At 38.5% G+C, this 115,343-nt stretch carries 115 protein-coding genes, 1 tRNA gene, 1 other RNA gene, 1 pseudogene and 2 riboswitches (2 of these 120 cut by a window edge); of the genes and pseudogenes, 104 read left to right on the top strand and 14 right to left on the bottom strand.

Translation table 11 applies throughout. The features are described from left to right. The 18 genes and pseudogenes from fliS to putP form a co-directional block, all read left to right on the top strand. Positions 1 to 137 carry the 3' end of a flagellar export chaperone FliS gene (gene fliS, locus V2145_RS18315; protein ID WP_094911085.1) on the top strand. 262 nt of this gene lie to the left of the window's left edge, so only the last 137 of its 399 coding nucleotides appear in the window; its start codon lies off the left edge, out of view; it ends in the stop codon at positions 135 to 137. Continuing rightward, positions 134 to 484 (top strand): flagellar assembly protein FliT, encoded by a 351-nt coding sequence (locus V2145_RS18310; RefSeq protein ID WP_330988080.1) that lies wholly within the window; start codon positions 134 to 136, stop codon positions 482 to 484. Before fliS ends, V2145_RS18310 begins: the two co-directional genes overlap by 4 nt. 197 nt (positions 485 to 681) lie before the next feature. Further along, entirely contained in the window at positions 682 to 1,239 is a 558-nt protein-coding gene (gene hpf / locus V2145_RS18305; protein WP_094911087.1) for a ribosome hibernation-promoting factor, HPF/YfiA family, read from the top strand. Between the two features lie 231 nt (positions 1,240 to 1,470). After that, positions 1,471 to 3,987 (top strand): preprotein translocase subunit SecA, encoded by a 2,517-nt coding sequence (secA, locus tag V2145_RS18300; protein ID WP_094911088.1) that lies wholly within the window; start codon positions 1,471 to 1,473, stop codon positions 3,985 to 3,987. Positions 3,988 to 4,119: 132 nt separating this feature from the next. Continuing rightward, a protein-coding gene (prfB, locus tag V2145_RS18295; protein ID WP_131887498.1) for a peptide chain release factor 2 occupies positions 4,120 to 5,218 on the top strand; the annotation gives its coding sequence in 2 pieces (ribosomal slippage) (positions 4,120 to 4,182 and positions 4,184 to 5,218; 1,098 coding nt in all). Between the two features lie 118 nt (positions 5,219 to 5,336). Continuing rightward, positions 5,337 to 6,197 (top strand): annotated as a pseudogene (locus tag V2145_RS18290) (YitT family protein). Between the two features lie 69 nt (positions 6,198 to 6,266). Next, complete coding sequence (gene cccB, locus V2145_RS18285) at positions 6,267 to 6,575, top strand: cytochrome c551 (RefSeq protein ID WP_094911090.1); 309 nt, start codon at positions 6,267 to 6,269, stop codon at positions 6,573 to 6,575. A gap of 302 nt (positions 6,576 to 6,877) precedes the next feature. After that, positions 6,878 to 7,564, top strand: coding sequence for a cell division ATP-binding protein FtsE (gene ftsE, locus V2145_RS18280; RefSeq protein ID WP_061786090.1), 687 nt, complete (start codon positions 6,878 to 6,880; stop codon positions 7,562 to 7,564). Continuing rightward, entirely contained in the window at positions 7,554 to 8,444 is an 891-nt protein-coding gene (ftsX, locus tag V2145_RS18275; RefSeq protein WP_094911091.1) for a permease-like cell division protein FtsX, read from the top strand. The genes ftsE and ftsX overlap by 11 nt, the downstream gene beginning before the upstream one ends. A 110-nt stretch (positions 8,445 to 8,554) precedes the next feature. After that, positions 8,555 to 9,880, top strand: coding sequence for a murein hydrolase activator EnvC family protein (locus V2145_RS18270; RefSeq protein WP_330988079.1), 1,326 nt, complete (start codon positions 8,555 to 8,557; stop codon positions 9,878 to 9,880). Between the two features lie 173 nt (positions 9,881 to 10,053). Further along, on the top strand, positions 10,054 to 11,496 hold the full coding sequence (locus V2145_RS18265; protein ID WP_330988078.1) for a S41 family peptidase: 1,443 nt from the start codon (positions 10,054 to 10,056) through the stop codon (positions 11,494 to 11,496). Between the two features lie 141 nt (positions 11,497 to 11,637). Then, on the top strand, positions 11,638 to 11,955 hold the full coding sequence (locus V2145_RS18260; RefSeq protein ID WP_311856137.1) for a winged helix-turn-helix transcriptional regulator: 318 nt from the start codon (positions 11,638 to 11,640) through the stop codon (positions 11,953 to 11,955). A gap of 44 nt (positions 11,956 to 11,999) precedes the next feature. Next, entirely contained in the window at positions 12,000 to 12,635 is a 636-nt protein-coding gene (locus V2145_RS18255) for an FMN-dependent NADH-azoreductase (protein ID WP_311856138.1), read from the top strand. A gap of 155 nt (positions 12,636 to 12,790) precedes the next feature. Continuing rightward, the gene (locus V2145_RS18250; protein WP_210610834.1) at positions 12,791 to 13,426 is read left to right on the top strand and encodes an FMN-dependent NADH-azoreductase; all 636 of its coding nucleotides are present in this window, start codon (positions 12,791 to 12,793) and stop codon (positions 13,424 to 13,426) included. Positions 13,427 to 13,693: 267 nt separating this feature from the next. Then, complete coding sequence (locus V2145_RS18245; protein ID WP_330988077.1) at positions 13,694 to 14,884, top strand: PDZ domain-containing protein; 1,191 nt, start codon at positions 13,694 to 13,696, stop codon at positions 14,882 to 14,884. A gap of 272 nt (positions 14,885 to 15,156) precedes the next feature. Then, positions 15,157 to 16,071 carry a proline dehydrogenase gene (locus tag V2145_RS18240; protein ID WP_330988076.1) on the top strand — a complete coding sequence of 305 codons (915 nt, stop codon included), beginning with the start codon at positions 15,157 to 15,159 and terminating at the stop codon, positions 16,069 to 16,071. A gap of 24 nt (positions 16,072 to 16,095) precedes the next feature. Further along, positions 16,096 to 17,664 (top strand): L-glutamate gamma-semialdehyde dehydrogenase, encoded by a 1,569-nt coding sequence (gene pruA / locus V2145_RS18235; RefSeq protein ID WP_330988075.1) that lies wholly within the window; start codon positions 16,096 to 16,098, stop codon positions 17,662 to 17,664. Between the two features lie 121 nt (positions 17,665 to 17,785). Then, positions 17,786 to 19,249 (top strand): sodium/proline symporter PutP, encoded by a 1,464-nt coding sequence (putP, locus tag V2145_RS18230; protein WP_311856142.1) that lies wholly within the window; start codon positions 17,786 to 17,788, stop codon positions 19,247 to 19,249. Positions 19,250 to 19,286: 37 nt separating this feature from the next. On the opposite strand, the gene V2145_RS18225 is transcribed toward putP, so the two are convergent. Then, positions 19,287 to 20,936, bottom strand: a complete 1,650-nt coding sequence (locus tag V2145_RS18225) for a sigma-54 interaction domain-containing protein (protein ID WP_131887496.1) — start codon at positions 20,934 to 20,936, stop codon at positions 19,287 to 19,289. 291 nt (positions 20,937 to 21,227) lie between these two features. On the opposite strand from V2145_RS18225, the gene uvrB reads away from it, so the two are divergent. The 25 genes from uvrB (at position 21,228) to V2145_RS18100 (ending at position 45,253) form a co-directional block, all read left to right on the top strand. After that, on the top strand, positions 21,228 to 23,207 hold the full coding sequence (uvrB, locus tag V2145_RS18220; protein WP_210610840.1) for an excinuclease ABC subunit UvrB: 1,980 nt from the start codon (positions 21,228 to 21,230) through the stop codon (positions 23,205 to 23,207). A gap of 7 nt (positions 23,208 to 23,214) precedes the next feature. Further along, complete coding sequence (gene uvrA, locus V2145_RS18215) at positions 23,215 to 26,094, top strand: excinuclease ABC subunit UvrA (RefSeq protein WP_330988074.1); 2,880 nt, start codon at positions 23,215 to 23,217, stop codon at positions 26,092 to 26,094. 175 nt (positions 26,095 to 26,269) lie between these two features. Continuing rightward, positions 26,270 to 27,367: a DUF4097 family beta strand repeat-containing protein gene (locus V2145_RS18210; RefSeq protein WP_094911103.1), complete on the top strand. Its 1,098-nt coding sequence runs from the start codon at positions 26,270 to 26,272 to the stop codon at positions 27,365 to 27,367. 63 nt (positions 27,368 to 27,430) lie between these two features. Continuing rightward, positions 27,431 to 27,628: a PspC domain-containing protein gene (locus V2145_RS18205; RefSeq protein ID WP_094911104.1), complete on the top strand. Its 198-nt coding sequence runs from the start codon at positions 27,431 to 27,433 to the stop codon at positions 27,626 to 27,628. Between the two features lie 2 nt (positions 27,629 to 27,630). Further along, positions 27,631 to 27,993, top strand: a complete 363-nt coding sequence (locus tag V2145_RS18200) for a phage holin family protein (protein WP_094911105.1) — start codon at positions 27,631 to 27,633, stop codon at positions 27,991 to 27,993. Between the two features lie 148 nt (positions 27,994 to 28,141). After that, a complete protein-coding gene (gene hprK / locus V2145_RS18195; RefSeq protein ID WP_094911106.1) occupies positions 28,142 to 29,077 on the top strand; it encodes an HPr(Ser) kinase/phosphatase in 936 nt (311 codons plus the stop codon). A gap of 14 nt (positions 29,078 to 29,091) precedes the next feature. Next, the gene (lgt, locus tag V2145_RS18190) at positions 29,092 to 29,916 is read left to right on the top strand and encodes a prolipoprotein diacylglyceryl transferase (RefSeq protein ID WP_330988073.1); all 825 of its coding nucleotides are present in this window, start codon (positions 29,092 to 29,094) and stop codon (positions 29,914 to 29,916) included. A 4-nt stretch (positions 29,917 to 29,920) separates the two neighbouring features. Then, positions 29,921 to 30,865: a nucleoside recognition domain-containing protein gene (locus V2145_RS18185; RefSeq protein WP_330988072.1), complete on the top strand. Its 945-nt coding sequence runs from the start codon at positions 29,921 to 29,923 to the stop codon at positions 30,863 to 30,865. Then, on the top strand, positions 30,855 to 31,502 hold the full coding sequence (gene ppaX, locus V2145_RS18180; protein ID WP_311856149.1) for a pyrophosphatase PpaX: 648 nt from the start codon (positions 30,855 to 30,857) through the stop codon (positions 31,500 to 31,502). The genes V2145_RS18185 and ppaX overlap by 11 nt, the downstream gene beginning before the upstream one ends. Then, a complete protein-coding gene (locus V2145_RS18175; protein WP_330988071.1) occupies positions 31,499 to 32,032 on the top strand; it encodes an acyltransferase in 534 nt (177 codons plus the stop codon). The genes ppaX and V2145_RS18175 overlap by 4 nt, the downstream gene beginning before the upstream one ends. Positions 32,033 to 32,223: 191 nt before the next feature. Continuing rightward, complete coding sequence (locus tag V2145_RS18170) at positions 32,224 to 33,405, top strand: ATP phosphoribosyltransferase regulatory subunit (protein WP_330988070.1); 1,182 nt, start codon at positions 32,224 to 32,226, stop codon at positions 33,403 to 33,405. After that, entirely contained in the window at positions 33,405 to 34,037 is a 633-nt protein-coding gene (hisG, locus tag V2145_RS18165; protein ID WP_094911112.1) for an ATP phosphoribosyltransferase, read from the top strand. Before V2145_RS18170 ends, hisG begins: the two co-directional genes overlap by 1 nt. A gap of 14 nt (positions 34,038 to 34,051) precedes the next feature. Then, positions 34,052 to 35,320, top strand: coding sequence for a histidinol dehydrogenase (hisD, locus tag V2145_RS18160; RefSeq protein WP_330988069.1), 1,269 nt, complete (start codon positions 34,052 to 34,054; stop codon positions 35,318 to 35,320). 17 nt (positions 35,321 to 35,337) lie between these two features. Beyond that, a complete protein-coding gene (gene hisB, locus V2145_RS18155; protein ID WP_210610848.1) occupies positions 35,338 to 35,925 on the top strand; it encodes an imidazoleglycerol-phosphate dehydratase HisB in 588 nt (195 codons plus the stop codon). Further along, positions 35,926 to 36,555: an imidazole glycerol phosphate synthase subunit HisH gene (gene hisH, locus V2145_RS18150; protein ID WP_094911115.1), complete on the top strand. Its 630-nt coding sequence runs from the start codon at positions 35,926 to 35,928 to the stop codon at positions 36,553 to 36,555. It abuts the gene before it with no gap. Between the two features lie 4 nt (positions 36,556 to 36,559). Beyond that, entirely contained in the window at positions 36,560 to 37,294 is a 735-nt protein-coding gene (gene hisA, locus V2145_RS18145) for a 1-(5-phosphoribosyl)-5-[(5-phosphoribosylamino)methylideneamino]imidazole-4-carboxamide isomerase (protein ID WP_311856154.1), read from the top strand. Further along, positions 37,291 to 38,049: an imidazole glycerol phosphate synthase subunit HisF gene (hisF, locus tag V2145_RS18140; protein WP_094911117.1), complete on the top strand. Its 759-nt coding sequence runs from the start codon at positions 37,291 to 37,293 to the stop codon at positions 38,047 to 38,049. Before hisA ends, hisF begins: the two co-directional genes overlap by 4 nt. Beyond that, the gene (gene hisIE / locus V2145_RS18135) at positions 38,046 to 38,675 is read left to right on the top strand and encodes a bifunctional phosphoribosyl-AMP cyclohydrolase/phosphoribosyl-ATP diphosphatase HisIE (protein ID WP_330988068.1); all 630 of its coding nucleotides are present in this window, start codon (positions 38,046 to 38,048) and stop codon (positions 38,673 to 38,675) included. The genes hisF and hisIE overlap by 4 nt, the downstream gene beginning before the upstream one ends. A 135-nt stretch (positions 38,676 to 38,810) precedes the next feature. Continuing rightward, positions 38,811 to 40,298 carry a tetratricopeptide repeat protein gene (locus V2145_RS18130; protein WP_131887492.1) on the top strand — a complete coding sequence of 496 codons (1,488 nt, stop codon included), beginning with the start codon at positions 38,811 to 38,813 and terminating at the stop codon, positions 40,296 to 40,298. Between the two features lie 88 nt (positions 40,299 to 40,386). Continuing rightward, a complete protein-coding gene (trxB, locus tag V2145_RS18125; RefSeq protein WP_119542621.1) occupies positions 40,387 to 41,337 on the top strand; it encodes a thioredoxin-disulfide reductase in 951 nt (316 codons plus the stop codon). 285 nt (positions 41,338 to 41,622) lie between these two features. Beyond that, a complete protein-coding gene (locus V2145_RS18120; RefSeq protein ID WP_025907442.1) occupies positions 41,623 to 42,081 on the top strand; it encodes an 8-oxo-dGTP diphosphatase in 459 nt (152 codons plus the stop codon). A gap of 53 nt (positions 42,082 to 42,134) precedes the next feature. Then, positions 42,135 to 43,028 (top strand): RNase adapter RapZ, encoded by an 894-nt coding sequence (gene rapZ, locus V2145_RS18115; RefSeq protein WP_094911121.1) that lies wholly within the window; start codon positions 42,135 to 42,137, stop codon positions 43,026 to 43,028. Beyond that, entirely contained in the window at positions 43,025 to 43,990 is a 966-nt protein-coding gene (locus V2145_RS18110; RefSeq protein WP_131887491.1) for a gluconeogenesis factor YvcK family protein, read from the top strand. The genes rapZ and V2145_RS18110 overlap by 4 nt, the downstream gene beginning before the upstream one ends. A 37-nt stretch (positions 43,991 to 44,027) precedes the next feature. After that, positions 44,028 to 44,972 (top strand): DNA-binding protein WhiA, encoded by a 945-nt coding sequence (whiA, locus tag V2145_RS18105; RefSeq protein ID WP_094911123.1) that lies wholly within the window; start codon positions 44,028 to 44,030, stop codon positions 44,970 to 44,972. 26 nt (positions 44,973 to 44,998) lie between these two features. Next, entirely contained in the window at positions 44,999 to 45,253 is a 255-nt protein-coding gene (locus tag V2145_RS18100) for an HPr family phosphocarrier protein (RefSeq protein ID WP_094911124.1), read from the top strand. A gap of 34 nt (positions 45,254 to 45,287) precedes the next feature. On the opposite strand, the gene clpP is transcribed toward V2145_RS18100, so the two are convergent. Then, positions 45,288 to 45,875 carry an ATP-dependent Clp endopeptidase proteolytic subunit ClpP gene (gene clpP, locus V2145_RS18095; protein ID WP_025907449.1) on the bottom strand — a complete coding sequence of 196 codons (588 nt, stop codon included), beginning with the start codon at positions 45,873 to 45,875 and terminating at the stop codon, positions 45,288 to 45,290. 238 nt (positions 45,876 to 46,113) lie between these two features. Between clpP and V2145_RS18090 the strand changes: the two genes are divergently transcribed. The 18 genes from V2145_RS18090 (at position 46,114) to V2145_RS18005 (ending at position 63,671) form a co-directional block, all read left to right on the top strand. Continuing rightward, positions 46,114 to 46,185 (top strand) — tRNA-Arg (locus V2145_RS18090). Between the two features lie 174 nt (positions 46,186 to 46,359). Beyond that, the gene (locus V2145_RS18085) at positions 46,360 to 47,196 is read left to right on the top strand and encodes a hypothetical protein (protein ID WP_330988067.1); all 837 of its coding nucleotides are present in this window, start codon (positions 46,360 to 46,362) and stop codon (positions 47,194 to 47,196) included. 313 nt (positions 47,197 to 47,509) lie between these two features. Beyond that, a complete protein-coding gene (gene rpoN / locus V2145_RS18080) occupies positions 47,510 to 48,817 on the top strand; it encodes an RNA polymerase factor sigma-54 (RefSeq protein ID WP_131887489.1) in 1,308 nt (435 codons plus the stop codon). A gap of 25 nt (positions 48,818 to 48,842) precedes the next feature. After that, the gene (locus V2145_RS18075; RefSeq protein ID WP_094911127.1) at positions 48,843 to 49,091 is read left to right on the top strand and encodes a glutaredoxin family protein; all 249 of its coding nucleotides are present in this window, start codon (positions 48,843 to 48,845) and stop codon (positions 49,089 to 49,091) included. 133 nt (positions 49,092 to 49,224) lie between these two features. Continuing rightward, positions 49,225 to 50,253 (top strand): sugar-binding transcriptional regulator, encoded by a 1,029-nt coding sequence (locus V2145_RS18070; RefSeq protein WP_094911128.1) that lies wholly within the window; start codon positions 49,225 to 49,227, stop codon positions 50,251 to 50,253. Positions 50,254 to 50,299: 46 nt separating this feature from the next. After that, positions 50,300 to 51,307, top strand: coding sequence for a type I glyceraldehyde-3-phosphate dehydrogenase (gene gap / locus V2145_RS18065; protein ID WP_025907458.1), 1,008 nt, complete (start codon positions 50,300 to 50,302; stop codon positions 51,305 to 51,307). 306 nt (positions 51,308 to 51,613) lie between these two features. Next, positions 51,614 to 52,798 (top strand): phosphoglycerate kinase, encoded by a 1,185-nt coding sequence (locus V2145_RS18060; RefSeq protein ID WP_094911129.1) that lies wholly within the window; start codon positions 51,614 to 51,616, stop codon positions 52,796 to 52,798. A 186-nt stretch (positions 52,799 to 52,984) separates the two neighbouring features. After that, the gene (gene tpiA, locus V2145_RS18055; RefSeq protein WP_094911130.1) at positions 52,985 to 53,740 is read left to right on the top strand and encodes a triose-phosphate isomerase; all 756 of its coding nucleotides are present in this window, start codon (positions 52,985 to 52,987) and stop codon (positions 53,738 to 53,740) included. Further along, positions 53,740 to 55,272, top strand: a complete 1,533-nt coding sequence (gpmI, locus tag V2145_RS18050; RefSeq protein ID WP_025907463.1) for a 2,3-bisphosphoglycerate-independent phosphoglycerate mutase — start codon at positions 53,740 to 53,742, stop codon at positions 55,270 to 55,272. The genes tpiA and gpmI overlap by 1 nt, the downstream gene beginning before the upstream one ends. Before the next feature lie 25 nt (positions 55,273 to 55,297). Continuing rightward, positions 55,298 to 56,593, top strand: a complete 1,296-nt coding sequence (gene eno / locus V2145_RS18045) for a phosphopyruvate hydratase (protein ID WP_094911131.1) — start codon at positions 55,298 to 55,300, stop codon at positions 56,591 to 56,593. 178 nt (positions 56,594 to 56,771) lie between these two features. Further along, a complete protein-coding gene (gene secG / locus V2145_RS18040) occupies positions 56,772 to 57,005 on the top strand; it encodes a preprotein translocase subunit SecG (protein ID WP_094911132.1) in 234 nt (77 codons plus the stop codon). A gap of 273 nt (positions 57,006 to 57,278) precedes the next feature. After that, a complete protein-coding gene (locus tag V2145_RS18035; RefSeq protein ID WP_094911133.1) occupies positions 57,279 to 58,019 on the top strand; it encodes an alpha/beta hydrolase in 741 nt (246 codons plus the stop codon). Between the two features lie 85 nt (positions 58,020 to 58,104). Further along, positions 58,105 to 60,459 (top strand): ribonuclease R, encoded by a 2,355-nt coding sequence (gene rnr / locus V2145_RS18030; RefSeq protein ID WP_330988066.1) that lies wholly within the window; start codon positions 58,105 to 58,107, stop codon positions 60,457 to 60,459. 69 nt (positions 60,460 to 60,528) lie between these two features. Then, positions 60,529 to 60,996: an SsrA-binding protein SmpB gene (gene smpB, locus V2145_RS18025; RefSeq protein WP_076512327.1), complete on the top strand. Its 468-nt coding sequence runs from the start codon at positions 60,529 to 60,531 to the stop codon at positions 60,994 to 60,996. Positions 60,997 to 61,134: 138 nt separating this feature from the next. Next, positions 61,135 to 61,496: a transfer-messenger RNA gene (ssrA, locus tag V2145_RS18020) on the top strand. A gap of 262 nt (positions 61,497 to 61,758) precedes the next feature. Further along, entirely contained in the window at positions 61,759 to 62,586 is an 828-nt protein-coding gene (locus tag V2145_RS18015; RefSeq protein WP_311856167.1) for an AraC family transcriptional regulator, read from the top strand. Beyond that, complete coding sequence (locus V2145_RS18010) at positions 62,586 to 63,008, top strand: DUF2000 domain-containing protein (protein WP_330988065.1); 423 nt, start codon at positions 62,586 to 62,588, stop codon at positions 63,006 to 63,008. Before V2145_RS18015 ends, V2145_RS18010 begins: the two co-directional genes overlap by 1 nt. A 30-nt stretch (positions 63,009 to 63,038) precedes the next feature. Next, positions 63,039 to 63,671, top strand: a complete 633-nt coding sequence (locus tag V2145_RS18005) for a LysE family translocator (protein WP_311856171.1) — start codon at positions 63,039 to 63,041, stop codon at positions 63,669 to 63,671. Between the two features lie 89 nt (positions 63,672 to 63,760). Here the strand turns inward: V2145_RS18005 and V2145_RS18000 are convergent, their stop codons facing one another. Then, on the bottom strand, positions 63,761 to 66,931 hold the full coding sequence (locus V2145_RS18000) for a bifunctional cytochrome P450/NADPH--P450 reductase (protein ID WP_442956789.1): 3,171 nt from the start codon (positions 66,929 to 66,931) through the stop codon (positions 63,761 to 63,763). A gap of 320 nt (positions 66,932 to 67,251) precedes the next feature. On the opposite strand from V2145_RS18000, the gene V2145_RS17995 reads away from it, so the two are divergent. Further along, positions 67,252 to 67,971: a YebC/PmpR family DNA-binding transcriptional regulator gene (locus V2145_RS17995; RefSeq protein ID WP_330988063.1), complete on the top strand. Its 720-nt coding sequence runs from the start codon at positions 67,252 to 67,254 to the stop codon at positions 67,969 to 67,971. A 37-nt stretch (positions 67,972 to 68,008) separates the two neighbouring features. Here the strand turns inward: V2145_RS17995 and V2145_RS17990 are convergent, their stop codons facing one another. The 3 genes from V2145_RS17990 to V2145_RS17980 form a co-directional block, all read right to left on the bottom strand. Beyond that, positions 68,009 to 69,211: an MFS transporter gene (locus tag V2145_RS17990; protein WP_330988062.1), complete on the bottom strand. Its 1,203-nt coding sequence runs from the start codon at positions 69,209 to 69,211 to the stop codon at positions 68,009 to 68,011. A gap of 148 nt (positions 69,212 to 69,359) precedes the next feature. After that, positions 69,360 to 69,551: a YozQ family protein gene (locus tag V2145_RS17985; protein WP_330988061.1), complete on the bottom strand. Its 192-nt coding sequence runs from the start codon at positions 69,549 to 69,551 to the stop codon at positions 69,360 to 69,362. Positions 69,552 to 69,662: 111 nt separating this feature from the next. After that, complete coding sequence (locus V2145_RS17980; RefSeq protein WP_094911141.1) at positions 69,663 to 70,637, bottom strand: ABC transporter substrate-binding protein; 975 nt, start codon at positions 70,635 to 70,637, stop codon at positions 69,663 to 69,665. A gap of 204 nt (positions 70,638 to 70,841) precedes the next feature. On the opposite strand from V2145_RS17980, the gene V2145_RS17975 reads away from it, so the two are divergent. The 6 genes from V2145_RS17975 (at position 70,842) to V2145_RS17950 (ending at position 75,829) form a co-directional block, all read left to right on the top strand. Beyond that, the gene (locus V2145_RS17975) at positions 70,842 to 71,822 is read left to right on the top strand and encodes a FecCD family ABC transporter permease (RefSeq protein WP_430487879.1); all 981 of its coding nucleotides are present in this window, start codon (positions 70,842 to 70,844) and stop codon (positions 71,820 to 71,822) included. After that, positions 71,819 to 72,868: a FecCD family ABC transporter permease gene (locus V2145_RS17970; protein WP_094911143.1), complete on the top strand. Its 1,050-nt coding sequence runs from the start codon at positions 71,819 to 71,821 to the stop codon at positions 72,866 to 72,868. The genes V2145_RS17975 and V2145_RS17970 overlap by 4 nt, the downstream gene beginning before the upstream one ends. Positions 72,869 to 72,898: 30 nt before the next feature. Beyond that, a complete protein-coding gene (locus tag V2145_RS17965; protein WP_094911144.1) occupies positions 72,899 to 73,723 on the top strand; it encodes an ABC transporter ATP-binding protein in 825 nt (274 codons plus the stop codon). Beyond that, a complete protein-coding gene (gene fhuF / locus V2145_RS17960; RefSeq protein WP_311856181.1) occupies positions 73,716 to 74,453 on the top strand; it encodes a siderophore-iron reductase FhuF in 738 nt (245 codons plus the stop codon). Before V2145_RS17965 ends, fhuF begins: the two co-directional genes overlap by 8 nt. Beyond that, positions 74,446 to 74,694, top strand: coding sequence for a DUF2573 family protein (locus V2145_RS17955; protein WP_311856182.1), 249 nt, complete (start codon positions 74,446 to 74,448; stop codon positions 74,692 to 74,694). Before fhuF ends, V2145_RS17955 begins: the two co-directional genes overlap by 8 nt. Before the next feature lie 217 nt (positions 74,695 to 74,911). After that, the gene (locus V2145_RS17950; RefSeq protein WP_311856184.1) at positions 74,912 to 75,829 is read left to right on the top strand and encodes a proline dehydrogenase; all 918 of its coding nucleotides are present in this window, start codon (positions 74,912 to 74,914) and stop codon (positions 75,827 to 75,829) included. A 51-nt stretch (positions 75,830 to 75,880) separates the two neighbouring features. On the opposite strand, the gene V2145_RS17945 is transcribed toward V2145_RS17950, so the two are convergent. Continuing rightward, entirely contained in the window at positions 75,881 to 76,030 is a 150-nt protein-coding gene (locus V2145_RS17945; protein ID WP_076512331.1) for a YuzL family protein, read from the bottom strand. A gap of 181 nt (positions 76,031 to 76,211) precedes the next feature. On the opposite strand from V2145_RS17945, the gene V2145_RS17940 reads away from it, so the two are divergent. From V2145_RS17940 to V2145_RS17825, 24 genes are all read left to right on the top strand, one after another. Next, a complete protein-coding gene (locus V2145_RS17940) occupies positions 76,212 to 78,596 on the top strand; it encodes a 3-hydroxyacyl-CoA dehydrogenase/enoyl-CoA hydratase family protein (protein ID WP_330988059.1) in 2,385 nt (794 codons plus the stop codon). A 12-nt stretch (positions 78,597 to 78,608) separates the two neighbouring features. After that, positions 78,609 to 79,787: an acetyl-CoA C-acetyltransferase gene (locus V2145_RS17935; protein WP_311856188.1), complete on the top strand. Its 1,179-nt coding sequence runs from the start codon at positions 78,609 to 78,611 to the stop codon at positions 79,785 to 79,787. 21 nt (positions 79,788 to 79,808) lie between these two features. Then, positions 79,809 to 81,593 (top strand): acyl-CoA dehydrogenase family protein, encoded by a 1,785-nt coding sequence (locus V2145_RS17930; RefSeq protein WP_330988058.1) that lies wholly within the window; start codon positions 79,809 to 79,811, stop codon positions 81,591 to 81,593. A gap of 149 nt (positions 81,594 to 81,742) precedes the next feature. Next, positions 81,743 to 82,099 carry an arsenate reductase family protein gene (locus V2145_RS17925; protein ID WP_131887472.1) on the top strand — a complete coding sequence of 119 codons (357 nt, stop codon included), beginning with the start codon at positions 81,743 to 81,745 and terminating at the stop codon, positions 82,097 to 82,099. Between the two features lie 113 nt (positions 82,100 to 82,212). Beyond that, entirely contained in the window at positions 82,213 to 82,596 is a 384-nt protein-coding gene (gcvH, locus tag V2145_RS17920; protein ID WP_094911151.1) for a glycine cleavage system protein GcvH, read from the top strand. 108 nt (positions 82,597 to 82,704) lie between these two features. Beyond that, complete coding sequence (locus V2145_RS17915) at positions 82,705 to 82,947, top strand: YusG family protein (protein WP_094911152.1); 243 nt, start codon at positions 82,705 to 82,707, stop codon at positions 82,945 to 82,947. A gap of 229 nt (positions 82,948 to 83,176) precedes the next feature. Then, positions 83,177 to 83,527 carry a toprim domain-containing protein gene (locus V2145_RS17910; RefSeq protein WP_025909441.1) on the top strand — a complete coding sequence of 117 codons (351 nt, stop codon included), beginning with the start codon at positions 83,177 to 83,179 and terminating at the stop codon, positions 83,525 to 83,527. Between the two features lie 13 nt (positions 83,528 to 83,540). Then, positions 83,541 to 83,840, top strand: coding sequence for a thioredoxin family protein (locus V2145_RS17905; RefSeq protein ID WP_311856196.1), 300 nt, complete (start codon positions 83,541 to 83,543; stop codon positions 83,838 to 83,840). 143 nt (positions 83,841 to 83,983) lie between these two features. After that, positions 83,984 to 84,090, top strand: a riboswitch (SAM riboswitch). Positions 84,091 to 84,200: 110 nt separating this feature from the next. Further along, positions 84,201 to 85,229 carry a methionine ABC transporter ATP-binding protein gene (locus tag V2145_RS17900; protein ID WP_311856199.1) on the top strand — a complete coding sequence of 343 codons (1,029 nt, stop codon included), beginning with the start codon at positions 84,201 to 84,203 and terminating at the stop codon, positions 85,227 to 85,229. Next, positions 85,219 to 85,887, top strand: a complete 669-nt coding sequence (locus tag V2145_RS17895; RefSeq protein WP_094911155.1) for a methionine ABC transporter permease — start codon at positions 85,219 to 85,221, stop codon at positions 85,885 to 85,887. Before V2145_RS17900 ends, V2145_RS17895 begins: the two co-directional genes overlap by 11 nt. A gap of 16 nt (positions 85,888 to 85,903) precedes the next feature. Next, a complete protein-coding gene (locus V2145_RS17890; RefSeq protein WP_094911156.1) occupies positions 85,904 to 86,746 on the top strand; it encodes a MetQ/NlpA family ABC transporter substrate-binding protein in 843 nt (280 codons plus the stop codon). 122 nt (positions 86,747 to 86,868) lie between these two features. Next, positions 86,869 to 87,234, top strand: coding sequence for a carboxymuconolactone decarboxylase family protein (locus V2145_RS17885; RefSeq protein ID WP_094911233.1), 366 nt, complete (start codon positions 86,869 to 86,871; stop codon positions 87,232 to 87,234). 226 nt (positions 87,235 to 87,460) lie between these two features. After that, complete coding sequence (gene sufC / locus V2145_RS17880; RefSeq protein ID WP_094911157.1) at positions 87,461 to 88,246, top strand: Fe-S cluster assembly ATPase SufC; 786 nt, start codon at positions 87,461 to 87,463, stop codon at positions 88,244 to 88,246. Positions 88,247 to 88,263: 17 nt separating this feature from the next. Continuing rightward, entirely contained in the window at positions 88,264 to 89,571 is a 1,308-nt protein-coding gene (gene sufD, locus V2145_RS17875) for a Fe-S cluster assembly protein SufD (protein WP_094911158.1), read from the top strand. Further along, positions 89,571 to 90,791: a cysteine desulfurase gene (locus tag V2145_RS17870; RefSeq protein WP_210610887.1), complete on the top strand. Its 1,221-nt coding sequence runs from the start codon at positions 89,571 to 89,573 to the stop codon at positions 90,789 to 90,791. The genes sufD and V2145_RS17870 overlap by 1 nt, the downstream gene beginning before the upstream one ends. After that, positions 90,781 to 91,215, top strand: coding sequence for a Fe-S cluster assembly sulfur transfer protein SufU (gene sufU, locus V2145_RS17865; protein ID WP_061785058.1), 435 nt, complete (start codon positions 90,781 to 90,783; stop codon positions 91,213 to 91,215). The genes V2145_RS17870 and sufU overlap by 11 nt, the downstream gene beginning before the upstream one ends. Before the next feature lie 54 nt (positions 91,216 to 91,269). Beyond that, entirely contained in the window at positions 91,270 to 92,667 is a 1,398-nt protein-coding gene (gene sufB, locus V2145_RS17860) for a Fe-S cluster assembly protein SufB (RefSeq protein WP_025909431.1), read from the top strand. A gap of 100 nt (positions 92,668 to 92,767) precedes the next feature. Continuing rightward, a complete protein-coding gene (locus V2145_RS17855; protein ID WP_330988057.1) occupies positions 92,768 to 93,616 on the top strand; it encodes a DUF72 domain-containing protein in 849 nt (282 codons plus the stop codon). A 148-nt stretch (positions 93,617 to 93,764) separates the two neighbouring features. Further along, positions 93,765 to 94,067 (top strand): YunC family protein, encoded by a 303-nt coding sequence (locus V2145_RS17850; RefSeq protein WP_131887468.1) that lies wholly within the window; start codon positions 93,765 to 93,767, stop codon positions 94,065 to 94,067. A gap of 116 nt (positions 94,068 to 94,183) precedes the next feature. Continuing rightward, complete coding sequence (locus tag V2145_RS17845; protein WP_311856205.1) at positions 94,184 to 95,275, top strand: HD-GYP domain-containing protein; 1,092 nt, start codon at positions 94,184 to 94,186, stop codon at positions 95,273 to 95,275. A 69-nt stretch (positions 95,276 to 95,344) separates the two neighbouring features. Continuing rightward, positions 95,345 to 96,100, top strand: coding sequence for a sporulation protein YunB (gene yunB / locus V2145_RS17840; RefSeq protein ID WP_330988056.1), 756 nt, complete (start codon positions 95,345 to 95,347; stop codon positions 96,098 to 96,100). A 70-nt stretch (positions 96,101 to 96,170) separates the two neighbouring features. Next, positions 96,171 to 96,359, top strand: a riboswitch (Lysine riboswitch). Between the two features lie 123 nt (positions 96,360 to 96,482). Continuing rightward, positions 96,483 to 98,063, top strand: a complete 1,581-nt coding sequence (locus V2145_RS17835; protein ID WP_311856208.1) for a Na+/H+ antiporter NhaC family protein — start codon at positions 96,483 to 96,485, stop codon at positions 98,061 to 98,063. Between the two features lie 227 nt (positions 98,064 to 98,290). After that, entirely contained in the window at positions 98,291 to 99,805 is a 1,515-nt protein-coding gene (locus tag V2145_RS17830; RefSeq protein WP_311856246.1) for a sodium-dependent transporter, read from the top strand. Next, positions 99,795 to 99,905: a methionine/alanine import family NSS transporter small subunit gene (locus tag V2145_RS17825; RefSeq protein ID WP_210610890.1), complete on the top strand. Its 111-nt coding sequence runs from the start codon at positions 99,795 to 99,797 to the stop codon at positions 99,903 to 99,905. The genes V2145_RS17830 and V2145_RS17825 overlap by 11 nt, the downstream gene beginning before the upstream one ends. Positions 99,906 to 99,972: 67 nt before the next feature. On the opposite strand, the gene V2145_RS17820 is transcribed toward V2145_RS17825, so the two are convergent. Next, positions 99,973 to 100,917 (bottom strand): M23 family metallopeptidase, encoded by a 945-nt coding sequence (locus V2145_RS17820; RefSeq protein ID WP_330988149.1) that lies wholly within the window; start codon positions 100,915 to 100,917, stop codon positions 99,973 to 99,975. 342 nt (positions 100,918 to 101,259) lie between these two features. Between V2145_RS17820 and lipA the strand changes: the two genes are divergently transcribed. After that, a complete protein-coding gene (gene lipA / locus V2145_RS17815) occupies positions 101,260 to 102,156 on the top strand; it encodes a lipoyl synthase (RefSeq protein WP_094911167.1) in 897 nt (298 codons plus the stop codon). A 29-nt stretch (positions 102,157 to 102,185) separates the two neighbouring features. Here the strand turns inward: lipA and V2145_RS17810 are convergent, their stop codons facing one another. Continuing rightward, positions 102,186 to 102,824: a YhcN/YlaJ family sporulation lipoprotein gene (locus V2145_RS17810; RefSeq protein WP_330988055.1), complete on the bottom strand. Its 639-nt coding sequence runs from the start codon at positions 102,822 to 102,824 to the stop codon at positions 102,186 to 102,188. A gap of 147 nt (positions 102,825 to 102,971) precedes the next feature. Between V2145_RS17810 and V2145_RS17805 the strand changes: the two genes are divergently transcribed. Further along, the gene (locus tag V2145_RS17805; RefSeq protein ID WP_094911168.1) at positions 102,972 to 103,247 is read left to right on the top strand and encodes a YutD family protein; all 276 of its coding nucleotides are present in this window, start codon (positions 102,972 to 102,974) and stop codon (positions 103,245 to 103,247) included. Between the two features lie 44 nt (positions 103,248 to 103,291). On the opposite strand, the gene V2145_RS17800 is transcribed toward V2145_RS17805, so the two are convergent. Continuing rightward, on the bottom strand, positions 103,292 to 103,558 hold the full coding sequence (locus V2145_RS17800; RefSeq protein WP_094911169.1) for a DUF3055 domain-containing protein: 267 nt from the start codon (positions 103,556 to 103,558) through the stop codon (positions 103,292 to 103,294). A 106-nt stretch (positions 103,559 to 103,664) separates the two neighbouring features. On the opposite strand from V2145_RS17800, the gene V2145_RS17795 reads away from it, so the two are divergent. Together V2145_RS17795 and V2145_RS17790 are read left to right on the top strand one after the other, a co-directional pair. Then, positions 103,665 to 104,102 carry a DUF86 domain-containing protein gene (locus V2145_RS17795; RefSeq protein WP_311856214.1) on the top strand — a complete coding sequence of 146 codons (438 nt, stop codon included), beginning with the start codon at positions 103,665 to 103,667 and terminating at the stop codon, positions 104,100 to 104,102. 126 nt (positions 104,103 to 104,228) lie between these two features. After that, positions 104,229 to 104,999: a TIGR01457 family HAD-type hydrolase gene (locus V2145_RS17790; protein ID WP_330988054.1), complete on the top strand. Its 771-nt coding sequence runs from the start codon at positions 104,229 to 104,231 to the stop codon at positions 104,997 to 104,999. 45 nt (positions 105,000 to 105,044) lie between these two features. Here the strand turns inward: V2145_RS17790 and V2145_RS17785 are convergent, their stop codons facing one another. Next, the gene (locus V2145_RS17785; protein ID WP_397428312.1) at positions 105,045 to 105,518 is read right to left on the bottom strand and encodes a phosphatidylglycerophosphatase A family protein; all 474 of its coding nucleotides are present in this window, start codon (positions 105,516 to 105,518) and stop codon (positions 105,045 to 105,047) included. A gap of 268 nt (positions 105,519 to 105,786) precedes the next feature. On the opposite strand from V2145_RS17785, the gene yutH reads away from it, so the two are divergent. The 5 genes from yutH to thrB all read left to right on the top strand — a co-directional run bounded on the left by yutH (position 105,787) and on the right by thrB (position 111,390). Further along, positions 105,787 to 106,797 carry a spore coat putative kinase YutH gene (gene yutH, locus V2145_RS17780; RefSeq protein ID WP_094911173.1) on the top strand — a complete coding sequence of 337 codons (1,011 nt, stop codon included), beginning with the start codon at positions 105,787 to 105,789 and terminating at the stop codon, positions 106,795 to 106,797. 108 nt (positions 106,798 to 106,905) lie between these two features. Then, a complete protein-coding gene (locus V2145_RS17775) occupies positions 106,906 to 107,892 on the top strand; it encodes a 2-hydroxyacid dehydrogenase (protein ID WP_311856219.1) in 987 nt (328 codons plus the stop codon). A 227-nt stretch (positions 107,893 to 108,119) separates the two neighbouring features. After that, positions 108,120 to 109,421 carry a homoserine dehydrogenase gene (locus V2145_RS17770; RefSeq protein ID WP_094911175.1) on the top strand — a complete coding sequence of 434 codons (1,302 nt, stop codon included), beginning with the start codon at positions 108,120 to 108,122 and terminating at the stop codon, positions 109,419 to 109,421. After that, positions 109,421 to 110,482, top strand: coding sequence for a threonine synthase (gene thrC / locus V2145_RS17765; RefSeq protein WP_311856222.1), 1,062 nt, complete (start codon positions 109,421 to 109,423; stop codon positions 110,480 to 110,482). Before V2145_RS17770 ends, thrC begins: the two co-directional genes overlap by 1 nt. Beyond that, positions 110,476 to 111,390, top strand: a complete 915-nt coding sequence (thrB, locus tag V2145_RS17760; protein WP_210610896.1) for a homoserine kinase — start codon at positions 110,476 to 110,478, stop codon at positions 111,388 to 111,390. The genes thrC and thrB overlap by 7 nt, the downstream gene beginning before the upstream one ends. A 48-nt stretch (positions 111,391 to 111,438) precedes the next feature. Here thrB and V2145_RS17755 read toward each other — a convergent pair whose 3' ends face one another. After that, positions 111,439 to 111,675 (bottom strand): NifU family protein, encoded by a 237-nt coding sequence (locus V2145_RS17755; protein ID WP_025909412.1) that lies wholly within the window; start codon positions 111,673 to 111,675, stop codon positions 111,439 to 111,441. Between the two features lie 195 nt (positions 111,676 to 111,870). On the opposite strand from V2145_RS17755, the gene V2145_RS17750 reads away from it, so the two are divergent. After that, positions 111,871 to 112,200: a YuzD family protein gene (locus V2145_RS17750; protein WP_094911178.1), complete on the top strand. Its 330-nt coding sequence runs from the start codon at positions 111,871 to 111,873 to the stop codon at positions 112,198 to 112,200. A 28-nt stretch (positions 112,201 to 112,228) separates the two neighbouring features. Here the strand turns inward: V2145_RS17750 and V2145_RS17745 are convergent, their stop codons facing one another. Then, entirely contained in the window at positions 112,229 to 113,296 is a 1,068-nt protein-coding gene (locus V2145_RS17745) for an NAD(P)/FAD-dependent oxidoreductase (protein WP_131887465.1), read from the bottom strand. 298 nt (positions 113,297 to 113,594) lie between these two features. Here V2145_RS17745 and V2145_RS17740 point away from each other — a divergent pair, with 298 nt between their 5' ends. After that, a complete protein-coding gene (locus V2145_RS17740) occupies positions 113,595 to 113,834 on the top strand; it encodes a YuzB family protein (protein ID WP_094911180.1) in 240 nt (79 codons plus the stop codon). 53 nt (positions 113,835 to 113,887) lie between these two features. Here the strand turns inward: V2145_RS17740 and V2145_RS17735 are convergent, their stop codons facing one another. Beyond that, positions 113,888 to 114,565 carry a DUF2225 domain-containing protein gene (locus V2145_RS17735; RefSeq protein WP_330988053.1) on the bottom strand — a complete coding sequence of 226 codons (678 nt, stop codon included), beginning with the start codon at positions 114,563 to 114,565 and terminating at the stop codon, positions 113,888 to 113,890. 223 nt (positions 114,566 to 114,788) lie between these two features. Here V2145_RS17735 and dapF point away from each other — a divergent pair, with 223 nt between their 5' ends. After that, positions 114,789 to 115,343, top strand: partial view of a diaminopimelate epimerase gene (gene dapF / locus V2145_RS17730; RefSeq protein WP_131887463.1) — the 5' portion only. Its footprint extends 300 nt past the window's final position; 555 of the gene's 855 nt are visible here — the first part of the coding sequence; it begins with the start codon at positions 114,789 to 114,791; its stop codon lies off the right edge, out of view.

The following is a 115,343-nucleotide window of genomic DNA, read 5'->3' as shown; positions in this document are numbered from 1 at the left end:
TAATTGAAGCCAATGTTCAAAATCGCGTAGAAATCCTCGACGAAGTAGAGGAATATGCCGTTGAGTTTCGCGATACGTGGAAGCAGGTTATTCAAATGAATCGTAAGCAAACCCATGGTTCAGGTGGCCAAGCGTGACGTCTCTGGACTCCTTATATGACTTGACGGCTGAGCTCTATGGGGTTGTACAAAAGCCGCTTCTGGCAGAAGAACGTGAGGATATGATTACGAAAGTGGAATCTTTGCTTCAAGAGCGAAGTCAATATATTGACGAGCTTGTTCAGTCGAAAGAAAGCCAAAAAGATTCGAGAGGGAAAATCATCGTTAGCATGAATGCCATCATTGATTCAACATTGTTAAAATGGAAAAAAAGTGTTGAAGAGGACCTTCAAAAAACAAAGGCCAAAAAACAGCATGTTAATCGTTATGTTAACCCGTATGGAAATGAAACATTCGATGGAAGTTTTTACGATAAGCGAAACTGAATAGAAAGCATAAAAAATTGAAAAAATAAGGCCTTCTTCTCTTTGAAGAAGGTCTTTTTTTTGAGTTCCAACATACACTTTCTTAAATTTGAAAATTTATTCGCTGAATTTTCAAAAAAATATAGGTTTAAGAAGGGAAAGTGTCGGGTATTGTAGAAATATAGAGGTATAGCAATGATTAAAGGAGGAGTTCGAATATGATGTACAACATTCGTGGCGAAAACATTGAGGTAACTCCAGCAATCAGGGAATATGTAGAGAAAAAGCTCGGCAAGTTAGAGCGCTATTTCGATGGTACACCTAATGCTGATGTAAACGTAAACTTAAAAGTATACAACAACGACCAAAAAATAGAAGTTACAATTCCAATGACTGATCTTGTATTACGTGCTGAAGAGACGCATACAGATTTATATGCCGCAGTCGACCTTGTCCTTGATAAACTTGAGCGCCAAATTCGCAAGCATAAAACAAAAGTGAACCGTAAAATGCGTGAAAAAGGTGCTGAAAAATACCTATTCGCTGCGTTGGAAGGTGACTCAAGCGTTGCCGTTGCAGCTGAAACGGATGAAGAAGAGCTAGAGCTTGTCCGTACAAAACGATTTAACTTAAAACCAATGGATAGTGAAGAAGCAATTTTACAGATGAATATGCTTGGTCATAGCTTCTTTGTCTTCACAAATGCCGACACAAATACAACCAATGTCGTTTATCGCCGAAAAGATGGGCGATACGGACTGATTGAACCAAACTAAATACAGTAACTCCTAAGGCAGCGAGCTTTATTCGCTGTCTTTTTTAGCGATGTCTAGTTTACTTTGCTTATCCTGGTTCTTCTGGGCAATATTGAGTAAATGATCAATTCCGTAATATGAGTATAAGTTGCTACTTGTCTAGCCCCGATGTTACAATTTTATTCAGAATGTTTTATAATAAGGAAATAACAAGTACAAAATGTATTGATTATAAATAGAGGAGCGTTTAATATGCTTGGATTATTTAAAAAAGTGTTTGACGGAAATCAACGCCAAATCGGTCGTTTAGAACGAATGGCTGAACAGATTGATGCGTTGGGTCCTGATATTGCATCGCTGACAGATGATCAGCTTCGTGAGAAAACGGTAGACTTTAAAGAGCGTTATCAAAATGGTGAATCTGTAGACGATATGCTGACGGAAGCTTTTGCAGTTGTACGTGAAGCAGCAAAGCGTGTATTAGGCATGTATCCTTATAAAGTGCAGCTAATGGGTGGTATCTCCTTACATGAGGGGAATATCTCTGAGATGAAAACAGGGGAAGGTAAAACGTTAACTGCAACAATGCCTGTTTATTTAAATGCAATTACTGGAAAAGGCGTGCATGTTGTAACGGTCAATGAATACTTAGCAAGCCGTGACGCAACTGAAATGGGACGCCTTTATGAGTTTTTAGGCTTAACAGTTGGCTTAAATCTAAACAGCTTAACAAAAGATGAAAAACAAGAAGCGTACGCTGCTGACATTACGTATACAACAAACAACGAGCTAGGATTTGATTATTTACGTGATAATATGGTGCTTTATAAAGAGCAAATGGTACAACGTCCGCTTCACTTCGCTGTAATCGATGAGGTTGACTCCATTTTAATTGACGAAGCGCGTACACCGTTGATTATCTCTGGAACTGCTCAAAAGTCGACGGCTCTTTACATTCAAGCTAACGCATTCGTTCGCACGCTTGATAAAGAAACGGATTATACGTTTGATGTGAAGACGAAGAGTGTTCAGTTAACTGAAGACGGAATGTCTAAAGCTGAAAAAGCGTTTGGTATCGAAAACCTTTTTGATATCTCGCACGTCGCTTTAAATCATCATATTAACCAAGCGTTAAAAGCACACGTAACGATGCAAAATGATGTTGATTATGTGGTAGAAGACGGGAAAGTCGTAATCGTCGACCAATTTACGGGTCGTTTAATGAAAGGTCGTCGCTTTAGCGATGGGCTTCACCAAGCAATCGAAGCAAAAGAAAATGTTGATATTCAAAACGAAAGTATGACGCTTGCAACAATCACGTTCCAGAACTACTTCCGTATGTATGAAAAGCTAGCGGGTATGACGGGAACAGCGAAGACGGAAGAGGAAGAGTTCCGAAACATCTACAACATGCAGGTAGTTGTAATCCCAACGAATAAAGACATTGCCCGTGATGACAAAGCAGACTTAATTTATAAAACAATGGAAGGCAAGTTCAAGGCCGTTGTAGAAGATATTGCTGAGCGCTATGCGAACGGACAGCCTGTGCTTGTTGGTACAGTAGCCATTGAAACGTCTGAGCTGTTGTCTTCATTATTAAAGAAAAAAGGCATTAAACACCACGTTTTAAATGCAAAGCAGCATGAGCGTGAAGCTGATATTATTGAAAATGCTGGTCAAAAAGGCGCGGTGACAATTGCAACAAACATGGCTGGACGTGGAACAGATATTAAATTAGGCGAAGGTGTTATTGAAGCAGGCGGCTTAGCTGTAATTGGTACAGAACGTCATGAATCTCGTCGTATTGATAACCAGCTGCGTGGTCGTGCTGGTCGTCAAGGGGACCCTGGGGTTTCTCAATTTTATCTTTCAATGGAAGATGAGCTAATGCGTCGCTTTGGCTCTGATAACATGATGTCCATGATGGATCGCCTTGGTATGGACGATTCACAGCCAATTCAAAGTAAAATCGTGACAAGAGCCGTTGAATCTGCACAAAAACGAGTAGAAGGTAACAACTTCGATGCGCGTAAACAATTGCTTCAATATGATGATGTATTACGTCAGCAGCGTGAAGTAATCTACAAGCAGCGTTTTGAAGTATTGGATTCAGAAAATCTGCGTGATATTGTAGAGCGTATGATCCAATCAACAGTTGAACGAGTTGTCGCTACGTATACACCAGGTGATGAGTTAGAAGAAGATTGGAATTTACAAGGTATCGTTGATTATGTAAATGCTAATATTCTAGATGAAGGGCAAATTACGGAAGAAATGTTACGCCGTAAAGAGCCTGAAGAAATTGTAGAAATGCTTGTTGATTATGCAAAAGCACGCTATAACGAAAAAGAAGATCAGCTTGAGCCAGAACAAATGCGTGAGTTTGAAAAAGTTGTTGTTCTTCGCGCGGTTGATTCAAAATGGATGGATCATATTGATGCGATGGATCAGCTGCGTCAAGGTATTCATCTTCGTGCATATGGTCAAACGGATCCACTTCGCGAGTATCAAATGGAAGGCTTTGCAATGTTTGAAAACATGATTGCCACAATTGAAGAAGAAGTGACGAAGTACATGATGAAAGCGGAGATTAACAACAACCTTGAGCGTCAAGAAGTAGCGAAAGGACAAGCTGCCGTGCACCCGAAAGAAGGGGATGCACCTGCGAAAAAAAAGCCAAAAGTTAACGCGGTTGATGTAGGTCGTAACGATACGTGCATTTGCGGAAGCGGTAAGAAGTATAAAAACTGCTGCGGAAAAGAAGCATAAAAGTACGGAAGCGTTATTGGTTTAGCGGCAAACTGTGTTACAATCACATACAGATAAGTAACCCACAGGAAGGAAATGGGCAGCCCCCATTTCCTTCCTGTGTGTCAAAAATATGATAGAGGTGTTTGAACGATGGATTTAGTAGAAATTAAGCAAGAGTTAGAGAAAACAGCTAAGCGATTAGCGGACTTTAGGGGGTCTCTTTGACCTCGATAACAAGCAAGCTCGTATCGATGAGCTAGATGAAAGAATGGCTGATCCAAGCTTTTGGGATGATCAGCAAGCAGCACAAACAGTCATCAATGAAGCAAATGGCTTAAAAGATGCTGTAAATCAATTTAATCACTTAGATGAAACATATGAAAATTTACAAGTATCGTATGAGCTTGTAAAAGAAGAATACGATGAAGATTTAGCTAGCGAGCTGGTTGACGAGTTAAAAGAGTTAACGTCAGGTATGAATGAATTTGAGCTGCAGCTTCTATTAAGTGAGCCTTACGATAAGAATAACGCCATTTTAGAGCTTCACCCTGGTGCAGGTGGAACGGAATCTCAAGACTGGGGCTCAATGCTACTGCGTATGTATACGCGCTGGGCAGAGAAAAAAGGCTTTAAGGTTGAGACGTTAGACTATCTTCCTGGAGATGAAGCTGGAATTAAAAGCGTTACGTTACTAATTAAGGGTCATAATGCATATGGCTATTTAAAAGCAGAAAAAGGCGTACACCGCCTTGTGCGTATTTCACCGTTCGATTCATCTGGTCGTCGTCACACATCGTTCGTATCATGTGATGTCATGCCGGAGTTTAACGACGAAATCAATATTGATATTCGTACAGAGGATTTAAAAGTGGATACGTATCGTGCAAGTGGTGCGGGTGGTCAGCATATCAATACGACGGATTCGGCTGTTCGTATTACCCATCTACCAACTAATGTAGTTGTTTCTTGTCAAACAGAGCGTTCACAGATTAAAAACCGTGAGCAAGCAATGAAAATGTTAAAATCAAAGCTTTATCAGTTAGAGATTGAAAAGCAGCAAGAGCAGCTAGCTGAAATTCGTGGTGAGCAAAAGGATATCGGTTGGGGAAGTCAGATTCGTTCTTATGTATTCCATCCATATTCCCTTGTAAAAGACCACCGTACGAATACTGAGATCGGAAATACACAAAGCGTAATGGATGGAGATATTAATTTATTCATTGATGCGTACTTACGTTCACATATTTAAGAGTAGTATTATCCCCTGGATTTTCGCGCAAGCGCGGAACCAGGGGTTTTTTCTGACAGCATGAGTTGCTTAAAAGTTACATACGCTATGGTAAAAGTCGTTAACTGAGGTGACTATTATGAAAAGATCGCAAAGAGACGTATTTTCTGCATCTGACCGATTGCTGCAAATTGTCTATGTTATTGTTGGTGCAAGTATCGTGGCGGTAGCTTTTAATATATTTCTACTACCTAATCGTATTGCATCGGGTGGTGTGAGCGGGATCAGTACGATTTTAAATGCTTTATTTGGGTGGTCTCCTGCTTATGTACAGTGGGCTTTTAACGTACCGCTTTTTCTTTTAGGAGCTTTGTTACTTGGGTGGCAATTTGGAGCTAGAACTTTAGTTGGTACGGTTTTTTTACCCTTTGTTGTCTTGTTAACAAGTGATATTCAACCAGCTACAACGGATCCTCTTCTTGGAGCGTTGTTTGGTGGCATTGGTGTGGGGGGGGGATTAGGCCTTGTGTTTTGAGGGCATGCATCCACCGGAGGCACGGATTTAGCTGCACAAATTATTCACAAGTATACGTCGTTATCGCTCGGTATTTGTGTGGCTTTAATTGATGGGCTCATTGTGATTGCAGCTGCTTTGGTATTTGATTTAGAGCGAGGACTATATGCACTAATCGGCCTTTATGTCACAAGTAAAACTATTGATCTTGTCCAAGTAGGCGTCGGGCGTTCGAAAATGGCACTTATTATTACGAATAAAGAGAAAGAAGTGCGACACGAAATTTTACATACAATTGATCGCGGAGTGACACGCTTGTCAGCCTATGGAGGATATACGGATGAAGAACGACCAATCTTAATGGTTGTTGTTGAACAAACAGAATTCACAAAATTGAAACAAACGGTTAAAGCAATTGACCCGTCTGCATTTGTCATTGTTGCAGACGCTTCAGAGGTACTGGGAGAGGGTTTTAAACGTTCGTAAGTAGGTTATAATAGAGTGAAAAACTTCACAAAAATGGTTAATTTTATTGTGGAATGAGGAGGGATAGCCATGAAGAAATTAGCATTAGCAATCATTGCAGGAGCATCTCTTACATTGGCAGCGTGCGGTGGAGGTAATGAGTCTTCTGAAACAGCTTCTGAAGCAAGTGGAGAAGAGCTTTATCAACAAAACTGTTCAGGTTGTCATGGGCAAAATCTTGAAGGTGCAAGAGGACCAAACCTTGAGAAGGCTGGCGCGAAATATTCACAAGAAGAAATTGAAGACATTATCAATAATGGTAAAGGAAGTATGCCAAAAGGCTTGGTAAATGAACAGGAAGCGAGTAAAATTGCGGAATGGTTAGCTGAAAAGAAATGATATAGAACGAGGAGCAAAGAGCTTCTCGTTTTATTTTTTTACAAAAGTTTAGGCGGAAATAGTCCCGCTATTTCTTTTAATTTCCTTGATAGAAGACGTCTTTTTAGGGAGATAAAACAGGTTATGTGAATCCGACTATTGTCATATTTGAAATGAAAATGTAATATTTTTAGGGCTTAAATTCTCGAAAAGTGATGTTATAATGAGAAAGCAACTGAAATGAGTCGTTTTTTTTGATTTTTTTTGTAATTCTTTGTCGAAAGACGGGAATGAAAATAACACACTTGATTAGGTGATAACTGATGATTGAAATGCAAAATGTTTATAAAACGTATCCGAACGGTGTGAAAGCAATCAATGGGATTAGCATCAAGATTAATCAAGGTGAATTTGCTTATATCGTAGGACCAAGTGGAGCGGGTAAATCCACATTCATTAAAATGATGTACCGTGAGGAAAAACCTTCTACCGGCGACATCATTGTCAATGGCTCTAACGTAGCCAAAATTAAAAGTCACAAGGTACCAATCTTCCGTCGTAATATTGGGGTTGTTTTCCAAGACTTTAAACTTTTACCGAAGTTAACGGTATATGAAAACGTGGCGTTTGCTTTAGAAGTTATTGAGCAGCACCCAGAGGAAATTAAAAAGCGCGTAATGGAAGTGCTTGACCTTGTAAAGTTGAAAAATAAAATGCGTGCATTCCCAGATGAATTATCTGGTGGAGAGCAGCAGCGGGTGTCAATTGCGCGTTCTATTGTAAATAAACCAAAAGTGGTCATTGCAGATGAGCCGACAGGGAACTTAGATCCTGAAACATCTTGGGAGATTATGGACATTTTTGAAGAAATTAATAAAAGCGGTACAACAATTTTAATGGCAACTCACAATCGTGAAATTGTAAATGCAATTCGTAAACGAGTAATTGCTATTGAAAATGGAAAAGTTGTGCGTGATGAAGTAAGAGGTGATTACGGATATGAAGGCTAGAACATTCGGTCGCCACTTACGAGAAGGAGCAAAAAGTCTTAGTCGAAACGGGTGGATGACTTTTGCATCAGCTAGTGCGGTAACAGTTACCTTACTACTAGTTGGTGTCTTTTTAACGCTTATGCTTAACCTAAATCATGTAGCCAATTTAATTGAAAACGACGTTGAGATTCGAGTACATGTCGATCCAGCAGCTACAGACGAAGAGCAGTCGGCTATTGAAGAGGAATTAAAAGCAATTAGCCGTGTTGATACGGTGTCTTTTTCTTCTAAAGACAAAGAGCTCAAAAGTTTAATTGATAGCATGGGTGAAGAAGGTAAAGCATTTGAACCTTTTGAACAACAAAACCCATTAAATGACGTATTTATTGTGAAAACAAAAACACCAAACGATGTGGCTAAGGTTGCTACAGAGATTGAAAAATATTCAAATGTTACAAATGTGCAATACGGACAAGGAGAAGTTGAAAAGCTGTTTAACGTCCTAGAAGTTGCCCGTAACATTGGAATTGCTTTAATTATCGGTTTGCTTTTCACAGCAATGTTCTTAATTTCTAATACAATTAAGATTACCATCGTTGCTCGTCGTGAAGAAATTGAGATTATGAGATTAGTAGGAGCAACAAACCTATTTATTCGCTGGCCATTCTTCATTGAAGGGTTGTTGCTTGGATTATTAGGTTCAATTGTACCAATTGGTGTCTTAATTGGTGTGTATACGTTTGTATTCAATCAATCTGAGCCAAAATTCAACGGATATTTTGAGCTTTTACCAACGTTCCCATTCACGCTTCAAATTGCGCTATTACTTGCTGTAATCGGTGGATTTATCGGCGTTTGGGGAAGTATGCTATCAGTTCGAAAATTCTTAAAAAAATAAACTATATTATTCAGTACCACGACAAATCTAGCCTAAACGTTAGATTTGTCTTCTTACATATAAAGATGATAAGCACATAAAAAACATGTACAAATGAGGAGAACAGGCAAATGAAACGCAAAGTATTAACGGTTACAGCAGCGGCTTTTGTCGGGCTAAGTGGTGTATGGTTAAGTTCGGGGAATATCGCTTATGCAAACGGAGACATTGATAAAAAGATTAGCGATTTAAATGAAAAAAGTTCAAATGTAAACAAAAACATTAATGAAGGTAAAGAAGAACTAAAATCTTTACAAGAGCAACAGAAAAAAACAGAAGCCGAAATGAAGCGTTTAGATGCAAAAATTGGTGAGACAAATGAGAAAATTCGCAGTCGTGAGTCTGAAATATCAGAAACAAAGAAAGAAATTGAAAAATTAAAAAAAGAAATTGAAGAAGTAAAAGAACGCATTGAAAAGCGAAACGAACTGCTAAAAGATCGAGCTGTAGCACTACAGGAAAGCGGTGGCTCAGTAGATTACATGCAAGTTCTACTAGGTTCACAAAGCTTTGGTGACTTCATTAGCCGTGTTAGTGCAGTGTCTACGATTGTAGAAGCGGACCGTGAGTTATTAATTCAGCATGAGCAAGACAAAAAAGAGCTTCAAACAAAAGAAACCGCTGTTCAAACAAAGCTAGATTCACTTGAAAAAGCGTTAAAAGAACTTGAAACATTGTCGGCAGACCTTGAGAAGCAAGTCGCTGAAAAAGATAAATTAATTGCTACTTTACAATCCCAAGAACAATCAGCCAACGATGAAATTGTTGGTTTAGAAGAAGAAGCAGCTCTATTAGCTGACCAAAAGAAAGCGGCAGAAGGTGAAAAGGCAGCTTGGGAACAAGCGCAGCGTGAAAAAGCGAAAGCAGCAGCAGAAGCAAAGGCAAAAGCTGAAGCAGAAGCGAAAGCTAGTCAATCACAGCCAGCAGCAAAATCTGCACCAAGCGCAGCACCAGCTCAAAAAGCAGCAGCTGCACCAGCACCAGCAGTAACAAGTGGTTCGTTCATGCGCCCAGCTAACGGCCCAGTTACATCTCGATTTGGTTATCGTGAAACATTTGGTCGCATGCACTACGGAATTGATATTGGAAAACGTGGCGGTAGCGTACCAATTGTCTCTGTAGCGGATGGAACAGTTATTCGAGCATATTATTCATCATCTTTCGGAAATGTTGTATTTGTACGTCACAACGTCAACGGTCAAACTTGGGTATCAGTCTATGCGCACTTAGAAAGTTATAATGTGTCTAGCGGTCAATCAATCGGAAAAGGCCAACAGTTAGGCTACATGGGTAATACAGGTCGTTCATTTGGTGCACATTTGCACTTTGAACTTCATAAAGGAGATTGGCAAGGAAGCAGCTCTGCTGTAAACCCTGAAAATTATATTAACTTCTAATTTTGTGCATATGTTGTACAAGCTTATCATAAAATCTTAACAAAAAGGCATCACACTTGATTTGTGTGGTGCCTTTTGCTACAAATAACACATGCATCCTTTTTATTACATAGTTTCAAGGCTATCTATTATAATAAAAAGAGATGGGTCAGGGTTGAGGAGGATGAAAGAGCTTGAATCGAAAAATAGTGGCATTATTAATGATACTCTCTCTTGTAGTTGGGGCAGCAGGTACTTATTTTGGATTACAATATGCAAGTGCTCAAAGCGCTGGTTTATCAAGTCTCTCGTCTGCTACAGGGACAAACAATGTAGATGTAAATGGTGAGTTTGAAAAGATTAAGCAAGCCTATGACCTTATATCATCCCAATATTATAAGGATGTAGATGAAAAAAAATTACTAGAAGGTGCTATTCAAGGAATGGTACAGACGCTTGATGACCCTCATTCATCCTATATGAATAAGGAAACAGCAAAGCAATTTGAACAATCACTTGACTCATCCTTTGAAGGAATTGGTGCAGAAGTTAGCATGGTAGATGGCAAGGTTACAATCGTAGCACCATTTAAGGAATCACCGGCTGAGAAAGCTGGTTTAAAACCAAACGATCAAATTTTAAAAATTGATGGTAAAAGCATTGAAGGATTAGAGCTTTATGATGCAGTATTAAAAATTCGCGGTAAAAAAGGGTCAACAGTTAAATTAGATGTTCAGCGTCCCGGTGTAAAAGAAACGATGAAAGTTGATGTGGTCCGTGACGAAATTCCAATTGAAACTGTTTATTCATCTGTAAAGAAAGTAAATGGTAAATCAATTGGCTACATGGAGATTACTTCATTTTCTGAATCAACCCAGGATGAATTTAAAAAGCAGCTAAAAGAACTTGAAAAGAAAAACATTGAGGGACTTGTCCTTGATGTGCGTGGAAACCCAGGTGGCTATCTCCAAAGTGTAGAGAAAATGTTAGATGAGCTTGTAACAGGTAAAAAGCCGTATGTACAAATTGAAGAGCGTGACGGTGATCGCCAAACGGTTAAGTCTTCTTTAAAAGAACCAAAAGATTATCCAATTGTAGGATTAATCGATGGTGGTAGCGCATCTGCTTCAGAAATCTTAGCCGGTGCGTTAAAAGAAGCTGGTGGATATGACATCGTCGGTGAAAAGTCATATGGCAAAGGAACAGTTCAGCAAGCGGTGCCAATGGAAGATGGCAGTAACTTAAAGCTGACATTCTATAAATGGTTAACACCCGATGGCAACTGGATTAATGAAAAAGGAATTAAGCCAACTGTTGAAGTAAAGCAGCCTGACTATTACTACACAAATCCAATTCAAGTTACCAAAACACTGAAATTTGATATGACAGATGATCAAATTAAAAATGCACAGCAAATGTTAAAGGGATTAGGTTTTGAACCTGGCCGGACCGATGGATATTTTGGTAAAGAAACAGAAACAGCTGTAAAAGCGTTCCAAAAAACAAATGACCAAAAAGTGACAGGAGAAATTGACGAAGATACAGCAGCACTACTTCAGACGAAGCTGCTGGAAAAAATAAAGTCTAAAGAAGATGATCGTCAATTAGAAACGGCTCTAAAGCTTGCGAGCGAATAATGAATACAAAAACCCCCTCTTTGCAGACCTGCAAAGAGGGGGTTTTTGTAGAAATAGTGAGCATGTTTATTCCCTATTTCTGTTACAATAAGTGAACAAGTTGTTTTTTCATCCATATTAATAAAGGAGGATCTCACTAATATGGAAGAACAAAAAGAGTTACAGCCAAAGGTAGAGAAGAGTTTTGAATTGATTGGTAAAAAATGGACGGGTTTAATCATTTATGTGCTGATGAGCGGTCCAAAGCGTTTTAGCGAGCTCAATGAGGCAATTCCGGCTTTAAGTAGAAGATTATTAACTGAGCGAGTTAAAGAGTTAGAAGAGCATGATATTGTATTACGCACAGTTATACCCGATCGTCCAATTCGAACAGAATATACTCTTACACAAAAAGGAAAAGAGCTAGGGCAGATTTTAGGACCCATTACGCAATGGGCAGAAAGCTGGATTAAAGATTAACAAGTACAGGAGTAGAAGCCTAGCTACAGAAAGGAAGACCAAAGATGGCAAACGTTCTTTATATTACTGCACATCCACTAAGTGAAGATGAATCATTAAGTATGGCGGTAGGCCAGCAATTTATTGAAGCCTACCAAAAAACAAACCCTAATGATGAAGTCGTTCATTTGGATTTATATAAGGCTGACATACCATTTTTAGATAAGGACGTATTTAACGGATGGAAAAAGTTGCGTACAATGGGCTCTTTAGAAAATTTATCATCAGATGAGCGAATGAAAGTAGGACGACTGGCAGAATTAGGCGCACAATTTTTATTAGCAGATAAATACGTGTTTGTTACGCCCATGTGGAATTTTTCAGTCCCTGCCATTATGAAAGCTTACATTGATGCAATTGCTGTATCAGGCAAGACGTTTACATATACAAAAGAAGGTGCGGAAGGTTTGTTAAAAGGAAAGAAAGCACTTCATATTCAAGCTCGAGGAGATGTGTATTCAGAAGGCCCAGAAGTAAACCGTGAAATGGGACATCGCTATCTAGAAGTCATGATGGACTTTTTTGGGATTGAATCCTTTGAGAGCATTATTATTGAAGGTCAGGTAAAGTTTCCAACTAAAGCACAAGAACTTAAAGAAAAAGCAATAAATCAAGCGTTGAATATTGCTACTACTTTTTAAAAAGACTTTTACCAGTCTTTTTTTTATATTTAAAAGACATAATAAAAAACAGAGTAACCATTTAAACGCAAATAAAACAGTTGACTAAAAAGGTTACCTAGGTTATTATTAGTAACATAGTTATCAAAAAAGTGAAAGAAAGGTGCGAATTCAACATGGCAAAAGTATTATATATTACAGCACATCCGCATGACCATCAAACTTCATTTAGTATGGCTGCAGGAAAAGCATTTATCGACACATATAAAGAAGAAAATCCTAGCGACGAGGTTGTACACATTGACCTTTATAAAGAGGATATCCCACAATTAGATGCAGATATCTTTGGTGGATGGGGAAAACTAGGAGCAGGTGAAGCATTTGATAAGCTATCCGCTGACCAACAGCGTAAAATCGCTCGTTTAAACGAATTAAGCGATCAATTTGCGAATGCTGATAAATATGTATTTGTAAATCCAATGTGGAACTTCTCATTCCCACCGGTTATGAAAGCATACTTAGATTCTGTTGCTGTAGCAGGAAAAGCATTCCGTTATACAGAGCAGGGAGCAATTGGGTTATTAACAGATAAAAAAGCATTCCATATCCAAGCAAACGGTGGTATCTATTCAGAGGGCCCAGCAGCAGATGTGGAGATGGGACATCGCTATATTGGCATTATCATGAATTTCTTTGGGGTTCCTTCATTTGAGGGATTATTTGTCGAAGGTCATAATGCAATGCCTGCAAAAGCAGAAGAAATTAAAGCAAGCGGCATTGAAAAAGCAAAAGAAGCAGCACGCAAATTTTAATGAAGAAGTAAAAAAAAGGGTATCTACACAGTAGATGCCCTTTTTTTGGGTAAATAGAATTGAACACATATGTGTAGAACAGACAGTTACCATACAAAAATGAATGATTTGTTCCTTTTCTCATAGTGCTTGGAGGACTGTTTTTTAGAAAAAAACAACATTGGCGGTTGTTCTCATACTTTGTTAAAATGAAATTACTGGTTATACATATAAATCTGCGTTGATAAATAAAAATAAGAAGTTGAGGGAGTAGTAGGCGGTGGAAAGATGGAAGTCGTAACAGAGATTCTAAAAGGAGCGGGAAAGCTTTTTATACATCCGCTCACCTATTTATTTTTACTGGTTTCATTCTTTGTTGGTCTGGCACGCGTTAAGCGTGAACGAAAAAACTTTCACGTTCGAGTATTTGATTTTATTTTAGAAGCGAAGTATTTATTTTTTCCTGGCATTATTATTGGCTTAATCCTTTCAATTATCACTGTTTTAGTAGGGACATACGTAACAATTGGAACGCTTGTGTTTATTGCTTTAATCACGTTTCTTCTGAGTGGACCGTGGACATTCCGATGGTTATCGCCCGCTTATGTGTTAGGTGTAACCATTTTTGCTACGCTAGTTATTCCAAACGTAGGAATTGGAAGTGGGATTGTTCATACATGGTCACTTGAATTAAAGGATGCACATTTACCATCGCTAACGTTTTTGTTAGCGCTACTAGTAGTAGCAGAAGGATATTTGATTTGGAAGTTTGGTGTAAAAGGAACCTCTCCTGCTATTATTAAGAGCAAACGAGGCCAAGAGATTGGTGCTCATTTCTCTCAAAAGCTTTGGGTTGTTCCGGTGTTTTTATTAGTTCCTGGTGATGCAATTACGTCCACTTTCAGCTGGTGGCCAGTACTTACGGTGGGGCAAACGTCGTTTAGCTTATTTTTTGTTCCATTTGCGATAGGATTTAGTCAACGAATTCAAAGCATGTTGCCAAGCGCATCAATTTCATTCACTGGAAAAAGAGTACTATTTTTAGGTGTTGGTTTAGTTTTAGTGGCATTTATAACATTGGTTGTTCCACTATTTTCACTTGTTGTGGCGGCTCTTGGTATCGTAGTTCGACAGTGGATTAGTACAAAACAACGTGTGGTAGATGAAAATTCAGCACCATTTTTCACAAAAAAATTAGAGGGTGTTATCATATTGGGAGTTATTCCAGGATCACCCGCTGAAAAAATGGGCTTACAAGTTGGAGAGTTAATTACAAAAGTAAACGGTGTGCCTGTATCAGAAGTTGCAAAATTCTACGAAGCGCTTCAAGTGAATAATCGCGCTTTCTGTAAATTAGAAGTGCTTGATTATTCGGATGAGGTTCGCTTTGCTCAGCGCGCTTTGTATGATAATGAACATCATGAGCTAGGAATTTTATTTGTTCATAACTACAAGAAGCTAACATCGGAAGCTGTTTAATTCAGAAACCCTATTTCTTTATCATAAAGAAGTAGGGTTTTTTGTTTGAAAAAGTATGACAGATGTCTTAACAAACTTCTAGTATATTCCTATTATGTTAGATATAATCAAATTATCGATTGAACAAAAGTGTATATTTTATAAAAAATAAACAAATTTGTTCAAAAAATACACAGAAAGCGTTTACAAAATTGTAGAGAGGAGAGTATACTGAACATATAGTAAGTTAAGAATCTTTTAAATCTTAATGTGATGAAGGAGGCTTGGTATTGATGGAGGTTTTAATGAGAACGATGTTTCAATCGTTAGGCAAAAATCACTCAATGAATAAATTAGCAAAAAGGTATGGTCTACGGATGGGTGCAGCAAGATTTGTGGCAGGTGATTCAATTGAATCTGCTATTAATACTTGTAGAGAGCTTAACGCTGCAGGTAAGGTTGCAACGTTAGATCATCTTGGGGAATTTGTATATACCAAAGAGGAAGCGGCTGAATCCACTGATATGTGTGTGCAGACATTACATGCAATTGCGCACTCAAATGTTAATTCAAATTTATCACTGAAGATGACATCTCTTGGTTTAGATATTAGCGAACAACTCTGCATGGACAATATGCGCAAAATTCTTGAGGTTGCCAAAATGCATGGAATTTTTGTTCGAATTGATATGGAAGATTATGCTCACTGTCAGCAGTCACTAGGTATATATAAAGAGCTGCGAAAAGAGTATGATAACGTTGGAATTGTGATTCAAGCATATCTGTATCGCACACAGCAGGACATTAAAGACCTAAATCAATATCAAGCAAACTTGCGCTTAGTAAAAGGGGCATATAAAGAGTCACCTGAAGTAGCATTTCCAGCAAAAAAAGATGTAGATGAAAATCTTAAAGAAATTATTAAAATGCACTTGGAAAACGGCAATTATACAGCCGTGGCAAGCCACGATGAAGCAATGATTGACTATACAAAAGAGTTAGTTAAAAAACTGAATATTCCAAATGAACAATTTGAATTTCAGATGCTATACGGTATTTGTGTGGAGTTACAAGATAAGCTTGTTAAAGAAGGTTATAAAGTGCGCGTATATGTACCGTACGGTGTAGATTGGTTTGGGTACTTCATGCGCCGATTAGCTGAGCGCCCAGCGAATGTATGGTTTGTATTAAAGAACTTTGTAAAATAATTTCACGTAAAGGGGTAGATGAATATGACAATTACAACAAAACCATCTGTATTTAAAAATGAGCCTTTCACTGATTTCACAGTTGAAGCAAATAAGGTAGCGATGGAAAAATCGTTGAAAAAAGTAAAGGGTGAGCTAGGGAGAACTTACCCAATTTCAATTGGTAGCGAAACAATTGATACGGGAGATTATATTGTTTCAATTAACCCTGGGAGTAAAGATGACGTCATTGGGCGTGTGAGCAAAGGAACAACGGCTTTAGCAGAACAAGCAATGCAACAGGCGTTAACAACGTTTGAAACGTGGAAGAACGTTTCACCGGCTGAGCGTGCAGATTATTTATTTAAAGCAGCAGATTTAATGCGTCAGCGCAAGCATGAATTCTCTGCAATGCTCGTTTATGAAGTAGGGAAAAATTGGGCTGAAGCAGATGCAGATACAGCAGAAGCGATTGATTTTATGGAGTTTTATGCAAGAGAAATGCTTCGCCTTAGCGAGACGCACATTAATCAGCCATTAACGCCTGTAGATGGTGAAAAGACGCAAATGACGTATATTCCACTTGGAGTAGGCGTAATCATCTCGCCATTTAACTTCCCACTTGCTATTATGGCAGGGACTACCGTAGCGGCAATTGTATCAGGGAACACTGTTATCTTAAAACCGGCTGATTCAGCTCCGGTTATTGCGGCTAAATTTGTAGAGCTTATGAAAGAAGTAGGTTTACCAGAAGGCGTCTTAAACTTTGTGCCGGGAGACGGTATTGAAGTAGGCGAATACTTGGTTGAGCATCCAAAAACACGCTTTGTTTCTTTTACAGGTTCACGTGAAGTTGGTTGTCGTATTTACGAAAGAGCGTCTAAAGTACAGCCTGGACAGATTTGGTTAAAGCGTGTCATTGCTGAAATGGGCGGTAAAGATGGAATTGTGGTAGATGAAACAGCTGATTTAGATGCAGCTGCTGATGGAATTGTTGCAGCAGCATTTGGCTTCCAAGGACAAAAGTGCTCAGCAGGATCTCGAGCAATTATTGTGGAGTCTGTTTACGATGAAGTGGTAAATAAGGTTGTCGAACGCACGAAAAAGCTTAGTATTGGACTTCCGGAAAAAAATCATGCAGTCGGTCCAGTCATTGATCAAAAAGCATATAATAAAATTTTGTCGTATATCGAGGTTGGAAAAGGTGAAGGAACGCTTCTAACAGGGGGTAGCCCTGCCGAAGGGAATGGCTTCTATATTGAACCAACTATCTTTGGAGATGTGAGTCCGCAGGCACGTATTATGAAAGAAGAAATCTTTGGTCCTGTGCTTGCGATGGCAAAAGCAGCTGACTGGAAAGAAGCAATTGAAATTTATAACGATACAGATTACGGATTAACGGGTGGGTTCTTCTCTCAGGATGAGAGTCGTATTTCAACTGCGCTAAATGAAATGCATTGCGGTAACTTGTACATCAACAAAAAATGTACTGGTGCGTTGGTAGGAGTACATCCTTTTGGTGGCTTCAATATGTCAGGAACGGATTCTAAAGCAGGTGGATATGACTACCTACTTCTATTTACACAAGGGAAAATGACAGCTAGAAAGATTTAATGGGATTTAATCAGAGGGGCCCTGGGCCCTTTCTGATTATTTTTTTATCATAAAATTTTTGGTTACTTCTGAATTAAAATCTAGTATATTATTTCTATGCAAATTTGAGAGGAGAGATTTGATGGAGATTCAGCTGTTAAGTTCCATTGTGGTATACATGATCGGTATGTTATTAATTGGTTATTATGCTTACCGAAGGACTTCTAATCTATCAGACTATGTATTAGGAGGACGCTCGCTAGGCCCGGGCGTAACGGCTTTAAGTGCAGGAGCCTCTGATATGAGTGGATGGCTAATGATGGGATTACCTGGTGCTATGTTTGTTCAGGGGGTAAGTGCTTCGTGGATTGTAATTGGGCTTACGTTAGGTGCATATGCTAACTGGTTATTTGTTGCACCTCGTCTTCGTAAGTATACAGAAGTGGCTAATAATTCAATGACAATTCCAGCATTTTTAGAAAATCGCTTTAACGATGATTCCAAAATGTTACGCATGATATCAGCTATTGTTATTATTTTATTTTTTACTTTTTATGTCTCATCAGGAATTGTATCAGGAGGCGTTCTTTTTGAAACAACGCTTAATCTAGACTACGAGATAGGCCTATGGGTTGTAGCTGGAGTAGTCGTAGCTTATACGTTGTTTGGTGGCTTTTTAGCCGTTAGTTGGACCGATTTCGTTCAAGGAATTATTATGTTTGTTGCTTTAATCCTTGTGCCAATTGTGGTTCTTACACAAATAGGTGGATTTGATACGGCAATGAATGAGGTTCGAAACATTGATACGGACTTATTCAATATTTTTAGTGGCACAAGCTTCTTAGGCATCATTTCGTTGTTTGCATGGGGATTAGGTTATTTTGGACAGCCTCATATTATTGTTCGATTTATGGCTATCTCATCAGTAAAAGAAATTAAGCCTGCTCGTCGCATTGGGATGAGTTGGATGCTTGTTTCAGTGGTTGGAGCTATGCTAACGGGCTTTGTAGGCTTAGCCTATTATACAAAACAAGGGTTGGACATTGCCGATCCTGAAACGGTATTCATCGGATTAAGTACGATTTTATTTCATCCAATTATTACAGGTTTCTTATTAGCAGCTTTGCTAGCTGCCGTAATGAGTACCATTTCATCACAACTTCTTGTAACGTCAAGTTCATTAACAGAAGATTTGTACAAAACATTTTTCCGACGTTCAGCAAGTGATAAAGAACTAATGTTGGTTGGACGTGGATTTGTACTTCTTGTATCCATCATTGGTGTCATGATTGCATTTAATAAAAGCGGTACAATCCTATCCTTAGTCGGTTATGCGTGGGCAGGGTTTGGAGCTGCTTTTGGTCCTGTTATCTTATTGAGCCTTTATTGGAAACGAATGAATAAATGGGGAGCGTTAGCAGGTATGGTTCTTGGTGCCGTGACGGTTGTTGTATGGACAAAGATCCCTGGGCTATCGGATTTATTATACGAAATGATTCCAGGTTTTTTAATTAGCTTAGTTGGAATTGTAGTAGTAAGTCTATTAACACCTGCTCCGAACGAGAAAACGCAAAGCGAGTTTGAAGAATATAATCAATCAGCGTAACCAAAAAGACCTTTCTAATTTAGAAAGGTCTTTTTGGTTACAAGCCGTATTCTTTAATTTTGTTATACAATGTTCCTCTTGAAATTCCCAATAAATCAGCTGCGGCGCTCTTATTGCCATAGGTTCTTTTTAGCGTATCTTGAATAAGCTGCTTTTCAGAGGATGCTTCATTCAAAGGCTCATGAAGATTGATTTGACGTTTTAATTCAGCTGGTAAGTGTTGTGCCGTGATGGTTGGCAAATCGTTAAGTAAGATTAGTCGTTCTATAGTATTTCGAAGTTCTCGTACATTACCGGGCCACTCTTGATGACAAAGCGTTTCCACAATATCTTCATCAAGAATCGGTTTTGCCTTTTCGTACTTTATGCTAAATTCTTCAATAAATTGTGTAATGAGCGTTGGAATTTCATTCTGACGCTCTTTTAAAGGTGGAATATGAATATTGATGACCGTTAGCTGATAATAAAGGCCCTCATAAAATTCTCCTTGCTCGATTAAGCTCTCTAATAGGATAGATGTTGAAGCCATAATCCTTGTATTAACTTGAACTTGCTCATTACTTCCCGTCATGTAATAAGCAGCGTTTTCGAGATAGTCACACAGTTTAATTTGAACATCTAAAGGCATCTTATGAACATCTTGAATAAATAAGGTTCCGTTAGCTGCTAGCTCTAATTTTCCAGGCCTTTTATCGGTTGTAGGCTGTGAGAATACGCCTTGCTGATATCCGAAAAGCTCCATATCGATGAGGCCAGGAGGAATAGTTGCGCAGTTTAGCGTAATAAAGGGTTCGTTTCGTCTTGTACTATCGTAATGAATAGCCTGAGCAAGTAGTTCTTTTCCAGACCCTACCTCTCCGGTTAATAAAATAGGAATATTTGTAGACGAGACCTTTTTAGCCATTTCTATCTCTTCTTCAAGGGAAGAGTTCTCCCCAATAATAGAAGAAAATAAGCTCTTATCACCTACCAATGGGTCTTGTTCGACTTCTTCGTGCAGTCGAATAATATTGGTAATATCATGCTCGGTTGCCACTGCACCAATCACTTTATGACCTTTTACAATAGGTGAAGCATTTACTAACACATGCGTTTCTTTATTTGGCTTATGGTATGCGCCTCGGATTGGTCGACCTTCGTTTAAGATTTTATGTAGCACAATGGATTCATCATCGAAGTACGTATTAATAAACTCGCCAACAATTGCTTGTTTAGCGATTTTGTACGTATTTTCAGCCGCTGTATTCCACAGTACTACTTTTCCTTTATCATCAACAACCGTCACAGCATCGTTAATGGTTTCTCCCAGCGTTTCAAAATAAGAGAAAACATCTTCATTTTCAGCTTGTAGATAGTGAATCCAATCGGAAGGATGAAGTACACCGTGAATAGAATTAGTTTCGTATGCTTGGATAAGAACTGGACGCTCCCAGTTAACCTTTGATGTTTTGAGGTCAAGCCAAGTAGATATAGTAGAAGGAGACCAGTTGGTTTTATAAATCCAATCAATAATAGGCATGCTCATCGAAGCACTCTGGAGGGCAAACTGTTCTGTTGTATGAAAGATGTAATAATGTTTATCAAAAACGATAACATATTCAAAGTTAGAAAGTTCGGATTTTATCTGGGACATGGATGTAGATGGACTGGTTAAAATAAAGGAGTCGTTTATTTTAATTGAGCTCATTGGATTGTACTAAACCCCTTTCATATTCTTACTTTTCATTAAATGTATCATACTTTTTAAAAGGTCGCAAAGCGCTTCTTTTGATCTATTTTATAGCTAATTTGCAAAGGGATTATATATTTGCTCAGACTGGGTATACAAATGAGAGATGAAGAAACAAGGAAAATTTGAACAGTCAAATACTATTGAGTTCCATTATATAAAAAGAAGTGATAAAATACGAATATAAGTTCGTGTTTTAGGAGATTACGGTACTATAATTTTTAACACTAAGGGAATGGAGGCCTCTCTGTGGCAGATCAATTTAAGCTAGTATCCTCATATGAACCTCAAGGGGATCAGCCTAAGGCAATCGAAAAAATTGTCAAAGGTATTCAGGAAGGAAAACAGCAGCAGGTGTTATTAGGTGCAACAGGAACAGGTAAGACCTTTACGATTTCTAACGTAATTAAGGAAGTTAATAAGCCTACCTTAATTATTGCTCATAATAAAACGTTAGCTGGTCAGTTGTATAGCGAGTTTAAAGAGTTCTTTCCGGATAATGCAGTAGAATATTTTGTAAGCTATTACGACTATTATCAGCCGGAAGCCTATGTTCCACAAACCGATACGTTTATTGAAAAAGATGCAAGCATTAATGACGAAATCGATAAGCTGCGGCACTCTGCAACGTCTTCGTTGTTTGAGCGAAAAGACGTTATCATTATTGCCAGCGTTTCTTGTATTTATGGATTAGGTTCACCGGAAGAATATAAAGAAATGGTTGTCTCGCTTCGTGTCGGCATGGAAAAAGAGCGAAATCAACTACTTCGAGATCTTGTTGACGTACAGTATGAACGAAATGACATCGACTTTAAACGCGGGACGTTTCGCGTGCGTGGAGATGTAGTGGAAATTTTTCCAGCGTCAAGAGATGAGCGCTGCATTCGCGTTGAGTTTTTTGGTGATGAAATCGATCGGATTCGTGAAGTCGATGCTTTAACTGGAGAAGTACTTGGCGACAGAGAGCATGTTGCTATCTTCCCAGCGTCTCACTTCGTAACTCGTGAAGAAAAGATGAAAGTAGCCATTAAAAATATCGAGAAAGAGCTTCAAGAACAGCTTGAAAAGATGCGAGAAGCAGGCAAGTTACTAGAAGCTCAGCGCCTTGAACAGCGCACAAATTATGATTTAGAAATGATGAGAGAGATGGGGTTTTGTTCTGGAATTGAAAATTACTCTCGCCATTTAACACTACGTCCACCAGGATCAACACCATACACGCTGCTAGACTTCTTTCCAGAAGACTTTCTTCTTGTGGTAGATGAATCACACGTGACTATTCCACAAATTCGCGGAATGTATAACGGAGACCAAGCGCGTAAACAAGTGCTGGTTGACCACGGCTTTCGCCTTCCGTCCGCGCTTGATAACCGCCCGTTAAAATTCGATGAATTTGAAGATCATATTCATCAAATTGTTCATGTTTCAGCAACACCAGGGCCTTATGAGCTTGAGAAAGCGCCTGATGTCATTGAACAAATTATTCGACCAACAGGATTACTAGATCCGAATATTGAAGTGAGACCAATTGAAGGCCAGATTGATGATTTGATTGGTGAACTTCAAGATCGAATTGCGAAAAACGAGCGCGTTCTCATTACAACGTTAACGAAAAAAATGTCAGAGGACTTAACCAATTACTTAAAAGAAATAGGCATTAAAGTACAGTATTTGCATTCTGAAATTAAAACGCTTGAGCGAATTGAAATTATTCGAGATTTACGACTTGGTAAGTTTGATGTTTTAGTTGGAATCAACCTTCTAAGAGAAGGGCTCGACATTCCTGAAGTGTCACTTGTTACAATATTGGACGCAGATAAAGAAGGATTTCTACGATCAGAACGATCACTTATCCAAACGATTGGTCGAGCAGCGCGTAATGCCAATGGGCATGTTATTATGTACGCAGACCGTATTACTAACTCAATGGAAATTGCGATTAGTGAAACAAAGCGTCGTCGTAGCATCCAAGAAGAATATAACGAAAAACACGGCATTACGCCGCAGACGATTCAAAAAGAAGTTCGCGGTGCCATCCGAGCAACAATTGTAGCTGAGGATACTGAAAGTTACGATCAAGCACCTGCATTCGATAAAATGACTGGAAAAGAAAAACATAAAGTAATTCAAGAAATGGAAGAAGAGATGAAGGAAGCAGCTAAAGCTCTTAACTTTGAACGAGCCGCTGAGCTTCGTGACCTCATTTTAGAACTAAAAGCAGAAGGGTGATAGCAAGATGGCGATGGAGAAAATCGTAATAAAAGGCGCGCGCGCTCATAATTTAAAAAATATCGATATTGAAATTCCGCGTGATAAGCTGGTCGTACTAACCGGCTTATCAGGTTCTGGTAAATCATCGCTTGCTTTTGATACGATTTATGCAGAAGGTCAGAGACGTTACGTGGAGTCACTATCCGCATATGCTCGACAGTTCCTTGGTCAGATGGACAAGCCGGACGTGGATTCCATTGAAGGTTTGTCTCCGGCTATCTCAATTGATCAAAAAACAACGAGTCGTAACCCTCGTTCAACTGTAGGAACGGTTACAGAGATTTATGATTATTTACGTTTACTGTTTGCGCGTGTAGGGAGACCAACTTGTCCAAACCATGGAATTGAAATCACGTCTCAGACCATTGAACAGATGGTCGACCGTATTTTAGAGTATGAAGAGCGTACAAAATTACAAGTGCTTGCTCCCGTTGTATCTGGACGAAAAGGTGCACATGTAAAAGCTTTAGAAGACATTAAAAAGCAAGGCTATGTGCGCATACGTGTAGACGGAGAAATGCGTGAAGTAACAGAAGAAATTGAGTTAGATAAAAATAAAAAGCATTCGATTGAAGTAGTTATCGATCGAATCGTCGTAAAAGAAGGCGTACAATCTCGTTTATCTGACTCTTTAGAAACGGCTCTAAAACTTGGTGATGGAAAAGTTATTATCGATATTATCGGTGAAGAAGAGCTCTTATTTAGTGAGCATCATGCATGCCCGAAATGTGGTTTTTCCATTGGGGAGCTTGAACCTAGAATGTTTTCATTTAACAGTCCTTATGGCGCTTGTACAGCATGTGATGGATTAGGCATGAAGCTTAAAGTGGACGCTGAGCTGGTGATTCCGGATGATACATTAACATTACGAGAGAATGGTATTGCTCCTTGGGCTCCAACAAGCTCTCAGTACTATCCACAAATGCTAGAAGCAGTCTGTGCTCACTATGGCATTGATATGGATGTAGCGGTAAAAGACTTACCTAAGCATTTGTTAGATAAGATTTTGTATGGAAGCGATGGAGACAAAATATATTTCCGGTACGAAAATGACTTTGGACAAGTGCGTGAAAACGAAATTTTGTTCGAAGGTGTAATTCCAAACGTAGAGCGTCGTTATCACGAAACAAGTTCTGATTATATTCGTGAGCAAATGGAAAAATATATGGCTGAACAGCCTTGTTCAACATGTAAAGGCCACCGCTTAAAGAAAGAAGCACTTGCCGTTTTAATTGATTCGAAACATATTGGTAACGTGACTCGCTTTTCTGTTCAAGAAGCGTACAATTTCTTTAGCAGCCTGCAGCTTTCTGATAAAGAAATGAAAATCGCAGACATGATTTTAAGAGAAATTAAAGAACGACTCGGATTCTTAGTAAATGTTGGACTAGATTACCTCACGATTAATCGTTCAGCTGGAACATTGTCTGGTGGAGAAGCACAGCGTATTCGACTAGCAACGCAAATTGGCTCACGCTTAACAGGAGTCCTGTATATTCTAGATGAACCATCAATTGGTCTGCATCAGCGTGATAATGACCGCCTTATTCGAACAATGCAAGATATGAGAGACATTGGCAACACGCTAATTGTTGTTGAGCACGATGAAGATACGATGCTTGCTGCTGATTATTTAATTGATATTGGTCCCGGTGCCGGTGTCCATGGAGGAGCAGTTGTGTCACAGGGTACGCCAAAAGAAGTGATGGCAGATCCAAATTCATTAACGGGTCAGTATCTATCCGGAGACCGTTTTATTCCGTTGCCAACAGAGCGCCGCTCAGTTGACAAAAGTCGAATGATTGACATTGTAGGTGCAAAAGAAAATAATTTGAAAAATGTAAAGGCAAGTATTCCACTTGGAACGTTTACAGCCGTGACAGGCGTATCAGGGTCAGGGAAAAGTACGCTAGTAAATGATATTTTACACAAAACGCTTGCTCAAAAGCTTCATAAAGCAAAAAGTAAAGCTGGCGAACATAAAGAAATCAAAGGAATTGAGCACTTAGATAAAGTGATTGATATTGATCAGTCTCCAATTGGGCGTACACCTCGCTCTAATCCTGCTACGTATACGGGCGTCTTTGATGATATTCGTGACGTGTTTGCCCAAACAAACGAAGCAAAAGTGCGAGGTTATAAAAAAGGCCGCTTTAGTTTTAACGTAAAGGGAGGCCGCTGTGAAGCTTGCCGTGGAGACGGAATTATTAAAATTGAAATGCACTTTTTACCGGATGTATATGTACCGTGTGAAGTTTGTCATGGGAAGCGCTATAACCGTGAAACATTAGAGGTTAAGTATAAAGATCATAATATTTCAGACGTGCTGGATATGACGGTTGAGGATGCTTTGCATTTCTTTGAAAACATTCCGAAAATCAAGCGTAAGCTACAAACGATTTATGATGTAGGTCTTGGATATATTACGCTTGGGCAACCTGCTACAACGCTATCAGGGGGAGAAGCACAGCGCGTAAAACTAGCTTCAGAGCTTCATCGTCGATCAACGGGCCGAACGCTTTATATTTTAGATGAGCCAACAACTGGTCTCCATATTGACGACATTGCGCGACTTCTAAAAGTACTGCAACGCCTCGTTGAAAATGGTGACACAGTCCTTGTGATTGAACATAATCTGGATATTATTAAAGCAGCAGATTATTTAATTGATTTAGGACCTGAAGGTGGGGATAAAGGCGGTCAGATTGTTGGTACAGGTACACCAGAAGAAGTCGCGGAAGTGAAAGGGTCCTATACAGGCAAATATTTAAAACCGATTTTAGAACGGGATCGAAAGCGTATGGATGAGAAGATAAAAGAAGTTCAAACTGTTGGTAAAGCATAGAAGAAAGGAAAAGGCGCTAAAGGTAGCGCCTTTTTTCTATTTTATGTATATTGAAACTTTTTACAGCATAAACCGTATTACATAATAGTCTGCTTTTTCTTTAATAAAAAGGCAGTAAAAGTATGAAATAATGGGTTAAGATAGATGAATTTATAAACCAAAAGGGGAGAGTTGCATGCTAGAAAAGCGCAAGCAAATTTTACAAATGGTAGAAGAGGGAAAGTTGACCGTAGATGAAGCGTTAACGCTTTTAAATTCACTTGAAGCAAATCCTGAAGCAAATCCTGAACCAGCTGTGAACGTAAACACTTCATCACAACTGACGCCTTATGTTGGTAAATCGAGTAGCAGTTCTTCAACTTTTAAACCTTCGTCTGCATCTTTTAAAGAAAAGTTATTTAGCTTTGTGGATCAAACAGTCAAAAAAGTAAAGGATGTTGATCTAGACTTTAATTTTGGTCCATCGTTTAAAGTTCAGCATATTTTCCAACAAACAGAAGCTTATATTCAAGCAATCGATATTGATATTGCAAACGGAAGCGTGAAGGTAAAACCATGGGGAAGCCCTGACGTACGAATTGAGTGTGAATCAGATGTTTATAAGGTAGAGGGACAAGAGCAAGCACGGCAGGCTTTCTTAAAAGATGTCTTATTTTCAATTGAAAACGGTAAGCTGAAATTTAATGTGCAAAAAAAACATATGAAGGTAAAAGCAACGGTTTATATACCCGAAACCGAGTATGAGAGAGTGAATTTACGTGTGTTTAATGGTCCTATCGAAGGGGAAAGATTAAATGTAAGAGAATTAAAGGCTAAAACAGCCAACGGTTTAATTCGCTTTTATGAAGTGAATAGTGGACAGCTTGAAGCGGAAACATCCAATGGTCACATTGAGCTCTCACGTGTTTTCTCATCAAAATGTGAGATGGAGACAATTAATGGCTCTATAAAGTTTGATGGAGATTATAAAAAAATTGATGCGCAAACTTTTAATGGTGATATTGAAGGGTACCTAAAAGGAGAGCGCATTGAGTTAGCATTTTTAAAAACGACTACGGGACATATTGAGTTTTATACGCCGTCTCATCTTGGTATTGAAGGAGATTTAAAATCGAATTTAGGTAAATTCGTATGTAACTTACCTCAAATGGAGGTCATAGAAGAGAAAAAAGAGACGGTTATGAAACAGATGCGCTTCCGAGCATACCTTGAAGCAGCTAAATCGTATAAATTATTAGCGGAGTCCAAAGCTGGTTCAATCACAGTTAAGTAAAACGTTGGCATACACTAAAGCCTTTTGTAATCAGAATGATTAGGAAAAGGAGAAGATTGATAAATGAAAAAGTTATATAGATCACGCAAAAACAGAAAATTAGCCGGGATTATCGGCGGGATTTCAGAGTATACAGGGGTTAGTGCAACAATCCTTCGATTGATTTTTGCATTAAGCGTTCTATTCGTGATTGGAACACCACTTGTGGTTATCTATATCATTTTAATCTTTGTATTGCCAAATGAAGAAGGAGCCTATTAAGCATGTTTGTGAGAGGGATTATTAGCATTTTAATTAATGCACTTGTACTCATAGTAATTGCCGGTTATATCGATGCTTTTCAATTATCATCGCTTGGTGCCGCCATTATTGCCAGCATTATTTTATCCATTTTAAATATTATCGTGAAACCCATTTTAATTCTTTTGACGTTACCAGTGACATTTTTGACACTCGGACTGTTCTTATTCGTTATTAATGCAGCAACGTTAATGATTACGCAAGGTATTATGGGTGATTCGTTTATTATTGATGGATTCGGAACGGCTATTTTAGCAGCAATTATTATGTCTATTCTTAACTTATTAATCCAAAAGGTTATCATCGATCCTTTACGTTCTAAATAAAAGTAGCGCTAGCTTCATCGAAGCTAGCGCTACTTTGTTTTCTCTTCTCTTGCTTTTAGTGATAAAATAGAGAGAACCTTTAATGGTAAATACTATCATAGACAAAAAGCTATTGGGTACATGGTTTTAAACTAAAGGAGGATTTCAGGTGGTAACAGTTCGTACTAAAGATTTAGTTGAAAAGTTTAATTTAGAATTAATTAGTGGAGAAGAAGGAATTGACCGTCCAATTGCAACAAGTGATATTTCACGTCCGGGAATTGAAATGGCCGGCTATTTTACATATTATCCAGCAGAGCGCATACAGCTATTAGGGAAAACCGAACTATCATTCTTTGATCGCTTAGACGATGAAGAGAAGAAAATCCGAATGGAAAAAATGTGTACAGATATTACGCCAGCCATTATTATCTCTCGTGATATGTCTGTCCCAAAAGAATTGATTGAAGCTTCTGAACGCGAAGCAGTTCCTGTACTACGATCACCTTCTAAAACAACAAGACTATCAAGTCATTTAACGAACTTCTTAGAAAGCCGTTTAGCACCGTCTACTGCTCTTCATGGAGTGCTTGTGGATATTTATGGAATTGGTGTCTTAATCATGGGTAAAAGTGGCGTTGGTAAAAGTGAAACTGCGCTTGAGCTTGTAAAACGTGGCCATCGTCTAGTAGCAGATGACTGTGTAGAAATTCGTCAAGAAGACCAAGATACACTGGTAGGTAATGCTCCAGGATTGATTGAACACTTACTTGAAATTCGCGGTCTTGGTATTATCAACGTGATGACGCTGTTCGGTGCAGGTTCAGTACGTAGCTACAAGCGCATTTCATTAGTTATTCAGCTTGAAACATGGGATCAAAATAAGCACTATGATCGCTTAGGTCTTGAGGAAGATAAAATGAAGATTATTGACACAGACGTGACAAAAATCACGTTACCTGTTCGTCCAGGACGTAACTTAGCTGTTATTATTGAGGTGGCAGCAATGAACTTCCGTTTGAAACGAATGGGAATTAACGCAGCTGAACAATTCTCAAATCGTTTAACGGATGTTATTGAAGACGGTGACAGAGAAGACATTTAAGAAAGGGTGGTTCGATGGAAGCAAATATTCAGCCGCTTGATCGCGTGTTTTTAGAGCTTGGTCCACTGACAATTTATTGGTATGGTGTCATTATTGGAGCGGGTGTTCTACTTGCTCTTTATATTGCTACAAAGGAAAGCACGAAGCGCGGATTACCTAAAGACACATTTATCGATTTAGTACTATTTGCAGTACCAATCGCCATTATTTGTGCGCGCATATACTATGTGGCGTTTGAGTGGGATTATTACTCACAGCATTTGAATGAGATACCTCAAATTTGGAACGGTGGCATTGCTATTCATGGTGGCTTAATTGGGGCCGTTTTAACTGGAATTGTTTTTTCACGCGTAAAAAAGATTTCATTTTGGAAGCTAGCGGACATTGCGGCACCAAGTATCATTCTTGGGCAGGCAATCGGACGCTGGGGGAATTTTATGAATCAAGAAGCGCATGGTGGTGAAGTATCACGTGCTTTTCTAGAAAGTTTACATTTGCCAGAATTTATCATTAATCAAATGTATATTAACGGTACATATTATCATCCTACGTTCTTATATGAATCGCTGTGGAACTTAGCTGGATTTGCGCTGTTAATTGCGCTGAGACGCGTAAACCTACGTAGAGGTGAACTGTTCTTAACGTACGTTATTTGGTATTCGATTGGACGATACTTTATTGAAGGAATGCGTACAGACAGCTTGATGTTGACGGATACGCTACGCATTGCACAAGTCATTTCACTTGTTTTAATTGCAGTAGCAGTCATTATTATCGCTATCCGTCGAAAAACAAATAAGGAAACGTATTTGGAAACAAGCAAAAAGAAACAGGGGTGAGGGAATGCTTAGGTCGATACAAAAGGGGATTATGGGAGGACTCAAAACAACGCTGACACTTGGGAAAGTCATTTTTCCAGTAACGCTAATTGTTTCACTCCTTCAATACACGCCGGTTCTGGATTGGTTTGCTAGGTTAATTTCACCTTTGATGAAGTTGTTTGGTCTATCAGGAGATGCAGCCATCCCACTTGTGCTGGGGAACTTGTTAAATTTATATGCGGGAATTGCAGGGATTTTATCACTGGATTTAACGGTAAAAGAAGTATTTATTCTAGCTGTTATGTTGTCTTTCTCTCATAATTTATTAATTGAAACGAGCGTAGCTTTAAAAGTTGGTGTGAAGCTATGGGTTATTTTATCCGTTCGTATCGGGCTCGCTGTGATTTCAGCTATCGTCATCAACTTGGTATGGAATGGCGGAGGCGAACAGGCACAGTACGGATTTTTAGCAACAAAACATGAAGAGGTAAGCGGATGGGGAGCAATCATCTGGCAGTCAATTGAAAAAGCAGGTTTTGGAATTCTACAGCTGGCTCTCATTGTGATTCCAGTCATGGTAGGAATTCAAATCCTTAAAGATATCGGGTGGCTAGATAAGCTTTCTTCAATGCTTGGTCCTTTTACACGCTTATTAGGCATGAAAGAAAATACGTCTACAACGCTTGTGACGGGTCTCTTACTAGGATTGGCATATGGAGCTGGCGTTATGATTCAAGCTGTACAAGAAGAAGGAGTTAGTAAACGTGATGCGACGCTTGCATTCATCTTTTTGGTCGCTTGTCATGCTGTAGTAGAAGATACGTTAATCTTTATTCCGCTAGGTATTCCTGTACTGCCGCTGCTTATTATTCGAGTAGTTGTTGCGCTCGTATTAACCATCGTTATTTCACGAATGTGGAAAGAGAATGAAGTAAGGCATAGAAAGGAAGTTTCATATGAGCATTAACACCGTTCTTTTTGATTTAGACGGAACGCTAATTGATACAAACGAATTAATTATTTCATCTTTTATGCACACATTAGACCATTATTATCCGAAGCAATACAAACGTGAAGATGTCCTGGCATTTATGGGCCCGCCTCTTTACGATACCTTTGTAAGGATGGATAAAGAACGAGTACATGAAATGATTGACACATACCGTACACATAACTTAAGTCATCATGATGAGCTTGTAACAGAGTTTGAAGGCGTATTTGAAACGGTGAAATGGTTACATGAACAGAAGTACAAGTTGGCTATTGTTACCACAAAACAGATTAATACGGTTATGATGGGACTAAAGTTAACGAAGTTAGATCAATTTTTTGATGTAATTGTTGCAATTGATGATGTTCAGCATGCGAAACCTCATCCAGAGCCAGTTGAAAAAGCATTGGCACTTTTAAATGCACAGCCGGAAGAAGCTGTCATGGTAGGAGATAATCATCATGATATTCTATCTGGTAAAAATGCAGGTGCGAAAACAGCTGGTGTGGCTTGGAGTGCAAAAGGAAGAGAGCATATTGCTTCTTATGAGCCAGATGTAATCTTAGAAGAGATGAAAGATCTGATTTCATGGCTAAGAGGAAAAGAGCAGTGAGAAAGACGAAACGGTTTCCTGTCGAAGGACCTAATTCGCTCTGGCACGTCTACAAAACCGTTCCATTTTGGAAGGTGATGCGTAATTTTATTGTGATTCAGCTCGCTCGCTATGCTCCTTTTTTATCATTTAAAAACTGGCTTTACCGCACGTTCTTACGGATGAAGGTAGGGCCTCAAACTTCTTTTGGATTGATGGTTATGCTTGATATTATGTTTCCAGAGAAGATCACGGTTGGAAGAAACTCAGTTATTGGATACAATACAACGATCCTCGCCCATGAATATTTAATTAAAGAATATCGACTTGGTGATGTGATCATTGGTGATGAGGTAATGGTTGGAGCTAATAGCACAATCTTACCTGGAGTAATAATCGGTAACGGAGCAATTGTTGCTGCTGGCACAGTTGTACATAGAAACGTAGAGCCTGGCTCTTTTGTTGGAGGAAATCCAATGAGGGTCATTTATACAAAAGAAGAAATGCAAAAGCGCACAGAAGAAAACAAATCAGCCACGACTTATCGCTAAGGAGTGGCTTTTTCTGTAAGAAAATAGCGCTATATGAGTTGACGATTAACTATAAGGGGTGTAAACTACTAATAACTTTAATTTATTATTTCGCTAATACATTAGTGTGATAAAGTAAAAACCTTTTATGATTAAAAGTAGTGGTTTATATAGAGATAGATGCAACCAAGTTGAGAAAAGGAAGTGTCATAATGTCAAAGCTGTTTATGTTTGAAAAACCCTTAGGGATGAGAGATACATTACCATCTCTTTTTGAAAAGAAAAAGCAAGTTCGAAATCAGTTAGCAGAAGAAATTAGTAGCTGGGGCTATCAATATATGGCGACTCCTACTCTTGAATACTTTGAAACAGTTGGAAGCGCATCGGCCATTTTAGATCAACAATTATTTAAATTATTAGATAAAGAAGGTCATACGCTTGTTTTACGCCCTGATATGACGACGCCCTTTGCACGCGTGGCCGCTTCAAAACTTTTGAATAACTCACCGCTTCGCCTGGCGTATGAAGCAAATGTGTTTCGCGCTCAGCAGCGTGAAGGTGGTCGACCGGCAGAGTTTGAGCAAATCGGTGTTGAGTTAATTGGTGATGCAACAATGAGTAGCGATGCAGAAGTGATTGCGCTGATGATTAATGCATTGAAACGTGCTGGGCTAAAATCGTTTAAAGTAGCCATCGGCCACATTGGATTTGTGAACTCATTGTTCTTAGAAATTGTTGGGAATGAAGAACGTGCCAATGTGTTACGTCGCTTTTTATATGAGAAAAATTATGTTGGTTATCGTAACCATGTGAAGAGTTTAAACCTCTCTTCCATTGACAAGCAGCGCCTTTTACAACTTTTAAACTTACGTGGTGGAGAAGAAAAAATTAAAGAAGCCATTGAGCTTGTTGAAAATAAAGAAGGTAAAAAGCTTGCTGAGGATCTTCAGAGCCTTTGGAACATGCTGGCCGCTTATGGCGTAACGGAAGAAATTAAAATTGACTTCAACCTTGTAAGTCACATGAGCTATTATACTGGCATTCTATTTGAAGTGTTTGCTGAGCACGTAGGTTTTCATATCGGAAACGGTGGGCGTTATGATCAATTATTAGAACAATTTTCAACGAAAACACCGGCAACTGGATTTGGCATTCAGCTTGACCGTTTAATTGAAGCACTAGATGAAGAAGTATACGAAGAAGTATCTGTTTACGGTGTTTTATATAGTCAAGAACGGTTATCAGAAGCGTTAGCACTTGCGGCTGAACAAAGACGTGCAGGCAAACGCGTCGTTGTGCAAGACATTGTAGGTGTTGATGATGTCGATGTGTTTACAGCTGGTTTTGAAGAAGTATCGTTTCTTATTGGTAAACGTGGCAAGGGGGGACAATAATGACTGAACTACTAACAATTGCGATGCCAAAAGGAAGAATATTTGAAGAAGCTGCCCAGCTTTTGCGTCAAGCAGGTTTTCAACTTCCGCCAGAGTTTGATGACTCACGTAAATTAATTGTTGATATTCCAGAAGAGAACATGCGCTTTATTTTAGCAAAGCCAATGGACGTAACGACTTATGTAGAATACGGCGTAGCTGATTTAGGTATTGCAGGAAAAGACGTAATGCTTGAAGAAGAAAGAGATGTCTATGAACTCTTAGACTTACAAATTAGCAAATGTCATCTTGCTGTGGCTGGCTTACCCAATACGAAAAATTCAGAGATTGCTCAAAAAGTAGCGACAAAATATCCGAACGTTGCTTCCACTTACTTTCGAGAGCAAGGAGAGCAGGTTGAAATTATTAAGCTAAATGGATCAATTGAGTTAGCACCGCTTATCGGCTTAGCTGATCGTATTGTTGATATCGTTTCGACAGGAAGAACGCTACAGGAAAACGGCTTGGTTGAACTAGAGCATATCGGTGATATTACGTCTCGATTAATTGTAAACCCAGTTAGCTACCGGTTAAAAGATGAACGAATTGATGATTTAGTCAACCGACTATCAAAAGTTGTCGAAGCATCATGAATGAGGTGAATTTGATGAAGATTACACGCGTGACGGAAAACGTTAGTTTAAAACGTACGATTGATCAGGGGACAGGAGCACAGCGTGAAGCCGTGCTTACCATTCTTAAAGACGTTAAAGATACAGGAGATCAAGCTCTGTTTTCATATACAGAAAAATTTGACGGTGTATCGTTAGAAGCGCTGAAAGTGTCGGATGCAGAGCGTAAGCATGCGTACGAAGCTATCGATAATGAAACCATTCAGATTATTAACGAGGCTGCGGCTAATATCCGTGACTACCATGAGCGCATGATTACGCAATCTTGGATGGTAACAAAAGAAGATGGCACGATCCTGGGGCAGAAGGTGACCCCTTTAGATGCCGTTGGTGTCTACGTTCCGGGCGGTTTAGCTGCGTATCCATCATCCGTGTTGATGAACGTTATTCCTGCTCAGGTAGCGGGTGTTAAGCGTATTGTCATGGTATCACCTGTGCAAAAAGACGGTTCATTACCGGCTGGTGTTCTTGTTGCTGCTACGGAACTAGGTGTAGAAGAAATTTATAAAGTTGGCGGAGCACAAGCCATCGGAGCATTGGCATATGGAACAGAAACAATTGAAGCGGTCGATAAAATTGTGGGCCCAGGAAACATTTATGTGGCTTTAGCCAAAAGAGAAGTATACGGATTAGTTGATATTGATTCGATTGCTGGACCGAGTGAAATTGTTGTATTAGCAGACGATACAGCAAGACCAAATGAAGTGGCAGCTGATTTGTTATCACAAGCAGAACATGATCGGTTGGCATCTAGCGTTTTGGTAACACCTTCTTTAAATCTAGCAGAAGCCGTAGCACAAGAGGTTCAAAAACAGCTTGAAACGCTACCTCGAAAAGCAATTGCTGAAGCATCTATTCAAGAGTATGGTGCAATTTATGTCACAGAAGAGCTTAATCAAGCGATTGATGTAGTTAATAAATTGGCTCCGGAACATCTTGAAATTATGACAGATGAACCGATGACGATACTCGGGAAAATTCGTCATGCTGGAGCTATCTTTCTAGGTAGATATAGCTCAGAGCCCGTAGGAGATTATTTTGCTGGCCCAAACCATGTACTACCAACGAACGGAACGGCTAAGTTTTCAAGTCCGCTATCCGTTGATTCATTTGTAAAAAAATCAAGCATCATTTCATATAGCGAGCAGGCGCTCAAAGATAATAGTTCGAAAATTGCCGCTTTTGCAAGGTTAGAAGGATTAGAGGCACACGCTCGAGCAGTCGAAGAACGATTCAAAAAATAAAGCAAAGAGAGGGTTACATGATGAGAGAAGCTAGTATTAAACGCACAACAAATGAGACGGATATTTCACTGGCCATTGGCATTGATGGAGAAGGGGAAGCAGGAATTGATACGGGTGTTCCGTTTTTAAACCACATGCTGGATTTATTCACAAAGCATGGTCAGTTTAACTTAGATGTAAAAGCTGTAGGGGACATTGAAATTGATGATCACCACACAACAGAAGATATTGGCATCTGTTTAGGACATGCGTTTAAAGAAGCACTTGGTGATAAAAAAGGGATTAAGCGCTACGGAAATGCATTTGTTCCAATGGATGATGCGTTAGCACAAGTCGTAGTTGATTTAAGTAACCGACCTCATTTTGAATTTAAAGGCGATATTCCAGCATCACGCGTGGGTACCTTTGATACGGAACTAGTATATGAATTTTTATGGAAGTTTGCGCTTGAATCACGCATGAACCTGCACGTTATCGTTCACTATGGCCAAAATACACACCATATCATTGAAGCGGTATTCAAAGCATTGGCGAGAGCATTAGATGAAGCAACAACGGTTGATCCTCGCGTCAAAGGAGTACCATCAACGAAAGGAATGTTGTAAATGATTGGTATTATTGACTATGGGATGGGGAACTTGTATAGCGTAAGCAAAGCGCTTGAACGTTTAGACTATGACTACTTTATTTCATCTGAGCCAAGCGAATTGCGTAAAGCAAAAGGGTATATCTTGCCTGGTGTTGGATCATTTAAAGATGCAATGGAACAGCTGAATGAAACAAACCTTACAGCTTTTATAAAAGAAGAAGTGAAAAGTGGCAAGCCACTTTTAGGGATTTGTTTGGGAATGCAGCTTCTGTTTGAGGAAAGTGATGAAAATGGTAAGACGACGGGCCTTGGTTTCTTAAAAGGACGTGTTGAACTGCTGCCTGGAGTGACTCCAGAAGGTGAAGCTTATAAAGTCCCTCATATGGGATGGAATTCCTTACATATGCATGTAAACTCACCTTTGCTAGCAGGCATTGAGGAAGGCCACGTATATTTCGTGCATTCTTATTATGTAAAGACAGATGATCAAGACGTGCTTCTAGCAACAAGCTCATATGATGTTGACGTTCCAGCAGTTGTTGGAAAAGAAAACGTATTTGGCACGCAGTTTCACCCTGAGAAGAGCAGTGAAATTGGCATGGCGATTTTACAAAACTATGCAAACTTTGTAGAAGGAAGAGGTTGAACTCATGAATAACTTTTCAATTTATCCAGCAATCGATATGCGTGGCGGAAAATGCGTTCGTCTTTTGCAAGGAGATTATGATAAAGAAACGGTATACGGAGATTCACCAGTCGATATGGCAGCACAATTTGCTGGTGAAGGTGCGAAGTGGATTCACATGGTGGACTTAGACGGTGCCAAAGCAGCAAAACGAGTAAACAATGAGTTTGTTCTTGAGGTTAAGAAAAAGCTTGGAGTCAATGTACAGATTGGTGGCGGGATTCGTTCTGAAGAAGACGTAGCGTACTACTTGGAAAACGGAATTGACCGAGTGATTTTAGGAAGCGCAGCGATTTCTAATCCTGAGTTTGTCAAAAAGATGCTTCGTCAATACGGTGAAAAAATTGCAATTGGAATCGATGCTCGTGATGGCTATGTAGCAACGGAAGGGTGGCTTGAAACGTCAACCGTAAAAGCAACGGAGCTTGGAAAAGAGCTTGCAGAAGCAGGTGCTGAAACGTTTATTTTCACGGATATTTCAACAGATGGTATGCTTTCAGGTCCAAACATTGAAGGTATTGTCAGCATGGCGAAAGCAACAGGTAAAAGCGTTATCGCATCAGGAGGCGTAAGTAAATTAGAAGATTTAAAAGCACTACAAGCGTATGAAAAAGACGGAGTGGTGGGTGCGATTGTTGGGAAAGCACTGTACACAAATCAATTTACGGTAAGCCAAGCGCTTGAAGAGGTGACATCATGATTACGAAGCGTATTATTCCTTGCTTAGACGTAAAGGAAGGGCGCGTAGTAAAGGGTGTTCAGTTTGTAGAGTTAAAAGATGCTGGTGATCCTGTAGAATTGGCAAAATTCTATGATGAAGAAGGCGCGGATGAGCTTGTTTTCTTAGATATTTCAGCATCTCACGAAGGCCGTAAAACCATGGTTCACGTAGTGGAAGAAGTAGCGGCACAGCTGGCCATTCCGTTTACAGTAGGTGGAGGCATTAATGCGGTTGAGGATATGAAGCGAATGCTGCGAGCAGGTGCAGATAAAGTATCGTTAAACACCGCTGCCGTCTTAAATCCAGATCTTATTACGGAAGGGTCAAACTTTTTTGGAGCACAGTGCATTGTAGTAGCTATTGATGCAAAATATGATGAAGAATTGGGCTCTTGGCGCGTATATACGCACGGTGGACGCAACGCAACAGAATGGGAAGTTGTTGCTTGGGCGCAAGAAGTTGTTAAACGCGGTGCCGGTGAGATCTTGTTAACAAGTATGGACCAAGACGGTGCCAAGTCCGGCTTTAACTTAGCATTAACAAAGGCCGTAAGTGAAGCGGTAAGCATCCCTGTTATTGCTTCAGGAGGCGCAGGAAATGGTCAGGATTTCGTGGATGTATTTACGGAAGGAAAAGCGGATGCAGGCCTAGCAGCATCTATTTTTCACTATAAAGAAACGTCTGTTAAAGAAATTAAAACCTATGCAAAACAACAAGGAGTGAGCATTCGATGAAGATTGAAAACGTTAAATTCAATGAAGATGGATTAGTTCCAGCAATTGTCCAGGACGCGGTTAGTAAAGAAGTGCTGACTCTAGCTTATATGAATGAAGAATCGCTAAAAAAATCTATTGAAACAAAAGAAACATGGTTTTTCAGCCGCTCTCGCCAAGAACTTTGGCACAAGGGAGCAACATCTGGAAATACACAGCAAATCGTCGCGATGACATATGATTGTGATGCGGATTCGATTGTTGTAAAAGTAAATCCAAATGGACCTGCTTGTCATACAGGTGCGTACAGCTGCTTTAATGAAAACTTGTTAGAAGATGAAAGTGCGTCTCCTCAATCAGGGCGTTTTGATATTATTAATGAATTGGAATCAGTAATCGCGAAGCGCGAAGTGGAAATGCCAGAAGGTGCATACACAACTTATTTATTTGATAAAGGTGTCGATAAAATCTTAAAAAAAGTCGGTGAGGAAGCAGGCGAAGTAATTATTGCTGCCAAAAACCGTGATCATGAAGAATTAAAATGGGAAGTAGCGGACTTGTTCTATCACGTATTGGTACTTCTTCGTGAGCAAAAGCTTCCGCTTGATGATGTCTTAGCGGTATTAAAAGAAAGACATGCGAAGTAATAGGAAAGCTGACCTTTCAGGTCAGCTTTTTCATTAGCCAATATTTCTTTGGCTTTACTAAATACAGGTGTTACCGTAAGCTCCAAACTATGATATACTACCAACGTTGAAATCATGGACTTATCGGAGGACTTAATGAGAAAAAACTCAAAAGTGCACGAGAAGAAAGCAAAGGTAATTCCGTTTTTCAAAACGGGAGAAGAATATTTTGAAAAAGCACTTAAAGCATATCAATACAAAGATTTATATAAAGCAAAACGATACCTTCAACGAGCATCAGAGTTGGACCGAGATGAGCCGTTAATTTTATATCAGCTAGCCACTATTTTAAATGAGTTAGGTGACTATAAAGAATCAAATGAATTATTACTTCATATTATCAACGATTTGGATTCTACAATGGTCAATTGTTACTATGTAATTGCGAACAATTTTGCGCATCTTGGATTATTTCAAGAAGCCTATAAATACGTTCAATGTTATTTACAAGAAGATGAAACTGGGGAGCTCCTAGAGGAAGCGGAAGAGCTTGAAGACCTCCTTTCCATTGACTTAGAATCAGATGAAGAATATGAGGAAGATGCGCTTATTTTAAAACAGGAGCAGGCAAAACAGTTGCTGCAAGATGCTCAGTTTGAAAAAGCCATTCATCTACTAGAAGAAATTATTCGGGACTATCCTGAGTTTTGGTCAGCTTACAATAATTTAGCATTAGCTCATTTTTATCTTAATCAAACAAATAAAGCTATTAGCTTATTAGATGAAGTGTTAGAAAGAAATCCTGGAAATCTACATGCTTTGTGTAATCAATTGGTGTTTCATTATTACGGACATAATCAGGCCGCTGTGAATCATTTGATTAAACAATTAAGCTGCGTGTACCCTTTATCTCTTGAGCATCAATATAAACTAGGATCGACGTTTGCTCTTGTTGGAGAATACAAGTTGGCATATAGGTGGTTAAAGGGGCTATATAAAAAAGGGTTTCAAGCAGACTCTTCTTTTCACTATTGGCTTTCTTACGCTGCTTATCATGTAGGATTTGAACAGTTTGCTAAGGATATATGGAAAAATGTTGGAGATTCAGGTTCGACAGTAAAGTTGGAAGCTCCTTGGCAATTTAACGAGAAGAATAATCGTCGTTTTTATTCTGAAATCGATGTTGTTGCTCAAGAGAAATGTGAAAGTACACATATTCATGATCAGCTGTATAGCCTGTACATGGCCAAGAAACTTCCCGATAAAGAACGGCTGCTTCTATTAGAAAAAATTAAACCATACATACATACAAGTTCGTTACTTGATGAAGTATATACGTATGTATGGCAGAACAAGCAGCATGTCATGTTTGAAATTGCAGATTTAATCCAAGCTGAAATTGAATCCGAAGTAGAGGCAGCTGGTATCATTCAGTTTTGGTTTAACATATATGTAGAGTTGAACAATACAAAGGCTGCTAAATGGGACCATGTTAATGTAAATGGATGGGCATCTGCAGCGACTTATTGTTACCAAAAGCAAGAGCAACAAGCTGTTTCTCAGGCAAAGATAGCTCACCTATATAGTATTTCTTTATCAACGGTACGCAAATACGTTAAAATCGTAAATAACCTGCTGAGTTGAGCAAAAAAATAGACGGTAGTGTCGTTAGCGTATTAGGATAAAATTAATCAAAAAAATATGAATAGATTCCTAAAAGGAGTGTTACTCAATGACAGAAGAAAAAATCTATGATGTCATTATTATTGGAGCTGGTCCAGCAGGAATGACTGCTGCTGTATATACGTCTCGTGCGGATTTATCAACATTAATGATTGAACGAGGAATTCCTGGTGGTCAAATGGCAAATACAGAAGACGTAGAAAACTACCCTGGATATGACCATATTCTAGGTCCAGATCTTTCAAATAAAATGTTTGAACATGCGAAAAAATTCGGTGCTGAATATGCATATGGTGACATTAAAGAAATTATTGAAGGTGAAGAATATAAGACGGTTGTAGCTGGCAAAAAAGAATACAAAGCGCGCGCTATTATTATCGCAACAGGTGCAGAGTACAAAAAATTAGGTGCTCCTGGTGAAAAAGAATTAGGCGGACGCGGTGTTTCTTACTGTGCAGTATGTGACGGAGCTTTCTTTAAAGGAAAAGAGCTTGTCGTTGTTGGTGGAGGAGACTCTGCTGTTGAAGAGGGCGTTTATTTAACACGCTTTGCAACAAAAGTAACGATTGTTCACCGTCGCGAGGAGCTTCGTGCTCAAAAAATCTTACAACAGCGTGCATTTGATAATGAGAAAGTAGACTTTATCTGGAATCACACTGTAAAAGAAGTGAACGAAAAAGACGGTAAAGTAGGCAGCGTAACGCTTGTGAATACCCAAACTGGTGAAGAACAAGAATTTGGAGCTGACGGCGTATTCATTTATATTGGCATGGTTCCTTTAACAAAGCCGTTTGAAGGCTTAAACATCACAAATGCTGAAGGTTATATTGAAACGAACGAGCAAATGGAAACGCGTGTCCCAGGAATTTTTGCTGCTGGTGATGTTCGTGAAAAAGCACTTCGTCAAATCGTTACAGCAACAGGTGATGGAAGTATTGCTGCCCAAGCAGCTCAACACTATATTGAAGAACTGAAAGAAAAGTTAAAAGCCGTTAACTAATTTGTTACGTGCATCTTTACAAAAAGTTATTCTGTTTTAAAGTATTTGTAACGTACGTGCAATGTTTATGGGGTATTATATAAATAGTAATTGACCCCCTTTTATAAAAAAGTAAATTTGACGGGCGTAGGACTTGTTCCTAGGCCTTTTTTTTTGGACTATTTTTTGCACTATCGACATATATTTTCAGAAAATTTAGTATTAAATAAGTGTCTTCGTTGTGAGGGTTGTTTGTTTCGTAGTATAATGATAGACAGAAAAGTGAAGAGAAGAAGAGGTGGAAAGATGCAACGAGTTACGAATTGTGTATTAGTGAAAGATGGAAAAGTGCTATTACTTCAAAAGCCAAGGCGGAATTGGTGGGTAGCTCCCGGTGGAAAAATGGAACAAGGGGAATCTGTAAAGGATTCTGTTGTTCGAGAATTTCGTGAAGAAACAGGCATCTACCTGAAGAATCCAACTGTAAAAGGTATTTTTACATTTACAATGAAAGAAAATGATAAAATTGCATCCGAGTGGATGATGTTTACTTTTTTTGCTACCGACTTTGATGGGACAAATGTGCTAGAATCAGAAGAAGGAAAGCTAGGTTGGCATAATTTAAATGATGTTAGTGAATTACCAATGGCACCAGGAGATCACCATATTATTGATTACGTGGCAAAAGGGTCTGGTGTAATCTATGGTAATTTTACATACACGACTGATTTTGAATTATTGTCTTATCGAATCGATCCTTGCTAATGATTTATTTGGATAAACAATGAAAAATTTCGGTTTTAATAGGGGGTAAACAAATGAGTACTGGATCTGTAAGCGATATTCAATTAGTTATTATTACTGGAATGTCAGGTGCAGGAAAAACAGTGGCGATTCAAAGTTTTGAAGATTTAGGTTTTTTTTGCGTGGACAATCTTCCCCCAACGCTATTACCTAAGTTCCTTGAACTTATGAAAGAATCTGGAAATAAGATGAACAAAGTAGCGCTTGTTATGGATTTAAGAGGACGAGAATTCTTTGATAGCTTATTTGAAGCTCTAGATAATATGAGTGAAACAACATGGGTTATGCCTCAAATCCTCTTTTTAGATGCCAAAGACTCTGTTCTTGTAACAAGATACAAAGAAACAAGGCGTTCACATCCTCTTGCTCCTTCTGGATTACCGTTAGAAGGTATTAGTATGGAACGTGAGCTATTAGAGGAGCTAAAAGGACGTGCTCAGTTAATTTATGAAACCTCTGACTTAAAACCAAGAGAACTGCGAGAGAAAATTCTTACGCAGTTTGCTTCACATGCTTCACCTGTTTTTACAGTGAACGTTATGTCATTTGGATTTAAGTATGGGGTGCCAATCGATGCGGACCTTGTTTTTGATGTTCGCTTTCTGCCAAACCCGCACTATATTGATCATATGAGGCCAAAAACAGGACTTGAAGAAGAAGTTTCTTCTTATGTGTTGAAATGGAGCGAAACGCAGAAGTTTGTTGAAAAAGTGCTTGATCTTTTAACATTTATGCTACCGCAGTATAAACGTGAAGGGAAAAGTCAACTTGTCATCGCGATTGGCTGTACGGGTGGTCAACACCGATCGGTTACTTTGGCTGAACATATCGGCCATCACTTTGAAAAAGACTATAAAACACATATTTCTCATCGAGACATCGAGAAGAGGAAGGAAAAATATAGATGAATAGTGAACAGCCTGCAAAAGTCGTTGTCATTGGAGGAGGAACAGGGTTGCCTGTATTATTAAGGGGATTGAAAGAATATCCTCTTGATATTACAGCAATTGTAACGGTTGCTGACGACGGCGGAAGTTCTGGGAGGCTTCGAGATGAGCTAGAGATTCCCGCTCCTGGTGATATTCGAAATGTGTTAGCGGCATTATCTGATGTTGAGCCGTTGGTAGAAGAGCTGTTTCAACATCGTTTTGAAACTGGAAATGAATTGATTGGTCACTCACTGGGGAATTTGCTTTTAGCTGCAATGACATCTATTACAGGTGATTTTGTGCATGCGATTCGTGAGATGAGCAAAGTGCTAAATGTTCGTGGTAAAGTATTACCTTCAGCTAATCGGAGCGTAGTGCTACATGCAGAAATGGAAGACGGAGTAATTGTCACAGGAGAGTCTAAGATTCCGGAGTATGGAAAAAGAATTAAGCGCGTATTTTTATCTCCAGAAGATATCAAGCCTTCTGCTGAAGCGTTAAAAGCAATTCGTAAAGCTGACTTAATTATATTAGGTCCAGGTAGCTTATATACAAGCATCTTACCTAATTTACTTGTTCCAGATATCCGAGATGAGCTGTGTACGACAAAAGCGAGAAAAGTGTATGTGTGTAATGTGATGACGCAGCAAGGCGAAACATTAGGCTTTAAAGCAAGTGATCACGTAAAGGCTTTATATGATCATATGCCTTGTGCATTCTTAGACGCAATTATTGTCAATAATGCGCCAATTCCTGCGCCGTTAAAAAAGCGCTATGAAGTTGAACAAGCACAGCCTGTAGAGTATGACAGAGAAGTGCTGACTGAATTAGGGCTAGAAGTGTTGGAAGAACAAATTATTCAATACGATGGTAGCGTTATTCGTCATGATACGAAAAAAGTAGCACGTCTTATCTTTAATATGTTGCGTAACATCAATTGACCCAGCTTATTATGACAAAAGAACGGAGGTGAGAACGGTGTCGTTTGCTTCAGAAACAAAAAAAGAACTTACTAATTTAGAAGTGAAAGACTGCTGTGCAAAAGCAGAGCTTTCAGCTTTAATTCGAATGAATGGGTCTTTAGCATTTTCCAATCGTAACTTGACAGTGGATGTGCAAACCGAAAATGCAGCCATTGCTAGAAGAATTTATGTCCTTTTAAAAAAATCGTATAACGTAACGGTGGAGCTATTAGTTCGTAAAAAAATGAGGCTAAAAAAGAACAATGTTTATATTGTTCGCCTTGTAGAAAAAGCTCGGTTTCTATTGGAGGACTTAAAAATTCTAAATGAAGGCTTCACATTTACTCATAATATCTCAGAGGAGCTCGTCAAAAAGAAGTGTTGTAAGCGTTCATATTTAAGAGGAGCTTTCTTAGCTGGAGGATCGATTAATAATCCAGAGACATCCTCTTATCATTTAGAAATCTTTTCTCTTTATAAAGAGCATAACGAAGCGCTTTGTGAATTAATGAATACGTTTGGCTTAAACAGTAAAACACTTGAGCGGAAAAAAGGATATATTAATTATTTAAAAGAAGCAGAGAAAATCACAGAATTCTTAAGTATTGTTGGTGCACATAGCGCCTTGTTACGCTTTGAAGACGTTCGTATTGTACGAGATATGCGTAACTCTGTTAATCGACTCGTCAATTGTGAAACAGCGAACTTAAACAAAACCATTGGTGCTGCGATTCGGCAGGTAGAAAATATTCGTTATATTCAAGAGACGGTGGGGCTTGAAGTACTGCCTGAAAAGCTTCGAGAAATTGCGCGCTTACGAGTAGAATATCAAGATGTAACGTTAAAAGAGCTAGGGGAAATGGTATCTGGCGGGCAAATTAGCAAATCTGGAATTAATCATCGTCTACGCAAGATTGATGAAATTGCTGATAAACTGCGTGCTGGACAACCGGTTACGTAAAGCAAGGGACATGGGAGGGAAACGTAGTGGAAAAACAAGTAGAAATCAAATTGAGAACAGGCTTACAAGCAAGAGTGGCAGCCATGTTTGTTCAAGAGGCTAATCGTTTTACATCGGACGTATTTTTAAAGAAAGATGAAAAAGTAGTAAATGCTAAGAGTATTATGGGGTTGATGAGCTTAGCACTAAACCGTGGCACCGTTATTACGTTAATTGCTGAAGGTAGCGATGAAGAGGAAGCAGTTGAAGCTCTTTGTGCTTACGTAGAAAATGATGCATAAAAAAACCGTCCCTACTCGGGGACGGTTTTTCCTATTACTTCGGATCATTTGTTAAAATTTTATCAATTAATCCGTATTCAAGAGCACGTTCAGCAGTCATAAAGTTATCGCGATCTGTATCACGTTGAAGAACTTCTAATGGTTGACCAGTGCGCTCAGCTAAAATGTGATTTAATTTCTCACGTAAGAAAAGAATACGTTTAGCAGCAATTTCAATTTCTGTTGCTTGACCTTGCGCTCCACCTAAAGGTTGGTGAATCATTACTTCACTATTTGGTAATGCAAAACGTTTGCCTTTTTCACCTGCAGCAAGTAAGAAAGCACCCATTGAAGCAGCCATTCCGATACAAATTGTTGATACTTTTGGCTTGATAAATTGCATTGTATCGTAAATCGCCATACCTGCTGTAATTGATCCACCAGGACTGTTAATGTAAAGTGAAATATCTTTTTCTGGGTCTTCTGCTGCTAAGAATAGAAGCTGTGATACAATTGAGTTTGCAACGTTATCATCAATTGCACTTCCAAGCATAATGATACGGTCTTTTAACAGACGTGAATAAATGTCGTATGCACGCTCGCCGCGGTTTGTTTGTTCAATAACTGTAGGAATTAGATTCATATAAAATTCCTCCTTAACAAGAATAATTTGTTATGTACCTTATAATACATGTAAGGTCAATAAAGGTCAAACAAAAGAACTGTTCTTTACACATATTCGCTTTATCTCGTATGTATTCCTCTTCTGTACTCTATAAATTTTTCCCGATTGCTCTAAAAATAAACGTTGTATACTTGAAAAGATTGGTTTTCTTTCCTATAATAAAAGCAGTCATCATAGGAATAATGATTTATTTTATGCCCTCGTAGTGTAGTGGATAGCACAAGAGATTCCGGTTCTCTTAGGGTGGGTTCGAATCCTGTCGAGGGCGTCTTAAAGCGTTGCAAACTTGCAACGCTTTTTTGTTTGTTCTGTAAAAACTGTATATTTTATATGTGGATAGACCTAATAATTCCTAAGTTAATTCGTTTGTCACGGTTGCCAATTTTGGCAGAATACTATAAAACAAGTATATAAGGAAAAGTAAAACTAAGGAGGAAAAATTGTGAAATCCCTTAACAAGTTTTTTATTGTCAGTGCATCTCTTGCGTTGTTGCTTTCCGCATGTGGTTCGAATGAAGAAGCATCAACACAAGAAAAGTCTCAGCAAGTTCAACAAGAAGATGAAGCATCAGTGTCAGAGGAGCAGTCTGACAGTAAAGATTCTCAGGCGAATAAAGAGCCAGAAGAGACTGAAAGTAATGACGTGGAGTCAAAAGGCGAAGTAACACCAGATAAAGAAGAGCCAGTAGTCGAAGAGAAAACAAATGAGAATGTAAAAGAAAAGCCTTCCAACGAAAAGTCTTCAACCGAGTCACCTGAAGATAAGGAACAAACAGAAGTAACGAAAGAAGAGCAAGAAGCAAAGCCAGCAGAAGAACAAAAGGATGCTGTATCAAATGAAAAGCCAAAAGAAGAGCAACCGGTAGAAAATCCTGAAGTTCAAGACAAAGAATTAGTTCAAAGTGATAATCAAGAGTATGCAATTAAAGTACTGGAAGGCTACGAACTAGCTGGAGAAGAGCCTGGTCGTGATACGGTAATGTATAAAGAAGATGGCTCTCAATTTATGCGTATTGAACTTTTATCAGATATCTCCGAAAAACAAGCAGTAGAAGTAGTAAAGCAAACCGCAATGGCAGTTGACCCTAACGCTTCACAAAAAGCAAGCGTTCCAGCTGAAGGAAAGCTTGCGAATGCAGAGTGGTATGAAGCAAAGTCTAATGACATGAATGTACAAGTTATTGTAACGAAAGGAACAAAGCCTGTTAAGATTACAATCTTTTCTAAATCAGCTGAGCAAACGGATAAATTTATTGAAATGGCAAATACGATTCAATAAACCGTTAGAAAAAGGCTGAAGGGTAAGCGTTTCAGCTAATTATACATCCGAACCATCAGCAGTAGTAGCTGTTGATAGTTGGGGTGTTTTTTGTTAGTTCGGAAAGCAAACAAAAAATAACGGAGCGCAATGAAACGAACTTATTCTTACACCCTAACTACTGTAGAAAAGTCAGTATTTGTCTTTAGGGAAGAAACCATTTAGTAATTTTTCAGCCTCTCTTTGTTTCGAGATATTTCTTCTTCTAACTCTTCTTGTAAGCGTTGCTAAGTGACAAAGTTCAAAGTAGAATAAACAGTGGGAGGGAGAAACAATGGAGGTAGGTTTATTTCAACAGCAGTCTTTAAAGCTTTCCATGTCGAAAGAGTTATCGCAGGCAATTTCTCTTTTACAATATTCATCGCTGGATATTGCATCATTTATACAAGAGCAAGCGATGCAAAACCCACTTATTGATTTTGGTGATGCCCCGTTATTTACAAGTAGACCTTCAGTTTATAAGCAAAGTGTTAATGATGATAAAGACTTACTAAACTCAATTGCTTCTAAGCAAGAAACATTAACTGAGCATTTGCTAAGTCAACTTGTTTTTTTGGAATTAACGATGAAGGAACAAGATATCATTTGCTATATGATTGAGAACTTGGATGAGCATGGGTACCTAAAGGAGGACTTAGTGCTTGTAGCACAAGCATGTAGTTGCACCTTGGAAGAAGTGGAAATAGTGCTAAATTCCCTTCAACAGCTAGATCCTATAGGGGTAGGAGCAAGAAATCTTCAGGAATGTTTACTGATACAGCTAGAGCAAAGCGGACAGCTTTCTGATGACTTAGAAATAATTTTGACAGAATATTTTCAAGAGTTTGCGTATAAAAAGTGGAATAAAATTTCAAAAGAGTGCGGCATATCGCTTGAGCAAGTTCAGAAATACCATGATCAAATTAAGCGTTTGAATCCTCGTCCAGGATTACTATATGCCACTCAAGCAGAGCGCTTTATCATTCCCGATTATATTATAAAGAAAGAGGGCGATGAGCTAGTCGCTTACGCCAATGAAGAGCTGGACTTCCGGTTATCGGTTAATGATGCGTATAGACAAAGTTTAACGCTTCAAGATAATCATGCGGTTAAGCCATACTTGCAAGAAAAATACCGAGAGTTTCAATGGATTTTAAAAGGACTTCAGACCCGGAAACAGACGCTAAACGCAATTGTTCATGGACTACTAGAAAAGCAGCAAAGGTTTTTTCAACATGGGCCATCTTTTTTACAACCATTAACGATGAAGGAACTAGCAGACTATATTAACGTTCACGAGTCAACGGTGAGTCGAGCGACAACGCATAAGTATATTCAAACACCTTTTGGAACTTTTTCTATGAAGTCGTTTTTTACAGCGAGCTTAAAACAGGGTAACACTGAAGAAACCTCCGTCGTGACGGTAAAAGAGCTTATTAAACAGTTAGTAGAAAAAGAAGATAAAAAGAAGCCTTTATCTGATCAACAGCTCACGAATCAGTTATTAACACAGTATGATGTGAAAATATCAAGAAGAACGGTAGCTAAATACCGTGAACAGCTAAACATTGCTTCATCTAGTCAAAGAAAGGTTTATGTATAATCCGATTAAAAAGAAGGTGATGTCGATGCAGGTTGTTTTATATACAAGAAAAACATGTCCTTTATGTGAAGAAGCTAAAGAAATGTTAACTGCTTTACAGCATGACCTTGATTTTAGGGTGATTGAAAAGGATATTTACTTAGATGAACGTTTGCTAGAACAATTTCACCTTATGATTCCGGTTATAGAAATTGATGGTGAGGTTGTTATGTATGGCAAAATTCAAAGAGAAAATATAAGAAAGCGTTTACTTTTGAAAAAGGCCATCAGATGAGTTGAATAAAGGATTCACTCCTGTTAGAATAAAAAATGTAACAGGGTGAATTTTTTTTTGCGTAGGTGGGACAAAATATGTCTATGTGGGACTTTGATTGTCCAACGAGCTTGCACCTTAAGGAGATTTAAACATGCGTTCATTAATAGAAGTACAACGAAAATTATTGCCTGAACTTCTATCTGTTATGCAAAAGCGATATCAAATCTTGCAGTACATACGTCTAATGCAACCAATCGGTAGACGCAACTTAGCTGTTAGTTTAGGATTAACAGAGCGTGTGTTACGCAGTGAGGTTACATTCTTGAAAGAGCAAGATTTAATCGATGTGCAGACAACTGGAATGACACTTACCACAGAAGGTGAGCTACTGCTACACGATTTAGAAATCGTAATGAAAGAAGTTTCAGGACTTCGATTATTGGAAACAACATTAAAAGAGACTTTTTCTTTAGCAGAAGTCGTTGTTGTTTCTGGAGATAGCGATTCTTCACTTTTTGTTAAAAACGAAATGGGTAGAGCTGCTGTGTCGTGCATCAAAGAGCGCCTTGTTGATTCCAAAAAGATTGTCGCTGTTACAGGTGGTACAACGCTTGCCGCTGTTGCTAATATGATGACACCCGATATTAAGCACCCTGATGTTCTATTTGTGCCAGCTCGTGGTGGGCTTGGTGAAAATGTTCAAAACCAAGCGAACACTATTTGCGCAAAAATGGCTGAAAAATCGATGGGTCAGTATCGTCTTCTTCATGTGCCAGACCAGCTAAGTGACGAAGCCTACAAGTCAATTGTAGGTGAACCTTCCATTCGGGAGATGATTCAATTAATTAAGTCAGCAAGTATGGTTGTTCATGGAATAGGAGACGCTATGACAATGGCGGAGCGTCGAAGGACATCTTCAGAAGACTTAGAAAAAGTCAAAAAAGGACATGCTGTTGGTGAAGCTTTTGGATACTACTTCAATCAAAAAGGAGAAGTTGTTCATAAAGTGAAAACAGTTGGCATACAACTCGATGATTTAAAGAACAATAAATGTGTCATCGCAGTAGCAGGTGGTTCTTCGAAGGCAAAGGCAATTCGAGCATTTATGCAACAAGCACATCATTCGATTCTCATTACAGATGAAGGTGCTGCAAAAGAGTTAGTAAGGGATTTTAATTAATCCCTGATTATAAAAAATACTTTTTACATTCAAGGAGGAAATACCCATGGTAGTAAAAATTGGTATTAACGGATTTGGTCGTATCGGCCGTAACGTATTCCGCGCAGCTTTAAAAAACGATAACGTTGAGGTAGTAGCAATTAACGACTTAACTGACGCTAACATGCTTGCTCATCTTTTAAAATATGATTCTGTACACGGTAAATTAGATGCAGAAGTAGTAGTAGATGGCAACAATTTAGTAGTAAATGGTAAAACAATCGAAATCTCTGCTGAGCGTGACCCAGCTCAATTATCTTGGGGTAAACAAGGCGTAGATATCGTTGTTGAATCTACTGGATTCTTCACTAAACGCGCTGACGCTGCTAAGCACTTAGAAGCAGGAGCTAAAAAAGTAATCATCTCTGCTCCAGCAAGCGATGAAGACATCACAATCGTAATGGGTGTTAACGAAGACAAATACGATGCAGCTAACCATAACGTAATTTCAAACGCTTCTTGTACAACTAACTGCTTAGCGCCATTCGCTAAAGTATTAAACGACAAGTTCGGTCTTAAACGTGGAATGATGACAACAGTTCACTCTTACACAAATGACCAACAAATCTTAGACTTACCACATAAAGATTACCGTCGTGCTCGTGCAGCAGCTGAGAACATCATCCCAACTTCAACTGGTGCTGCTAAAGCTGTATCTCTAGTGTTACCTGAATTAAAAGGTAAATTAAACGGTGGAGCTATGCGTGTTCCAACTCCAAACGTTTCTCTAGTAGACCTAGTTGCTGAACTTGACAAAGAAGTAACTGTTGAAGATGTAAACAACGCTCTTAAAGAAGCTGCTGAAGGCGATCTTAAAGGTATCCTTGGTTACAGCGAAGAGCCATTAGTATCTGGTGACTACAACGGTAACATCAACTCTTCTACAATCGACGCATTATCTACAATGGTAATGGAAGGTAACATGGTAAAAGTTATCTCTTGGTACGATAACGAGAGCGGATACTCTAACCGTGTAGTAGACTTAGCTCAATACATCGCTGCTAAAGGACTATAAGAAAAGCGAAAGCGACTTTTTAGTCATAGTTGGATAGATATCCCATAAGGTACTATTTTGTTTTTTATTGGATATCTTAAATGAGAAATACTATAATAAGACTTGCTAAGGAAGAGAGGGGAACCCCCCCTCTTCCTTGATTTATGTATCGGCTTCTAAAGCATAAGCATCATCTTATTGCTAGTCGCGGCATTTTTCATATTGTAAGGCGCCAATGTATGAAAAGTTACTGCAGCCAGCTATATTATGATTTACATAGAAGCCTACTTGCTTAGTACCCATAATACTTAAGGAGGCCTTTTGACGATGAACAAAAAAACGTTGAAAGACATCGATGTAAAAGGAAAGCGAGTATTTTGTCGCGTAGACTTTAACGTACCAATGAAAGACGGAAAAGTAACAGATGAAACTCGTATTCGTGCAGCTCTTCCTACTATTCAACACCTAGTAGAACAAGGTGCAAAAGTAATTTTAGCTAGCCATCTTGGACGTCCAAAAGGCGAAGTAGTTGAAGAATTACGTTTAACTGCTGTTGCAGAGCGTTTACAGGCTCTTTTAGGTAAAGACGTAGCAAAAGCTGACGAAGCTTTTGGCGAAAATGTACAAAAAACAATCGACGGCATGAACGAAGGCGATGTTTTAGTACTTGAAAACGTACGTTTCTACCCAGGTGAAGAGAAAAATGATGCTGAGTTAGCAAAAGCATTTGCTGAATTAGCAGACGTTTACGTAAATGATGCATTCGGTGCTGCTCACCGTGCACATGCTTCAACTGAAGGAATTGCTCACCATATCCCAGCAGTAGCAGGTTTCTTAATGGAAAAAGAACTTGATGTGCTTTCTAAAGCATTATCAAATCCAGAACGTCCATTCACTGCAATTGTTGGTGGAGCAAAAGTTAAAGACAAAATCGATGTAATTGATAATCTGCTTGATAAAGTAGATAACCTAATTATCGGTGGAGGACTTTCTTACACATTTATTAAGGCACTAGGCCATGAAGTAGGTAAATCTCTTCTTGAAGAAGATAAGATTGATCTTGCAAAATCGTTCATGGATAAAGCAAAGAAAAATGGTGTTAACTTCTACATGCCAGTAGACGTGGTAGTAGCAGATGACTTCTCAAATGATGCAAACACTCAAGTGGTATCAATTGAGAACATTCCAAGCGATTGGGAAGGTTTAGATGCGGGACCAAAAACGCGTGAAATCTATGCTGACGTAATCAAAAATTCTAAGCTAGTTATCTGGAATGGACCAATGGGTGTATTTGAACTAGATGCATTCGCTAATGGTACAAAAGCAGTAGCGGAAGCTTTAGCTGAAGCAACTGACACATATTCAGTAATCGGTGGAGGAGACTCTGCTGCAGCTGTTGAGAAATTTGGTTTAGCTGATAAAATGAGCCATATTTCTACAGGTGGCGGTGCGTCACTAGAGTTTATGGAAGGTAAAGAACTTCCAGGCGTAGTTGCTCTAAACGATAAGTAAGTTGAACGTAACAGTTGGATGGAGGACCGACCTGAAAACTGATGCTAAAAACGAACATCAAAAGAGTAACGAGTAGGAAATAAAAGAGATAAAAAGAGTGTGGACCGACCTCTTTTTAACAGCACCCTCTTTTTGATCCAACGTGAGTGAAGGGAAACCAACAATAAACAAAGGACGGTGTTACACATGCGTAAACCAATCATTGCAGGAAACTGGAAAATGAACAAAGTGCTTTCAGAAGCAACAAGCTTTGTAGAAGAAGTAAAAGGAGCAGTACCATCTCCTGAGAGCGTAGAATCAGTAGTATGTGCTCCAGCATTATTTTTAGATCGCTTAGTAGAAGCAACTAAAGGTACAGACTTAAAAATTGGTGCACAAAACATGCACTTTGAAGAAAGCGGAGCATTCACTGGAGAAGTAAGCCCAGTTGCACTAGCTGACTTAGGCGTGAACTATGTAATCTTAGGTCACTCTGAGCGTCGCGAAATGTTCGCTGAAACTGACGAAACAGTAAATCAAAAAACGATCGCTTCATTCAAACATGGTTTAACACCAATCGTTTGTTGCGGTGAAACAAATGAAGAGTATGAGCAAGATCAAACAAAAACAGTTGTAGCTAACCAAGTACAAAAAGCGTTAGCTGGTTTAACTGACGAGCAAGCGAAACAAGTTGTTATTGCTTATGAGCCAATCTGGGCAATCGGTACAGGGAAATCTTCAACTGCAGAAGGTGCAAACGAAGTTTGTGCTTATATCCGCAGCGTAGTAGCAGAGCAATTCTCTCAAGACGTAGCAGATGCAGTTCGTATTCAATACGGCGGAAGCGTAAAGCCTGCTAATATTAAAGAATACATGTCTCAATCAGACATCGACGGTGCTTTAGTAGGTGGAGCAAGCTTAGAAGCTTCTTCATTCTTACAGCTTTTGGAGGCTGGTAAGTAATGAGCAAGAAACCAACAGCATTAATCATCTTAGATGGTTTTGCATTACGTGATGAAGAAAAAGGTAATGCAGTTAAACATGCAAAAAAACCAAACTTCGATCGTTACTGGAACGAGTTTCCACATGCGACGCTTCAAGCATCAGGTGAAGCTGTAGGTCTACCAGAAGGCCAAATGGGTAACTCGGAAGTAGGACACTTAAATATCGGTGCAGGTCGTATTGTTTATCAAAGCTTAACACGCGTGAATGTAGCAATTCGCGAAGGTGAGTTTGAGAAAAACGAAACGCTTGTAGCTGCGGTGAAGCACGCAAAAGAAAAAGGTACAAGCCTTCATCTTTTCGGACTTTTATCGGACGGTGGTGTTCACAGTCACATCGAGCATCTATATGCTCTTCTTCGCTTAGCGAAAAAAGAAGGTCTAGAGAAAGTGTATATCCACGGTTTCTTAGATGGTCGTGACGTAGCACCTCAATCTGCCGAGCAGTATTTAAAAGAATTAAATGAAAAAATTGAAGAGTACGGCGTTGGGGAAATTGCAACACTTTCAGGACGTTACTACTCAATGGACCGTGACAAACGCTGGGAGCGCGTTGAAAAAGCTTATCGCGCAATGGTTTACGGTGAAGGTCCATCTTATACAAGCCCAGAAGAGTGCGTAAAAGACTCTTACGAAAACGGCGTATACGACGAATTCGTCTTACCTTCTGTTATTACAAAAGAAGACGGTTCACCTGTTGCGACAATCAAAGACGAAGATGCAGTTATTTTCTATAACTTCCGTCCTGATCGTGCAATTCAAATTTCAAATACGTTTGCAAACGAAGACTTCCGCTCGTTTGATCGCGGTGAAAAACATCCGAAAAACTTACATTTCGTATGCTTAACTCACTTTAGTGAAACAGTTAACGGATATGTAGCTTTCAAGCCTGTTAACTTGGATAATACGCTTGGTGAAGTATTATCTCAAAACAACTTAAAGCAGCTTCGTATTGCAGAAACAGAAAAATACCCACACGTAACGTTCTTTATGAGCGGTGGACGTGAAGCAGAGTTTCCTGGTGAAAAGCGAATCTTAATCGATTCACCAAAAGTAGCAACATACGATTTAAAACCTGAGATGAGTGCTTATGAGGTGACGGACGCGTTGCTTGCAGAAATCGAAGGGGACAAGCAAGATGCTATTATTTTAAACTTTGCAAACCCAGATATGGTTGGACACTCTGGTATGTTAGAGCCAACAGTTAAAGCAATTGAGACAGTCGATGAATGCCTAGGTAAAATTGTGGATGCGATTTTAGCTAAAGGTGGTACAGCAATCATCACAGCAGACCATGGTAACTCTGATGAAGTTGTAACGCTTGAAGGTAACCCAATGACGGCTCATACAACAAATCCAGTTCCAGTTATCGTAACAAAGCAAGGCGTAGAGCTTCGTGAAGATGGTATTCTAGGTGACTTAGCTCCTACAATGCTTAACCTTTTAGATGTAGCTCAGCCAAAAGAAATGACAGGTAAAACATTAATTAAATAATTGATTTTTAAAGGAGAGTTTTAAAATGCCAACAATTCTTGACATTTATGCACGCGAAGTATTAGATTCTCGCGGTAACCCAACAGTTGAAGTTGAAGTATACACTGAGTCAGGCGCTTTCGGACGCGCAATCGTACCAAGTGGTGCTTCTACTGGTGAACACGAAGCAGTAGAACTACGTGATGGTGACAAATCTCGTTACCTAGGTAAAGGTGTATTAAAAGCAGTTGAAAACGTAAACGAAATCATCGCTCCTGAATTAGTAGGTATGGACGCAACTGACCAAATCGGTATCGACCGCCTTATGATCGAGCTAGATGGTACTGAAAATAAAGGTAAACTAGGTGCTAACGCTATCCTTGGTGTATCTATGGCAGTAGCTCATGCAGCAGCTGACTTCGTAGGTCTTCCATTATACCGTTACCTTGGTGGATTCAACGCTAAGCAATTACCAACTCCAATGATGAACATCATCAACGGCGGTTCTCATGCTGATAACAACGTTGACTTCCAAGAATTCATGATCTTACCTGTAGGAGCTCCTACATTTAAAGAAGCAATCCGTATGGGTGCTGAAGTATTCCACGCGTTAAAAGCTGTATTATCTGCAAAAGGCTTAAACACAGCTGTAGGTGACGAAGGTGGATTCGCTCCAAACCTTGGTTCTAACCGTGAAGCATTAGAAGTAATCGTTGAAGCAATCGAAAAAGCTGGCTACAAAGCTGGTCAAGACATCCAATTAGGTATGGACGTTGCTTCTTCTGAATTCTTCAACAAAGAAACTGGTAAATACGATTTAGCTGGAGAAGGCCGCAACGGTTTAACTTCTGCTGAAATGGTAGACTTCTACGAAGAATTAGTTAACGAATTCCCAATCGTTTCAATCGAAGACGGTTTAGACGAAAATGACTGGGATGGTCACAAACTTTTAACTGATCGTATCGGTGGTAAAGTACAACTTGTTGGTGACGATTTATTCGTAACAAATACGAAGAAGCTTGCTCAAGGTATCGAACAAGGTGTAGGTAACTCTATCCTTATCAAAGTTAACCAAATCGGTACATTAACTGAAACATTTGAAGCAATTGAAATGGCTAAACGCGCTGGTTACACAGCTGTAGTTTCTCACCGTTCTGGTGAAACTGAAGATGCAACAATCGCTGATATCGCTGTTGCAACAAACGCTGGCCAAATCAAAACTGGTTCTATGTCTCGTACAGACCGTATTGCGAAATACAACCAATTACTACGTATTGAAGACGAGTTAGGTGCTCTAGCTGTATACGATGGTGCTAAATCTTTCTATAACTTAAAGAAATAAGTTATATGATTGATAAAAAAGATGGATGAAAGCTTTCATCCATCTTTTTTTATTGTACTGACTTGTACCAATAGTCATTTTATGATAAATTTACTTTAAAGTAGTCTGATTTTTAGCATATAAAAATATTTTGTATAGATAGCAACAATTTATTTTCCTTATCTACAGGAGGTAGCATATGCATCCATTTCTTATCACGCTGCTAGTTATTGTTTCAATTGCGCTAATCGTGGTTGTTGTTCTTCAAACAAGCAAATCCACTGGCTTATCTGGAGCAATTTCAGGTGGTGCTGAAACATTATTCGGTAAGCAAAAAGCGCGTGGACTTGATTTAGTACTGCACCGTTTAACGGTTGTATTATCCGTGCTGTTTTTCTTATTAACGCTTGCGGTATCATATTTTCAACTGTAAGTTCGTTTGTAAATACCACCTGATGTATACGAATTTGGTATGTGCCAAGTTGTATACATCAGGTGGTATTTTTCATAAGTGTTCAATTCTTTAACTTTAAATTCATGTAATGATATAATGGATGTTTAATGAAAAAGATTCCATTTTGCTTGAGCAAATGGCATTACATAGACAAGCACAATGATTAGGTCACGTTGTGTGAGACATATCACATAAAAAAATGACTGATTCCTTCCTAGTTGTAGACATTATAGAAAAAAGGAGTTAATTGAAATGAAAATTGCACAACCAAAACCATTTACTTTTGAAGGTGGAGAGAAAGCCGTATTGTTACTGCACGGCTTTACAGGTAATTCAGCAGATGTTCGTATGCTTGGACGTTTCTTGGAAAAGAAAGGATATACGTGCCATGCACCTCATTATAAAGGACATGGAGTAGCACCTGAAGAATTAGTACATACAGGCCCTGAAGATTGGTGGAAAGACGTAATGGATGGCTACCAGTTCTTAAAAGATCGTGGTCATGAAAGCATTGCAGCGGTTGGGTTATCACTTGGTGGCGTATTTTCGCTTAAATTAGGTTACACTGTACCTATAAAGGGTATTGTTCCAATGTGTGCGCCTATGTATATCAAAAGTGAAGAAATTATGTATGAAGGTGTTTTAGAGTACGCTCGCGAATATAAAAAGCGTGAAGGGAAATCTGAAGATCAAATCCAGCAAGAGATGGAAGAATTCAAGAAAACACCAATGAATACGTTAAACGCACTACAAGGACTAATTTCCGAAGTTAGGGACTCTGTTGATATGATTTATGCACCAACATTTGTTGTACAAGCGCGTAATGATCATATGATTAATACAGATAGTGCAAATATTATTTATAATAATGTTGAGTCACCTGTGAAAAATATTAAATGGTATGAAGAATCAGGTCATGCTATTACGTTAGATAAGGAAAGAGATCAGCTACATGAAGATGTTTATCAATTCTTAGAAGCATTAGATTGGTAAAAGGCTAATTAAAAAATGAAGATGCATAAATGCTATTTTCAATAAATGGTGTTATTGATAAGCACAACGAAAAGGAGGGAAAGACATGGAACAAGAAATCCAACAGTACATTGACCGTTTGTTGACGTTCATGAAAGAAGAAACGTATAAACCTTTAACGGTCCAAGAATTAGAGAAAGAATTTGGGATTGAAGATTCGGCTGAGTTTAAAGATTTTGTAAAAGCTCTTGTGATTATGGAAGAACAAGGTCTTATAATTCGAGCAAGAAACAATCGATATGGTGTACCCGAAAGAATGAATTTCGTTAAAGGAAAAGTAACGGGGCATGCCAAAGGGTTTGCGTTTGTTGTTCCAGAAGAGCAAGGAGCAGATGATATTTTCATTCCACCCACGGAGACAAATAATGCAATGCATGGAGACATTGTATTGGCTCGTGTGCTGTCAGAGTCCTCTGGTAATCGCCGTGAAGGAACCATTGTTAAAATTATTGAACGTGGTACACAACAGATTGTTGGAACGTACACAGAAAGTAAAAACTTTGGGTTTGTTATTGCAGATGATAAAAAGGTTGCCGGAGATATCTTTATTCCTAAGGGTGCACGCAACGGAGCGGCAGAAGGACACAAAGTTGTGGTAGAGCTAACAAGCTATCCTGAGGGCCGCATGAATGCTGAAGGGAAAATTGTACAGATTTTAGGTCATAAAAATGATCCTGGTGTCGACATTATCTCAGTTATTCATAAATATGGTCTTCCACAAGAATTTCCTGGAGATGCTTTAGAACAAGCAATTAGTACACCTGAAACGATTTCAGAAGACGAAATAAAAGGTCGTCGAGATCTACGAGATCAAGTGATTGTTACCATTGATGGCGCAGATGCTAAAGACTTAGATGACGCCGTAACGGTGACAGAGCTTGAAAACGGCAACTATAAGTTAGGTGTTCATATTGCAGACGTTAGTCACTATGTAACAGAAGGTTCACCCATTGATGTAGAAGCAGCTGAACGTGGAACAAGTATCTACTTAGTGGACCGCGTAATTCCAATGATTCCACACCGATTATCAAACGGAATTTGTTCCTTGAATCCAAAAGTAAATCGGTTAACACTTTCCTGTGAAATGGAAATCACGCCAGCCGGAGAAGTTGTTAATCATGAAATTTTTGAAAGTGTAATCAAAACAACTGAGCGAATGACGTACTCCGATGTTAATAAAATTTTAACAGACAAAGATGAAGCTGTTCGTGCTCGCTATGAAGAACTGATTCCAATGTTTGAACGAATGGAAAAATTGGCAGAAATTCTTCGTGAAAAGCGTATGGACCGAGGGGCCATCGACTTTGACTTTAAAGAGGCAAAAGTATTAGTTGATGATGATGGTCACCCAACTGATGTGGTATTGCGTGAGCGCTCTGTATCAGAAAGATTGATTGAAGAGTTTATGTTAGCAGCAAATGAAACAGTGGCTGAGCATTTTCACTGGATGAACGTTCCATTTATGTATCGTATTCATGAAGATCCAAAAGAAGAAAAGCTTAATCGATTTTTAGAATTTGTTACGAATTTTGGATATGCTGTAAAAGGAACTGGAAATGACATTCATCCTCGTGCGCTACAGGACATTTTAGAAGCCGTGGCGGGAACACCAGAAGAGATGGTCGTCTCTAAAGTAATGTTACGCTCGATGCAGCAAGCCAAATATCAAGCTGATAATCTTGGTCACTTTGGACTATCAGCCGAGTTCTACACGCATTTTACGTCTCCAATTCGTCGTTATCCAGATTTAATTGTTCATCGCTTAATTCGTACGTATTTAATCAACAATCAAGTCGATGAAGCAACGCAAGAAAAATGGAGCGAGAAGCTTCCTGAAATTGCGGATCATTCTTCAAGTATGGAAAGAAGATCAGTTGACGCAGAGCGTGAAACAGATGATATGAAAAAAGCCGAGTTTATGGCAGATAAAATTGGTGAAACGTTTGACGGAATTATCAGCTCAGTAACAAACTTTGGAATGTTCGTTGAGCTATCAAATACAATTGAAGGTCTTGTGCATGTTAGCGATTTAACGGATGACTATTACCGCTACGATGAACGCCATTATGCAATGATTGGTGAGAGAACAGGAAAAGTGTTCCGTATCGGGGACGAGATCGAAATTAAAGTTGCTGATGTAAATAAAGACGAGCGTGCGATTGACTTTGTTATTGTCGGCATGAAGACTAGTCAAAAGCGTTTGTCCAAAGACCGTCCAAAAGTGATTAACATGAAACAAAAATCACGTAAGGACGATAAAGGAAACCGTAGAGGTCGTCGTAAAGATAAAGCGGACGATTCAAAGGGCGAATGGACAACACAAAAGCCGAAAAAGAAGAAAAAGAAAAGATTCTTTGAAGGCGCACCAAATCTTAAAAAGAAAAAGAAGAAGCGTAAATAAGTGAATGGAAGCAGCCTTAACGGCTGCTTCTAAACACGCGCAGAGTGATTAAAGGGGGAAGAAGTTAGGATGCCAAAAGGTGAAGGGAAAGTAGTTGCTCAAAATAAAAAAGCAAGGCATGACTATTTTATTGAAGAAACGTACGAAACAGGGATTGTCCTACAAGGAACGGAAATAAAATCGATTCGTAACGGACGCGTAAACTTAAAAGATTCATTTGCACGCGTTCAAAATGGTGAAGTATTCTTACATAATATGCACGTTAGTCCATATGAACAAGGAAACCGTTACAATCACGAGCCGTTGCGTACGCGTAAGCTTTTACTTCATAAGCGTGAAATCAATAAATTAATTGGCTATACTAAAGAAACAGGGTATTCACTCGTACCTTTAAAAATTTATTTGAAAAATGGCTTTGCTAAAGTTTTGCTAGGTCTTGGTAAGGGTAAAAAGAAATATGACAAGCGTGAAGATTTAAAGCGCAAAGAAGCAAAGCGCGATATAGAGCGAGCTTTCCGCGATCGTCAAAAAGAATAGTTACATTATTTTACAATTGCAAAATACTTGTTTTGTGCTATAATAAAAATAGTTATTCGTTAGATGACTTTTTGCAAACACAAGTCGCTATCTGCTGTAAGTGAAAAATCTTACGCATTCCGACTCCCTTTTCATAATGGGGACGTTACGGATTCGACAGGGATAGTTCGAGCTTAGGTTGCGAGTCGAGGAGATGGCCTCGTTAAAACATCAACGCCAATAATAACTGGCAAATCTAACAATAACTTCGCTTTAGCTGCCTAATAACAGCTTAGCGGTTCCTCCCTCCATCGCCCATGTGGTAGGGTAAGGGACTCACTTGAAGTGGGCTACGCCGGAGTTCGCCGTCTGAGGACGAAGGAAGAGATTAATCAGACTAGCTCTTTGGGCGCCTGTCAGCAGGCAGATAAATGAGCGAAATGCGAATATGCTGACTACACTCGTAGACGCTTAAGTGGCGATATTTCTGGACGTGGGTTCGACTCCCACCGTCTCCACCAAATACATAATTTTGGTGGCTAACCTTACTTATAACAAGAACCATAAAGCTGCACTTGCTGCAACTTTATGGTTCTTTTTTATTTTAGATTTAGTTAACTGGCTTCGTGTTACAAATTAAATTTTTTTATCATTACGCTATTAGAAACGCATTTAATTTTTATTTAACAATGCAATATCTATATTAAGCGCAACATCATACAAGAAAAATATAAAAGTAAATGTTATTTTAAAACTTTCATTACACTATAGGAGGGTAGCTACATGTCAAATGAGATTCGAACTGCTTATCTTGATCCGGATTTAAATATTGAAGCCTATCAGTTTAAAGGAATTATGCAAAAGTTTCCGGCGCACTTTCATGAGTATTATGTCATCGGCTTTATTGAAAAAGGACAGCGTCACCTGGAGTGTAGAGGGAATGAATATACCATTAATCCTGGAGACTTATTGTTATTCAATCCTTATGACACACATAGCTGCGAACAAATAGATAACAAAACGTTGGACTATCGCTGTATTAATGTAAAGTCAGAAGTTATGAGCAAAGCAATGCTCGAGATTACTGGTAGCGAGCGTCTTCCAATCTTCAATCAAAGCGTTTTATTTCAAAGCGAGATTGTACACAGTTTAAAAGAGTTACACCTGAAGATTCTAGAGGGAGAAACGGAATTTAAAAAAGAAGAGTTACTTTTTCATTTATTAGAAGAAATAATCCAAGCATATTCTGACCTTGAAGTTGTTGCACCTAATCATGAAATCTCTCATGAAATTAAAGATGTATGTGACTATTTAGAGGAAAATTATGAAAAGGCAATAACTCTTAATGATTTAAGTGCGTTAATAGGTTGGAGCAAATATCACTTACTGAGATCTTTCATTAAACAAAAGAAAATTTCTCCTTATAGATATCTAGAAACTATTCGAGTAAATGAAGCAAAGCACATGTTAGAACAAGGCATTAAGCCCATTGAGACTGCTGTTTTAACTGGCTTTAGTGATCAGAGTCATTTAACAAAGTGTTTTAAAAAGCTAATTGGCCTTACGCCAAAGCAGTATATGAAAATCTTTAGAAGTAGAGGAGACAGGTAATGAGTCATTGTGAAAAAAAGTGTGTGCTTGTCATTGATGAGAATTTACCCTTAGGTTTAATTGCTAATACCGCAGCAATATTAGGGGTCACACTGGGAGCTAAAGTAGCGGATATGATAGGGGATAATGTGGTAGATGGCTCGGGTATTGAACATTTAGGTATTGTGAAGGCGCCTATTCCCATTTTAAAAGGAACTACAGAACTCCTCAGTAACCTAAAAGATAAGACAATGACAGAGCCATTCTTAGACTTAATAGTGGTAGATTTCTCGGATGCTGCGCAACGTTGTAAAACATATGAAGATTATATTACTAAGCTACAAACAATGTCTAAAGTCGATTATCGCTATTTTGGTTTAGGCATATACGGAGATAAAAAAAAGGTAAACAGCCTAACAGGGGATATTGCTCTACTAAGATAGTAAGCAATGAAGAAAGTAAGGAGGAGTAAAATGGATAATTTAGTTGCTTATATCTTAATGGCGCTTGTTATGTCTATGATTCCAGGTGCAGATACAATTCTTATTATGAAAAATACGCTTAATCACGGAGCAAAAGCTGGACGCTATACAATATTAGGAATGGCAACAGGACTTACTTTCTGGACGACTGTTGCAGTTCTAGGTTTGTCAGTTGTTATTGCCCAATCCGTATTTCTATTCAATGCAATTAAATATTTAGGAGCGGCATATTTATTTTATTTAGGCGTGAAGGCGTTTGTAGATAAAGATATTGTCTCACTAAAATCAATTCAGGTTGAAGATGATGCTCAAACTCATCATTCATTACACCGTTATTATAGAGATTCCTATTTGCAAGGAGCAATTAGCAATATTCTTAATCCAAAGACGATCTTAGTCTATATAACATTTATGCCTCAGTTCATTAACATTAATGAAAATGTAAATCAGCAGCTAATAGTTTTAGGTCTAATTCTGACTGGAATAGCGGTGATTTGGTTTTTAGTTGTCGTTTATATCATAGAGTATGTGAAAAGGTGGTTAGAAAAACCACGAGTTCAAAAGGTATTTCAAAAATCTACAGGATTAATGCTGATTGGTGTAGGAATAAAAACGATTATATGATGTTCATAAACTACTGCTGTTTGAACATATGAAAAAGAACCATAAACTTACTTTATGGTTCTTTTTCGATGCTTTCATGTGCAACTAAATCATGCACCAGACCAAACATCTTGGTTATAGCGGCCGTTTACCTGTAAGTTACTCAGCCATTCTCTAGCATTTTGCTCGCTTACGTTATGAACGCTTTGATAAGCCTCGCAAAGTGTTTGTTCAACGTCAGGAGCCATCTTGCTTCCATCTCCACAAACGTAGAGGTAAGCACCTTGGTCAAGCAGTGAAATTAAGTAATCTCCATCTTTCTTGATAAGGTCCTGTACATATGTTTTCTTTTGATTCTCTAAGCGAGAAAATGCTGTATGGACCGATACAAGATGTTCTTGTTCAGATTGTTCCAGCTCTTCTTGATAAAGATAGTCAAGCTCTGGATGACGGCATCCGAAGTAAAGGTGAGCTTCCCCAAGGTTCGTTCCTTGTTGTTTCAACATGCGACGTTGCTGTAAGAATCCTCTAAATGGTGCAATGCCAGTTCCAGGACCGACCATAATAACAGGCGTTTCTTTGTTTTCTGGCAGCTGGAAGTTCGATTGAGGTGTACGGATAAAGCATGTAATTTCTTTACCTTCTCTACATTCAGCTAAATAAGTTGAAGCAATACCTTTATAGTAGCCGTTACCACTCCAAGCAGGTGAATCAACAACACCAACCGTAATACTAAGCGTATCTTTTTTTACAAGTGGCGAACTTGAAATAGAGTAGTAGCGTGGTTTGAGCGCTGGGAGTTGTTCTAAAAAACGTTCAAACGGCATTTCGCACGCTTCATACTTCTCTAAAAAGTCTAACATTGAAATGCGCTTTGCCAATACTTCTGTTTGATAGGTCCCTTCCTCAAGCAGAGCTTCAAGCTCATGTTTATGCGGTGGACAAACAGTGAAAGAAGCAAGCTCACGAATTTGTGCACGAGTAGCGACGCTTTGGAGCTCAACACTATATTTAAGTAAATCCTCTAAGCATACGGGACGATCTACCGGTAAGTGAACTGCAGAGCGTCCGGTAGCTGTTAGCAATACTTGGTCACTTCCGTTTAGACGGAATCTTCTTAGTACACGATCTACGAGAGCTGGGCTGTTTTTTGGTAAGACCCCTAAATGATCACCTTCTTTATACGTCATTCCATCAGGTAACTGCACCTCAACAGCACGCGTGCTTCGATCACTAGCAGGCGATTGCAGTTCACGATTTTCTATAACAGTTGCTTGGATTGCTTCGTATGAAGGTGCCAACGGTGAAACATTTAGACCACTTACGAACTGTAAGCGAAGGGAATCCTGTTTTTTCTCTAAATTTTCCGTTACCTTTAATCCAAATGTGCTTATTGCTGACTTCCACATTGTGGATTTCCAAGTACTAAACTCTTCTTCAAAATCGCCGCTAACATCACCTTCTCCTCGTTCTGAAAAACGCGTTGCGCCTTTTTTTGCAAGCAGTTCGTCAATTGCTCTTGGAACTGCTTGATAAGTGCTGGCCCAGTTGCGGTCTCCGCAGCCAAATATAGCATATGTAACGCCTTCAAGTTCATTTGCTCCTGCTTCATCTAACCATTTCAAAAACTGAACTGCATTGCTAGGTGGTTGTCCGTTATAAGAAGCAGTGACAATTAAAACAGCACCTTCTTTTGGTAAAGATCGAGAGTGGTCATTCAAACTCGCTGTCTCTACTTTCACACCGTGAATGCTTGCTTCTTCTGCAAGCTCTTCGGCTACACCTTTGGCTGTGCCCGTATCGGATCCGTAAAGCACAAGTAGAGGTAGTTTATTTGCCCCGATAATTTTTGCTTGTTTTTGCTCTTGCTTTTCTTCTTTTTGGTCTTGTTCTTTTATTATAGCCGGTTGTAAATTTACTGCTCGCTTTTGCACTCCAATTTTAAAATCATTAGGCTTTAGTGTTAGTGATTGTTTAATGTCTAGCTGGTAATGATTATGGTCAATAAATGTAAATTTCTTTAATAGCATTCCAAGTACAAGTGCGGCTTCATGAAGCGCAAACTGCATACCAATACATGCTCGTTGCCCATTTCCAAAAGGTTTAAAGGCATGGTGTGGCACTTTTTCAGGATCTTCAAAGCGCTCTGGAATAAATTCTTCTACATCGTCTCCCCAAGCATCCTTATCGCGGTGCAAAGACGGAAGTAGCACCGTTATTCGCTCTCCTTCTTTTTGCACAGGGTACTTACCACCTATTAGAGTATCCTCTTTTGCAAACAGATTAAAAGCTGGAGCGGTTGGCCATAATCGAAGGGATTCATTTAACACCATTTTTATATATTTGAGTTTTACTACTTGCTCGTATGAAGGTACTTCATCTGTCAAAATAGCATCGACTTCTTTGTAAGCTTTCTCCAACTTATCAGGGTTGTTCATTAAGTAGTAAATCGCAAATGAAAGTAACCCACTTGTTGTTTCGTGACCTGCAATTAAAAACGTAATAATTTGATAGCGAATGTTTTCATCATCCAGTAGTTCACCTGTTTCTGGATCTTTAACAGTTAGCATGCGAGCCAATAAATCTTTGGCTGTTTGACCATTTTGGTTTTTGCGTTCTGAGATGATATTATCAACCAATGAAAACATCGCTTGGATATCTTGTTGAAACTGTTTTTTTGTTCGTACCATTAGCTTGTCTTGAATATCAAGTCTCTGCGTTTGATGCATTGACTCTTCTAATGCACGGGCCATATTTGTTACAAACGGGTGATAACTCTCTCGATAGAAGCTGTTAAAACGATAGTTGAATCCACATAGACCAATTGTATCTAAGGTGAGTCTCGTCATATCCTCTGGAACGTCAACTTCGTCATTTGGGTTTAAACGTTCCCACTTTTGAATAAGCTGAACTGCAATATCAATCATCATAGAATGGTAATCTTTCATTGCACGTTGACTAAAGGTTGGAGCTAAAATATTGTGTGCCTTTTGCCAGTTCGGTTCATGCGTCCAACTCGTAAACAAACCGTCCCCCCCAAAAGCTCTAACTTTAGCTAAAGCACCTTCAGCACTTTTATCAAACCTGGATTGATCACAAACTTCCTTTACAAGTTCATGCCCTGAAATAACAAGAGAAGAACCCATCGGACCTTGTAGTCGAAAAATTGGACCATACTCTTCGGCTAATTTCATTAGTGATAAGATGGGAGTATTCTTATCGAGCAAAGGTACATTGCCGAGTGGACCGTATGTTTTAGGCTGAGGTATTTCTGTTTTCATGAAAATCATCCTTCCTAAATGTAATAAATAGGGAAATATTCAGTTGTCAAAAAAGCATCTTTTTCAAAATGCTATAGACAAATAATATTATCACTTAATTATTTTTAATACCAATGATATCCTTTTTTGAAGTAGGAAATCAGGCGGCTTCTAGCTTAATATATGAGCTGATTCCTTATAGTAGTAGCTTTTATTTCTTACCATGTAAAGATGAATGATGATGGTGCTGAAAGAATTGCCGAATAAATTAATTGCGGTATAATAGAAGATGGCAGATTGATGTTTTAACATAGATATACATTCGAAAGAGAGTGAAAAATATGGGTCGTAAGTGGAATAATATTAAAGAAAAGAAAGCGTCAAAAGATGCTCAAACAAGTCGAATTTATGCTAAGTTTGGTCGTGAAATTTATGTAGTAGCAAAACAAGGTGAGCCAGATCCAGAAGCAAACCAAGCGCTAAAAGTTGTTTTAGAGCGAGCAAAAACATATAACGTACCAAGAGCTATCATTGACCGTGCAATTGAAAAAGCAAAAGGCGGCGGCGAAGAAAGTTATGATGAGCTTCGTTATGAAGGTTTTGGTCCGAACGGTTCAATGGTTATTGTTGATGCATTAACAAACAATGTAAACAGAACAGCTTCAGACGTGCGCGCTGCTTTTGGTAAAAACGGCGGTAATATGGGTGTTAGTGGATCTGTTTCTTATATGTTTGATGCAACTGCTGTTATTGGACTGGAAGGTAAATCATCCGACGAAGTTCTTGAAATTTTAATGGAAGCAGACGTTGACGCTCGCGATATTTTAGAAGAAGAAGATGCAGTGATTGTGTACGCTGAGCCAGATCAGTTCCACGCTGTACAAGCTGCTTTTAAACAAGCTGGTATTACAGAGTTTACAGTAGCAGAAATTGTGATGTTAGCTCAGAGCGACGTGACGTTGCCTGAAGATGCAAAAGCTCAGTTTGAAAAAATGATTGATGCACTTGAAGACCTAGATGACGTTCAACAGGTCTATCATAATGTTGACCTAAGCGAATAATAAAAAAAGACGTTCTCATGTAGAACGTCTTTTTTTATTAGGCTAATTCTTTTTGTTTTGTTTCAGATCCTAAGAAGATAACCGATGCAACTCCGATTAAGATTGCCCCTGCAAAAATGGCAAATATAACAGTCAGAGAAGTGCCTTGGGTTGTTAAATAACCAATAAGGAGTGGCCCTAGAATTCCCCCAATTCTACCAAAGGAAGCAGCCATTCCTGCGCCAGTACCACGAATAACGGTTGGATATTGTTCAGGCGTATATGCATATAAAGCTCCCCAAGCACCTAGGTTAAAGAAGGATAAAAGCATTCCCGATGCAAGTAATAACGCAAGAGACTCTGCAGTTCCGAAGAAATATGCACTTGCAGCTGTTCCGATAAGATAGGTGATTAATACAAATTTTCGTCCCATTCTTTCAATAAACCAAGCCGCCGTATAATAGCCCGGCAGTTGTGCAAGAGTCATAATGAGTACGTATTCGAAGCTTTTAATTAAGCTAAATCCTTTTATGACCATAACGCTTGGTAACCATAGGAACATACCGTAGTAGGAGAATACAACGCAAAACCAAAGAATCCATAGCATTATGGTTGGTTTACGATAGTCTTTGCTCCATACATGCTTAATATTATCTAAAACGGAGGGCTTATTCTCTGCAATTGATTGTGTAAACTTCGGAGAATCTGGAAGTTTGATACGCAAATAAAGTGCGTAAAAAGCAGGTAAAGCGGTAATTAATAGTGCAATTTGCCAACCGAAGTTCGGGATGACGAAGTATGAGATGAGTGCGGCAGCTAACCAGCCGTATGCCCAAAAGCTTTCTAGCAGTACAATAATTTTTCCTCGTCGTTCAGGAGCTACAGTTTCTGATACTAGTGTCGAAGCAACAGGAAGCTCCCCGCCTAGTCCCATTCCGATAATAAATCGTAAAATTAAAAATACCCATAATGTTGTCGATAAAGCAGACAAGCCGCTCGCAATCGAAAAGAGTAGCAGCGTGATAATAAAAACCCATTTTCGGCCAATTCGATCTGCAAGCAAGCCAAAAACAAGAGCTCCAACAGCCATACCGATGGAGTTAACACTGCCAATCCAGCTCATTTCATTAGGTGTAAGGTTCCATTCTGTATGTAGAGCTGCAATAATAAATGAAAGAATGCCTACGTCCATTGCATCAAATAGCCACCCGAGTCCGGCGATGTTTAATAGCTGACGTTCAGACAAGTTGTTATTACTCATAAGGTCCTCCTCTAACAGATGTCTTTACATTAGTCTTAAACAGTTTACAACTGTCTTTACATTTTGTCACTAGTAATTTTGAGCTTGGAAAAAGTAAGAGAGAAGGGAAGGGAAAGGAAAAAAGACGCTAGAAAGCGTCTTTTTAGCATTAACGATTTGTATCTTCAACCGTACCTTCTTGGTAAGTATCACTCATTTGTTCATGCGTTTCAGCAAGACCTTGAGATACTTCATCACTATTTTTATAGTCTTCAGACTTAAACTGGCGTCCTGCTAAATCATTTGTATTAACTGGTTTGATTTGCTTTTGGTTTTGGTTTTCATTTTCATTTTTATTCATAGTGTATCTTCCTTTCCATAGTGAAATAAACTTCTTTCTCAGTTTGTGTGAGTAGGGAAGGATATATGCACAAAAAAAGAGACAGCCTTTCTGTAAAGGCTGTCCTGTTGTTTATTTTTCACCTAAAAATACTTTTTCAATATCATCTAGCATTTCATTTGCAGCTAATACGCCACCTGCAGTGTTCCAAATTGCATCTTCTACTGGATATACGCTATCTGTTTTAGATGCGTTTAGGTTCTTAAATAACGGATCGTTTGTCCATTCTTTAGCTACTTTTGTTGCTTCGCCATCACCAGTTTCGTATGAGAAGTAGAATATCTTATCTCCGTCCATCGCAGGAATTCGTTCCTTTGTTGCGTTCATTTCTGCAAAGTCGCTTTTATTCTGTGATTCAGGACGAGCAAAGCCAAGTTGATCTAGAATGACACCAGAAAATGAATCTTTATGATAAATACGTACATCTCCAGCCGTAAAGCGTACAACTGAAATTTCTTCTTTCTTTTGATCTCCAAGTTTTTCTTTTAAATCAGCTACTCGGTTATCAAAGTCAGCTAATACTTTTTTACCTTCATCTTCTTTGTTCACTGCTTTTGAGTAAAGCTTAAAGTTTTCTTTCCAGTCGCCTCGTAACTCTTCAGCAAAAACGGTTGGTGCAATTTGGCTTAATTGATCATACACTTTTTCTTGACGCATTTTGTTACCAATAATTAAGTCTGGCTTTAAAGATGCAATCGTTTCAAGGCTAGGCTCACTTTCAGTACCTACGCTTTTAACACCTTCCATCTTGTCTTTAATATGGTCATACCAAGGGTTTCCTAACCAAGACTCTACTGCTCCGACTGGCTTAACACCCATAGCTAATAGTGCTTCCGTACCTTCATTTGTTAAAATAACAACACGTTTAGGTGTTCCTTCAATCTCTGTTTCACCCATTGCGTGTTTAATTGTATAAGACTGATCCTTTGCTGCGCTATCTTTGTTTTCTTTTTCACCTTCAGATGATGAGTTACCGCAAGCTGCTAAGAAAACAAGAACCATTACAGCCATCAGTGAGAATAAATATTTCACCTTAGACGCTTTCATTTAATGAACCCCCTATGTATGATTGATAATGATTTTCAATTACAACTATGATAATATTTCAAAAAGTAAGGGCTGTCAATAAAAAGTTGAAAATGATTATCAAAGTCATTGACACTTATTTTAATGTTCCCTAAACTAAAAGAAAGTAATAGTGAAATAGGCTACCTTAGAGGAGCAATGAAGATGATTTTGCAAAACAGAAAAATGAGAGTAACGGGTTTAATTTTAAGTATGGTCATTCTACTAATTTGTATCGGTTTAAGCATTATCTTAGGCTATACAGATACAAATATAAAAACAGCTATCAATGCGTTTCAGTCGTTCGATGGTTCAAACGAACACTTAGTTATACAAAATGTACGATTGCCACGTGCTCTAATAGGTGCAGTGGTGGGTGCATGTCTTGGAATTGCAGGTGCAATGATGCAAGCATTAACGAAAAATCCGCTTGCTTCTCCTGATATTCTTGGTGTGAATGCTGGGGCAGGTTTTTTCATTGTTGTTGCCATTATGATTTTTTCAGTGAATTCCCTGCAAGCTTTTACGTGGGTTGCATTTATTGGAGCGGCTTTAACTGTTGTAGCAGTTTATTTCTTAGGCTCTATCGGTAAAGAAGGGCTAACGCCTATAAAAATGACGCTGGCTGGGGCAGCCATCGCTGCATTTTTTTCTTCTTTAACACAGGGCTTACTCGTATTAGATGAAACTGCACTAGATCAAGTACTATACTGGCTGGCAGGTTCAGTGCAAGGGCGTAAGTTAGAAGTCTTATATAGTGTGCTACCTTATATTGCGGTCGCCGTTATCGCGTCCTTTATTATGGCAGGAAAAATAAATATTTTAAATATGGGTGAAGATGTGGCGAGGAGTTTAGGGCAGCGAACCATTGCTGTCAAACTAACAGCAGGTATACTCATTGCCATCTTGGCAGGAGGAGCTGTTGCCATTGCAGGCCCTATTAGCTTTGTTGGTATTATTATTCCTCATATCGTAAGAGCATTTGTGGGCCACGACTATCGTTGGATTTTTCCTTATAGCGCAGTAGCAGGTGGAATTTTGCTATTAATTGCAGATATTGCAGCTCGCTATGTTATTATGCCTGAAGAAATTCCCGTTGGTGTTATGACTGCTTTTATTGGAACCCCATTCTTTATTTATTTAGCAAGGAAGGGGGCTAAAGCATGAAGAAGTACCAACCAATTCGTTTAAAAAACTTTTCTTTTTTACTTAATATAAAAGCTACAGCTATTATTTCAATCTGTACTTTGCTACTGTGTGCGCTCTTTTTATTAAGCGCTGGAATGGGTGAATTATTCATTGGTCCATTTAAAATTATAGGAATTTTATTTGGTCAAGGCCTTGAGTTTGAAAAATTAGTAGTCACATCATTTAGGCTACCTCGTATTCTTGTCGCTATCTGTGCAGGGATTTGCTTAGCAGCAGCGGGAGCTATTCTTCAAGGCCTTGTTCGTAACCCTTTGGCATCACCAGACCTCATTGGTTTAACAGGAGGAGCTTCTGTTGGAGTGGTGTTATTTTTAGCATTATTTAGCGACGAAAAAAACTCCCTAACAGTTAGCATTCATTGGTTACCGCTCAGCGCATTTTTAGGCGCTTTAATTGTAGCAATCTTGCTTTATATCTTTGCTTGGCGAAATGGTGTATCACCCATTACTTTAGTATTGATTGGTATCGGTTTAACCGCTTTGACCAAGGCGATGACAACATTATTTATGATTATGGGTCCAATCTATCAAGCGAGCCAAGCTAACATTTGGATTACTGGCAGTGTCTATGGATCAAACTGGGCAAATGTATATACGATTGCACCAATTACTGCTGTTTTAATGATTCTTGCATTAATTATGGTTCGTAATCTCAATATTCAAGAGCTAGGGGAAGAAGTTGCCACTAATGTAGGAAGTCACGTTCAAAAAAATCGTTTACTGCTGCTTGTAATGAGTACGGCACTAACGGGTACCGCCGTCGCGTTTGCTGGAGGTATTAGCTTTGTTGGGCTATTAGCTCCTCATATTGCTCGCCGTCTCGTTGGTTCGTCGTTTGGAGCGTTGCTTCCATTATCGGCACTGATTGGTGCAATTTTAATTGTAGCTGCAGATTTAGTCGGAAGAACGTTCTTTTTACCACTTGAAATACCAGCAGGTGTTTTCACAGCAGCAATTGGAGCCCCATATTTTATTTACTTATTATATAAGCAGCGGAACGTCTGAACGTAATCTTTTCAAAAAGGAGTGAAAGTCATGCATTCATTAGAAACAAAGTCGTTAAGCTTATCATACGGAGAAACAATGATTATCAATGAATTAGATTTGAAGATTCCTAAAGGGGAGATTACGGTCTTTATCGGAAGTAATGGCTGTGGCAAGTCAACGCTTTTGCGTTCACTTGCTCGGCTTTTAAAGCCACAAACAGGCTCAGTTTTGTTAGAGGGATCTAAAATATCATCATTACCAACAAAAGAAATTGCTAAGCAGTTAGCTATTCTACCACAAGGACCGGTAGCACCTGAGGGTCTTACGGTTTTACAGCTTGTAAAGCAAGGGCGTTATCCTTACCAAAATTGGTTTCGCCAATGGTCGAAGGAAGACGAAGAAAAAGTTCAAAAAGCTCTAGAATCAACAGGACTAAGTGATTTAGCTGATCGTCAAGTAGATTCTTTATCTGGAGGACAAAGGCAACGTGCTTGGATTGCTATGACTCTTGCTCAAGATACGGATATTATCTTACTTGACGAACCCACAACGTATTTGGATATGACTCATCAAATTGAAATCTTAGATTTGCTGTTTGAACTAAATGAAAAAGAGGAACGAACAATTGTAATGGTTTTACATGATTTAAATTTAGCATGTCGCTATGCGCATCATATTGTAGCACTTCAGGACAAACAAATTTATGCGCAGGGAAAACCTGAAGAAGTGATTACGTGTCAGCTGGTTCGTAACGTGTTTAATATGAATTGTGAAGTAACGGTTGACCCGCTTTTTGGTACACCGCTTTGTATTCCGCACGGTAGAGGAAGATGTGTGGTTCAAAAGGTTGGGGCTGGACTTCAGCATGCTTAACACAAAAGAACAGAAAGCGTTCGAAGAGAAGTTTAGAGCTACTTTTATACAAACGTCAGCCTATGAGATGAAGCTAGCTGAGCTTGCTGATGAGCGGAAGGTCGAAAATGCTCTCTCGTTTATTCAAAATAAGATAGAAGCGCCCAACTTCAGAGTGGTCGCTTCTATTTTTGCAAAAAGGCTCGGCTTTGTAGCCGCAGGCTGCTTATATGCTTTTTCAGTATGTCAAAAAAGAGTAGACGTGCAGCACCTCTCTTTACAGGCAGAGTGTGAAGACGATGGATTGTGGTTACCTCAAGTCTATTATATAAAACAAGCCATTACCCAAGTTGACGTAGCGAATCGGAACGAAGAACGAAAAAAAATAGTGACTGAACTCTTTTCTAAAGGGTTTGAGCCAATCTGGGATGCGCTTAATCAATATACAGGTATCTCAAAGAGAGTGCTGTGGGAAAACATTGCTGTTTATATTCTTTGGTTATATGATCAATTAAAAGAAGATAGCAGTGTCAATCAGCATCAGTTAGAAACAGACTTCACTTACCTTTTCTATGAAGCAACGGGTGATCAATTTGGGCAATATGAAGTCAATCCGTTAAAGTGCTATGCGCGAAGAGAAAGTCGCCAAACGTGCTGTCTATCCTATCAGCTGGCCGGCAAGAAAAAGTATTGTAAAAGCTGTCCCATTTTATGTCGAGCAAAATTCAAGGAGGCGTCAATTTATGGATAAAGAGTTTAACGAGAAATTTGATGTGCTTCTAGAGAAATATACAGAGCTTATGGTGGGAGAAACGAATTCAGATTTAAAGGATAAGATTGAAAAGTGGGCTTTGTATACGTATATTTCAAAGTCAATGCCACCGTTAATCAAGCATTGGAATCATCAATATCCTGAGGCTAAGCAAGAGATGATCGAACTAATTAAAGAAATAAAAAGTTTAAATGAACAGCTTCGTGAAAGCAAAAGCTAAAAGCTCATATATGACAATATGAGCTTTTTTGTCTAAATAAATTGCAGAACCGGACAAAAATCAGGTACATATACTAGTAAAGAAAAGACGATAAGTTACTGCTTGAATGTATCTCTATTTTCAAAAAAATGTTAAAGTGTATAATAACTGCTATATTACATGGTTCGGTAAGGAATTGCAGATTTAATATAAGGGAAGAAAAATCGGGGGAAATGCTATGGAACAATCAATGCGCAACTTTTTTTTGTTTTTATCTCAAAATAAAATGTTAACAAAGCTAGCGAAGCATTATGGCTTACGCTTTGGAGCCGCGCGTTTTGTAGCAGGTGAGACGATTGATGGAGCAGTGGACGTGGTGCGTGAATTAAATGAACAAGGGCTTGAAGTTACAGTTGATCATCTGGGTGAATTTGTTACAACGGAGGAAGAAGCTGCTTATATGACGGAACATTGTATCCAAGCAATCCGACGCATTCACGATGAGAAGCTTAGTTCTCAGCTTTCATTAAAGTTAACGTCAATGGGTTTAGATATTTCGACAGATTTAGTGATGAAAAATATGGAATATATTTTGAAGGAAGCAAAGCAATACAATGTATTCGTTACAATCGATATGGAAGATTACCAGCGTTGCGGAAAGACGATTACTATCTTTAAGGAGCTTAAAAAGCGTTATGACAATGTTGGCACTGTGCTTCAAGCGTACTTATATCGAACGGAACAAGATATCAAAAATTTAAGTGAATACGCTCCAAACTTAAGGTTAGTAAAAGGAGCATATAAGGAATCCGCAGCGGTTGCCTTCCCAGATAAAATTGATGTAGATGATAGCTTTAAGAACATTATTAAAGTACATTTGCTTAATGGCCACTACACCGCCATTGCAACGCATGATGATCAGATTATTGAGTATGCAAAGAAGTTAGCAGTCATTCATGATATTCCGCGTGATCAATTTGAATTTCAAATGCTATTTGGCATTCGACCTGAGCGTCAAAAGCAGTTAAGGAAAGAAGGATATAAGATGCGTGTATATGTACCGTACGGAAAGGATTGGTACGGGTATTTTATGAGAAGGTTAGCTGAGCGCCCAGCGAATGTAGCTTTTATTTTAAAAGGCATTGTGAAAAAATAACCTTCATGAAAAGAATCGAACAAGACGGTATTTCCTTGTTCGATCTGTAGCTTAGTTATCCTGCATATTTTGTTTTCCGTATTGTTGATTCTGAGATGTTTTTTTACCGTGGTTATGAACTTCTTGTGTTGGGCCAGCATTTCCTTTAACGCTAGCTGCGCTTACACCTGCGGATGAAGGGTCTTTTTTTAAGCGTGACATGATATCACCTCCTGGCCTTAATATAACCAAAGACATAAAAAATAGTTGCAAATAATGATGTTCGTATATTGCGAAAATTTAAAAAGTGTTTTATAGTAGTATCAGAGATTAAAAGTAGCTCTCTTTTTTTTAATTATAAAATGAATGACTATTCATTCAATGTATAGAGGGGGATATAAGAATGAGCTTTAAAATTAAGAAAGCCGCTGTAATTGGCTCAGGCGTAATGGGATCTGGAATTGCAGCACATTTAGCAAATGTGGGAATCGAAACCTTGCTATTGGATATCGTGCCTAGTGAATTAAATGCAGAAGAAACAAAAAATGGACTGACGCTAGAAAGTCCACAGGTACGTAACCGAATGAGCTTAACTGCACTAAAAAATTTAGCTAAGCAAAAGCCAGCACCTTTAATGGCCAAATCACGTGTTTCTTTTATTAAGGCAGGGAATTTAGAAGATGATCTTGAAAAGTTAAGCCAATGTGACTGGATTATTGAAGTTATTGTAGAGCGATTAGATGTCAAAAAGCAGCTTTTTGAAAAAATCGATGCAGTAAGAAAGCCTGGTACTATTATCAGTTCAAATACTTCAGGTATTTCAGTTGAAGCGATGGCAAACGGCCGATCGAACGATTTTAAAGCACATTTTTTAGGCACACATTTCTTTAATCCGCCTCGTTATTTGAAATTATTAGAAGTTATTCCTACTAAAGATACAAAAGAAGAAGTTGTTCAATATATGAAAGGCTTTGGTGAAAACGTTCTTGGAAAAGGCGTTGTCCTTGCCAAAGATACCCCTAACTTTATCGCCAATCGAATTGGGACTTATGGTTTGCTAGTAACGGTTCAAGAAATGCTTAAAGGTGGTTATAGCGTCGGTGAAGTGGATTCGATTACGGGGCCACTCATTGGAAGACCAAAAAGTGCTACGTTTCGAACGCTTGATGTTGTAGGGCTGGATACGTTTATTCACGTTTCTAATAACGTTTACGATAAAGTAGATGGAAAAGAAAAAGATGTTTTTACCATTCCTGCATTTATGAAAGTCATGCAGCAAAAGGGTTGGCTGGGAAGTAAATCTGGTCAAGGATTTTTCTTGAAAAAAGGTAAAGAGATTTTAGAATTAAACCCGGATACGTTACAGTATGAAGAACGTCAAAAGCTTAGAACTACTAGTGTGGAATTGAGTAAACAAGCAAAAGGGTTCTCCAATAAAATGAAAGCGCTTCTATATTCAGATGACCGCGCAGGGGCATTTTTATGGAAAATCATTAGCCCGGTACTGCTTTATTCAGCACAGTTAAAAGGAGAAATTGCTGATGATATCGTCGCTATTGACCAAGCGATGAAGTGGGGATTTGGCTGGGATTACGGACCGTTTGAAACATGGGATGCAATTGGATTTAATGCCGCTATTGAAAAAATGGAAGCTGAAGGATTAGAAATGCCGGGTTGGATTCAGGAGATGAAAGAAAACGGATTTTCTGCATTTTATAAGGAGTTAGATGGGCAAAAAATTTATTATGATCACAATGAGTATAAGCCGGTTGTAGAGAACAAAAAAGTTGTCCACCTATCAGCTTTAAAAGCACAGGATAAAGTTATTAAAAAGAACAGTGGCGCAAGTCTAATTGATTTAGGAGACGACGTAGCATGCTTACAGTTCACATCACCAAATAATTCCATTGGCTTAGATATTGTTCAGCTCTTAAATGAATCGTTAGAGGAAGTGAATCGAAATTATAGAGGTTTAGTTATTGGAAACCAAGGTAAAAACTTCTGCGTTGGCGCGAATCTAGCTATGATTTTGATGGAAGCTCAAGACGATAATTTCTTTGAAATTGAATTTGTAATTCGTCAATTTCAACAGGCGATGATGAAAGTGAAATACAATGAAAAGCCTGTCGTTGCCGCACCATTTGCAATGACGCTTGGTGGAGGAACGGAGATTTGTTTACCAACTGCTAAAATTCAGGCATCTGCTGAAACATATATGGGGTTAGTTGAAGTTGGAGTTGGCTTAATTCCAGGTGGTGGTGGAAATAAAGAGCTTTATCTAAAGCAGTTACAAGGTCTTCCAAATGATGTGAACTTAGATTTGCAGCAGATTGCAAATAAAACGTTTGAAACTATTGCGACAGCTAAAGTCTCTAGTTCTGCTCTTCATGCAAGAGAACTAAATTTCTTAAACCATCAGGACGGTATTACCTTAAACCAAGATCATTTGCTTGAAGAAGCAAAACAGTCTGTTCTGTCATTATCACAAGCTGGCTATGAGCCACCAGTTCGCCAAAAAGTGCCTGTAGTTGGTGAGACTGGCTATGCAACTTTATTGCTAGGTGCCCAATCAATGAAATATTCAGGATTTATTTCAGATCATGATTATGAGATTGCAAAGAAGCTAGCATTTGTAATTGCTGGTGGACGCGTACCTTACGGAACAAAAGTGGATGAAGATTATTTACTAGACTTAGAGAGAGAAGCATTCTTGAGCCTAGTGGGAGAGATGAAGTCTCAGCAACGTATGCAACACATGCTAGTAAAAGGGAAGCCATTGCGTAACTAAGGGGGAGAAGGAATGAGAGAAGCGGTAATTGTAGCTGGTGCAAGAACACCGGTTGGAAAAGCGAAAAAGGGGACGCTTGCTACGGTTCGTCCTGATGATTTAGGTGCAATTACGGTAAAGGAAACGCTAAGAAGAGCCGGAGGCTATGAAGGGCCAATTGACGATTTAATTATCGGATGTGCGATGCCAGAAGCTGAACAAGGTTTGAATATGGCCCGTAATATCGGAGCATTAGCCGGGCTCCCATACACGGTCCCTGCTATCACAATCAATCGTTATTGCTCTTCAGGCTTACAAAGTATTGCCTACGGAGCAGAGCGTATTATGTTAGGGCAGGCCAAAACTGTATTGGCTGGAGGAGCAGAATCGATGAGTATGGTTCCAATGTTTGGAAACGTTGCGCGTCCAAACATACAGCTAGTAGAAAATGCACCTGAATATTATATGGGAATGGGACATACAGCAGAGCAAGTTGCTTTAAAGTATGGAATTTCACGAGAAGACCAAGATGCATTTGCTGTAAGAAGTCATCAAAAAGCAGCTCAAGCTCTTCAGGAAGGTAAGTTTAAAGATGAAATTGTTCCTGTTGAAGTGACAATGAGACGTTTAAACAGTAAAAATAAGCTGGAAGAAAACAAGGTTGTCTTTTCACAGGATGAAGGCGTACGTGAGGGAACAACAGCCGGAATCTTAAGTAAACTACGACCTGCATTTTCCGTAACGGGTTCAGTAACGGCAGGTAACTCGTCGCAAACAAGCGACGGAGCGGCAACCGTGATGCTGATGGATCGTGAACAGGCTGAAGCAGAAGGCCTTCGTCCGATAGCGAAGTTTCGCTCGTTTGCAGTTGGTGGTGTTCCACCGGAAGTGATGGGAATTGGACCGATAGCCGCGATTCCAAAAGCATTAAAATTAGCGGGGCTTGAGCTTTCAGATATTGGGTTATTTGAGTTGAATGAAGCCTTTGCATCTCAAGCATTAGGTGTTATTCGTGAGTTAAACATCGATGAAGATCGCGTGAACGTTAACGGTGGAGCAATTGCTCTAGGTCACCCACTTGGCTGCACCGGTACAAAACTAACGCTCAGTTTATTACATGAAATGAAGAGAAGAAATGAACAGTTTGGCGTTGTAACGATGTGTATTGGTGGCGGGATGGGCGCTGCTGGTGTATTTGAACTATTAGCTTAATGAAATAAGGGGGATATGGAGATGGCAAATCAAACGGAACAAACAATTAAAGGTGGTAGCTTTTTAATTAATGATCTTTCCGCAGAGCGAGTATATACACCGGAGGATTTCACAAGCGAGCATAAAATGATTGCTAAAACAACGGATGAATACGTTGAGAACGAAGTACTACCACAAGTAGAATTTTTAGAAAAACATGAGTTTGATCGCTCAGTGAAACTATTAAAGCAAGCTGGGGACCTTGGATTACTAGGAGCTGATGTTCCAGAAGAGTATGGTGGTCTTGGATTGGATAAGGTTGCATCAGCATTAATTGCTGAAAAGATGTCACGTGCAGGAGGATTCTCTATCACACACGGTGCACATGTTGGAATCGGTTCTCTACCAATCGTGCTATTTGGAACAGAAGAGCAAAAGCAAAAATATCTACCAGATTTAGCAACTGGAGGTAAGATTGCAGCGTATGCGTTAACAGAACCAGGATCAGGTTCTGATGCATTAGGAGCGAAAACTGTTGCTCGTCTAAATGCAGAAGGAACTCACTACGTGTTGAATGGTGAAAAACAATGGATTACAAACGCTGGCTTTGCTGACGTATTTGTTGTGTATGCGAAAATAGACGGAGAGCAATTTTCCGCATTTATCGTCGAACGTGATTATGCAGGTGTGTCTGTTGGTCCTGAAGAAAAGAAAATGGGTATTAAGAGTTCCTCCACACGTACCTTGATTTTAGAAGATGCACATGTGCCAAAAGAAAACGTACTTGGAGAGATTGGAAAAGGGCACATTATTGCGTTTAATATCTTAAATATTGGCCGCTATAAGCTAGGTGTAGGTGCAGTAGGAGCTGGTAAGCGTGCCATGGAGTTAACTTCTGAATACGTGAATCAACGTCAACAGTTTAAGACTCCAATTGCAAAGTTTTCGTTAACACAAGAGAAAATTGCAACAATGGCAGCTAAATTATACGCTTCTGAAAGCTCTGTTTATCGTACAGTAGGTCTCTTTGAAGATAGAATGGGTCAGTTATCAGAAGAGCAACAAAAAGATGGGAAAGAAATTGCTGCTTCAATTGCAGAGTATGCCATCGAGTGTTCATTAAATAAGGTATTTGCGACGGAAGTGCTAGATTATTTGGTTGACGAAGGAGTTCAGCTTCACGGTGGTTACGGCTTTATGAGTGAATATGAGATTGAACGCTTATACCGTGATTCTAGAATCAATCGCATCTTTGAAGGGACAAACGAAATTAATCGTTTATTGGTGCCAGGAACGTACTTACGCAAAGCCTTAAAAGGTGAACTTCCGCTTCTTCAAAAAGCGCAGTCACTACAGGAAGAGCTCATGATGCTAATGCCTGAAGAGGCTGGAGAAGGCGCGTTAGATCAATCAAAACTATTAGTTCGTAATGGTAAAAAGATTGCGCTATTATTACTTGGTTTAGCAGCTCAAAAGTATGGCAAAAAGCTTGAGGGTGAACAAGAAGTTCTAGTTAATATCTCTGACATGATTAGCAACGTATATGCAATGGAATCAGCTGTATTACGTACAGAAAAAGCGATTTTGAAAAATGGAGAAGAAAAAAATCAGCTTAAAGTAAACTATACAAAAGTATTCTGTCAAGAAGCATTCAATAAAATCGAAGCGGATGCAAAAGAAACGCTTATTGCTGTAGAAGAGGGAGATACGCTACGCATGATGCTTTCGTCATTACGTAAGCTAACTCGTCACACGCCGGTCAACGTTATTGCTGTTAAACGAGAAATTGCAAAGGTTGTATTGGAAGAAGAACGCTTTATTGTGTAATTTTAAAGTATGGAATAAGTGCTGTGTAAAGAGGAGGGGTAGACACCTTCCTTTACACAGCTTTTCTTTGTTTAAGTGAGAACTAAAATAGGTAAATTAAAGTTGAATATGTTAAAATACGAAAAAGCAAAGAGAAAGGAGGAAAAATGATGAGCGTATTATTTTATTCATACCCTAAATGTGGGACATGCCGAAAAGCAAAGCAGTGGCTAGATCAAAGTGGGGTGGCATATGAAGAAATTCATATTATTGAAAATCCCCCAACAAAAGATCAGCTGACTAGCTACTATAAAAATAGCGGGTTGCCATTAAAGAAGTTTTTTAACACAAGTGGTAAGAAATATCGTGAGTTAGGTTTAAAAGACAAAGTTGCAACAGCAAGTGATGAAGAATTACTTGAAATCCTTTCATCTGATGGGATGTTAATCAAGCGCCCTTTATTAACTGACGGTGATAAAGTAACGGTAGGATTTAAAGAAGAAGAATTTGAAACAACGTGGAAATAAATTTAAAATTCTGTGCGGATTCAAATAGAAAAAACCTCCTTTTTACGTTACACTGATAAGAGGTAGTCGTTGCTATTCGTTAGCGGCATACATAATTTATTGGAGGGATTAAGATGAGTACACCAAAAGAGTTGCGTTATTCAGAAGAGCATGAGTGGGTAAAAAACGAAGGAGAAGTTTTCCGAGTAGGAATTACACACTTTGCTCAATCTGAACTTGGTGACATTGTATTTGTTGAGCTTCCAGAAGTTGGCGATAAAGTTGAAGCAGATGAGCCGTTTGGTAGCGTAGAATCTGTAAAAACAGTATCAGAGCTATATGCACCAATTAGCGGTGAGGTTGTAGAAGTAAACGAAGAATTAAGTGACAATCCTGAGTTTGTAAACGAGTCTCCATATGAAAAAGCATGGATGGTTGTAATTAAGCCTGCTGATTCAGCAGATGTTGAGAAACTTATGACAGCTGAACAATACGATGAAATGATTAACGAAGGTTAATTGACTTCATCTTAAGACATTTCATTTGGTATATCCATAATTTGTCTTCATGTACCTATAACAAAAAGGGCACTCTATTTAGTAAACAAGCTAAAGGGGTGTCTTTTTATGTTTGAACGTAAAAAAGTTGACGTAACGGATCGAATTACAGCAAAATTTCATGAAAACGGTATGCAATTGTATGTCGATAAAGAATCGATTGGCCATGTGAATTACGGTGCAACGGGTAATGAATACAATTTAGAGTCAGGCTACACGCAGGAAAATAATAAGATTTATCAGTATGCTGACGTCCAAACTGGAACTACACAAAAGTATACGGACTGTGATTCAGAAGAGGGTTGGTGCTAAATTTAGCATGAAATCTCTGCGTGAAAGGGTGATGGCGCCAACCATATAAGGTTTGGCGCCATCAGTCTAAAATGACCGAAAATAGTCTATTCTTCAATAAAAACAGTCCATATATGTTCTTTTTACAGCAAAATCTTTTAAAAAACAGGGGAACTGTGTTACATTAACGAATATTGTATAGCATAAAGGAATAACGTTACTATACAACTGATAATTATAGGTGATGACGATGCGTTTAATAGAAATTGAAAAAGTAATTATTGTAGAAGGTAAGTCTGACAAAAAGAGAATCGAGAGCATTATTAATGAACCTATTGAGATTATTTGTACAAATGGAACCATTAGCTTGTCAAAGCTAGATGAGATTATCGATTCCACATATGATAAAGATGTGTACATCTTAGTCGATTCAGATGATTCTGGCAATAAATTACGAAAACAGTTTAAAAAAGAACTCCCAGAAGCGGAGCACCTTTATATCGATAAAATGTATCGCGAGGTAGCGGCGGCACCAAGAAATCACATTGCTACGGTGCTCTTAAGTGCTAATATAGATGTTAACGCAGAATTTTTAATATAGAAGGATGAATAACATGGAAGAATGGACAGAAGAGCAGCTAGACGAAAAGCTAAATAAAGACGAGCGTACCGTCATTTTTTTTCATACCCCCCTTTGTGGAACGTGCCAATTAGCTAAAAAAATGTTAACAGTAGCGGAGGCGGTTATTCCAGAGTTAACAATTGGAATGAGTAATTTAAATTATATGCCTGCTAAAGCTTCTTTGCTTGAAATTGAAAGTGTTCCATGCTTAATTGAATTTGAAAATGGCGAAATGAAACAGAAGCTTTATGCTTTTCACTCCGTTGAACACGTAATAGAACGTCTTAGCTAAATAAGTATTTGTTTACAAGTGTGCATGGGATTATTATCCTATGCATATTTTTGTTGACACCCTTTCTGACACATGCTAGAATCACAAACATAAATGAATGAATATTTAATGAAAACAAAATAATTTTAATAATTTGTCGTTAACTCTTATCAAGAGAGGTGGAGGGACTGTGCCCTGTGAAACCCGGCAACCGTCAGACTAACTGAAATGGTGCCAATTCCTGCAAAGCATAAGCTTTGAAAGATGAGAGAAAGGATTTAATCATAAACCTTTCTGCTCATGTGTAGAAAGGTTTTTTTATTTTCAAAAAGCAAGGACACACTAAGCAGACAGAGCAAGTCAACAAAGAAGGTGAAGAAGATGATTACGTTACAAGATGTAACAAAAATATATGATGCTAAAAGTGGAAAAGTTACGGCTGTTGATCAAGTTAATTTGTCAGTAGCAAAAGGTGAAATCTTCGGTATCATTGGATACAGTGGGGCAGGGAAAAGCTCCCTTATTCGCTTATTAAATGGTTTAGAAACACCTACTTCTGGAACTGTCGAAGTGGCAGGGAACCAAATTGGAAAGGTTAAGGGTGCTAAGCTTAGACAAGCTAGACAGGAAATTAGTATGATTTTCCAACATTTTAATTTGCTTTGGTCTCGTACCGTTCAGGAAAATATTGCGTTCCCGCTTGAAATTGCAGGTGTTTCTAAAGGTAAACGAGCAGAACGTGTAAACGAGCTTATTAAATTAGTCGGATTGGAAGGGAGAGAAAACGCCTATCCATCTCAGCTAAGCGGTGGACAAAAGCAGCGTGTAGGGATTGCAAGAGCGCTAGCCAACAACCCAAAAGTTCTATTATGCGACGAAGCAACATCAGCACTTGATCCACAAACAACAGATTCAATTTTAGATTTGTTAGTTGATATTAATGAAAAGTTAGGTTTAACGATTGTTTTAATTACTCATGAAATGCACGTTATCCGTAAAATTTGTCATCGTGTAGCCGTGATGGAAAATGGGAAAGTAGTTGAACAGGGAGAAGTACTTGAAGTGTTCCGTAAACCACAGCAAAATATTACAAAACGATTTGTACAGCAAATCTCAGAGCCAGAAGAAACGTTTGAGACAGTTGAACAGGTGAAAGAACTTTATCCGAGTGGTCAAATTGTTCAGCTTACATTTGTAGGTGGAAAAGCAGAGCAACCGCTCATTACGAGTATTTTAAAAGCGTTCGATGTCACGATTAACATTTTACAAGGGAAGGTCTCTTATACACAAACAGGCTCTTACGGAACTTTGTTTATCCATTTAGACGGTGAAAAGGTAGAGGTTAATAAAGTAATCGAGTACATCCGTGAACAACAGGTAGAAATTGAGGTGATGACGGATGCTAACTGAATTATTTCCAAACGTAACGTATGATAAGTTCAGCGCAGCAACGATTGAAACACTGTATATGACAAGTATCTCAGTCGTTGCTACCTTTATATTAGGAATTATATTAGGCCTACTTCTATTTTTAACAGGCAAAGGACAGCTTTGGGAAAACCGCTTCGTTAATATTATTATAGGAGCGTTCGTAAATATTTTTCGATCCATTCCATTTATCATCTTACTGATTTTGCTCATTCCATTTACAAAAGCGATTGTAGGAACGATGCTTGGAGCAGAAGCAGCACTGCCAGCTCTTATTGTTGGAGCAGCACCGTTTTACGCGCGTATGGTTGAAATCGGCCTTCGTGAAATTGATAAAGGTGTTATTGAAGCAGCAAAGTCAATGGGAGCTACAACAAGCACAATTATTTTTAAAGTGCTGCTTCCAGAATCAATGCCTGCTTTGATTTCCGGTTTGACGGTTACAGCAATCGCACTCATTGGCTATACGGCAATGGCTGGAGCGGTTGGAGCTGGTGGTTTAGGAAACTTAGCATATTTAGAAGGCTTCCAGCGAAATAATAGTGATGTAACCCTTGTGGCGACAGTTTTAATTTTAGTAATTGTATTTATTATCCAGTTCATTGGTGATTTTATCACATCTAAAATTGATAAACGATAAGAGGAGGAAATATATTATGAAAAAATGGGTTTCAACATTTGCTTTATCATCTGCTTTAGTTTTAGGTTTAGCTGCTTGTGGTTCATCTGGAGGCAGTGGTTCAGATTCATCAGAAGACGAGAAGAAAATTGTGGTTGGAGCGTCAAATATTCCGCATGCTGAAATTTTAGAAGAAGCAAAACCATTGTTAGAGGAAAAAGGAATTGAGTTAGACATTAAACCATTCCAAGATTATATTCTACCTAATACAGCATTAGATGGAAAAGAAATTGATGCAAACTACTTCCAGCACATTCCTTATCTAGACTCTGTATTAGAAGAAAATCCTAATTATGATTTTGTAAGTGCAGGAGCGATTCATATCGAGCCAATTGGTATCTACTCTAAAAAATACAAGTCATTAAAAGACCTTCCGAAAAACGGTACGGTAATTATGCGTGATGCAGTAGCAGAACAAGGTCGTATTCTTTCAATTTTTGAAAAAGAAGGCGTAGTTAAGTTGAAGGAAGGCGTTAAAAAGCAAGATGCAACGCTTGATGATATTGTAGAAAATCCTAAAAACCTAACGTTTAAAGCAGATGTTGAAGGTGGTTTATTACCTCAGGTTTATAACAACAATGAAGGTGATGCTGTTGTCATTAATGCAAACTATGCTTTAGATGCTGGTTTAGATCCTGTTAAAGACCCAATCGCTGTAGAGTCAAAGGAAAACAATCCGTATGCAAACATCATCACGGTTCGTAAAGGTGATGAAAATAAAGAAGAAGTAAAAGCGTTAGTAGAAGTGCTTCATTCAAAAGAAATTCAAGATTTCATTGAAGAGAAGTATAAAGGCGCGGTGCTTCCTGTAAACGAGTAATATATTAAAGTCGACTAGTTTAGATCTGGTCGACTTTTTCTATTTTTATCGTCAAGTATAACTCCGATTTGTATCATCCATACTAATGAGGAAAACTATGACGAATGGAGTTGGCAAGAGAGATGCAACAAGAAACAAATCATTCAACAGAACAGGCACTTCATAACTATAAGGTAGGAATTGGAACATTCAGCGAAAAACTTCCAAAGTTGACTGAAGCGTTCAACACTTTCACAGAGGCTTGTTTTGAAGAAGGGTCTATTTCTAAAAAAGACAAGCAGCTTATTGCATTAGGAATTAGCGTTGTAGCTCAAGATGAATATTGCATGATTTATCATACAAAAGGTTGCCTAGATAACGGAGCAACTGAGCAAGAGATTCTAGAAGCTTGTGGTGTTTCGGCAGCATTCGGTGGTGGAGCAGCGATGAGTCAATCGGTCACGTTAGTACAGGAATGCATGCAGGAGTTAAAACGTCAAACACACTAAATATAAATGATAAGCAGACGTTGCTTTAAAGGCTAGTTATGCCTATGAAAGCAACGTTTTTTGTACGTTTAAAATATGTATACATATAAGGGAAAAGCGTTTATCGCAAAAGGTTGCTATAAGTTTTCATTTGTTATAAGATTGTAATGAGAATAAAATGAGAATAATTAAAAAGATATAGGTATATCTGATTTTAGTATATACATCTATAACTGGAGGTTTTAGTATGGCAGGTTCAACTTTAATCATTAAAGATCTTCATGTGTCAATTGAAGGCAAAGAGATTTTAAAAGGTGTTAACTTAGAAGTTAAAGGCGGAGAGATTCATGCAATCATGGGTCCAAACGGTACAGGTAAATCGACTTTATCTTCAGCAATTATGGGACACCCTAAATATGAAGTAACACAAGGTAGCATTACACTTGATGGTGAAGACGTGCTTGAGATGGAAGTGGACGAGCGTGCGCGTGCAGGTCTATTCCTTGCAATGCAATACCCAAGTGAAATTAGCGGTGTAACAAACGCAGACTTCTTACGTTCATCAATTAATGCACGTCGTGAAGAAGGCGATGAAATTTCACTAATGAAATTTATCCGTCAACTAGACAAAAACATGGATTTCTTAGAAATGGATCAAGATATGGCACAACGTTATTTAAATGAAGGTTTCTCTGGTGGAGAGAAAAAGCGTAATGAAATCCTTCAATTAATGATGTTACAACCTGCTATTGCAATCCTTGATGAGATTGATTCAGGTTTAGATATCGATGCATTAAAAGTAGTATCAAAAGGAATCAACGAGCTACGTGGTAGCGACTTTGGTTGCTTAATGATCACTCACTACCAACGTCTATTAAACTACATCACACCAGACCATGTTCACGTTATGATGCAAGGTCGCGTGGTAAAATCAGGCGGTCCTGAATTAGCTCAGCGTTTAGAAGCAGAAGGCTATGACTGGATTAAGAAAGAATTAGGTATTGAAGACGAAACTGTAGGGCAAGAAGCATAAGCATTAGGAGGATTTCTATGACTATTGATACAAAATTACCATTTGATCAAGGGTACGTTCGCAGTTTTTCTGAAAAAGCTGCTGAGCCGAAATGGTTGTTAGATCTTCGTTTACAAGCTCTTGCGAAAGCAGAAGATCTTCCACTACCAAAACCAGATAAAACAAATATTACAAAGTGGAACTTTACAGATTTCTCAAAGCATGATGCTGAAGCAAAAGCAATTTCTTCAATTGATGAGCTTCCTGAGTCTGTAAGAGCACTTATTGATACAGAAGCGGTTAAAAACTTATATGTTCAACGTGACCAAACAGCTGCATATGCAACGTTAACAGATGAGTTAAAAGAACAAGGGGTTATCTTTACTGATATCCAAACAGCTGCAAAAGAACATGAAGAGCTTGTACAAAAGTACTTCATGAAAGATGGTGTAAAAGTTGATGAGCATCGTTTAACAGCTCTTCACGCTGCACTGCTTAACGGTGGCGTATTTGTTTACGTACCAAAAAATGTTGAAGTAAAAGAGCCACTTCAAGCCGTTTTCGTACGTGAAGACGAAGAGGCAGCACTTTTCAACCACGTTATTGTGGTTGCAGAAGATAATAGCTCTGTTACGTATGTAGAAAACTACATTGCTACTTCTGAAGAATCAAACGGTGTAGTAAACGTTGTGACAGAAGTATTTGCAAATAATAATGCAAAAGTAACCTTTGGTGCCGTAGACTACCTTGCAAAAGGAACAACTAGCTACGTAAATCGCCGCGGTGTTGCTGGTAAAGACGGTCGCATTGAGTGGGCATTAGGCTTAATGAGTGAAGGAAACACAGTTTCTGAAAACATCACATACCTAATGGGCGATGGTTCATATGGTGATACGAAAACAGTTACAGTAGGTCGCGGTGAGCAAAAGCAAAACTTAACGACGAGCATTATTCACTTCGGTAAAAATTCTGAAGGTTACATCTTAAAGCATGGTGTAATGAAAGACAGCGCGTCTTCAATCTTTAACGGAATCGGTAAAATTGAACACGGTGCATCTAAATCAAATGCTGAGCAAGAGTCTCGCGTATTAATGCTAAGCGAAAAAGCTCGTGGAGATGCTAATCCAATCTTATTAATTGATGAAGATGATGTAACAGCAGGACACGCAGCTTCTGTAGGTCGCGTAGATCCATTACAGCTTTATTATTTAATGAGCCGTGGTATTCCACAAGTTGAAGCTGAACGCCTAGTTATTCATGGTTTCTTAGCTCCAGTTGTAAATGAGCTTCCGGTTGAAACGGTGAAAAAACAGTTAACGGAGTTAATTGAAAGGAAAGTTCGATAATGAACGTTTCTGATATTCGCAAACAGTTTCCGATTTTAGACCAAGAAGTAAATGGACACCCGCTTGTTTACTTAGATAGCGCTGCTACTTCTCAAAAGCCAGTTCAAGTGATTGAAGCACTTGATAAGTACTATAGAGAATATAACTCAAACGTACACAGAGGTGTTCATACACTAGGCACGATGGCTACGGATGGTTACGAAGGTGCACGTGAAAAAGTAAGAAAGTTTATTAATGCGAAATCAACAGAAGAAATTATCTTTACGCGTGGAACAACTACAGCTTTAAATATTGTTGCTGCTAGCTATGGACGTGCCAATTTGCAACCTGGTGATGAAATTGTGATCACTTATATGGAGCATCACAGTAACATCATTCCATGGCAGCAAGTTGCAAAAGCAACAGGAGCAACATTAAAATATATTGATCTTACAGAAGACCATGCTCTTTCATTAGAAACGGTTAAAGAAACGATTACGTCAAATACAAAAATTGTTTCGGTTATGCATGTTTCTAACGTATTAGGCGCAATTAATCCGGTAAAAGAAATTGCGGAAATTGCTCACCAACACGGAGCAATCATGGTTGTAGACGGTGCACAAAGTACGCCTCATATGAAGGTGGATGTACAGGACTTAGACTGCGACTTCTTTGCGTTTTCTGGTCACAAAATGTGCGGTCCAACAGGCATTGGCGTGCTGTATGGAAAAAAAGAGTTATTAGAAAAGATGGAGCCAGTTGAATTCGGAGGGGAAATGATTGATTTCGTTAACCTATACGATTCAACATGGAAAGAGCTTCCTTGGAAGTTTGAAGGTGGAACGCCTATTATTGCAGGAGCAATTGGATTAGGTGCAGCTATTGATTTTCTAGAGGAAGTGGGCTTGGATAATATTCTTGCTCATGAGCATCGATTAGCCAATTACGCACTAGATCGTCTTTCAGAAGTAGAGGGTATTACCATTTACGGACCGAAAGAGCGTGCTGGCGTCGTTACGTTTAATCTTGATGATGTTCATCCACATGATGTAGCAACCGTTTTGGATGCTGAAGGAGTTGCTGTACGCGCAGGGCATCACTGTGCACAGCCGTTAATGAAATATTTAAATGTATCTTCAACTGCACGTGCAAGTTTCTACTTGTATAATACAGAAGAAGAAATCGATCAATTAGTGTCATCACTAATTAAAACGAAGGAGTATTTCACAAATGTCTTTTAACAATTTAGATACTCTTTATCGTCAAGTGATTATGGATCATTATAAAAACCCTCGAAATCGTGGGTCTTTAGAAGAAGATACGGTTCAAATTCAAATGAATAACCCAACGTGTGGTGACCGTATCGAATTATCACTTAAAGTAGAAGATGGCAAAGTAACAGATGCAAAGTTTGAAGGAGAAGGCTGTTCAATCTCTATGTCATCTGCTTCAATGATGACACAGGCAATTAAAGGGCAAGAGATTGAAACAGCTCTTGAACTTGCGAACATCTTCTCAGATATGATGCAAGGAAAAGAGTATGATGATAGTATAGATTTAGGAGACATTGAAGCACTTCAAGGTGTTTCAAAGTTTCCAGCACGTATTAAATGTGCAACATTAGCGTGGAAAGCGATGGAAAAAGGCCTAAAAGAACAGAATTAAGTCCTGTTAGGCCTTTGTTCATTCCCAATCCTATCAAGTAGGGGGTAATAACAAATGGCAAAAAAGATGCCGGAAATCGGCGATTATAAATACGGGTTCTCGGATAAGGACGTTTCTATTTTCCGTTCTGAACGAGGATTAACAAAAGAAATTGTAGAAGAAATTTCTCGCATGAAAGACGAGCCACAGTGGATGCTTGATTTCCGCTTAAAATCACTTGAGCATTTCTACAGCATGCCAATGCCACAGTGGGGCGGAGACATGTCTAGCCTGAACTTTGATGAAATTACGTACTACGTAAAGCCTTCAGAGAAGTCAGAGCGCTCTTGGGATGAGGTTCCTGAAGAAATTAAACAAACGTTTGATAAGCTTGGTATTCCTGAAGCAGAGCAAAAGTACCTAGCTGGTGTATCTGCTCAGTACGAATCTGAAGTTGTATACCACAACATGAAAGAAGACCTTGAAGCACAAGGAATCGTATTTAAAGATACAGATACTGCATTAAAGGAAAATGAAGAGATTTTCCGTGAGCACTGGGCGAAAGTAATTCCGCCAACGGATAACAAATTTGCTGCGTTAAACTCAGCTGTTTGGTCTGGTGGTTCGTTTATCTACGTACCAAAAGGGATCAAAGTAGATACGCCACTTCAAGCATACTTCCGTATTAACTCTGAGAACATGGGTCAATTCGAACGTACGCTAATCATCGTAGATGAAGGTGCACACGTACACTACGTAGAAGGCTGTACAGCGCCGGTTTATACAACTAACTCTCTACACAGTGCGGTTGTAGAAATCATCATTAAAAAAGACGCATACTGCCGTTATACAACGATTCAAAACTGGGCGAATAACGTATATAACCTAGTAACGAAGCGTGCTGTATGTGAAGCAAATGCAACAATGGAATGGGTTGATGGAAACATCGGTTCTAAATTAACAATGAAATACCCAGCTGTTATCTTAAAAGGTGAAGGCGCACGTGGTATGACATTATCAATTGCCTTAGCTGGTAAAGGCCAACACCAAGATGCGGGTGCGAAAATGATTCACTTAGCACCAAACACATCTTCTACAATTGTTTCGAAGTCTATTTCGAAGCAAGGTGGTAAAGTAACGTACCGTGGTATCGTTCACTTTGGTCGCAAAGCTGAAGGTGCTCGCTCAAACATTGAGTGTGATACGTTAATTATGGATAACCAATCAACATCTGATACAATTCCATACAACGAAATTTACAACGATAACATCTCTTTAGAGCACGAAGCGAAAGTTTCAAAAGTATCTGAAGAGCAGTTATTCTATCTAATGAGTCGCGGTATTTCTGAAGAAGAAGCAACAGAAATGATCGTAATGGGCTTCATTGAACCATTTACAAAAGAACTTCCAATGGAATATGCGGTAGAAATGAACCGTCTAATCAAGTTCGAGATGGAAGGTTCTATCGGTTAATAAATGATTTTTTAAACTCGCTTGTTTATACAAGCGAGTTTTTTTCATGAGTTTGTATTAAAATAATAGTACATAGCTTAATACATATTGGAGGGATTTTGTGATATACGTAGGCGTAACAGGGTGGGGAGATCATTCATCTTTGTATGAAATGGGCGTGCCTGCGCGAGATAAGTTAGCTGTATATGCAGGTCATTTTCCAACAGTTGAAGTAGACGCATCTTTTTATGCGATTCAACCTAAAACAACCGTCGAAAAGTGGGTAGCAGATACCCCTGATTCGTTTCAATTCGTTGTAAAAGCTTATCAGGGTATGACAGGTCATATGCGAAATGAAATACCGTTTGATAGTAAAGACGAGATGTTTGATGCATTTATGGATTCAGTCAGTCCTTATGTAAAAGCTAATAAGCTTGCAATGATTCTGTTTCAAATGCCACCTTGGTTTAACTGTACGAAAGAAAACGTTAATTATTTGCGTTACAGCCGTGAAAAATTCGGTGATCTACCTGTTACTTTAGAGTTTCGTAATCAGTCTTGGTTTACGCCACAGTGGTATGATAAGACGCTTAAGTTTATGGAGAAAGAGAAATGGATTCATGGCATTTGCGATGAGCCACAAGCGGGTGAAGGGTCTGTACCGACCGTTTTACATCCTACGAGTGCTGAGAAAACGCTGATTCGATTTCATGGTCGAAACGTTCATGGTTGGAATAAAAGTGGAGACCCTAACTGGCGTAAAATACGCTTTTTATATCGTTATAACCATGAAGAATTACTTGAGTGGAAGCAGCATATTGAAGCATTAAAGCGAAAAACAAAGGATATTTATATCGTTTTTAACAATAACTCCGGCGGAGACGCAGTTGATAACGCTAAGGAATTAATTAGTTTGCTTGATATCCAGTATACAGATTTAGCACCTAAACAGTTAAATTTATTTGATTGACTGGTAAAACAGATTGATAAGCGCATATCGTTTTTAACAATTAATCTAGACACAAAGTATGTAATTTCTTGTATAATTATAAAAAAGTAGTCTAAAGCTCACTCTTTTTGAAAATCATCATATTTTGATTAAGAAAGGAGTGGGAAATTTGATTACATTGGAACCTGTTGTTATTAATGGTCATACGTTTAATGCGGTTACCGTACTGCTTCCCAAAACAACGCTGCTAACTGTGTCTTCGGATAAGGGATATATTATGTGTGGAGCATTAGATGTTGGCCTTTTGAATGAAAAGCTAGTTAGTAGACAGATTATTGCAGGAAGAGCAGTTGGTGTACGTACAATTGACGATCTGTTAAATGCACCTTTAGAGTCAGTTACTGTGGAAGCAGAACATTTGGGCATTTATCCAGGTATGATAGGGCGCGAAGCTTTATTAAAAATGATCTAGTTGAGAGAAAATGTCTTTATGCTCCATTTTTTGTCTGAAAGAATTTAAACGAGAGGTAGTAAAGGTTCTACCTCTTTTATAGCGATTATAAAATAATAGATAGTTAGGGAGTTACTATGAAATTAGTTGCAATTCAATCATTGAGCCCAGGTGTATGTTTGGCAAAACCAATATTAGATGAAGCCGGAAACACGCTAATTAATGCAGGCATACCTTTGACAGAGACTATTATTAATCGTTTAAAGCAGCGAGGTGTTACGTTTGTATACATAGGTGATAAACGAACAAATGATATTGTTGTGAATTCTACTATTCCACTTTCGCTTCGGAAAAAAGCAATGAAATCAGTGGAAGATGTCTTTCAATCTCTTCAAAAAAAGCATGAAAAAACGCGTGTTACGCTTTTAGAACAATCAGTTCGCGAAGTACATAAAATTGGCAATCAATTAGTAGATGAGATGATGAATAATGATGACGTACTGTCATTGTTAACGGATGTATATATATACGATAATTATGTATTTTCTCATTCTGTGAACGTAACTCTTTATGCCCTTTCACTTGGAAAAGAAATAGGGTTAACTCAGCCTGCTCTAGAAAAGCTAGGTGCAGGAGCTATGCTACATGATGTAGGGAAAATGTTAATTCCGCAAGATATTTTAAACAAGCCTGGAAAGTTAACGGATGAAGAATTTAAGTTGATGAAAAAGCATACCACATATGGGTACGAGTTATTACGAAGTACGCCTAATGTCTCTATGCTTTCCGCCACTTGCGCGTATCAGCATCATGAAAGGTTAGACGGGTCAGGGTATCCACTAGGAATTAAAGAAGAGCGAATTCATCTATTTAGTAAAATTATCGCAATTGCGGATGTGTACGATGCCGTGACGTCAAATCGCGTGTATAGAAGCGCTCTCCTCCCTCACGAAGGGTTAGAAATTCTATATGCGGGGGCGGGAAGTCAGTTTGATAAAGACATGATAAGCGCTTTTAGACGAGCGATTGCAGTTTATCCTATTGGTCTTTTTGTAACGCTGAATGACCAAAGAAAAGGCGTAGTGAGCCAGCAGAACAAAGGTCTAAGTGATCGACCTTATATTCTTATTCAGGAGGAAGAAGATAGAATATTAGATAAACCTTATGAAATTGATTTAAAAGAAAGTCCGACATTAATGATTATCAGCAGTGATTTAAAACAAACATAGAAAACTTTTAGAAAATAGCGTTAGCCCTCCTTATTTATGCATACATATAGCTTGTAAGGAGGGATTTTTTTGATTAGGGTTCGCCGAAGAGTATTTAAAAAGGGACCTATACCATTTCGTTATGTCGTACTACTAACAATTGTTTTTTTTCTTTTTTCTACTGGAGCAGGAATATGGTTAATTAATAGAGGAATTGAACCAACTTTAATGAAATATGCAGAAGCTCAGACTAAAGAGATTGCAACGCTTGTTATTAATAAAGCTGTTAATAAACAAGTGGTGGACCAGCTCGATGTGAATGATATTATTAAGACAGAAAGTACGCCAGATGGGCAGGTAGCCAAGATTGATACAGCAGTCGTAAATCGTATTAGAGCTCAAACTACATCTTTAGTCCAGGCTAATTTACGAGAAGCTGAAAAAGGGAACTTAGAAGAATTAGAGATTCCAACTGATATTAATATTGAGTCAGATGAAAAGCTCAGGCAGCGGGGGATTGTCTATCAGGTTCCATTGGGGCAAGCTACAAATAATGCTTTATTAGGAAATTTAGGACCATTAATCCCAGTTAAATTTCATGCAATCGGAGATGTGCAATCAGATGTTGTACGGAAAATAGAGGAGTACGGAATTAACGGTGCTTTTTTAGAGATTTCAATTGAAGTTCAGGTTAATGTTCAGGTAATTATTCCCTTTGCTACAAAGCAGACAACTGTTCAAGCGACAGTGCCTGTAGGAATGGCAATGATTCCAGGGAGCGTACCGGATTATTTTAACGGTAGCACTAATTCAGCCTCCCCATCTATTGAACTAAAGAAAAAATAGCCGGTTGATAACTTTATATTTTACCGATATAATGTACTAGATATAATTATATACCATCACCTTATCAGATCGATGAGGTAGAGGATGCAAAAAGTATGAGTATACTATGTGAGGATGACAACTGTGATCATAGTAAAAAGGATTTTTTGCCGAAGGAAAGAAAAAGAGTCAGCTTTTCTTTTCTGGGGTTACCTTGAAAAAGGGTAACACTGTCATTATGAAAATACGTTTGTTTTCATGATGGAGGGCTACTGATCGTGATGGAGGATAACATAACATTACAAAGAGTAATGATAGTTATTTTCTATCATTGCTCTTTTTGCGTTTTTTTCTCTATAAGTAGTTCTCCCGTATGTAAGCAGGCTTATATTAGGAGGATCTCATGGAAGGAACTATTTTTTCGTTATTACCACCATTTATCGCGATACTAATGGTTGTTTTAACACGTAAAGTACTACTTTCCCTAGGAGTGGGAATTTTAGCAGGTGGATTAGTATTAACCGAATTTTCGATAGGTGAAACCATTCAAAAAATTTGGGGAAGCTTTGCTACCATTTTCTATGCCGATGGTGCAATTAATACTTCAAATCTATTTATTTTGCTTTTTCTTTTAATTTTAGGTGTTATTACGGCTTTTATCTCAATCATTGGAGGAAGTCGTGCCTTTGGCGAGTGGGCTTTAAAGCGTATTAAAACACGTCGTGGAGCTCATCTATTAACAGCCGTGTTAGGGATTATTATTTTTATTGATGATTATTTCAATGCACTAGCTGTTGGTCAAGTGAGTCGTCCAGTAACAGATCGCCAGCGAATATCAAGAGCGAAGCTTGCTTACTTGATTGATTCAACGTCAGCTCCTGTATGTGTGATTGCACCGTTTTCAAGTTGGGGTGCCTATATAATTACAGTTGTAGGTTCAATTCTAGCTGCACATGGTATGAATAATGTGTCAGCATTTTCAGCATTTGTACAGATGATACCTATGAATTTTTATGTATTCACTGCATTGATTATGGTGTTTATTGTAAGTGTTTTTGATATTAACATTGGACCGATGAAAAAGCATGAGGAACATGCTATTCGTACTGGTGAAGTAACGGATCCAGAAAAAGGAGCAGTACCAGGAGAATTAAAAGAAGATTTGCCAGTTAGTAAAAATGGTCGTGTATTTGATTTGATTTTACCAATTATTGTATTGATGATTGGGACAATCGGTGCGATGCTATGGACAGGCTACCAAGCAACTGAAGGACAAGCTACAATCTTTACAATGTTTGAGAATACGAATGTTCCTAATTCATTGATGATTGGTGGTTTATCAGGTCTTGTTGTAACGCTATTGTTATTTATTGTACGCACTAGACAATCAAGTGAGTTATCTAATTCTGTGCTTGGTAAAGGTATAGTAGCGGGGATTAAATCAATGCTACCTGCTATTTATATTTTACTGCTTGCTTGGATGATTGGAGATTTAATCGGTCAGTTAAAGTCAGGAGAATTTTTAGCAGGGATTGTCGAAAGCTCTAATTTAAATATTGCCTTCTTACCAGTGGTACTATTTGTTATTGCAGGCATCATGGCATTTTCAACAGGGACATCTTGGGGAACGTTTGGTATTATGCTTCCAATTGCAGGTGACATCGTAGGAAATATTGAACCAGAATTATTATTACCAGCTCTTGCAGCTGTATTAGCTGGTTCTGTTTGTGGAGATCACTGTTCACCAATCTCTGATACAACTATCTTGTCATCAACGGGAGCAGGAAGTCATCATATTGATCATGTAATGACACAGCTTCCTTATGCAATTATTTCAGCTGTGATCAGCATCATTGGTTATGTTGTACTGGGTTTAACAGAAAGTACGTTAGCTGGATTTGGAACAGTAATGGCTTTATTAATGGTATTTGTCTTAGTGGCTCGTAAAAAAGGGAATATAACAGAAACATCATTAGAAAAATAGAAGAATAAAAATAGAGCAGATACGCTTCATAACGTCTGCTCTATTTTTTATTGTTTAATTATCAAAATTTTCTATAAAAAATATTTTGACATACTATAGCATAATAGCTATAATTCTTCGTAAGATAGTTCTAAAGACAGACTATGCTAAATTATCAGAAAGTTTTAACAACTTATCAGGTAATGACAGAGATAAAAGAAAAGAGAGAGTGTAAGGGGGAAACTATGATGGAAAATCGTCCTCAATGGGGTACGAGAGCAGGTTTTATCATGGCAGCAGCAGGTTCTGCAATTGGTTTAGGGAATATTTGGAGATTTCCGGCGACTGCCTATGAAAATGGTGGAGGTGCATTTTTCTTACCATACTTATTTGCGTTATTGACAGCAGGTATTCCAATTTTAATCATGGAATTTGCAATTGGACATAAGTATAGAGGTTCATCACCATTATCGCTAGCAAGATTAAATAAGAAAGCTGAATGGCTAGGGTGGTGGCAAGTTGGTATTTCCTTTATTATCGCAGTTTACTATGCTGCCATTATTGCATGGGCCATGTCTTACTTTATCTTTTCCTTAAAGTTAAGCTGGGGTCAAGATACGGAAGGATTTTTATTCGGTGATTACTTGAAATTAGCTGAAGTGCCTGGTCAAACGGGAAGTATTGTATCAGGTGTCCTAATACCTCTTATCTTAGTTTGGGTAATAGCTTTAGGTGTGTTGCTAAAAGGTATTAAAAAAGGAATTGAAGCAGCAAACAAAATTTTCTTACCTACATTAATTGTTTTATTCTTTATCATTGTACTTCGCGCTATTACGTTAGATGGTGCAATGGAAGGACTGAATGCATTCTTTAAGCCAGACTGGAGTGCTATTGCAAATGGGAAAGTATGGGTAGCGGCTTACGGTCAAATTTTCTTTAGTTTATCTGTTGGTTTTGCCATTATGATTACTTATTCTAGCTATTTACCAAAGAAATCAGATTTAACTAATAATGCTTTTATCACTGGCTTTGGTAACTCAGCATTTGAATTACTAGCTGGTATTGGTGTATTTAGTGCTTTAGGATTTATGGCAATGCAGCAAGGCGTGAGCATTGATGAAGTAGTAGCAGGTGGAGTGGGATTAGCATTCGTTGTATTCCCTCAAATTATTAACGAGTTTCCGGCGTTTAATCAGCTGTTTGGATTACTTTTCTTTGGGTCGTTAACATTAGCTGGTTTAACATCACTTATCTCCATTATTGAAACATTTGTAGCAGGGGTACAGGATAAATTTAATGTATCTCGCACGAAATCTGTCTTAATGGGTGGCGGATTGGCTTCTGTTATTTCACTATTATTTGCAACTCAAGGAGGCTTATACTTCCTAGATGTAATGGATTATTTCATTAATAACTTTGGTGTTGCTTTAGCAGGTTTAGTTGAAATTATCTTAGTAGCGTGGGTTTTCCGCGAGTTAAGCAATCTCCAAAAACATGCGAATAGCGTATCTGATATTATGCTTGGTGCTTGGTGGAAAATTTGCTTAAGTGTAATCACACCAGTCGTTCTTGGATATATGATGTTTGATAATATAAGAACAAATATTTCAGAAAATTATGAAGGTTATGCAACGAGCTTCATTGTTCCGTTTGGGTGGGGAGTTGCAGGTTTGGTCATTGTTGTTGGGATTTTATTATCATTTAAAGGTTGGAAGAAAGAATCATTATCTTCTGTGAAGGAGGATACAACGTATGGAAAGTAGTTCAATAATTATGATGGTTGCCGGGATGATTATCATCTGGGGCGGCTTAGCTGCAAGTATTACTCATGCTGTGAAGAAATCAAAGGAAAGTAAAGCATAAAAAAGAGTGCTTAGAACATTGTTCTAAGCACTTTTTTTATTAAATAAACGTTTGTTTAAATTGTACACTATTTTTTCTTTTGACGATCGATTCTTTCCCATGACCGAAGCTGCGGGTAAGGATCAAAAGACCATTCGTTTCGACCGTTATCCTTATACATACCGTAATGTAAATGAGGAGGGAACTTTCCAGAGGTTCCTGGAGGTCCATAACCTGAACTACCCACTCCACCGATGACCATGCCAGGTTCTACAATTTGTCCCATTTTTAAATCCTTTGCAAATCCGCTTAAGTGTGCCAGGTAGTGATAGTTATTATTTAGGTCTCGAATTCCTATGCGCCAGCCACCATATTTATTCCATCCTTTTAGCTCAATTATGCCATAGCAAGGAGACTTGACTGGAACGCCATAGTTAGCGAAGATATCAGTTCCTTCATGAATTCTTCTTCCACCCCATCCACGAGCGTCACCCCATGTACTACGATAGCTGTAATTTGAACGAATAGGAACAGGGAACGAAGTTCCTTTTAAGTCAATACGACCATAGGTTTTAAAGAGCTTAGCGTTTCCAAGGATAATATCAACCGCTTTAGCTCGATGATAATAACTCCATAGAGCAATTTTAATATAATCCTCGTTTGTTCCAAAAGTTTGGATGTAGTTAGCCATTGTGAAAAGCATGTCCTCATCATTTAATTGATCAGCTTTCCCATCGCCGTTTCCATCTTTTCCTAAACCACCTAATAAAGAAATGGTTGAAGGATTTTGATCATTTAAATTGGGATTTAAAGAACCCGCCCATTTTTCTGGAGAGTAATAAATAGCGATTGCGCCTTTTTCTCTTGGAATATCCTTATGAGAGCGACGGATATTTCTTTCATATTGGTCAATTCCAGCAAAGTAATACCAAGGTATTGATGATACAGCTTCCATCTGTTGATATAATTCCATGCGCTTCGTATTTAAAGCTGCTTCATCATCGGCAGAAAGCGGTGCAGCCTGAGGTGAAATCGAACATGAAAAGCATAGTGAAAAGAATAACAGAAAAAGCACATATTTTTTCAATGAGCTTCCTCCTTCCTAATTAAGGTATAGTGTTAGTTTGTGAAACGATGAAAAATTTAATAAATAATAATTAATGGAAATAAAATGATGTTAAGGTTATATGAACAATAAGTGAAGCGTTATCATTAACGATTATCAAGGGATGAAGAGTAGAGATAAATAAGTGTAGAGCGCTTGTCGAATCACTCTTTTGTATGATAAAGTGACATGTAGTATATTTTTTATTTGACAATTTAAAAATCAGCATATAGGTTACAGACATTTTCTAGATTGATGGAGTTGATACTAATGGCAACAAAGGAAGAGTATGTCCGCAAACCCGAGTGGCTAAAAATTAAGCTAAACACAAACGAGAACTACACGGACTTAAAGAAAATGATGCGTGAAAAAAATCTGCATACGGTATGTGAAGAAGCAAAATGTCCTAATATTCATGAATGTTGGGCAGTTCGTCGTACGGCTACCTTTATGATTTTAGGGCAAGTTTGTACACGTGCGTGTCGCTTCTGTGCGGTGAAAACAGGCTTACCAACAGAGTTAGATTGGGAAGAGCCAGAGCGCGTAGCGGATTCAGTTCAACTGATGAACTTAAAGCATGCTGTTATTACAGTAGTGGCGCGTGATGATTTAAAAGATGGTGGAGCAGGTGTACTAGCGGAGACAATTCGCGCTATTCGCCGTAAAAATCCATTTACGACAATTGAAGTATTACCTTCAGACATGGGTGGAGTAGAAGAGAATTTACGTATGGTAATGGATGCTCGTCCTGATATTTTAAACCATAATATTGAAACAGTACGCGAATTAACGCCCCGCGTGCGTGCAAGAGCTACATACGAGCGTTCATTAGAATTCTTACGCCGTGCAAAAGAAATGCAACCAGATATTCCTACAAAATCGAGCATCATGATTGGACTTGGAGAAACAAAAGAGCAAATCATTGAAACGATGGATGATTTGCGAGCAAATAATGTAGATATCATGACAATTGGGCAATATTTACAGCCGACAAAGAAACATATTAAAGTTCAGAAGTACTATCACCCAAGTGAATTCGAAGAGCTTAGAGAAATTGCTTTAACTAAAGGATTTAGCCACGTTGAAGCTGGTCCGCTTGTACGTTCTTCTTATCATGCGGATGAACAAGTAAATGCTGCTTCAAAACAAAAGCAAAATAATGGGTAATGAAAAAGGCGATGTTTCCATCGCCTTTTTTATTTCATCTTTTCATCGGTTAGATGTTCATTCAGTTCGTTTGTTCCTTCACCATTTGCATTTTCACCATCATTCATCTTACGGCCCTGAGGAGATTTAAGCATCTCTTTAATGGTTAAATGAACCGATTCTTCTACAGAACTGTCTTTTGTATTTGCTTCACTGAAACGTTCTATATCTTGAATATGCTGTGGGTTATCCGATACGTATACGTGATAATAACGGGGCATAATAGACATTGCTGTTCGCTTTACTTGATCAGCGGTAGCATTTCGGTCTTTTGCATCTGTTTTATAAGCAATTAGCACATCTTCATCTGTTACAAGCGTAGCTACGTCATTAACATTAGGAATGGCTGAGCTAAGTTTGCTAATTGAATCGGCTGCTTCCTCACGATCAAGTGTAGCAATGTTTTGTGCTTTTTCTGTATCGTTAGCAACAGGTGATTTTTGATAACGTACGTATCCGTAATCAGTAGCATTATCTTTTTCTTTATTATATAAATCGTTATGATCAGCTACGTTAATAGCATTTGGATTATTAGGTGATAGTGCTTCATTATCTGTTTCGCTGCCTGCTTGACAACCTGATAATGCAACCACTGTTAACATACCGCAATGAATTAAATATTTTTTCACTGTAAACAACCTCCCTATCTATAGGTTGCAGCGATTGATCAAAAAATTGCCTGTTAATTGCTGGTTTTCATCTTTTTTAATCAAACGATTGTTTAGAAAAAAATTTCAAAATGTGGTATGGTAATTTTGAAGAGAAGAGGTGAAACAATGATTTGTGTTAATAATATTTGCTATGAAGTAATCAAAGAAGAAAGAGAAGGGTTTGATGAGGAAGCCTTTCGAAGTCGATACATTGATGTGCTTAGTCGCTATGACTATATATTAGGTGATTGGGGTTATAACCAACTGCGTTTAAAAGGTTTTTTTGATGATCGTAATCAAAAAGCTACATATGATACAAAAATAAGTACAATTCAAGATTATTTACACGAATATTGTAATTTTGGCTGTGCGTATTTTGTACTGAAAAAAGTAAATAAATAAAAAAGGTCAGCAGAAGGTTGACTTTCTTTCCGCTGCCTTTGTAATTAGATGACCTCGTATAAGAACTCTCTAAGTTCTTGACCATCTTCTTCTGAAAGCTTAAATACGTGCTCTAAATAATTTGGTTCCTCTAAATCATCTGAGCCAATAATAGCAAAGCGTCCTCCTTGAATATCTAAAACAAGATGCTTGCCATAATAGCGATCGGACTGAATGATAGCAAGGTCAAAACGTTGATTTTCACCCATAAAACTAACAAATCGTGTTTTCGTATTTACTACATCATCATATAAATAAAAGCGTTCGCTCATTCTTTCGCTCCTTTCTTCTTTCCATGCTTTTATCATATCAAATGAAAAAAAAAGTGGGAAGAAGCGAGTTAGAAAGTTTATAAGCGAAGCGTTAGGAGGAAACATCATGTACTTTGTAGATCGTCAAAAGATTGAACACATACTACGTTTTTATGAGCAGCACTTAGTTGTTTTTTCTGAACAACTTAAGTGGGAAAGTACAATCGAGAAAAAAGCGTTAGAAAGAGTTGTTCACCTCTTAATTGAAAACGTTTTAGATGTCGGCAACGCAATGATTGATGGATTCATTATGAGAGACCCTGGAAGCTATGATGATATCATTGATATTCTTGTGGATGAGAAAGTAGTACAAACTGCGGAAGAACAAGGGTTAAAAGCAGTAGTTAATTTGAGAAAAGTTCTTGTACAAGATTATTTAGATGTCAAACATGATGAAGTGATACATGTTGTTCAAGAGAACAAGGAGGTCTTAAATCAATTCCCAACTCGTATTCGTACATATTTAGAGAATGAATTAGGTCCTGTTTCAGCTTTTCGTAATTAACATGAAAAATTTTTAAGGTGATTTGTGATTTTAGGAAAAATAAGCTATTATCGCATTGTAAACCCATCCGCTTTCTTATAGTAAAGAAGGCGTTTTTATTATCGAATGAATTAGTAGGAGGCAGTTATGAAGCAGTATAAAGGCTATTTAATTGATTTAGATGGAACGATGTATAAAGGGACAGAATTAATTGCAGAAGCGCGCGATTTTGTCATTGGATTAAAAGAAAAAGGTATCCCGTATTTATTTGTTACGAATAATTCAACGAAAAAGCCTGCTCAAGTAGCAGAAAAGCTTGAAAGTTTCGGAATACCTACAACAGAAGATCAAGTATTTACAACAAGCCAAGCGACAGCTAATTATTTATATGACCGTAAACCTAACGGTACAGTGTACGTAATTGGTGCAGAAGGAATTCGTCATGCTCTTACTGAAAAAGGGTTCACAATTCAAGATGAAGATACAGACTTTGTAGTCGTTGGCTTAGATCAAGAAATCACATATGAAAAGTTAGCAAAAGCTTGTTTAAACGTCCGTAACGGTGCATTCTTCGTATCAACAAATGGCGATATTGCACTTCCAACAGAAAGAGGATTGCTTCCAGGGAACGGTTCTATCACGTCTGTTGTTTCTGTTTCTACTCAAACACAACCAGTATTTATTGGAAAGCCAGAGAGTATCATTATGGAACAGGCATTAGAAGTAATCGGTACACCGAAAGAAGATACTTTGATGGTAGGCGATTACTATGATACGGATATCTTAGCTGGAATGAATGCAGGGTTAGATACTTTGTTAGTTCATACTGGGGTAACAACAAAAGAGCTACTTAAGGGGTATGACAAGCAGCCAACTTATGCTGTTGATTCCTTAAAAGAGTGGATGGATAAAATATAATGAGCGAAAAGAGAGAGTGATTCCATTGGAATCACTCTCTCTTTTTTATTCAACATTTTCAGCTCTGTGTGCCAGACGACTGGAGGCAGCGGCGGCAATAGCACCAACAATATCATCAAGGAATGTGTGACATTTTCCAGATGATTTATCATTTAATTTTTCTAATATACCCGGCTTTTGTTTATCGATATATCCATAATTTGTAAAACCGATTGAACCATACACGTTTACGATGGATAGCGCTAAGATTTCATCTATTCCATACAAACCTTCGTCTTTTTCTAAAATAGATAAAAGGGGCTCTTCAACCTGTTTCTTTTCCGTTAAAATATCTAGTTGAATACCTGTAAGAATGGCGTTCTGTACTTCACGCTTTGAAATGACGCGCTCGACGTTGTACTCACATTCCTGAATGTTTAAATTTGGGTGGTATTTCTTTTGTAGATAAAAAACGAGATCAGCAATGTCTTTTACTGTGACACCACGTTTTGTTAGCCATTCTCTTGCTGTTTTCTCCATTTCACTTTGCTGATGCTTTTTCTCCAAGTATCATCACCTAATTTCTTTTTATTTTTTAATGCTTAAAGGGATACAGAAGCATATGTTTAGAAGTAAATCATCTACTTCACGATTTGGTGAGCATATCATTACATCTTCTAGTATGACTCACTCGGAGGAAATCATAATAAATTGTGTAATTCTAATCTATTCGATTGTGCATAAATATTATGACAAGTATTGAATTTCTTTATGGAAAAACTTCAATCAATGAAACGAGGGGATGTACGTGAAGCAAGCAATTTATGAAGGTTATGGTTTACATCCTGATGAATTATTAACTTTAGGCGCTTATCAAGCCTTTCAATATCGGGATATCTTGTATACGATTATTCATTTAAATCAAGTGGAAGAAGATGAATTGAACGAGTTGTATCAAATGAGTCAGTTTCTCATGAGTCAAGGTGACCGCTATATCTCTACATTTATGCCAAATCTAGAGGGAAATATGATTACGGAATCTAATGACCTTAAATTTATGATTTGTCGGTCGATAGCAGCACCGCGAAATGACCAATTTGTCATCGGTTCAGAGTTAGCAGAATTTCATCAGCGCGGTAGAATGTTTCCTTATGAAGTTGAGCATTCAAAGCGATTGGGTCAATGGAAATCATTGTGGGAAAAGCGAGTAGATCAAATGGAAGAGTTTTGGTATGGGCGCTTGAGAGCTTTACCGAATCAAGAAATTGAAAAGAAGTTCCTCGAAAGCTTTCCCTACTATCTAGGGTTAGCAGAGAATGCCATTCAATATTTGGTAGATACAGAAATTGATGATTTGCCAAGAGCAGTGGATTCTGCTACGATTTGCCATCATCGATTTGGAAAGACGACTTGGGGAAGTCAGTATATCTATAAACTCCCAGTGGATTGGGTCTTTGACCATCCAAGCAGAGACTTAGCAGAGTATATTCGTGAACAGTATTTATCATCCTACGAGCTAAATTCCCATCAGCTTCATCATTTTCTAAGCGAATACGAACGTATTAATCCACTCTCATCATTTTCGTGGCGCCTTCTCTATGCGAGGTTGTTGTTCCCTGTACATTATTTTGAAGTGGTAGAAGGATATTATAGTGTTCAAAGCGAAGAACAAAAACAAAGCTATTACAAGCAACTAGAAGCTGTGTTAGATCACTCATCTCATTATGAGCGATTTCTAAAGCAGTTTTATCAATCCGTTGGTATTTCTACTTCACGTTACCATATACCAGAGGTAGGATGGTTATCAAGCGGTGTTTAAGTGGTATAAGTATAGTAAAAGCATATAAAGATAATGTGACGTGACGCCTATTGCGTTAAACAATAAAGCGTCACGTCATGTAATTAAAAATCAATGAGGTGATAGATAATGGACAAGCCGTTTATCTTTATTACAAGGAGTATACCAAAAGAATTTGTAGAACCACTACGCGCAGTGGCTGAAGTGGAGATGTGGCACTCTGAAGAAGAGCCGGTCCCGTATGACTTGCTCACAGAAAAAGCAAAGAAAGCTCAGGGACTTTTAACCGTTTTATCCGATAGGATAGATGAAGAATTATTAAAGTCAGCGACTCATTTAAAAGTAATTGCGAACCTGGCTGTGGGATTTGATAACATCGATATCCAGGCAGCGACAACTCGTCAAATCTATGTTTGTAACACGCCTGATGTGCTTTCAGATACCACGGCGGATTTAGCTATGACGCTGCTTATGACTACGGCTAGAAATATTTTAGAGGCTTCAGCACATATTAAAGAAAACAAGTGGACAAGCTGGAGTCCATATTTGTTAGCTGGTCGCGATATTCACCATAAAACGCTTGGAATTGTTGGGATGGGAAAGATTGGTGAGGTGCTAGCAAAGAGGGCAGCAGGCTTTGATATGAATATTCTTTATCACAATCGTTCTCGAAATGAACAAGCTGAGAACAGTTTACCTGTTACATATGCCTCAATGGATGACTTATTAAAAAAGTCTGATTTTGTTGTGTGCTTAACACCTTTAACAAAGCAAACTAAAAACATGTTTAATGAGCAAGCATTTAAAAAGATGAAGAAGTCAGCGATGTTTATTAACGTTTCTCGAGGTGGTGTAGTGGATGAAGCTGCTTTATTAAAAGCGTTAAATGAAGAGGAAATTGCAGCAGCCGGTCTGGATGTTTTTGTGAATGAACCAATTGATAGTTCTCACCCGTTAGCTATACATCCAAAAGTAGTAGCATTACCTCACATTGGAAGTGCAACAGTGGAAACACGTACAAGCATGATTAAACTAGCAGTCCAAAACATAGAAGGTGTTTTAGCAGGTCATTTCCCATCTACCATTATTAATAGAGAGCTTGTTCCTAATAGCTAAAGAATAAAAGCATTTCTTTTATAGAAATGCTTTTTGTATGTTAAAAAACAGGAACATACATGTTATGATAAGGAAATGAAATATTTAAAAAATTTAAATTTATCTTTTTATTCAACAAATAACAAGATAAATTTAAAGTAAAGTATTGTAAAAAAGAAAAAAAGGGTCTATAATGTCCACTATAAGAAAACAAATGTATACGTGAAGAGAACATAGAGGTGAATAATATGACAAAAAGTATTTCAGTAGGATTATTAGGATTAGGAACGGTTGGTAGCGGAGTAGTTAAAATTATTGAAAATCACCAGGATAAGTTAAGCCACCAAGTTGGCTGTCCGGTAACGATTCAAAAAGTGGTAGTTAAAAATATTGATAAGGTGAGAGACGTAGAGATTAGTAGTGAAAAATTATCAACAAACGTAGAGGATGTCATTCATAATCCAGAAGTAGATGTTGTCATTGAGGTTATGGGGGGCGTTGAAGAAACTAGAGACTATATCTTAACAGCTCTTCGTAATAAAAAGCACGTTGTAACAGCAAATAAGGATTTGATGGCGGTTTACGGTTCTGAGTTATTAACAGTTGCATCAGAAAATGGTTGCGACTTATTTTATGAAGCAAGTGTTGCTGGGGGAATTCCAATTCTTCGTGGGCTTGCGGATGGATTGGCATCAGACCGTATTACAAAAATGATGGGAATTGTAAATGGTACAACAAACTTTATCTTAACAAAGATGACAAAAGAAGGAAGCGCATATGAAGAGGTGCTAAAAGAAGCACAAGAACTAGGTTATGCAGAAGCAGATCCTACTTCTGATGTTGGTGGCTTGGATGCAGCAAGAAAAATGGCAATTTTAGCTACGCTTGGTTTCTCAATGAAAATTGATCTTGATGATGTACAGGTTCAAGGTATCACAGAAGTAACAGAAGAAGATTTACAATATAGTAAGCAATTAGGATACACAGTGAAATTAATTGGATATGCACATCGAGATGGAGATAATGTTGAAGTGAGCGTTCAGCCAACCTTATTAGCAGATACACATCCATTGGCATCAGTTAGCGATGAGTATAATGCGGTTTATGTGTATGGAGAAGCAGTGGGGGAAACAATGTTTTATGGTCCTGGAGCAGGTAGTTTACCAACAGCAACTGCGGTTGTATCAGATCTTGTGGGCGTGATGAAAAACTTGAGACTGGGTGTAAATGGAAAGAGTGCCGTAACGCCTCAATTCCCAAAAAAGTTGAAAACACAAGACCAAAAGTTTTCGAAACATTTCTTACGTATTCACGTAAAAGACCAAGTAGGCGCATTTGCTAAATTAACAACACTATTTTCTGAACGCGGCGTAAGTTTTGAAAAAATTATTCAATTACCGGTTACAGGCAGCGAGCTTGCAGAGATTGTTGTCGTAACGCATAAAACATCTCAAAAGGATTATGAAGAAATTTTACAACAATTAAGAGACTTACCAATTGTTGAAAACGTAAAAAGCAGCTATCGAGTAGAGGGAGTTGGCATCGTATAATGTGGAAAGGTTTATTACACCAATATAAAGAGTTTTTGCCAGTAACAGAAGAAACGCCAATGTTAACACTTCATGAAGGAAATACGCCACTTATTCATCTTCCGTATTTATCAGAAGAACTTGGTATTAACTTGCATGTGAAAGTAGAAGGCCTAAACCCTACAGGTTCATTTAAAGATCGTGGTATGGTTATGGCCGTTGCAAAGGCAAAAGAAGAAGGCAGTAACACAGTCATTTGTGCATCTACTGGTAATACTTCTGCAGCGGCAGCGGCTTATGCATCACGTGCAGGCATGCGCTGTATCGTTGTTATTCCTAATGGGAAAATTGCGATGGGTAAGCTTGCTCAGGCTGTTATGTACGGAGCGGAAATCGTAGCTATTGAAGGAAACTTTGATCAAGCACTTTCAATGGTTCGAAAACTTAGCGAAACGGCACCTGTATCTCTTGTAAACTCTGTGAACCCCTACCGAATTGAAGGGCAAAAAACAGCAGCTTTTGAAATCTGTGAACAGTTAGGAAAGGCACCGGATGTTCTAGCCATTCCTGTTGGAAATGCCGGTAATATTACAGCCTATTGGAAAGGTTTTAAAGAGTATAATGAACGTAATCAGAGCGGTTTACCACTAATGCATGGGTTTGAAGCAGAAGGAGCAGCTGCAATCGTTCGAAATCAAGTAATTGAAAATCCAGAGACAATTGCAACAGCAATTCGTATTGGTAATCCAGCGAGCTGGGACTATGCGGTAAATGCAGCTAATGAATCAAAAGGAAAAATTGATGAAGTGACAGATGAGCAAATTTTAGACGCATATCGCTTAATTGCTAGACGAGAAGGTGTTTTTGCAGAGCCAGGTTCTTGTGCATCAATCGCTGGTGTAATAAAAGACGTCAAATCAGGAAAAATTGCTAAAGGTTCCACAGTAGTAGCAGTGCTAACTGGAAACGGATTAAAAGATCCGAACGTAGCAATTGACGCGCATGATGTTAAGCCAGTTGTATTGCCAAATGAAGAAGAGAAAGTGTTTGAATATATTGAAGGTGTTGTCGCTTCATGTTAACTTTTGACCGCTTTAAAATCACAGTGCCAGCGAGCTCTGCTAATTTAGGACCCGGGTTTGATTCTATTGGAATCGCTCTTGGGCGCTACTTAATTCTAACGGTAGAGCCAGCTGAACAGTGGCTGTTTGTTCCAGAGACAGATGATGTTAAAGGAATACCAACAGGCAAGGAAAACTTAATGTATCAGGTAGCTGAGGATGTAGCGAAGCAATATGAAGTAACTCTTCCAGCAGCAAAAGTATACGTATCAAGTGATATACCTTTAGCTAGAGGACTTGGAAGCAGTGCTTCTGCCATTGTTGCAGGTATTGAATTGGCTAATCAGCTTGCCCAGCTTAATTTATCACAAAAAGACAAGCTGCGTATCAGCAGCTTAATGGAAGGACACCCAGATAATGTAAGTCCTTCTATTTATGGGGGCGTCGTTATTGGATATCATCATGAAGAAGAAACGTATATCAATCATATTCCCGACTTACAAACTGAAGTAATTATGATTATTCCGAGATACGAATTGAAAACAGCAGATGCTCGCAATGCTTTGCCGAAGGTAATTGATTATCGAACAGCAGTGGAAGCGGGAGCAATTGGTAATATGCTTGTGTCCGCACTGATGAATCGTGATTTTAAAGCGGTAGGTACATTTATGGAAAAAGATTTATACCATGAGCCTTATCGAACAAAATTGGTGCCAGAACTAGCTATAGCAAGAGCGGAAGCCAAAAAGCTAGGAGCTTATGGAACAGCGCTAAGCGGGGCAGGACCAAGTGTTTTGTGCTTAGCACCTGTTGGAAAAGGTAAAGATATTGCCAAGCATTTAGCCGCAAAGTTATCTCATTGTGAAGTAGAGATAGTAGATATTGATACAAAAGGTGTATATGTAGATGCTCAAGTCGTAGCAAACTAAAGCAAAAACCCTCAAGCATCGCTTGAGGGTTTGTTATATAAGGGATTATTAGAAAACTTGTTCAACTTCTACAACACCAGGTACTTCTTCTAAAAGAGCACGTTCAATACCTGCTTTTAGTGTGATTGTTGAACTTGGGCAACTGCCACAAGCGCCTAGAAGACGTAATTTTACAATGCCATCTTCAACGTCGACTAATTCACAATCTCCACCATCGCGAAGTAAAAATGGACGAAGCTTATCTAATACTTCTTGTACTTGTTCATGCATTTCCATTTCAGCCATGATTATCGACTCCTTTCCTTCTCTAGTTCTATTATAAACGCTCTTACATAAAAAATCTATTCAAGAATCTTTGATTACGTTCGTTCAATTTGAAAAACGATGTCCTTTAAATGATTTTTGTGTACAATAAAAGTAAGGTAGGGTGGAAGCTTTCTTTATTGAAGGAGTCACGACAAGGGAATAGGGGGAACAAATGTGGAAAAAAACAGCGTTGAAATCTGTGTATATGGAGCAGAAATTATTTGTGCAAGCTGTGTGAATTTACCGTCTTCAAAAGACACACAAGAGTGGCTTGAGGCAGCGCTCAGTCGAAAATACCCAAATGAATCATTTAACATACGCTACATTGATATTTATAACCCGCCTGTAGATGAAAAAGAGAAGCAAGAGTTTTCACAAAGAGTAATTGATGAGGATTTATTTTATCCGGTTATTTTAATTAACAATGAAATAGTGGGAGAAGGGAATCCTAAGCTAAAGCGCATTTTTGAAGAATTAGAGAAATATGGATTTGTATCTGCATAAAAAAAACGCCCGTTAGGCGTTTTTTTGATTAACCATTATGGTACTTATACATCCACAAAATTCCTGACTTTAATAAGCGAGCAACTCGACCTGTAATGGCGCGGTCATTTACTAATCCAAATCCGTGCTTTTTACCTAAAGAACCTAATACGCCTTTAAGTTTAATAGTAGGTAGCTCAGCAGGTAACTCTTCATTTTTCCATCGTGCTGTTAACACTTGAACAATCTGCTCAGCTTGCCCCTCGGCTAATTGAGCGCTAGGAGCATGTGGTAAGCTAGCACAGTCTCCCAATACATAGACATTCTCATTGTTAGGCAGATTATGATATTTGGTTAACACTACGCGACCTTGAGGGTCTTTCTCAACATTTAAATCCCTAACAACTTTGTTTGGTTGAATGCCTGCTGTCCACACAATCGCATCACTTTTTATTGGCTCATCATGATTGTACAAGATATTCTGCTCTACTCTCGTGATATTAGCACTGTTTACAATTTCAATACCGTTAGACGTAAACCATTCTTGCACATAATTACTCAAACGTTCTGGGAATGAAGATAAAATTAATTTTCCTCTATCAAATAGCATGATATTTAAATCAGAACGACTTTCTTTTAGCTCACTAGCTAATTCAACACCGCTAAGGCCAGCTCCGACAATCGATACGGTTGCATTAGCAGGTAAATTGTTTAATGCTTGATATGTAGCGCGAGAAGCATCAATGGTTTGAATGCTATACGTATGTTCTGGTGCGCCAGGCACGCCGTGATATTTATCTTCACATCCTAGTCCAATAATTAAATCATCATAATGGAGAACTTCGTTATCTTCAAGGTGAACTTGGTTATTTTCAAGATCAATGTTTGTAATGAAGCCATAGCGAATAGATAAACGAGGATGCTCTGGGAAAGAAACGCGAACGTGCTGATCTGAAATTGTTCCAGCTGCTAACGCGTAGAATTCAGTCTTTAATGAGTGATAAGGTGCTTTATCAACCAGTGTTACATGTACATCCTCTGGTAGTTGATTTGGAAAAAGTCGCTGTAGGACACGCATACCACCGTATCCTCCACCGAGTATCACAAGGTTCTTCATCTGGATTTCCCCTTTACGTTTAGACATTGTATTCTCTCTATACTAATTGAGTTACTTAAAACATATAGGCATACAAAACGAAACCGATACGTCAATCGCATTCGATTTTGCATAGCATATTTTACTTAAATAATAATTTAATATAACCTGTTTTGTTTGTATTCACATAAAAGTATAACTAAATTGAATAAAAACCACAATATGTTTCAACATAATTTCCTTATAAGCATGCAGTTTGAACATTTGACGTCCTTTTAAAAACAAGGTAGGATAAACAATTAGTAGAGAGGTGAGAATAGTGATTCAACCAATTATTGAATTTTGTATCAGCAATTTAGCTAGCGGTTCTCAGCTTGCTTTGGAAGAGTTAGAAAAAGATCCAAACTTAGATATTGTTGAGTATGGATGTCTGGGCTATTGTGGCAAATGCGCACAATCTCCTTTTGCTTTGGTGAACGGGGATGTTGTAGTTGCGGACACACCAGAAGAATTAGTAGCAGCTATCTACACACATTTGGAAGAGAACCCAATGTTTTAATATAGAATAAAAGCGGAAGCGACAATGCTATTAGCATTGTCGCTTCCGTTTTACTATGAAATGCTACGAATCTCATGCCATCTTTCCTTAGTTCGCTCAAATGTTTTCCGATCGGGATGATTTTTGTGCTTATAGATAATTTCTGAAAAATAGAGGAGTGCCTGCTGTTGGAACCCAAGCCGATAGTTTAGTTCTCCTATAATATATAGCAATCGAACTTCGCTGCTGTTAGAAGGAAATGTTTCTTCTAAATATGCTGTGGTGTAGAACTTTAATGCATGTAAAGCGAAAGCTCTTTCTTGTTGTGTGTCATCAAGCATTCGATATAGCCAGCTTAATCGTAGGGTAAGGCTTGCAAGCACAGAAGACTTTTCTTTTTTTATGTTGGCACAATAAATAGCCAGCTTGTAAGCATTTATCGCTTGTTGCAACGTTCGTTCTTGATCATAGGGCTGGTATTTCCAATTTTTCATGACCTTTTCCTTAACTTGATTTTCACTGCCTGGAGGAAAAAGTTTTGAGAACTGTTCAGTGCTGGCATATCCACACTTTGGACAGATTACGACATCATATACAATAGGGTGGAACTGTGGATTTTCATAATCAACGAAAAAGTCAGTATCGTATCTTTGAGGCTTTAAAAAGCGAGACCGAACTTTTTTAGAATAAAACCTGTGGCTACACAAAGCACAAGAGCTTTTTTTATCATAAAGAGGATGTAAAGCTTTCAATGAACTTCCTCCTTTTAAAAATATATAAATCTTTTTAACTATATTATACACGGATAAATTTATTTTTTGGGTCTTTTGTAATGTTTTTTGGAGCTTTTTCTTTGTGAATAAAAAACTCCTTAACCAATTTGGCTAAAGAGTTGGGAAACGGGGGATGTTCTTATTGTTTCCTACATTCAATGCTTTTATACTAAGACCATACTAAAGAATGATGGGTGATTAAATGAAAAAATTTGCTTTTACAAAAATGCATGCGCTTGGAAATAATTATATCTACGTCAATCTATTTGAAGAACATATCGCGGAAGAAGATTTAGCTTCTGTCGCTATTAAAGTATCAAACGTTTACACAGGTATTGGGTCAGATGGAATGATTTTGATTTGTCCTTCTACTAGAGCGAATGTTAAAATGCGCGTATTTAATAACGATGGTTCAGAAGCAAAAAATTGCGGAAACGGCTTAAGATGTGTAGCTAAGTATGCATATGAGCATAATTTAGTAGAAACAGAAGAGTTTACAATCGAAACGTTATCAGGCCTTGTCCATGCAACTGTTCATTTGCAGGATAAAGAAGTAAATGAGGTAACAATTGACATGGGCACACCAAAGTTAAAGCCAGCTGAAGTTCCAATGCTTGGATTTGAAGGAAACAGCATTGTGTCAGAGAAAATGGAATTTGGTGATGAAGAGCTTATAGGTACGGCTGTATCAATGGGAAATCCTCACGTTGTATTTTACGTAGAAGATATTGAAAAAGCACCTCTTCATACATTAGGG

This window comes from Priestia sp. GS2 (genome assembly GCF_036409025.1).
Lineage (GTDB): Bacteria > Bacillota > Bacilli > Bacillales > Bacillaceae_H > Priestia > Priestia aryabhattai_A.
Note: the sequence above shows the minus strand (reverse complement) of the source record. Positions and strands in the feature narration are given on the sequence as shown.

Bases quoted from the DNA above. Each gene is read 5' to 3' on its own strand.
- hpf (WP_094911087.1), top strand. From the start codon at position 682: ATGATGTACAACATTCGTGGCGAAAACATTGAGGTAACTCCAGCAATC.
- secA (WP_094911088.1), top strand. From the start codon at position 1,471: ATGCTTGGATTATTTAAAAAAGTGTTTGACGGAAATCAACGCCAAATC.
- cccB (WP_094911090.1), top strand. From the start codon at position 6,267: ATGAAGAAATTAGCATTAGCAATCATTGCAGGAGCATCTCTTACATTG.
- ftsE (WP_061786090.1), top strand. From the start codon at position 6,878: ATGATTGAAATGCAAAATGTTTATAAAACGTATCCGAACGGTGTGAAA.
- ftsX (WP_094911091.1), top strand. From the start codon at position 7,554: ATGAAGGCTAGAACATTCGGTCGCCACTTACGAGAAGGAGCAAAAAGT.
- V2145_RS18270 (WP_330988079.1), top strand. From the start codon at position 8,555: ATGAAACGCAAAGTATTAACGGTTACAGCAGCGGCTTTTGTCGGGCTA.
- V2145_RS18260 (WP_311856137.1), top strand. From the start codon at position 11,638: ATGGAAGAACAAAAAGAGTTACAGCCAAAGGTAGAGAAGAGTTTTGAA.
- V2145_RS18255 (WP_311856138.1), top strand. From the start codon at position 12,000: ATGGCAAACGTTCTTTATATTACTGCACATCCACTAAGTGAAGATGAA.
- V2145_RS18250 (WP_210610834.1), top strand. From the start codon at position 12,791: ATGGCAAAAGTATTATATATTACAGCACATCCGCATGACCATCAAACT.
- V2145_RS18245 (WP_330988077.1), top strand. From the start codon at position 13,694: ATGGAAGTCGTAACAGAGATTCTAAAAGGAGCGGGAAAGCTTTTTATA.
- V2145_RS18240 (WP_330988076.1), top strand. From the start codon at position 15,157: ATGGAGGTTTTAATGAGAACGATGTTTCAATCGTTAGGCAAAAATCAC.
- pruA (WP_330988075.1), top strand. From the start codon at position 16,096: ATGACAATTACAACAAAACCATCTGTATTTAAAAATGAGCCTTTCACT.
- putP (WP_311856142.1), top strand. From the start codon at position 17,786: ATGGAGATTCAGCTGTTAAGTTCCATTGTGGTATACATGATCGGTATG.
- V2145_RS18225 (WP_131887496.1), bottom strand. From the start codon at position 20,936: ATGAGCTCAATTAAAATAAACGACTCCTTTATTTTAACCAGTCCATCT.
- uvrA (WP_330988074.1), top strand. From the start codon at position 23,215: ATGGCGATGGAGAAAATCGTAATAAAAGGCGCGCGCGCTCATAATTTA.
- V2145_RS18210 (WP_094911103.1), top strand. From the start codon at position 26,270: ATGCTAGAAAAGCGCAAGCAAATTTTACAAATGGTAGAAGAGGGAAAG.
- V2145_RS18205 (WP_094911104.1), top strand. From the start codon at position 27,431: ATGAAAAAGTTATATAGATCACGCAAAAACAGAAAATTAGCCGGGATT.
- V2145_RS18200 (WP_094911105.1), top strand. From the start codon at position 27,631: ATGTTTGTGAGAGGGATTATTAGCATTTTAATTAATGCACTTGTACTC.
- lgt (WP_330988073.1), top strand. From the start codon at position 29,092: ATGGAAGCAAATATTCAGCCGCTTGATCGCGTGTTTTTAGAGCTTGGT.
- V2145_RS18185 (WP_330988072.1), top strand. From the start codon at position 29,921: ATGCTTAGGTCGATACAAAAGGGGATTATGGGAGGACTCAAAACAACG.
- ppaX (WP_311856149.1), top strand. From the start codon at position 30,855: ATGAGCATTAACACCGTTCTTTTTGATTTAGACGGAACGCTAATTGAT.
- V2145_RS18170 (WP_330988070.1), top strand. From the start codon at position 32,224: ATGTCAAAGCTGTTTATGTTTGAAAAACCCTTAGGGATGAGAGATACA.
- hisG (WP_094911112.1), top strand. From the start codon at position 33,405: ATGACTGAACTACTAACAATTGCGATGCCAAAAGGAAGAATATTTGAA.
- hisD (WP_330988069.1), top strand. From the start codon at position 34,052: ATGAAGATTACACGCGTGACGGAAAACGTTAGTTTAAAACGTACGATT.
- hisB (WP_210610848.1), top strand. From the start codon at position 35,338: ATGATGAGAGAAGCTAGTATTAAACGCACAACAAATGAGACGGATATT.
- hisH (WP_094911115.1), top strand. From the start codon at position 35,926: ATGATTGGTATTATTGACTATGGGATGGGGAACTTGTATAGCGTAAGC.
- hisA (WP_311856154.1), top strand. From the start codon at position 36,560: ATGAATAACTTTTCAATTTATCCAGCAATCGATATGCGTGGCGGAAAA.
- hisF (WP_094911117.1), top strand. From the start codon at position 37,291: ATGATTACGAAGCGTATTATTCCTTGCTTAGACGTAAAGGAAGGGCGC.
- hisIE (WP_330988068.1), top strand. From the start codon at position 38,046: ATGAAGATTGAAAACGTTAAATTCAATGAAGATGGATTAGTTCCAGCA.
- V2145_RS18130 (WP_131887492.1), top strand. From the start codon at position 38,811: ATGAGAAAAAACTCAAAAGTGCACGAGAAGAAAGCAAAGGTAATTCCG.
- trxB (WP_119542621.1), top strand. From the start codon at position 40,387: ATGACAGAAGAAAAAATCTATGATGTCATTATTATTGGAGCTGGTCCA.
- V2145_RS18120 (WP_025907442.1), top strand. From the start codon at position 41,623: ATGCAACGAGTTACGAATTGTGTATTAGTGAAAGATGGAAAAGTGCTA.
- rapZ (WP_094911121.1), top strand. From the start codon at position 42,135: ATGAGTACTGGATCTGTAAGCGATATTCAATTAGTTATTATTACTGGA.
- V2145_RS18110 (WP_131887491.1), top strand. From the start codon at position 43,025: ATGAATAGTGAACAGCCTGCAAAAGTCGTTGTCATTGGAGGAGGAACA.
- clpP (WP_025907449.1), bottom strand. From the start codon at position 45,875: ATGAATCTAATTCCTACAGTTATTGAACAAACAAACCGCGGCGAGCGT.
- rpoN (WP_131887489.1), top strand. From the start codon at position 47,510: ATGGAGGTAGGTTTATTTCAACAGCAGTCTTTAAAGCTTTCCATGTCG.
- V2145_RS18075 (WP_094911127.1), top strand. From the start codon at position 48,843: ATGCAGGTTGTTTTATATACAAGAAAAACATGTCCTTTATGTGAAGAA.
- V2145_RS18070 (WP_094911128.1), top strand. From the start codon at position 49,225: ATGCGTTCATTAATAGAAGTACAACGAAAATTATTGCCTGAACTTCTA.
- gap (WP_025907458.1), top strand. From the start codon at position 50,300: ATGGTAGTAAAAATTGGTATTAACGGATTTGGTCGTATCGGCCGTAAC.
- V2145_RS18060 (WP_094911129.1), top strand. From the start codon at position 51,614: ATGAACAAAAAAACGTTGAAAGACATCGATGTAAAAGGAAAGCGAGTA.
- tpiA (WP_094911130.1), top strand. From the start codon at position 52,985: ATGCGTAAACCAATCATTGCAGGAAACTGGAAAATGAACAAAGTGCTT.
- gpmI (WP_025907463.1), top strand. From the start codon at position 53,740: ATGAGCAAGAAACCAACAGCATTAATCATCTTAGATGGTTTTGCATTA.
- eno (WP_094911131.1), top strand. From the start codon at position 55,298: ATGCCAACAATTCTTGACATTTATGCACGCGAAGTATTAGATTCTCGC.
- secG (WP_094911132.1), top strand. From the start codon at position 56,772: ATGCATCCATTTCTTATCACGCTGCTAGTTATTGTTTCAATTGCGCTA.
- V2145_RS18035 (WP_094911133.1), top strand. From the start codon at position 57,279: ATGAAAATTGCACAACCAAAACCATTTACTTTTGAAGGTGGAGAGAAA.
- rnr (WP_330988066.1), top strand. From the start codon at position 58,105: ATGGAACAAGAAATCCAACAGTACATTGACCGTTTGTTGACGTTCATG.
- smpB (WP_076512327.1), top strand. From the start codon at position 60,529: ATGCCAAAAGGTGAAGGGAAAGTAGTTGCTCAAAATAAAAAAGCAAGG.
- V2145_RS18015 (WP_311856167.1), top strand. From the start codon at position 61,759: ATGTCAAATGAGATTCGAACTGCTTATCTTGATCCGGATTTAAATATT.
- V2145_RS18010 (WP_330988065.1), top strand. From the start codon at position 62,586: ATGAGTCATTGTGAAAAAAAGTGTGTGCTTGTCATTGATGAGAATTTA.
- V2145_RS18005 (WP_311856171.1), top strand. From the start codon at position 63,039: ATGGATAATTTAGTTGCTTATATCTTAATGGCGCTTGTTATGTCTATG.
- V2145_RS18000 (WP_442956789.1), bottom strand. From the start codon at position 66,931: ATGAAAACAGAAATACCTCAGCCTAAAACATACGGTCCACTCGGCAAT.
- V2145_RS17995 (WP_330988063.1), top strand. From the start codon at position 67,252: ATGGGTCGTAAGTGGAATAATATTAAAGAAAAGAAAGCGTCAAAAGAT.
- V2145_RS17990 (WP_330988062.1), bottom strand. From the start codon at position 69,211: ATGAGTAATAACAACTTGTCTGAACGTCAGCTATTAAACATCGCCGGA.
- V2145_RS17985 (WP_330988061.1), bottom strand. From the start codon at position 69,551: ATGAATAAAAATGAAAATGAAAACCAAAACCAAAAGCAAATCAAACCA.
- V2145_RS17980 (WP_094911141.1), bottom strand. From the start codon at position 70,637: ATGAAAGCGTCTAAGGTGAAATATTTATTCTCACTGATGGCTGTAATG.
- V2145_RS17975 (WP_430487879.1), top strand. From the start codon at position 70,842: ATGAGAGTAACGGGTTTAATTTTAAGTATGGTCATTCTACTAATTTGT.
- V2145_RS17970 (WP_094911143.1), top strand. From the start codon at position 71,819: ATGAAGAAGTACCAACCAATTCGTTTAAAAAACTTTTCTTTTTTACTT.
- V2145_RS17965 (WP_094911144.1), top strand. From the start codon at position 72,899: ATGCATTCATTAGAAACAAAGTCGTTAAGCTTATCATACGGAGAAACA.
- fhuF (WP_311856181.1), top strand. From the start codon at position 73,716: ATGCTTAACACAAAAGAACAGAAAGCGTTCGAAGAGAAGTTTAGAGCT.
- V2145_RS17955 (WP_311856182.1), top strand. From the start codon at position 74,446: ATGGATAAAGAGTTTAACGAGAAATTTGATGTGCTTCTAGAGAAATAT.
- V2145_RS17950 (WP_311856184.1), top strand. From the start codon at position 74,912: ATGGAACAATCAATGCGCAACTTTTTTTTGTTTTTATCTCAAAATAAA.
- V2145_RS17945 (WP_076512331.1), bottom strand. From the start codon at position 76,030: ATGTCACGCTTAAAAAAAGACCCTTCATCCGCAGGTGTAAGCGCAGCT.
- V2145_RS17940 (WP_330988059.1), top strand. From the start codon at position 76,212: ATGAGCTTTAAAATTAAGAAAGCCGCTGTAATTGGCTCAGGCGTAATG.
- V2145_RS17935 (WP_311856188.1), top strand. From the start codon at position 78,609: ATGAGAGAAGCGGTAATTGTAGCTGGTGCAAGAACACCGGTTGGAAAA.
- V2145_RS17930 (WP_330988058.1), top strand. From the start codon at position 79,809: ATGGCAAATCAAACGGAACAAACAATTAAAGGTGGTAGCTTTTTAATT.
- V2145_RS17925 (WP_131887472.1), top strand. From the start codon at position 81,743: ATGAGCGTATTATTTTATTCATACCCTAAATGTGGGACATGCCGAAAA.
- gcvH (WP_094911151.1), top strand. From the start codon at position 82,213: ATGAGTACACCAAAAGAGTTGCGTTATTCAGAAGAGCATGAGTGGGTA.
- V2145_RS17915 (WP_094911152.1), top strand. From the start codon at position 82,705: ATGTTTGAACGTAAAAAAGTTGACGTAACGGATCGAATTACAGCAAAA.
- V2145_RS17910 (WP_025909441.1), top strand. From the start codon at position 83,177: ATGCGTTTAATAGAAATTGAAAAAGTAATTATTGTAGAAGGTAAGTCT.
- V2145_RS17905 (WP_311856196.1), top strand. From the start codon at position 83,541: ATGGAAGAATGGACAGAAGAGCAGCTAGACGAAAAGCTAAATAAAGAC.
- V2145_RS17900 (WP_311856199.1), top strand. From the start codon at position 84,201: ATGATTACGTTACAAGATGTAACAAAAATATATGATGCTAAAAGTGGA.
- V2145_RS17895 (WP_094911155.1), top strand. From the start codon at position 85,219: ATGCTAACTGAATTATTTCCAAACGTAACGTATGATAAGTTCAGCGCA.
- V2145_RS17890 (WP_094911156.1), top strand. From the start codon at position 85,904: ATGAAAAAATGGGTTTCAACATTTGCTTTATCATCTGCTTTAGTTTTA.
- V2145_RS17885 (WP_094911233.1), top strand. From the start codon at position 86,869: ATGCAACAAGAAACAAATCATTCAACAGAACAGGCACTTCATAACTAT.
- sufC (WP_094911157.1), top strand. From the start codon at position 87,461: ATGGCAGGTTCAACTTTAATCATTAAAGATCTTCATGTGTCAATTGAA.
- sufD (WP_094911158.1), top strand. From the start codon at position 88,264: ATGACTATTGATACAAAATTACCATTTGATCAAGGGTACGTTCGCAGT.
- V2145_RS17870 (WP_210610887.1), top strand. From the start codon at position 89,571: ATGAACGTTTCTGATATTCGCAAACAGTTTCCGATTTTAGACCAAGAA.
- sufU (WP_061785058.1), top strand. From the start codon at position 90,781: ATGTCTTTTAACAATTTAGATACTCTTTATCGTCAAGTGATTATGGAT.
- sufB (WP_025909431.1), top strand. From the start codon at position 91,270: ATGGCAAAAAAGATGCCGGAAATCGGCGATTATAAATACGGGTTCTCG.
- V2145_RS17845 (WP_311856205.1), top strand. From the start codon at position 94,184: ATGAAATTAGTTGCAATTCAATCATTGAGCCCAGGTGTATGTTTGGCA.
- V2145_RS17835 (WP_311856208.1), top strand. From the start codon at position 96,483: ATGGAAGGAACTATTTTTTCGTTATTACCACCATTTATCGCGATACTA.
- V2145_RS17830 (WP_311856246.1), top strand. From the start codon at position 98,291: ATGGAAAATCGTCCTCAATGGGGTACGAGAGCAGGTTTTATCATGGCA.
- V2145_RS17825 (WP_210610890.1), top strand. From the start codon at position 99,795: ATGGAAAGTAGTTCAATAATTATGATGGTTGCCGGGATGATTATCATC.
- lipA (WP_094911167.1), top strand. From the start codon at position 101,260: ATGGCAACAAAGGAAGAGTATGTCCGCAAACCCGAGTGGCTAAAAATT.
- V2145_RS17805 (WP_094911168.1), top strand. From the start codon at position 102,972: ATGATTTGTGTTAATAATATTTGCTATGAAGTAATCAAAGAAGAAAGA.
- V2145_RS17800 (WP_094911169.1), bottom strand. From the start codon at position 103,558: ATGAGCGAACGCTTTTATTTATATGATGATGTAGTAAATACGAAAACA.
- V2145_RS17795 (WP_311856214.1), top strand. From the start codon at position 103,665: ATGTACTTTGTAGATCGTCAAAAGATTGAACACATACTACGTTTTTAT.
- V2145_RS17790 (WP_330988054.1), top strand. From the start codon at position 104,229: ATGAAGCAGTATAAAGGCTATTTAATTGATTTAGATGGAACGATGTAT.
- V2145_RS17785 (WP_397428312.1), bottom strand. From the start codon at position 105,518: ATGGAGAAAACAGCAAGAGAATGGCTAACAAAACGTGGTGTCACAGTA.
- V2145_RS17775 (WP_311856219.1), top strand. From the start codon at position 106,906: ATGGACAAGCCGTTTATCTTTATTACAAGGAGTATACCAAAAGAATTT.
- V2145_RS17770 (WP_094911175.1), top strand. From the start codon at position 108,120: ATGACAAAAAGTATTTCAGTAGGATTATTAGGATTAGGAACGGTTGGT.
- thrC (WP_311856222.1), top strand. From the start codon at position 109,421: ATGTGGAAAGGTTTATTACACCAATATAAAGAGTTTTTGCCAGTAACA.
- thrB (WP_210610896.1), top strand. From the start codon at position 110,476: ATGTTAACTTTTGACCGCTTTAAAATCACAGTGCCAGCGAGCTCTGCT.
- V2145_RS17755 (WP_025909412.1), bottom strand. From the start codon at position 111,675: ATGGCTGAAATGGAAATGCATGAACAAGTACAAGAAGTATTAGATAAG.
- V2145_RS17745 (WP_131887465.1), bottom strand. From the start codon at position 113,296: ATGAAGAACCTTGTGATACTCGGTGGAGGATACGGTGGTATGCGTGTC.